At 30.3% G+C, this 115,343-nt stretch carries 99 protein-coding genes, 2 tRNA genes and 1 riboswitch (2 of these 102 only partly in view); of the genes, 6 read left to right on the forward strand and 95 right to left on the reverse strand.

Annotated features, from left to right (window positions below; translation table 11 throughout):
- Positions 1-354, reverse strand: partial view of a nitroreductase family protein gene (locus OREMA_RS0101560; RefSeq protein ID WP_018247531.1) — the 5' portion only. 231 nt of this gene lie to the left of the window's left edge; only the first 354 of its 585 coding nucleotides appear in the window; its start codon is at positions 352-354; its stop codon lies beyond the left edge, outside the window.
- An 83-nt stretch (positions 355-437) separates the two neighbouring features.
- Entirely contained in the window at positions 438-1,838 is a 1,401-nt protein-coding gene (locus OREMA_RS0101565) for an MATE family efflux transporter (protein ID WP_018247532.1), read from the reverse strand.
- Between the two features lie 232 nt (positions 1,839-2,070).
- Here OREMA_RS0101565 and OREMA_RS0101570 point away from each other — a divergent pair, with 232 nt between their 5' ends.
- Entirely contained in the window at positions 2,071-3,150 is a 1,080-nt protein-coding gene (locus tag OREMA_RS0101570; protein ID WP_018247533.1) for a GerAB/ArcD/ProY family transporter, read from the forward strand.
- Positions 3,151-3,253: 103 nt separating this feature from the next.
- On the opposite strand, the gene OREMA_RS0101575 is transcribed toward OREMA_RS0101570, so the two are convergent.
- Both OREMA_RS0101575 and OREMA_RS18120 read right to left on the reverse strand, forming a co-directional pair.
- On the reverse strand, positions 3,254-3,652 hold the full coding sequence (locus tag OREMA_RS0101575) for a hypothetical protein (RefSeq protein ID WP_018247534.1): 399 nt from the start codon (positions 3,650-3,652) through the stop codon (positions 3,254-3,256).
- 440 nt (positions 3,653-4,092) lie between these two features.
- Positions 4,093-6,465 (reverse strand): sensor histidine kinase, encoded by a 2,373-nt coding sequence (locus tag OREMA_RS18120; protein ID WP_018247535.1) that lies wholly within the window; start codon positions 6,463-6,465, stop codon positions 4,093-4,095.
- Positions 6,466-6,682: 217 nt separating this feature from the next.
- Between OREMA_RS18120 and OREMA_RS0101585 the strand changes: the two genes are divergently transcribed.
- Complete coding sequence (locus OREMA_RS0101585; protein WP_018247536.1) at positions 6,683-7,393, forward strand: manganese catalase family protein; 711 nt, start codon at positions 6,683-6,685, stop codon at positions 7,391-7,393.
- A gap of 189 nt (positions 7,394-7,582) precedes the next feature.
- Here OREMA_RS0101585 and OREMA_RS0101590 read toward each other — a convergent pair whose 3' ends face one another.
- The 7 genes from OREMA_RS0101590 to OREMA_RS0101620 all read right to left on the reverse strand — a co-directional run bounded on the left by OREMA_RS0101590 (position 7,583) and on the right by OREMA_RS0101620 (position 12,684).
- Complete coding sequence (locus OREMA_RS0101590) at positions 7,583-8,008, reverse strand: Fur family transcriptional regulator (RefSeq protein WP_018247537.1); 426 nt, start codon at positions 8,006-8,008, stop codon at positions 7,583-7,585.
- 45 nt (positions 8,009-8,053) lie between these two features.
- A complete protein-coding gene (locus OREMA_RS0101595; RefSeq protein ID WP_018247538.1) occupies positions 8,054-8,902 on the reverse strand; it encodes a metal ABC transporter permease in 849 nt (282 codons plus the stop codon).
- Positions 8,893-9,666: a metal ABC transporter ATP-binding protein gene (locus OREMA_RS0101600; protein ID WP_018247539.1), complete on the reverse strand. Its 774-nt coding sequence runs from the start codon at positions 9,664-9,666 to the stop codon at positions 8,893-8,895. Before OREMA_RS0101600 ends, OREMA_RS0101595 begins: the two co-directional genes overlap by 10 nt.
- 1 nt (position 9,667) lies before the next feature.
- Positions 9,668-10,621: a metal ABC transporter substrate-binding protein gene (locus tag OREMA_RS0101605; protein WP_018247540.1), complete on the reverse strand. Its 954-nt coding sequence runs from the start codon at positions 10,619-10,621 to the stop codon at positions 9,668-9,670.
- A 411-nt stretch (positions 10,622-11,032) separates the two neighbouring features.
- Positions 11,033-11,455 (reverse strand): flavodoxin, encoded by a 423-nt coding sequence (locus OREMA_RS0101610; RefSeq protein WP_018247541.1) that lies wholly within the window; start codon positions 11,453-11,455, stop codon positions 11,033-11,035.
- 161 nt (positions 11,456-11,616) lie between these two features.
- A complete protein-coding gene (locus tag OREMA_RS0101615; protein ID WP_018247542.1) occupies positions 11,617-12,213 on the reverse strand; it encodes a DUF3793 family protein in 597 nt (198 codons plus the stop codon).
- Entirely contained in the window at positions 12,214-12,684 is a 471-nt protein-coding gene (locus OREMA_RS0101620) for a flavodoxin family protein (protein ID WP_018247543.1), read from the reverse strand.
- A 240-nt stretch (positions 12,685-12,924) separates the two neighbouring features.
- Between OREMA_RS0101620 and OREMA_RS16970 the strand changes: the two genes are divergently transcribed.
- A complete protein-coding gene (locus tag OREMA_RS16970) occupies positions 12,925-13,560 on the forward strand; it encodes an HD-GYP domain-containing protein (RefSeq protein WP_018247544.1) in 636 nt (211 codons plus the stop codon).
- Positions 13,561-13,809: 249 nt separating this feature from the next.
- Here the strand turns inward: OREMA_RS16970 and ltrA (OREMA_RS0101630) are convergent, their stop codons facing one another.
- The 36 genes from ltrA (OREMA_RS0101630) to OREMA_RS0101810 all read right to left on the reverse strand — a co-directional run bounded on the left by ltrA (OREMA_RS0101630) (position 13,810) and on the right by OREMA_RS0101810 (position 53,378).
- A complete protein-coding gene (gene ltrA / locus OREMA_RS0101630) occupies positions 13,810-14,973 on the reverse strand; it encodes a group II intron reverse transcriptase/maturase (protein WP_018247545.1) in 1,164 nt (387 codons plus the stop codon).
- Between the two features lie 810 nt (positions 14,974-15,783).
- Positions 15,784-16,095, reverse strand: coding sequence for an HU family DNA-binding protein (locus tag OREMA_RS0101635; RefSeq protein WP_018247546.1), 312 nt, complete (start codon positions 16,093-16,095; stop codon positions 15,784-15,786).
- 157 nt (positions 16,096-16,252) lie between these two features.
- Entirely contained in the window at positions 16,253-17,731 is a 1,479-nt protein-coding gene (gene spoIVA / locus OREMA_RS0101640; RefSeq protein ID WP_018247547.1) for a stage IV sporulation protein A, read from the reverse strand.
- A 425-nt stretch (positions 17,732-18,156) separates the two neighbouring features.
- Positions 18,157-19,185: an NAD(P)H-dependent glycerol-3-phosphate dehydrogenase gene (locus OREMA_RS0101645; RefSeq protein WP_018247548.1), complete on the reverse strand. Its 1,029-nt coding sequence runs from the start codon at positions 19,183-19,185 to the stop codon at positions 18,157-18,159.
- 153 nt (positions 19,186-19,338) lie between these two features.
- Positions 19,339-19,950: a glycerol-3-phosphate 1-O-acyltransferase PlsY gene (gene plsY / locus OREMA_RS0101650; protein ID WP_018247549.1), complete on the reverse strand. Its 612-nt coding sequence runs from the start codon at positions 19,948-19,950 to the stop codon at positions 19,339-19,341.
- A gap of 21 nt (positions 19,951-19,971) precedes the next feature.
- A complete protein-coding gene (gene der / locus OREMA_RS0101655; protein ID WP_018247550.1) occupies positions 19,972-21,288 on the reverse strand; it encodes a ribosome biogenesis GTPase Der in 1,317 nt (438 codons plus the stop codon).
- On the reverse strand, positions 21,257-22,648 hold the full coding sequence (locus OREMA_RS0101660) for a DUF512 domain-containing protein (protein WP_018247551.1): 1,392 nt from the start codon (positions 22,646-22,648) through the stop codon (positions 21,257-21,259). Before OREMA_RS0101660 ends, der begins: the two co-directional genes overlap by 32 nt.
- A gap of 280 nt (positions 22,649-22,928) precedes the next feature.
- Entirely contained in the window at positions 22,929-23,396 is a 468-nt protein-coding gene (locus OREMA_RS0101665) for a DUF3189 family protein (RefSeq protein WP_018247552.1), read from the reverse strand.
- Position 23,397: 1 nt separating this feature from the next.
- Positions 23,398-23,850, reverse strand: a complete 453-nt coding sequence (locus tag OREMA_RS0101670; RefSeq protein ID WP_018247553.1) for a DUF3189 family protein — start codon at positions 23,848-23,850, stop codon at positions 23,398-23,400.
- Positions 23,851-23,859: 9 nt separating this feature from the next.
- The gene (locus OREMA_RS0101675; RefSeq protein ID WP_018247554.1) at positions 23,860-24,054 is read right to left on the reverse strand and encodes a capping complex subunit for YIEGIA; all 195 of its coding nucleotides are present in this window, start codon (positions 24,052-24,054) and stop codon (positions 23,860-23,862) included.
- Between the two features lie 29 nt (positions 24,055-24,083).
- Entirely contained in the window at positions 24,084-25,007 is a 924-nt protein-coding gene (locus tag OREMA_RS0101680) for a YIEGIA family protein (RefSeq protein ID WP_018247555.1), read from the reverse strand.
- A 15-nt stretch (positions 25,008-25,022) separates the two neighbouring features.
- A complete protein-coding gene (gene spoIIP, locus OREMA_RS0101685; protein WP_018247556.1) occupies positions 25,023-26,168 on the reverse strand; it encodes a stage II sporulation protein P in 1,146 nt (381 codons plus the stop codon).
- Complete coding sequence (locus OREMA_RS0101690; protein ID WP_018247557.1) at positions 26,161-26,874, reverse strand: DUF1614 domain-containing protein; 714 nt, start codon at positions 26,872-26,874, stop codon at positions 26,161-26,163. The genes spoIIP and OREMA_RS0101690 overlap by 8 nt, the downstream gene beginning before the upstream one ends.
- Positions 26,875-27,105: 231 nt before the next feature.
- On the reverse strand, positions 27,106-27,366 hold the full coding sequence (locus OREMA_RS0101700) for a stage V sporulation protein S (protein ID WP_018247559.1): 261 nt from the start codon (positions 27,364-27,366) through the stop codon (positions 27,106-27,108).
- A gap of 117 nt (positions 27,367-27,483) precedes the next feature.
- Positions 27,484-28,269: a TIGR00282 family metallophosphoesterase gene (locus tag OREMA_RS0101705; RefSeq protein ID WP_018247560.1), complete on the reverse strand. Its 786-nt coding sequence runs from the start codon at positions 28,267-28,269 to the stop codon at positions 27,484-27,486.
- A 139-nt stretch (positions 28,270-28,408) separates the two neighbouring features.
- Positions 28,409-28,933, reverse strand: a complete 525-nt coding sequence (locus OREMA_RS0101710; protein WP_018247561.1) for a hypothetical protein — start codon at positions 28,931-28,933, stop codon at positions 28,409-28,411.
- A 260-nt stretch (positions 28,934-29,193) separates the two neighbouring features.
- On the reverse strand, positions 29,194-30,708 hold the full coding sequence (gene rny, locus OREMA_RS0101715; RefSeq protein ID WP_040657248.1) for a ribonuclease Y: 1,515 nt from the start codon (positions 30,706-30,708) through the stop codon (positions 29,194-29,196).
- Positions 30,709-30,915: 207 nt separating this feature from the next.
- Positions 30,916-31,986 (reverse strand): IS30 family transposase, encoded by a 1,071-nt coding sequence (locus OREMA_RS0101720; RefSeq protein ID WP_018247563.1) that lies wholly within the window; start codon positions 31,984-31,986, stop codon positions 30,916-30,918.
- Between the two features lie 168 nt (positions 31,987-32,154).
- Positions 32,155-32,838 (reverse strand): P-loop NTPase family protein, encoded by a 684-nt coding sequence (locus tag OREMA_RS0101725; protein ID WP_018247564.1) that lies wholly within the window; start codon positions 32,836-32,838, stop codon positions 32,155-32,157.
- Between the two features lies 1 nt (position 32,839).
- Entirely contained in the window at positions 32,840-33,100 is a 261-nt protein-coding gene (locus OREMA_RS0101730) for a hypothetical protein (RefSeq protein WP_018247565.1), read from the reverse strand.
- Between the two features lie 3 nt (positions 33,101-33,103).
- Positions 33,104-34,696, reverse strand: a complete 1,593-nt coding sequence (locus OREMA_RS18125) for an AAA family ATPase (RefSeq protein WP_018247566.1) — start codon at positions 34,694-34,696, stop codon at positions 33,104-33,106.
- Positions 34,696-35,676: a metallophosphoesterase gene (locus tag OREMA_RS0101740; RefSeq protein WP_018247567.1), complete on the reverse strand. Its 981-nt coding sequence runs from the start codon at positions 35,674-35,676 to the stop codon at positions 34,696-34,698. Before OREMA_RS0101740 ends, OREMA_RS18125 begins: the two co-directional genes overlap by 1 nt.
- A gap of 43 nt (positions 35,677-35,719) precedes the next feature.
- Positions 35,720-36,355, reverse strand: a complete 636-nt coding sequence (locus OREMA_RS0101745; protein ID WP_018247568.1) for a RecX family transcriptional regulator — start codon at positions 36,353-36,355, stop codon at positions 35,720-35,722.
- Positions 36,356-36,704: 349 nt separating this feature from the next.
- The gene (gene recA / locus OREMA_RS0101750) at positions 36,705-37,763 is read right to left on the reverse strand and encodes a recombinase RecA (RefSeq protein ID WP_018247569.1); all 1,059 of its coding nucleotides are present in this window, start codon (positions 37,761-37,763) and stop codon (positions 36,705-36,707) included.
- 277 nt (positions 37,764-38,040) lie between these two features.
- Positions 38,041-38,610: an RNA 2',3'-cyclic phosphodiesterase gene (gene thpR, locus OREMA_RS0101755; protein WP_018247570.1), complete on the reverse strand. Its 570-nt coding sequence runs from the start codon at positions 38,608-38,610 to the stop codon at positions 38,041-38,043.
- A gap of 77 nt (positions 38,611-38,687) precedes the next feature.
- Positions 38,688-40,097, reverse strand: coding sequence for a metallophosphoesterase family protein (locus tag OREMA_RS0101760; protein WP_018247571.1), 1,410 nt, complete (start codon positions 40,095-40,097; stop codon positions 38,688-38,690).
- 48 nt (positions 40,098-40,145) lie between these two features.
- Positions 40,146-41,387 (reverse strand): competence/damage-inducible protein A, encoded by a 1,242-nt coding sequence (locus OREMA_RS0101765; protein ID WP_018247572.1) that lies wholly within the window; start codon positions 41,385-41,387, stop codon positions 40,146-40,148.
- A gap of 588 nt (positions 41,388-41,975) precedes the next feature.
- Positions 41,976-43,754, reverse strand: a complete 1,779-nt coding sequence (locus OREMA_RS18130; RefSeq protein ID WP_018247573.1) for an InlB B-repeat-containing protein — start codon at positions 43,752-43,754, stop codon at positions 41,976-41,978.
- A 264-nt stretch (positions 43,755-44,018) separates the two neighbouring features.
- Positions 44,019-44,915: a DUF4912 domain-containing protein gene (locus tag OREMA_RS0101775; protein WP_018247574.1), complete on the reverse strand. Its 897-nt coding sequence runs from the start codon at positions 44,913-44,915 to the stop codon at positions 44,019-44,021.
- Between the two features lie 199 nt (positions 44,916-45,114).
- Positions 45,115-45,777 carry a hypothetical protein gene (locus tag OREMA_RS0101780; protein WP_018247575.1) on the reverse strand — a complete coding sequence of 221 codons (663 nt, stop codon included), beginning with the start codon at positions 45,775-45,777 and terminating at the stop codon, positions 45,115-45,117.
- An 82-nt stretch (positions 45,778-45,859) separates the two neighbouring features.
- On the reverse strand, positions 45,860-47,281 hold the full coding sequence (locus OREMA_RS0101785; RefSeq protein WP_018247576.1) for a hypothetical protein: 1,422 nt from the start codon (positions 47,279-47,281) through the stop codon (positions 45,860-45,862).
- Positions 47,282-47,562: 281 nt separating this feature from the next.
- Positions 47,563-49,059 carry an AAA family ATPase gene (locus OREMA_RS0101790; RefSeq protein ID WP_018247577.1) on the reverse strand — a complete coding sequence of 499 codons (1,497 nt, stop codon included), beginning with the start codon at positions 49,057-49,059 and terminating at the stop codon, positions 47,563-47,565.
- The gene (locus tag OREMA_RS0101795; protein ID WP_018247578.1) at positions 49,052-49,588 is read right to left on the reverse strand and encodes an Asp23/Gls24 family envelope stress response protein; all 537 of its coding nucleotides are present in this window, start codon (positions 49,586-49,588) and stop codon (positions 49,052-49,054) included. The genes OREMA_RS0101790 and OREMA_RS0101795 overlap by 8 nt, the downstream gene beginning before the upstream one ends.
- A gap of 345 nt (positions 49,589-49,933) precedes the next feature.
- Positions 49,934-50,722, reverse strand: coding sequence for a class I SAM-dependent methyltransferase (locus OREMA_RS0101800; RefSeq protein WP_276324718.1), 789 nt, complete (start codon positions 50,720-50,722; stop codon positions 49,934-49,936).
- 123 nt (positions 50,723-50,845) lie between these two features.
- Positions 50,846-51,823 (reverse strand): M23 family metallopeptidase, encoded by a 978-nt coding sequence (locus OREMA_RS16990; protein WP_018247580.1) that lies wholly within the window; start codon positions 51,821-51,823, stop codon positions 50,846-50,848.
- 343 nt (positions 51,824-52,166) lie between these two features.
- A complete protein-coding gene (locus tag OREMA_RS0101810) occupies positions 52,167-53,378 on the reverse strand; it encodes a PD40 domain-containing protein (protein ID WP_018247581.1) in 1,212 nt (403 codons plus the stop codon).
- A 130-nt stretch (positions 53,379-53,508) separates the two neighbouring features.
- Here OREMA_RS0101810 and OREMA_RS0101815 point away from each other — a divergent pair, with 130 nt between their 5' ends.
- Entirely contained in the window at positions 53,509-53,988 is a 480-nt protein-coding gene (locus OREMA_RS0101815; RefSeq protein WP_018247582.1) for a hypothetical protein, read from the forward strand.
- Positions 53,989-54,153: 165 nt separating this feature from the next.
- On the opposite strand, the gene OREMA_RS0101820 is transcribed toward OREMA_RS0101815, so the two are convergent.
- The 8 genes from OREMA_RS0101820 to OREMA_RS0101855 all read right to left on the reverse strand — a co-directional run bounded on the left by OREMA_RS0101820 (position 54,154) and on the right by OREMA_RS0101855 (position 62,116).
- The gene (locus OREMA_RS0101820) at positions 54,154-54,813 is read right to left on the reverse strand and encodes an NUDIX hydrolase (protein ID WP_018247583.1); all 660 of its coding nucleotides are present in this window, start codon (positions 54,811-54,813) and stop codon (positions 54,154-54,156) included.
- A gap of 199 nt (positions 54,814-55,012) precedes the next feature.
- On the reverse strand, positions 55,013-56,143 hold the full coding sequence (locus OREMA_RS0101825) for a M48 family metalloprotease (RefSeq protein WP_018247584.1): 1,131 nt from the start codon (positions 56,141-56,143) through the stop codon (positions 55,013-55,015).
- A 107-nt stretch (positions 56,144-56,250) separates the two neighbouring features.
- Positions 56,251-56,709 carry a phosphatidylglycerophosphatase A family protein gene (locus OREMA_RS0101830; RefSeq protein ID WP_018247585.1) on the reverse strand — a complete coding sequence of 153 codons (459 nt, stop codon included), beginning with the start codon at positions 56,707-56,709 and terminating at the stop codon, positions 56,251-56,253.
- Positions 56,687-57,223, reverse strand: a complete 537-nt coding sequence (gene pgsA, locus OREMA_RS0101835) for a CDP-diacylglycerol--glycerol-3-phosphate 3-phosphatidyltransferase (RefSeq protein ID WP_018247586.1) — start codon at positions 57,221-57,223, stop codon at positions 56,687-56,689. The genes OREMA_RS0101830 and pgsA overlap by 23 nt, the downstream gene beginning before the upstream one ends.
- Entirely contained in the window at positions 57,223-58,548 is a 1,326-nt protein-coding gene (gene rimO / locus OREMA_RS0101840; RefSeq protein WP_018247587.1) for a 30S ribosomal protein S12 methylthiotransferase RimO, read from the reverse strand. The genes pgsA and rimO overlap by 1 nt, the downstream gene beginning before the upstream one ends.
- Positions 58,549-58,800: 252 nt before the next feature.
- Positions 58,801-58,923, reverse strand: a complete 123-nt coding sequence (locus tag OREMA_RS19290) for a hypothetical protein (protein ID WP_018247588.1) — start codon at positions 58,921-58,923, stop codon at positions 58,801-58,803.
- Positions 58,916-61,216: an alpha-amylase family glycosyl hydrolase gene (locus tag OREMA_RS18135; RefSeq protein WP_018247589.1), complete on the reverse strand. Its 2,301-nt coding sequence runs from the start codon at positions 61,214-61,216 to the stop codon at positions 58,916-58,918. The genes OREMA_RS19290 and OREMA_RS18135 overlap by 8 nt, the downstream gene beginning before the upstream one ends.
- A gap of 201 nt (positions 61,217-61,417) precedes the next feature.
- On the reverse strand, positions 61,418-62,116 hold the full coding sequence (locus OREMA_RS0101855) for a hypothetical protein (protein WP_018247590.1): 699 nt from the start codon (positions 62,114-62,116) through the stop codon (positions 61,418-61,420).
- A gap of 225 nt (positions 62,117-62,341) precedes the next feature.
- Here OREMA_RS0101855 and OREMA_RS19015 point away from each other — a divergent pair, with 225 nt between their 5' ends.
- Complete coding sequence (locus OREMA_RS19015; RefSeq protein ID WP_018247591.1) at positions 62,342-62,515, forward strand: hypothetical protein; 174 nt, start codon at positions 62,342-62,344, stop codon at positions 62,513-62,515.
- Between the two features lie 28 nt (positions 62,516-62,543).
- On the opposite strand, the gene OREMA_RS0101865 is transcribed toward OREMA_RS19015, so the two are convergent.
- The 17 genes from OREMA_RS0101865 to OREMA_RS0101945 all read right to left on the reverse strand — a co-directional run bounded on the left by OREMA_RS0101865 (position 62,544) and on the right by OREMA_RS0101945 (position 84,776).
- The gene (locus tag OREMA_RS0101865) at positions 62,544-62,990 is read right to left on the reverse strand and encodes a hypothetical protein (protein ID WP_018247592.1); all 447 of its coding nucleotides are present in this window, start codon (positions 62,988-62,990) and stop codon (positions 62,544-62,546) included.
- A gap of 118 nt (positions 62,991-63,108) precedes the next feature.
- A complete protein-coding gene (locus OREMA_RS0101870; protein WP_018247593.1) occupies positions 63,109-64,233 on the reverse strand; it encodes a LysM peptidoglycan-binding domain-containing protein in 1,125 nt (374 codons plus the stop codon).
- A gap of 138 nt (positions 64,234-64,371) precedes the next feature.
- Positions 64,372-64,671 (reverse strand): DUF2103 domain-containing protein, encoded by a 300-nt coding sequence (locus OREMA_RS0101875; protein WP_018247594.1) that lies wholly within the window; start codon positions 64,669-64,671, stop codon positions 64,372-64,374.
- Positions 64,672-65,215: 544 nt separating this feature from the next.
- The gene (locus OREMA_RS0101880; RefSeq protein ID WP_018247595.1) at positions 65,216-65,410 is read right to left on the reverse strand and encodes a DUF350 domain-containing protein; all 195 of its coding nucleotides are present in this window, start codon (positions 65,408-65,410) and stop codon (positions 65,216-65,218) included.
- A gap of 153 nt (positions 65,411-65,563) precedes the next feature.
- Positions 65,564-67,459, reverse strand: coding sequence for an oligoendopeptidase F (pepF, locus tag OREMA_RS0101885; RefSeq protein ID WP_018247596.1), 1,896 nt, complete (start codon positions 67,457-67,459; stop codon positions 65,564-65,566).
- 200 nt (positions 67,460-67,659) lie between these two features.
- On the reverse strand, positions 67,660-69,468 hold the full coding sequence (gene pepF / locus OREMA_RS0101890; RefSeq protein ID WP_018247597.1) for an oligoendopeptidase F: 1,809 nt from the start codon (positions 69,466-69,468) through the stop codon (positions 67,660-67,662).
- Between the two features lie 108 nt (positions 69,469-69,576).
- Entirely contained in the window at positions 69,577-70,104 is a 528-nt protein-coding gene (locus OREMA_RS17000) for a DUF5698 domain-containing protein (RefSeq protein ID WP_018247598.1), read from the reverse strand.
- Between the two features lie 215 nt (positions 70,105-70,319).
- Complete coding sequence (locus OREMA_RS17005) at positions 70,320-71,882, reverse strand: metallophosphoesterase family protein (protein ID WP_018247599.1); 1,563 nt, start codon at positions 71,880-71,882, stop codon at positions 70,320-70,322.
- A 230-nt stretch (positions 71,883-72,112) separates the two neighbouring features.
- Entirely contained in the window at positions 72,113-73,030 is a 918-nt protein-coding gene (metA, locus tag OREMA_RS0101905) for a homoserine O-acetyltransferase MetA (protein ID WP_018247600.1), read from the reverse strand.
- 70 nt (positions 73,031-73,100) lie between these two features.
- A riboswitch (SAM riboswitch) is annotated at positions 73,101-73,206 on the reverse strand.
- Between the two features lie 66 nt (positions 73,207-73,272).
- Positions 73,273-74,400, reverse strand: a complete 1,128-nt coding sequence (locus OREMA_RS0101910; RefSeq protein WP_018247601.1) for a YibE/F family protein — start codon at positions 74,398-74,400, stop codon at positions 73,273-73,275.
- Between the two features lie 77 nt (positions 74,401-74,477).
- Entirely contained in the window at positions 74,478-75,926 is a 1,449-nt protein-coding gene (locus OREMA_RS0101915) for an alkaline phosphatase (RefSeq protein ID WP_018247602.1), read from the reverse strand.
- Between the two features lie 415 nt (positions 75,927-76,341).
- Positions 76,342-78,120: an EAL domain-containing protein gene (locus tag OREMA_RS0101920; protein WP_018247603.1), complete on the reverse strand. Its 1,779-nt coding sequence runs from the start codon at positions 78,118-78,120 to the stop codon at positions 76,342-76,344.
- Positions 78,121-78,252: 132 nt separating this feature from the next.
- Positions 78,253-79,422 carry a YibE/F family protein gene (locus OREMA_RS0101925; RefSeq protein WP_018247604.1) on the reverse strand — a complete coding sequence of 390 codons (1,170 nt, stop codon included), beginning with the start codon at positions 79,420-79,422 and terminating at the stop codon, positions 78,253-78,255.
- A gap of 106 nt (positions 79,423-79,528) precedes the next feature.
- Entirely contained in the window at positions 79,529-81,097 is a 1,569-nt protein-coding gene (locus OREMA_RS0101930; protein WP_018247605.1) for an alkaline phosphatase, read from the reverse strand.
- 613 nt (positions 81,098-81,710) lie between these two features.
- Positions 81,711-82,946 carry an EAL domain-containing protein gene (locus tag OREMA_RS17010; RefSeq protein ID WP_018247606.1) on the reverse strand — a complete coding sequence of 412 codons (1,236 nt, stop codon included), beginning with the start codon at positions 82,944-82,946 and terminating at the stop codon, positions 81,711-81,713.
- 271 nt (positions 82,947-83,217) lie between these two features.
- Positions 83,218-83,634, reverse strand: coding sequence for an HPr family phosphocarrier protein (locus tag OREMA_RS18140; RefSeq protein ID WP_018247607.1), 417 nt, complete (start codon positions 83,632-83,634; stop codon positions 83,218-83,220).
- A 131-nt stretch (positions 83,635-83,765) separates the two neighbouring features.
- Positions 83,766-84,776 carry a YeiH family protein gene (locus OREMA_RS0101945; protein WP_018247608.1) on the reverse strand — a complete coding sequence of 337 codons (1,011 nt, stop codon included), beginning with the start codon at positions 84,774-84,776 and terminating at the stop codon, positions 83,766-83,768.
- A gap of 121 nt (positions 84,777-84,897) precedes the next feature.
- Here OREMA_RS0101945 and OREMA_RS0101950 point away from each other — a divergent pair, with 121 nt between their 5' ends.
- Positions 84,898-85,788, forward strand: coding sequence for a LysR family transcriptional regulator (locus OREMA_RS0101950; RefSeq protein WP_018247609.1), 891 nt, complete (start codon positions 84,898-84,900; stop codon positions 85,786-85,788).
- Positions 85,789-85,822: 34 nt separating this feature from the next.
- Here OREMA_RS0101950 and OREMA_RS0101955 read toward each other — a convergent pair whose 3' ends face one another.
- The 23 genes from OREMA_RS0101955 to OREMA_RS0102065 form a co-directional block, all read right to left on the reverse strand.
- A complete protein-coding gene (locus OREMA_RS0101955; protein ID WP_018247610.1) occupies positions 85,823-86,380 on the reverse strand; it encodes a hypothetical protein in 558 nt (185 codons plus the stop codon).
- 12 nt (positions 86,381-86,392) lie between these two features.
- On the reverse strand, positions 86,393-87,919 hold the full coding sequence (locus OREMA_RS0101960) for a hypothetical protein (protein ID WP_018247611.1): 1,527 nt from the start codon (positions 87,917-87,919) through the stop codon (positions 86,393-86,395).
- A 170-nt stretch (positions 87,920-88,089) separates the two neighbouring features.
- Positions 88,090-88,869 (reverse strand): GTP cyclohydrolase FolE2, encoded by a 780-nt coding sequence (folE2, locus tag OREMA_RS0101965; protein WP_018247612.1) that lies wholly within the window; start codon positions 88,867-88,869, stop codon positions 88,090-88,092.
- A gap of 19 nt (positions 88,870-88,888) precedes the next feature.
- Entirely contained in the window at positions 88,889-89,626 is a 738-nt protein-coding gene (locus OREMA_RS0101970) for a radical SAM protein (protein WP_018247613.1), read from the reverse strand.
- A complete protein-coding gene (locus OREMA_RS0101975) occupies positions 89,627-90,088 on the reverse strand; it encodes a 6-pyruvoyl trahydropterin synthase family protein (protein WP_018247614.1) in 462 nt (153 codons plus the stop codon). It lies immediately after the preceding gene.
- A gap of 212 nt (positions 90,089-90,300) precedes the next feature.
- The gene (queC, locus tag OREMA_RS0101980) at positions 90,301-90,987 is read right to left on the reverse strand and encodes a 7-cyano-7-deazaguanine synthase QueC (protein ID WP_018247615.1); all 687 of its coding nucleotides are present in this window, start codon (positions 90,985-90,987) and stop codon (positions 90,301-90,303) included.
- A 126-nt stretch (positions 90,988-91,113) separates the two neighbouring features.
- Positions 91,114-91,869: an acyl-CoA dehydratase activase gene (locus OREMA_RS0101985; RefSeq protein ID WP_018247616.1), complete on the reverse strand. Its 756-nt coding sequence runs from the start codon at positions 91,867-91,869 to the stop codon at positions 91,114-91,116.
- A complete protein-coding gene (locus tag OREMA_RS0101990; protein ID WP_026188884.1) occupies positions 91,866-92,867 on the reverse strand; it encodes a 2-hydroxyacyl-CoA dehydratase family protein in 1,002 nt (333 codons plus the stop codon). The genes OREMA_RS0101985 and OREMA_RS0101990 overlap by 4 nt, the downstream gene beginning before the upstream one ends.
- A gap of 434 nt (positions 92,868-93,301) precedes the next feature.
- The gene (locus OREMA_RS17020; RefSeq protein WP_018247618.1) at positions 93,302-95,983 is read right to left on the reverse strand and encodes an endonuclease/exonuclease/phosphatase family protein; all 2,682 of its coding nucleotides are present in this window, start codon (positions 95,981-95,983) and stop codon (positions 93,302-93,304) included.
- A gap of 131 nt (positions 95,984-96,114) precedes the next feature.
- The gene (locus OREMA_RS0102000; RefSeq protein ID WP_018247619.1) at positions 96,115-97,908 is read right to left on the reverse strand and encodes a 5'-nucleotidase C-terminal domain-containing protein; all 1,794 of its coding nucleotides are present in this window, start codon (positions 97,906-97,908) and stop codon (positions 96,115-96,117) included.
- A gap of 411 nt (positions 97,909-98,319) precedes the next feature.
- Positions 98,320-99,483, reverse strand: a complete 1,164-nt coding sequence (gene ltrA / locus OREMA_RS0102005; RefSeq protein WP_018247545.1) for a group II intron reverse transcriptase/maturase — start codon at positions 99,481-99,483, stop codon at positions 98,320-98,322.
- An 847-nt stretch (positions 99,484-100,330) separates the two neighbouring features.
- A tRNA-Arg gene (locus tag OREMA_RS0102010) sits at positions 100,331-100,408 on the reverse strand.
- Between the two features lie 122 nt (positions 100,409-100,530).
- The gene (locus OREMA_RS0102015) at positions 100,531-102,936 is read right to left on the reverse strand and encodes a WG repeat-containing protein (protein WP_018247620.1); all 2,406 of its coding nucleotides are present in this window, start codon (positions 102,934-102,936) and stop codon (positions 100,531-100,533) included.
- A gap of 209 nt (positions 102,937-103,145) precedes the next feature.
- Positions 103,146-103,376 (reverse strand): cell wall hydrolase, encoded by a 231-nt coding sequence (locus OREMA_RS19155; RefSeq protein ID WP_083900049.1) that lies wholly within the window; start codon positions 103,374-103,376, stop codon positions 103,146-103,148.
- Positions 103,377-103,742: 366 nt separating this feature from the next.
- Positions 103,743-103,820: transfer RNA gene (locus OREMA_RS0102020), tRNA-Arg, on the reverse strand.
- A 509-nt stretch (positions 103,821-104,329) separates the two neighbouring features.
- Entirely contained in the window at positions 104,330-105,463 is a 1,134-nt protein-coding gene (locus OREMA_RS0102025) for an IS4 family transposase (protein WP_018247621.1), read from the reverse strand.
- Positions 105,464-105,650: 187 nt separating this feature from the next.
- On the reverse strand, positions 105,651-106,619 hold the full coding sequence (locus tag OREMA_RS0102030) for an ROK family protein (RefSeq protein ID WP_018247622.1): 969 nt from the start codon (positions 106,617-106,619) through the stop codon (positions 105,651-105,653).
- Between the two features lie 421 nt (positions 106,620-107,040).
- Complete coding sequence (locus OREMA_RS0102035; protein WP_018247623.1) at positions 107,041-108,372, reverse strand: MATE family efflux transporter; 1,332 nt, start codon at positions 108,370-108,372, stop codon at positions 107,041-107,043.
- 252 nt (positions 108,373-108,624) lie between these two features.
- Positions 108,625-109,560 carry an aldo/keto reductase gene (locus OREMA_RS0102040; protein ID WP_018247624.1) on the reverse strand — a complete coding sequence of 312 codons (936 nt, stop codon included), beginning with the start codon at positions 109,558-109,560 and terminating at the stop codon, positions 108,625-108,627.
- 261 nt (positions 109,561-109,821) lie between these two features.
- A complete protein-coding gene (locus OREMA_RS0102045; protein WP_018247625.1) occupies positions 109,822-111,111 on the reverse strand; it encodes a glucose-1-phosphate adenylyltransferase in 1,290 nt (429 codons plus the stop codon).
- Positions 111,112-111,380: 269 nt separating this feature from the next.
- On the reverse strand, positions 111,381-112,823 hold the full coding sequence (glgA, locus tag OREMA_RS0102050; protein WP_018247626.1) for a glycogen synthase GlgA: 1,443 nt from the start codon (positions 112,821-112,823) through the stop codon (positions 111,381-111,383).
- A gap of 218 nt (positions 112,824-113,041) precedes the next feature.
- Positions 113,042-113,377 carry a hypothetical protein gene (locus OREMA_RS0102055; RefSeq protein ID WP_018247627.1) on the reverse strand — a complete coding sequence of 112 codons (336 nt, stop codon included), beginning with the start codon at positions 113,375-113,377 and terminating at the stop codon, positions 113,042-113,044.
- A gap of 149 nt (positions 113,378-113,526) precedes the next feature.
- Positions 113,527-115,343 carry the 3' portion of a glycoside hydrolase family 3 protein gene (locus tag OREMA_RS0102065; protein WP_018247629.1) on the reverse strand. The gene runs 85 nt beyond the window's last position, so 1,817 of the gene's 1,902 nt are visible here — the last part of the coding sequence; the start codon falls outside the window, past its right edge; the stop codon is at positions 113,527-113,529.

Raw genomic sequence — 115,343 nt, forward strand, 5'->3', positions numbered from 1 at the left:
AGCCATTAGAGCCTCTTCATCTTTAATCTCATCACCACTGCTCCTATAAGTAACAGTAATATGTACTGGCGCTCCTCCAAAATTCTTAGCATATTCTAACATTAAAGGCTTCTTCTCTTCAGGTATGTAAGGTGCATTAGGGATATAGCTCTTAGCCCATTCATAAAAGACATTACATACTTTATCTACATACTCCCCCTTAGCAACAATAAAATCCCAAGGTTGGCTATTACCATTAGAAGGTGCCCAATTTGCTCCTTCTAATACCTTCTGAATCTTATTTTTTGCCACATCCTTATCTTTGTATTTTCTGATACTTCTTCTCTCTTTAATCACTTTTAATACTTCTTCCACTATATCATCGCTCCTTTTGAACAAACAGTAATGATTACTAATATTATAACACTAATTCATACTTCTTTCAAATAATAATACACTTAATTCTCATCATCTATCATAAGATTAGTATCATTTTGATCATCAATAACCTTTTTGCTCCAATCAATCACCTTAAGTAATAATAAAGCTAATAAAGCACCACTAATATTAGAGATAGCCACTGACCACCATAGTCCTAATTGCTTCCATCTAAAGTATTGGGATAATAAATAAGCTAAAGGAATTCTAACAAGCAAAAATGAGACAATAGAGATAATCATAGTCTGCATAGTTCTTCCTGCTCCCTTGAATACACCATTTGCTACAGTCATAACTCCAATAAACCCAAAAGTCATAGTAACTATTCTTAAGTAATCTGATCCAAAGTTAAGAACATCTACTTGTTTATTGAATACTCCTATAATCTGTTCTGGAAATATAAATATTATAATTCCTATTAAAGATAAAGTAATAAAAATAGTTAGCAAACTTACTCTAGCTACCTTTTCAGCCCTCTCCTTTTTTGCTGCACCTATATTCTGTCCCACCATAGTAGTAGCTGCTGCTGAAAGGCCAAAAGCCAAAATCCTTGGTAAACTAATTATCCTATTAACAATTCCATAAGCTGCTAAGGTCATAGTACCAAAAGAAGCTACTAAACTTGTCATTAATAGCTGCCCTACAGATACCATCGATTGTTCTACAGAGGATGGTATTCCTATCTTAACTATCAAAATAATAATCTCAAAATCCGGAACCATATCTCTAAAACTAAGCTTTAACCCTTTTCTACCTTTAATTAAGATTATGAAAGCATAAATAGTAACCAAGGCTCTTGAAAAGATAGTAGCTACTGCTGCCCCCTCTAATCCCATCTCCGGAAAAATACTTATACCAAATATTAATATAGGATCTAAAATAATATTTAAAACCACCGAAAAGAACATCATAATCGAAGGGGTCAAAGTATCTCCAATTCCTCTCAAAACTGAAGAGAAGATAAAAAAACCAAACATAAAAGGCATACCTGCAAATATAATCCTTAAATAAGCTGTAGCATCATCAAGAATAACTTGCTCTGCCCCCATCCAAATTAATAATTGTTCTGAAAATAAAACACCAAAAAATGCAATTAAAATAGAACCTGATCCTATAAAACTTACCAACTGCCCGAGGACTTGCTCAACTTTTTTATGATTTGCTGCACCTTTATATTGAGCTATTAAGCTTGTTCCAGCTATTGTTAAGCCTATACCTATAGAGACCATTAAAAACATTATCGGAAAACTAATGGATATAGCAGCTACAGCATTTGCCCCTATTCTGCCTACCCAAAGAGTATCAGCTAAATTATAAAGTGTCTGCATAAATTGGCTAACCATAATTGGTAAAGATAATTTAAAGATCGAACTTAAAACTGGTCCTTCTATTATATATTTAAATTTATCATCTGACTTCAAAGCTTGACCAACTCCTAATAAATTTCTTTTTTATTTTGACCCCATATCAGCTTAATACTATTTAGTATGCTATTACTAACCACTATTTTTAAACTTTTTAAAGAGCTTAACATAATAAAATTCAGACTTCTAAACTTTAAATATCAACATTATCAATAGTTCTAATATCTCGGATAAAAATAATACCAAAGGATAAAAATAATAGCATGTTATAGACTTTGAAGGTGATTTTATGAAAAAAGAAAAGATTAGTGCATATCAATATTTTTGGCTCTCAACTAATATGCTAATATCAACCATAATCTTATTAATTCCTAAGATAATAATTCAAGATGGCAGAGAGTATGCTTGGATAGTTCCAATAGTTTCTGGTTCAGCTATTGCTATTATAAATTATCTAGTTTTAATATTAGGATGTAATTTTTCTAATAATATTATTATATCTGATCTGAAAAATATATTAGGACCGATTCTGGGAAGAATCTTACTTATACCATATATTTTCATAATCATTCATACAACGAGTATGATGATGTATCAAGGTGTACAATTTGCTAGCTTTGTGATGCCTAGTAAATCAGAAATTGGATTTTGGATTATGATTGCTTTACTAGGCAGCTATCTGAGTTACAAAGGAATTGAGACCATAGCTCGACTAGCACAGATTGGAGTTATAATTATATCTATAGCTGTAATAACTATTCTAATAGGAAGTTATAATTCAATAACTATAAAATGGTTAAAGCCTTTTGCAATCAACTATAAAAAAGTTATTAGGGCTAGTATCACACCTGCTCATTGGTTTTTAATAATACCTAACTTATCATTAATACTTAAGCCCTACTTTAAGAATAATAAAAAATCTATTAAAGCTAGTCTATTAGGAAATTTTATGGGACAAATTATTACAGTAATACTATTTATTAATGCTTTAACTGTATTAGGAGCTGATTTAACATCTATTTTAAAATTTCCCTTCTATACTTTAAGCTCTTTAGCTTTAGCAGGTTTAGAAGTAATTATATTTATAGCTTGGATAATGGGGGTTATTATTGAAGTTGGAATCTTTTATTTCTCATCCTTACAATTAATCTCTTCTTTTTTTGAACTAAAAGACTATAGAATATTAATCCCCCCCTTCCTTATTATGATTACTTCCTTAGGAATATTTCAGACTAATATCCCTATGTCTCTTACAAAGATAGGATATATAGTTCCAATTAATGTACTATTATTAGAGATTCCCTTTTTAATTATATTTACTTTAATTTATCTAGCAGCAAGCAAAACTGATAAGTTAAGTAAACAATAATATACCTATAATATTAAAAAATTAACAAAGAAATTTAGAAAAATAATTATATTCAAGTTCATATAAAACTAAAAAGTGAGCTGAACATTCAGCTCACTTTTTACTACTTATCTTTCATCTTTTCTGATAACTGTTCATCAGCAGCATTAATAATATCCTTTAAACCACTGCGCCCTATAGTTAAATCATCAGTTTCTGCCGCTGGAGATCCAATCACTACCTGATCACTAAAACGTCCAACTTGTTGGGCTAAATCTGCTTTAAAACTGGTCCACTGACCAGTTTCCACCTCAGTTTCTGGAAAATTAAATCCTTCATTCTTTTCATTAAGACTTATAAAATCTTTATTATGAGTTGCCTTATCAACTACTTCATTCATTAGCCCTTCATTATTTTCTCCAAAATTCCTTCCTTCTTTGACTCTTATCTGACCATTACTCTCTTCTCTTATCTCATCCTTTTCGGGTATATAATTTTCTTCATTAATATCTTTTTTAGCCATTTATATTACCACCTCCTTATGACTAGTTTGTAATAGAAGTAGCAATATAATGCTAGGACTTTTTGTTAATTATATAATGACTAGTATAAAGTTTAATTTAAGATAAGGATTTAATATAGATCTCCAACCTTAAAGTGAAATAAAAATAAACTAAAAACTTTGAAACCACAAATGATCACACGCCCTGAAGAAGGTCCTTAGAAATTAAAATCCCGCGAAGGGTTGTGTTTCCAAACCCGAAGAATTGATTTTTATTTTCTGAGGAAGTACTCTTGGGGTGAATACACACCAATAAGAACAATAAAAAGATAAAAACTTAAAATATTTATATTGTCTAACCTTAAAGTCAAGTTTAATGAAAATATTACGGCATTTTTTAAAATTAGCTAGTTGTTTCTTTCTTAATATCTGACACCTACCTCCTACTTCCTAAGCAACCTCTATAAGTCATAAATATCAGAAAACTCTATATCTATTTTATTCATTAAATCTTCTGCTTTAGAAAATTGTTCTTCTAGTTGCTGGCTTTCATCTACTAACTCTATCGGCAGTTCTATAGTAAATTTACTCCCTTTACCAGCCTCGCTTTCAAGACTAATCTTACCTCCATGTAATTCAACCAACAGCTTTACAATAGAAAGGCCTAAACCACTACCTTCATTAGTACGATGAAAAGATTTATCTACCTGTCTAAATCTTTCAAAAATTACTTCTTGCCTATCTTCTGGAATACCAATTCCAGTATCTTCAACTGAAATAAATACTTTCTCGTCTTTTTCAAATATACTTACAATTATTTTATCTCCTTGCTTGGTAAATTTAATAGCATTGGATAATAAATTTAATAAAATCCTCTCAATATTAAAAGGATCACAAGCAATTATCTTAGCATTCAAACTACTATCAAATTCTAAAGATTTATTATGACTTTCAACACAATCTTGAATAGAATAACTAAGCTTTTTAACTATCTTTACTATATCATAGTTTTTTAACTTTAATTGAAATGAATTAGAAGTTATCTTTGTTATATCCATCAAGTTATTAACTAACTTTAGAAGTCTATAATTATTCTGTTTTATAACCTTTGTATAACTTTTGATTTTATCCTCTACTTTTGGATTCAATTTATTAGTATATAAATTTAACATCTGTAATGAAGAAAAAGATAAGTTCAATGGTGTCTTTAACTCATGGGATAAATTAGCGAATAATTCCAACTTAAACTTATTATACTCAAGTTCTTCTTTAAGTAGCTTCTGTTTAGTAATATCTATGACTGAAGCTAAAGCCCCTTCAATATTCCCTTCTTTATCTCTTAGTATAGTATTTCGCCCAAGAAAATGTCTCTCCTTACCAGTTTTAGTTATAGCAATAGACTCTGTATAAGGTACTTTCTCACCTTTCATTAATGCTTCAAAAGCCTGTAACAGTTCTTCCTTTGACTCCTCTTTAACAAAGTTATCTATTAAATTCTTCCCTAGTACTTCTTCTTCAGTACATTCTAAGGTCTCTAACCCTTTTCTATTAATCATCTGTATTTTACCCTCATTGTCTAAAACTACAAATATAACTTCAGCAACATTTAAATATTTCTGTAATTTCTCCTTTTCTCTTTTTAAATCCGCAGTTCTACCTTTTATTTTTTGCTCTAAATTATTCTTTATAGCTAACAAATCTTTTTCAGCTTTCTTTCTCTTAAATATATTTATCTTTAAAGTAATAATTATAGTTAATAATAAGAATAAGATAAAAACAGTTATCCATACCATCTTCCTATATTTAAAATAAAAAGATTCAGGTCTGTTAATAATTATACTAGCTTCAGGTAATTGACTTATGGAAATATCAAATTTCTTTAATTGTTTAAAATCGAACATTGGATAATGAGTGATTTGAGTTTGAACAGGAATCTCCTTAACATTCTTCCCCCTTAGAATTTCTTCTGCCATCTTTGAAGATATCTGTCCTTGCTCATATGATGAAATCATAAAACCACCTATAACACCATACCTCAAATGAACATCCCAATTACTATAAATTGGGATGTGTTGATTTTTAGATATTACTTTAACTGCTTTGAATTGAGGCATAAATAATCCTTGCTCATCTGTAAGAATAGACATTAGTAGTACAACACTATTATCTGACAATCCCCGAATCATATCTCTTAGTTTCAAAACTCTTCTTTCTTTACAGATAGTAAATTTTATATTTTTATTATAACTAGATATAAATTTCAAAAGTTCTTTTTGATTTGACCTCCCAGTTTCTGTCTCATCAACAAAAATTACAATCTCTTCAGTCTGAGAATGTAAATTAAGAATTAAATCTACAGTTTTTCGTAAATTAGGCTTTCCTATAACTCCAGTAAATAATTGATTCTCTTTTAACCAAGACTCTTCTAAACTATTAACACCACAAAAAACAATAGGAACATCTTGGAATAGTTCATCACCATATTCTTGTAAAAAATTAAAGGCTGCATCATCACAAGATATAATTACATCAAAGCTTTTATCTTTATATTTCAGCTTATAGAAGTTATATAGATCTGCTGAATATCTAGAATAATTATGATTATAACTATCCATATACTCTACAGCAATGAATTTGTTCTTATCCTTACTAAAAAAATCTTCTATTCCCTCTACAATATTATCAGACCAGAAATAGCCTTTATGATATGAATTAAGAATTAATATATCCTTTCTACCACTAGGTTGAGCATAAAGAAACTCAGCTGCTATAATTATTATAACTAAAGTCATTAACATCAACATTATCATAAATTTCTTATTAAAAATTAACATCTTCAATTTTTCCTACTTTCTATTTCTTAAAATTATTATATCTCTAATTAAATTGTCCATGTATAGGGTTCTAGAAGAAAGATAAAATTCCTGTAACTTCAGCAAGCTAAAATATTCTTATTGCTATTGAAATTTAATTTTTAATCTTATTTTTAGTATTAATCTTATACTAATCTCAAATACTAAAATTAAAATCTTTCTATAAGGAGTTGAACATATGTTTAGTCATGATAAACAACTTTTACATGAAGTAAAGGTCGATACACCAAATCCAGCTTATGCAACTATGCTACAAGAACAATTAGGTGGACCTAATGGAGAATTAAAAGCTGGACTTCAATATTTTGCTCAAAGCTTTAGAATTCAAGACCCTGAAATTAAAGATTTATTCTTAGATATTGCCACTGAAGAGTTTGGACATGCAGAAATGGTTGCCCAAACTATTAATCTACTAAATGGCCATGATGTAGCTAATACTCCTGATACTGTAGGACAGATAGAAGGACAAGTATTAGGTGGACTTTCACCATTGCTAGCAAATGCTTCTGGCGAACCCTTTACTGCCAATTATGTAAATGTCACTGGAGATGTAATTGCTGATATACTTTCTGATATAGCCGCTGAACAACGTGCAAAGGTAGTTTATGAATATCTACACCGCCAAATTGATGATCAAGGTGTTAGAGAAACTATAGACTTCTTATTAAATCGCGAAGAAGCACATAATGCTTTATTTAGAGAAGCATTAAATAAACTTCAACAAAAACCTCAATACTCTAATTATAATTTTGGGGTAACAGAAGATTCTAAGCTATATTTTGATTTATCCACTCCTGGCAGATACTTTGATAACCCTAATCCAACTGCTCCAAGTTTTGATAATCCTCGTAAAGTTGAGAATCGAGATAAAAGTCTCCAGCCGGTTTAATTATAATAAAAAAGATTGGCATCTGCCAACCTTTTTTATTGTTTCATTATTTATTTAGCAATTTAAATATAATATATTCTTGAATAATTATCAATAAATCAACAAAATATGATAGCCATTTACATGATTGTCATATTTCATATCTTTAAAATAAAAAACTATAACCCCTCAGTTAGGTTATAGTTTTTATTACTTCTCTTTACATTTTGGGCATAATCCATATATTTTCATTCTATGATCTAAGATAGTATATCCTGTCTCATTCTTTAATTTATTCTCAAACTCTTTCAAGGGACAAGATAAAGGCATAATATTATCACATTCTATACAAAGTAAATGGTGATGATGATGACCTTCATCAATTAGCTCAAACTTTTTCTCTTTACCCTTTAAATTCAAAGCTCTTACAATATTAACCTCCTGAAAAGAGTTTAGATTACGGTAAACTGTTGATAACCTTAATTTAGGATTCATAGCCTCTATTTTAGTAAATATATCTTGAGCTGATAATGGTCTATTACTAGCAAGTAATACTTCTAAGATTGTCTTTCTTTGTTTAGTCCACCTAATTCCTTTATCCTTTAATTTCTCTTCTAATAGATCTAAACTTTCCATATTACCACCTCATTTCAAGAAATTAATTACAAAATTTTTTATTAATCAATTATCATTAACATCTAAGGCTAATTCAGACCTTTTATAGAAATAAGTATTTACCTGCTTATAAATTATTGCTCCAATTAAATAAATAACACTAGCTATAATAATTGTACCGCCAGAAGCTAAATCATAATAAAAAGATATGAATAATCCTGTATTAACTGCTAATATACTAAAGATGACACTATAAATAATAGTCTCTTTAAAACTTTTAGCTAACTGTAAACTCGTAGCTACAGGTAAAGTAATTAATGACGAAACCAATAAACCACCTATAATCCTCATCGATAAAGATACAGCAATTGAAACCAAGACCATAAATAATATATTCAAGCCCTTTACAGGTACTCCTGCTAACTTAGCATCCCGCTCATTAAATGCTAAGAAGAAAAAACCATAATAAAAATATAGTATAATCCCTATTATAACCATTGCTAGAGGAATTACAGTTAACACATCTCGCTCAGTAACCATCGAGATACTACCAAATAGATAACTAAAGATACCAGAGCTATTGTTAGATAAACTAATCAAAATAGTCGCTAAACCAAGACCAGTAGCTAAAATAATAGATAATGATAATTCTGCATAATCTTTATAATTTTTACGTAATTTTTCAATCCCAAAAGCAGCTAAAACAGAAACAAATAATGCAGTATATATAGGATAAACACCTAAGATCATCCCAATTGCTACACCAGTTAAGGCCACATGAGATAATGTATTACCAATTAAAGATAACCTTTTTAATACTAGAAAAACACCAATTAAAGGACAAATAACTGCTATAATATTCCCAACTATAAAAGCTCGTTGCATAAAAGAGTAAGTAAATATATCTAACAACATTCGCTATCCCCCCCTTGATGTTGATGCTTTGGTATTAATGTACTATTATCTCCCTTAATCTGATTCAAATAACTTATATAATCAAACTCATCAGCATCATGTGAAAATACTTTTCCATCGCCAAAACATAAAATCTTATTAGCCTGATCACTAATAACATAGATATCATGAGAAATCATCACTACAGTAATACCTAACTCTTTGTTTAATTTACTTAATAGTTGATAAAAATCATCTTGTGATTTAGCATCTACTCCAACTAAAGGTTCATCCAAGAAGATCATCTCTGGATCGGTAATTAAAGTTCTAGCAATAAAGATACGCTGTTGCTGCCCTCCAGATAATTCACCAATCTTTTGATATTTATAATCAGACATATCTACCAACTCTAAGACTCTATCAATCTTAGTCCCTAACTTTTTATTTAGAACTTTAAAAAGACCCATTTGTTGATATAAAGCTGCTCCAATAATCTCCTTTACAGTAGCTGGAAAACTGCTATTGAAATCTCTGACCTTCTGTGAAATATAACCAACCTTGTCCCATTCTTTAAAAGCTTTAATAGGTTCTCCTAATAGTTCAATTCTTCCCTTAGTTGCTTTTAGGTCACCAATTAATAACTTCAATAAAGTACTCTTCCCTGATCCATTAGGACCAATAAAGGCGACAAAGTCGCCTTTATTGATATCTAGACTGATATTCTTTAATACATATTTATCTTCATAGTTAAAGGATAAATTTTTCACTTTGATTATCTGACTCATCTTAATCCACCAAAGCCTTTCTTAAACTTTGTAAATTCTTCTTCATAATAGAGATATAATCTTCGCCTTGCTCTTGTTCTGTTTCTGTTAACCCTGAAATTGGATTAAGGGGTAGAATCTCTAAATTGGCCTCTTGAGCCAATACTTCTGCTGTTTTTGGATTAGCTAGACTTTCCATAAATATATACTCTAAACTATGCTCTCGTGCTTCTTCAGTCAATTTAGCCAAAACCTTTGGACTAGGCTCTTGGTGTGGAGATACTCCAGCTACAGCTAATTGCTCTAATCCATATCTTTTTGCTAAATATCCAAAGGAGGCATGAGAAACTAAAATATACTTATGCTCCTTGTTGGATAAAGTACTTTTATATTCTTCATCAAGTTTCTTAATTTCATTGATAAAACTAAGAGTATTCTCTTTATAATAATCTTTATTTTTAGGATCTAATGCTATAAATTCTTTATTCATCCTTTTAGCAATATCGATCATATTAATTGGATCTAACCAGATATGAGGATCATACTCCCCATGGCCATGACTATGCTCTTCATCATGATTATTCTCTTTCTCATGATTATGCTCTTCAAATTTTAATAATTCAATATTCTTACTCACTTCAATAGTTTTAACACCAGCATTCTTTAAATTATTCACTACTTTATCAGCCCAAGGTTCTAATCCTAGGCCATTATAAAAGAAAACATCTGCCCTTTCTAAATCAGCTAACTTCCTAGGAGAAGGCTCATAACTATGTACCTCAGCACCATTTGGAATCACTAACTTGGCCGCTATCTTTTCTCCACCGATTTGATTAGCCACATAATACAATGGATAAAAACTAGTAAAAACCTCTAATTTATTCTGATCAATTTTATTTCCAGTCTTCTGCTGTTGACTACAGCCAGTGATTAACAAAGAAAACACTATTAAAAACACCAATAAATTCTTTTTCATCTTACCACCCCGTTCTCTTTTGCAAATCATTTGCATTTGTCTTTTTGATAAGTTAATGATAACAAATATCAATAACTATGTCAACTATCTTCTTTATATTATGCAAATTATTTGCATTAAATAACTGCATTAATCTTCCCCGCTAAAAACATCTCCCTATTTTAGATAAATAACTCTAAATAGTTTCGGAGTTAGGAGATAGGTGATAGGTATTAGGAAAAACTAACTCCCAATTCCTAGCAACTAAAACCAAAAAAGTGACACTCCCCACTAAGTTACACTTTAAAATTAGATATTTAAATGCATAGACTTAATTATAGTTCCCTATTTTTATAGATTTAATTCAAAAAAAGCATAAAGAAAAGGAGCCCAATAGCTTTTAGGCTCCTGATAGCATTGAATGAGTAAATATTATAATCTTTCTGCCCAACTTTGAATACTCTCTTCTGCTTCTGATGTAATATCTCCATCCCATTTAAAACCTTCTATAATAATCTCTGCTCCTAAGTCCTTTAATTTATCTTCTAAGACTTCTACGGATCTACAAAATTCTGGAAAAGCACTATCTCCCACCCCAAAAGCTCCAGCCTTTTTGCCAGATAGATCAATATCATCTAAATTATTATAAAAGTCATAGAAATCATCTTGTAATTCACCAGAACCCCAAGTTGAAGAACCAAATAAAATTAAATCAAAATTATTTAACTCATCTACATTAGCTTTTGATACATCTTTAATAAGAACCTCAAACTTGTCATCTAAAGCACTTGCTAAAGATTCTGCTAAACTTTCTGTACTACCTGTAGTTGAACCATATAAAATAATTGTTTTCATTATACTCTCTCCTTACATGGTTAATTTTTTATGTATTGAAAATGATTTTCATTATATATATTTACTATATCACTTCTCTAATAATCATGTCAAGGTTCTTTAAAAGATTTAATAAGATTCAAATATTATAAAAAGCTTATTACTTTAAAGTAATAAGCTTTTTATAAAGCTTCATAGAATCTACTTATATTATCCAACTCTGTTAATTGATCTTTAAATTTCTTTCTGGCTTGGTCAAATCTTTTCTGTTGCAACTTAGAAATTCTATCATTTCCATAAAACTTCCATTCACCATAACCACTAGGTTCCAAATCCAAATAGCCCATAAAAGCTAATACATCCTTCAGTGGATAACCAAAAAAGATACCAATCTCATGGGGAAATTTATCACTCTCCAACCTTCTTTTTAAATGTTTCAGATATAATTCTAAATTATATTCCTTGGGATAACCTAGACCCTGCAAAAATTTAAGATTGTTTTTCTGTTGAAGGTAATCATTTAAAGAGGACTGGTGATAAAAAATCACTTTCTTTCGCCTCTTATTATTCAGAGATTTTAATTCTAAAATTCCTATTTCTTCATAAGATAATATAGTCTTTTTGCAATATTTCCAATATTCACAGTCACCACAATTACAAATCATTACATTCCTTAATTCTGATGGCTTAACTCCCATTATAGTTGCTCCTATATACTCTAATAAAGATTTAAGGTAATTTTTATTACATACCACTGAATTTTTTAGATTAGCTCTCATTTATATAATCCCTTCTCTCTTTACTTCAACCTTATTACTTGAAACTTTCTTAATCCATCTTTTTATCTCTTCTTTAGATTGAGGATTTAAATCCCCATCACATTTTAGTCCTTCATTAGCTAATTCTAAACCCATATTTTTTAATTCCTTCTCTATTACATCCACTGTTTCACAAAAGTTCAAATCTTTTTTATCTATTGGACAGAATGTAGCTAATTTTTTATTTGACAAATCAATATCTGATTCAGTTAAGGAATTATATAAATTTATAAATCCATCTTGACTAATCTTAAAATTAGAATTTGCTGATCCCAAAATTATCAAATCAAAATCATTCAATTCTTCGATATTTATGTGAGCTATAGATTTCTTTAATACATCATAATCATCACTCAAATATTTAACTAATTCATTAGATAACTTCTCTGCCTTCTCTCCTACAGCATCATGGATAATAATCGCTTTCTTCATCAATCTTCCTCCTTCTCTATTCAGATAAATATATTCTTATATCTCAGCCTTATCAACTTGATAATGAATTTCATTTTCTACTATTAATATATCATTATTCCTCTACTTATGTCAATAATCTTAATCAGCAAAGATTATATTATTTTAAATAAATTATTTTATTATTGACATTTAAGACCATAAATTGATAGAATAACATTGATAACCATTATCAACGTTATCTTTTAGGAGGTTAATTATATGATTGATAATTTTTCAAAGATAGAATTACACGAATTTATAGAGAGTTTAGTGAAAGGTTTAGAATCAAAAGATTTGTATACATCTGGTCATTCAGAAAGGGTTGCCCATTTAGCTGAAAGAATTGCCCTAGAAATGAACTTAAGTAAGGAAAGAGTATTCAATATACATATAGCAGGACATCTCCATGATATCGGAAAGATAGGGGTTCCTGACTCTATATTAAAGAAAAATGGAAGACTAACTGAAAAAGAATATGAAGAGATTAAAGAACATAGTGTAATCGGATATGAAATAATTAATAAGATAAAGAGTTTTAAAGAAATAGCAATATATATAAAACATCATCACGAACACTATGATGGTAAAGGATATCCAGATAATATTAAAGCTAAAGATATTCCTTTAGAATCCAGAATAATCTCAATTGCCGATTCTTTTGATGCAATGACTAGCCCTAGGCATTATCGAACTCCAGTTAAAATTGTAGAAGCCATTAAGGAAATTAAATTAAATAGTGGTACACAATTTGACCCTCAACTTGTTCAAGCTATAAATAATATCTATCAACATGACTATTCATTCTTAGAAAGAATTGTGCATAGTGCCTTTCAATCTGAGCATAAATTAGCCTAAAGCTCTCAAGTAATAAGAAGGATACTTCTCTCAATAATATCTGTCCATTAATTTTTTCAATATACATCGAGGCTAAAAAGTTTTGAAGCTTTAATCATATACTAATAAAGTAGGACCAGCCTCACGGCTGGGACCCCTTGTCAAACTGTACGTACGGTTTTCCCGTATACAGCTTTCGGTTATTGGTGCTCCTTATCAGAGAGTAAGTCTTCGACTCTATGTTACCATAGATGTATATTTTACCCTTAATTAGAGCACATCAGTAAGTAATGATTGAAGTCCTTTATCTCTTAGATAACTATTTGAAAAGCGATAATTTTGATACATTATCGCCTTTTTCTTTTCGATAAACGAACGCATTCTCATTCTAATCCATTTATCCAACCTCGTAAACAAAGTCTTCACATTTCCTATCTTGAAATAGTTACCCCAACCTCTCAAAACTGGATTTAATTTTGCAATTATTACTTCTACAGGAAAAGGTCTAGTTCTTCTAGTAATCTTTCTTACTTTGTTTTTGAATTTTGTTATTGCTTTATCTTTAGGTCTCTTGTATTCAGAATGGTGAAATTTGAATCCTAGAAATTCAAATCCATCATAAAAGTTAGTTACTACCGTCTTACGAGGATGAAGTTTCAACTTCAATTCATCCTCTATAATTTTACGGGTAACTTTTAACGCTCTCTTTGCTTTGCGCTTATTTTTAGTTAAGATTACAAAGTCGTCAGCAAAGCGGACTATTTTGTAACCTCGACGAGTCATTTTCTTATCAAAGTAATGTAAATAGATATTAGCTAATAGAGGAGAGATGACACCTCCTTGAGGTGTCCCTTCTCTAGTTTCTTCTCTACCTTCTTCAGTCATAACTCCAATTGTCAGCCATGACCTGATAATATCTAATACCCAACCATCACTTATATATTCCGCTATAAAATCCATTAATAACTCATGGTCTATAGTATCAAAATAAGATTTAATGTCTGCGTCTACCACCCAGTAGTAACCTTGTTCTTTATATTTCTCTATCTTTTCTATCGCATCGTGAGCAGACCTATTAGGTCTGAAACCAAAGGAACATTCACAAAATTCTCGCTCAAAGTATATTTCTAGTACTTGCCTCACTGCTTGTTGAGCAATTCTATCTTTGATTACTGGAATACCTAGTGGTCTCTTTTCTCCATTTCCTTTGGAAATGTACGTCCGTAACACTGGTAATGGCTCGTAAGTATTCTCTATCAGCTGTCTATGAAGTTCTCGCATATTCATCTTGTAATTATTTTTAAACTCTTCTATGCTTACATTATCAACTCCACCACAGCCACCATTATCCAGTACTTTTTGTCCTGCAATATATAAGTGAAATTTCTTTGTGATTTTATCCTTCAAACTATATAGAGTTCGAAATTTTAACACCTATCCTAACTTCACTACTTACTAGTTCTTCCTGTCTCACCTTAATATCTTAATCCCTATATTCATAGCACTCCTGAGCACGTCTCTAAGCTCTCACCAATCGCACCTCTCAGTTTACCATTACTTAGGTTATGGTGTTCTCTAGGTTATCCATACTTTACAGTTATGATTTCCTGTTTGTAATTCTACTAGAACCCACTATAGTACTAGTGTTTAAACCACTCAAAATTAAGATATCATTAGTAATCAAATCTTAAACTTCAATAACCTAGATATCCTTCGCTATAATCAACTTTCGTTGATTTTTTTTCTCACTACTATGATATCTTCTGAACTCTAATATATCATCACTCTGGCTTTCCTGTTGGAGTTATACCATCACTTATCTCTATAGATTTCTATAAAGAATTATATTAGAGATTCCCTCGGTCAATTACGTAAACCCTACAATCATTCCGACCCTAATCACACCTAGTTTTCTAACATGGGCACTTCCAGTTACACGTATTTACCAGCGCTACCTGTCTCTCCTTTGTACAGAGCCCCAAGCTAACATTGGACTTCCCCGTTTTTATGGCGGGTCGCCAAAGCTAAATGCCACCTCTGGTTCACATATTGTTCCGGACTGATTGCTCATCTCAAACTCTTCAGATTCTACCTCACGGTAGACACCCTGCTACTGTTGATTTCACACACCGTACTGGCGAAAACAGCATGGATAGGATTTTCACCTACTGTTTACTAAATCTACGAGGCACACATAAAAAAACAGAAAGGTTATATAACCTTTCTGTTTAATAATATAGCTAACTATTTTACATTTACAGTATCTTTAAAGCTTTTACCAGCCTTGAAAGCAGGTACTGTACGTGCAGGAATCTGCATCTCTTCACCAGTTTGAGGGTTACGTCCAGTTCTAGCTGGTCTATCACGAACCTCAAAACTACCGAAACCAATTAATTGAATCTTTGATCTTTCATCAGCAGGCTTCTTAGCTTCAGCTTCTAAATTTTCAGCAATTACTTCTAATAAACCATTTAATGCTGCTTTAGAATCCTTTTTTGTAATTCCTGTTTTTTCAGCAATCTGATCAACCAAATCTGTTTTTGTAATATTCGCCATAATAAAATCTACCTCCTATTAATAAATAAAGATATTTAAGCACGTCTTGTACTTATTATACCACAGTTAGATTTCTTGATATCCTTTATTATTCCTTCTTTTTTTGAAAAAAAAACATAATTTAAGAAAAAAACCGGTCTATAATAGACCGGTTAACTTATAATATTATACAAATTAAGCCTCCACTACCTTCATTAATTATCTTTTGCAAAGTATCTTGTAACTTTTCTTGAGCATTAACAGGCATTCTATATAACTTCTGATTAATTCCATCTTTAACTAAATCATGAAGTGAACGCCCTAAAAAATCACTCTGCCAAATAGCATCTGGATTGGCTTCAAACTCAGTAGCGAAAAATTCAATCAATTCCTCACATTGCTTTTCTGTTCCTACTACTGGAGAAACCTCTGTATTAATATCAGCCCTAATCATATGAATAGATGGAGCACTAGCTCTTAATTTAACACCAAAATGACCGCCTCGTTTAATTAACTCCGGCTCATCAAAAAGTAGATCTTCTAATTTGGGAGTAACTATACCATAACCAGTTTCATTTACTTGCTGTAACGCATCTGCTATTTGATCATACTCTTTTTTTACTACACTTAATTCCTTAACTAAATTAAATAAACTGTGCTCTCCTTTAATTTCTAAATCAGTCATCTCTTCTAAAATGTTGTAGAAAAGATCATCCTTGAGATCAAAAGTTAAACTTGCTACCCCACTACCTAAATCCATATCTGAAATAAATATATCCCCTGCATTATCAGAATCAGATAATTTCTCAACTAAATGATTGACATCTCTTAAAGTATATATATCTTGGATTGAATCATTAATTGTTTGATTAAGATCTTTACTTAACCAATGTTCTTTCTCTAACTCATCTATCCAAATTGGCAAATCAAGGTTTACCTCTTTTAATGGAAATTCATATAAGACTTCTTTTAATAAATTATTAATATCTTCTGAACTTAAATTTAAGCAATCTACTGGAACTACCTTTTTATTGTACTTTTCTTCTAACTCTTTAGCCAGCTCTTGAGTCTCTGGACTATGAGGATGGGCTGAGTTTAAAGCAACAATGTAAGGCTTATCTAACTCATTTAACTCTTTAATAACCCTTTCCTCTGCATCTGTATAGCTTTCACGGGATAAATCAGTAATACTTCCATCACTTGTTATTACCAATCCTATAGTTGAATGATCTTGAACTACTTTTTGCGTGCCAATTTCAGCAGCCTTTTGAAATGGAATTGCCTCTTCAAACCAAGGTGTTGTTACCATCCTAGGACCTTCTTCTTCTTCATATCCTAAGGCCCCATCTACTCTATAACCTACACAATCTACTAATCTAATCTTGAAATCCACATTTTCATCCAAGCTTATCTCAGTAGCTTGATTAGGTACAAATTTAGGTTCAGTAGTCATTATTGTCTTTCCTTCACCACTTTGTGGCAGTTCATCTCTAGTTCTTTCTTTGTCATACTCATCATCCATATTAGGTAAGACCAATAAGTCCATAAATTTCTTAATAAATGTTGACTTACCTGTTCTAACTGGTCCAACTACTCCTACATAAATATCACCATTTGTTCTAGTGGCAATATCCTGATAAATATTAAACCCTTCCATTTTTCACCCTCCTTTATAGTATTTCAACGAATATAGACTAACCAACTATGAAGATTAACTATTTGGCTATAATAAGTTATAAGATTCATAATTAACCTTCAAACCAAAATAATAAACCCACTAATTTATTTGAACCTCCTTTATCTCTAAAGCAAATATCATTATATATATATGACCTGTATCTGAGATTATTCCATATAGCTATAAATAGGGAGATTTCAATGGAACATTAAACAAGTAATTAATTTCTATTTGCTTCTTTAATGTTACTAATAAATTTTATTAACTAAAGATTCTTTAAAAAATCAAATATGACTTACTACTTAAATAATATGTATTATAGTATAAATAAAATAACTAATTAGATCACAAAAAATAAAAAAAGCATCCTCAGGATGCTTTTTTACTATTTTAAAATTTTATTTTTACCATTCTTTTTCCATAGCTATAGACTCAATTTCATATTTTGCTCCTCTAAGCATTAAATCACTTACTACTAATTTCGGATCTTTATTCTCAAATAATATTTTATACATCTGATCTACAATTGGCATCTCTATATCTAATTTATGTGATAAATTATAAACAGCCTTAGCAGTTCTAACACCCTCTGCTACCATTTCCATTTCTGATAATGCCTCTTCCAGACTCTTACCAGAACCTATTTTAAATCCTAGACGTCGATTACGACTATGTTCACTAGCACAAGTTACAATTAAATCTCCTAATCCAGTTAAACCTGAAAAAGTAACAGATTCTGCTCCCATAGCTACACCTAAACGCTTAATTTCTGTAATACCTCTAGTAATTAATGCAGCCAAAGCATTATCTCCAAAATCTAATCCATCAGAAATTCCTGCAGCAATAGCGATAATATTTTTAACTGCACCACCTAATTCAACACCTATTATATCAGGATTTGTATATACTCTAAAAGAATCAGACATGAACATATTCTGAACCTGCTGAGCCAACTCTTTATTCTTATTTGCAACTACAACTGTAGTTGGATGATTTAAAATAACCTCTTCAGCATGACTTGGTCCACTTAAAGCAACTATCTTATCAGAAAATTTATCATCTAATTCTTCTTTTATAACCTCTGACATTCTCAAATGACTTTCTTCTTCTATACCTTTAGAAGCAGTTACTATAACTATATCCTTATCCAGTAAACCTTTTAGTTCCTTAGATACAGTTCTAACGATATGAGAAGGTACAACTACAACTACTGCTTTAGCTCCTTTAACAGCTTCTTCTAAACTAGTAGTTGCTCTAAGCTCTTTTGGTAGCTCAATTCCTGATAAATAAGAATTAACATGCTCTTCATTTATTTCCTTTACTCGCTTTTCAGAAATATCACGTAAATAAACATTATATCCATTATTATTAAGCACAACAGCTAGAGCAGTCCCCCAACTACCGCCTCCAATAACAGCTATCTTTTCTTTCATAATTCCCCTCCTAACAATCAATAAGCAACAATAACTTAACTATTAAGATAGTTATATTGACTCTTTATTTATTATTTGCTAATCCAAAATTTTTATATTTATCAAATAATAAATTTTAAAGAAAATAAAGGGAAAAATAAAACTCTTCTTCCCTTATTTATTATCTAAATTATTCTTTAGGCTTACTTTATTTTCAGTTCCTGATAATAGCCTCTTAATATTAGGCAAATGCCTATAAATTACAAAGATTGATATTAATAAAGTAAAAATTAAGACAAATTTATCTTGTCCAAATAATAACATCAAAATTGGAATCAATATAGCTCCTGTAATAGATGCCAGTGAAACATACTGCGTTGTAACTACTATTATAATCCAAACTAAAAATGTAATTAATACAGCTTTAGGAGATAAACTTATCAAAACCCCTACAGAGGTAGCAACACCTCTTCCACCATTGAATTTAAGAAATATAGGCCAATTATGACCAGCAATTGCTGCCAACCCAGCCAATAATAAAATCAACGATTGATCAGGAAAGAAGATCCTTGCTATACTTACTGCTAAAAAACCCTTTCCTATATCTAATAAGGCTACCAAAATTCCCATACTTAATCCTAATAACCTAAAAGCATTTGTTGCTCCAATATTTCCACTACCATACTTACGTATATCAACACCTTTTACTAACCTTACTACTATTAAAGCAAAAGGAATTGAACCTAGTAAATAAGAAAAAAGTATAACTAAAAACTCTTTAACCATTATAATCTCCTCCGAAATTTTCTATCTCTCTCTTGTAATAAGTTTAATTGGGCTTCCCTCAAAACCAAAAGCTTTACGAATTTGATTTTCTAAATAACGCTTATAAGAAAAATGCATTAGCTCAGCATCATTAACAAACAAAACAAACAATGGTGGGTTAACCTTAGGTTGGGTAGCATAGAAGATTTTCAACCTCTTGCCATGTTTATCTGATGGTGGCTGAAACATTGCTACTGCATCTTCAATTACACTATTAAGCAAATTAGTCTTAACCCTTCTACTATGTTGTTCAGAAACATAATCTACAAGATCTAAGACTTCTAATACTCTTTGTCCAGTTAACGCAGACACAAAAGTAATTGGTGCATAATTTAAAAAACCTGCCTGATATCTAATTTCTTCTATATAATGGTTCATAGTATTATTATTCTTTTCAACTAGATCCCATTTATTAACCACTATAATAATTCCTTTACCCTCTTCATGGGCATATCCTGCAATCTTTTTATCTTGATCAGTAATCCCTTCAGATGCATCAATCACCATCAATACTACATCAGACCTATCTACAGCTCTTAAAGAACGGATCACACTATATTTTTCTACACCTCTACCTACTTTCCCTTTTCTTCTCATTCCTGCTGTATCGATGATTACATAATTATTATCTTGATGTGTAAAAGGGGTATCAATTGCATCACGAGTAGTTCCTGCAATATCACTAACAATTACTCGCTCTTCACCTAGAATCTTATTTACTAGAGAGGACTTTCCTACATTAGGTCGTCCAATTACTGAAATTTTGGTTGTTTGATCATCATATGGATCTTCTTCTAAATCTGGAAAATGATCTATAACTTGATCTAATAAATCTCCAGTTTGTTGACCATGCTGTGCAGAGATTAAATATGGTTCACCAAATCCTAATTCATAAAAGTCATACTTATCCATCTCTGCTTGTTTATAGTTCTCTGCTTTGTTTACCGCTAAAATCACTGGTTTATTTGATTGTCTTAAAAAATTAGCAACATCTCTATCCATGTTAGTCAATCCTGTTCTAACATCAACTACAAACAAAATAACTTCAGCCTCATCAATTGCTATTTCTGCCTGATAACGCATCTGTTCTTTAATTGTATTTTCTGTATCTAACTCAATACCACCTGTATCAACTAAGATAAAAGGGCGACCTAACCATTCAGCATCTCCATAAATTCTATCTCTTGTAATACTTGGCTTATCTTCTACAATTGAAATTCTCTCTCCTACTATTCTATTAAAAAGAGTAGATTTTCCTACATTTGGCCTACCTACAATTGCAACTATAGGTTTTATCATTATTTCCACCTCCAAGTTCTTTTCCTAACACCTTTTCAACTAAATCAACAGCCTGATTTTTAACTGTAACAACCAAATTAGGCACTTTATTAACAAATTCATCCCAACTTATATTATCTAAAAATAACTTATCCTCATTTAATACAATTTCAGGAATAATAGTTATTTCACCCAAATCATCAACTGAAGTTAACTTAGCTAAGATATCTTCTCCAGTTAATAAACCAGTTACAGTTACTTCAGATCCAAAATATTTATTCTCTACCTCTACTATATTAATATCTAAATTAATAATTTGATTCAATCTATCTATTATAGGTTTAATTGATTTTGCACCTAATACAGATGTTACTAATGAAACTTTACGATTTTTATTCAAACTACTTGGTAATTGTGACTTTAAACTATTAAATTCATCTAATAATAACCTCACCATCCCAATTCCATTTTCTAATTGGGGAAAGTTATCATAATATTGGCTACTTGGCATATCTTCATCAGCCAACAAATAAAATTCATCTGATAAGTATACAAAACTCATATTATATTCTCTTCTAAATTTATTTTGCCACTCTTTTACCATATTAATTAATTCTTTTGCTTCTTTAGGATTAAAAGATCTTAACTCTTCTAAATTATCTCTATATTTAGTTAATCCTACTGGCACAATTGCTAAAGACTTAATTTGTGGTATATATTCTCCCAAATCTCTAATAGTCTTTTCTAGACATTTACCATCATTAATCTCAGGACATAGTACAACTTGAGTATTAAGCTCTATACCAGCTTCTACTAAATCTTTAATTTGATCTAGTATCTGCCCAGCTTTTTTATTATTCAACATTCTTTTTCTAACTTCAGTATCTGTTGCATGAACTGAAATATTTAAAGGGCTTAAATGCATCCTTTTAATTCTATCAAATTCTTCTGCTGATAGATTAGTTAAAGTTGTATAGCTTCCTCCAAAAAAAGAAAAACGATAATCATCATCTTTAATATTTAGAGTGTCTCTAGACCCTGGAGCAGTTTGTTTAACAAAGCAAAAGATACAATTATTATGACACTGTTTTAGACCATCAAAAACAATTTTATCAAATTCTATACCTAAATCCTCATCATAATCTTTATCAATCTCTAAAACCCAATACTCTCCACCTTCTTTAATAATTTCTACTTCTAGATATATATCTGTTATTAAGAATTTATAATCGATAAAATCTTTAATTGTTTGTCCATTAATTTTTACTAAATTATCACCAGCCTCTATTCCCAACTCATCTGCAATACTACCTTGGACTACTTTTTTAATCTTTATGTATCTGCTTACATCTTCAAAATCAGCAAATACTCCTTTTTCCATTTATTATCACCTCAGTCTGTACACTCCCTCTATTATTATTATATATTCAAGTACTTTCGTCAAGTAGATTTATTAAATCCTAAAATTTATAGACTATTCAAGATAGCCAAACTTTATAATTATAATATTAATTGAATTAGCCACCTTATGATTAGAATTTCATAAAGTTTAGCCACTATATATAACACAAAAAAAGAATTTAAATATTTAACCACGAATTAGAACGAATTGAACACTAGTAAATATAGAAATGACTAGCTTAATACTCAGATTAAACTAGTCAGCTATCTATTTCTATTAACCTCTTCTTTACCTCTGAAACTAAATCTATATATCTATAATATACACTTTGCAAGGTATAAGTAGTCAAATATCTTCCAATGCTAATAACTCCCAAACGCCGGGATAAAACTCCTCCTACTTTGGTTAAAAACTTAACATAAGGTAATGCATCCACTAAAATAAGTTCACTATGATTTATATTTGAAATTTCTAAAAATCCCAATAAAATATCTTTTACTAAAATTCTTTTACTCCCCATCCCTAAAACATAAACCTGATTATTAAATTCATCTTCTCCATAATAAAATGGAGTTCCAATCTGTTTAGAATCTGTCTTATCATAATGAGGTAAATTATAAATTGAATTTTTATCAGGAACCTCCGAAGTGGGTAGCATATTAGTATGAATAGCAGCAGCTAAAACAGAAGAGTGAGCACTTCCATAGCAATAATAGATAATCTTCATCTTATGAATCAACCTTCTTAGTAGTATAGTTAAGCAACTTAATAATCTCTTTATAACTTCTTTTAATACCACTTTTTATAAAAAAGAAGCCTATACTATTTAATCCTATATCACTTAAATATCTTCCAACTTTTATTGACTTATTGATACATTTATCTGTATTAATAAATAAAATTTTCTCTTCTAACTTAAAAACCCTTTTAACTCCATATAACATTCTTTTGATAATCTCACCTTGTTTCTGACAATCCAAAGCTAAAACATCATGATTATACTTGTCTTTACCTAAAAAGATTAACCCTTTTGAAGATATTCCCCTTTCAAAAACTTGCTTAATAAATGAAACTTCAATAACTTTATCTATAGATAAGTTGATATTAGATTCTTTTAAATAAAGACATGCTACTAACTTTGCAATAAAGTCATCAGATTGACTGTAATAAATAATCTTCATACTTTACTCCTAATGTTTAACTAATATATAAATCCCATTTCCTAAATCGTGCACCATAGATGTCGTCAAACGTGAGATCATCATCGCTATATATTCTAGCTCCTCATCATCTTCTGCATAAAAAACTGGTGCAGAACCAGCTTCAACCTTATTCTTATCCTCTTTTAATGTAACAATAGCTAAAATAAAATTATTAATGTCCATTAAATCTTCCTTTCATCTCCAACATTTATCTAATCAGCAGCTATTCTTCCAGCTTTAGTTGATAAAGGTTTTCTGCGTGACCCTTCCAAAACCGGAGTAGTCCTTACTGCTTCTTTGATACATTCCCTATCTGGTTCCATAGGTATAATAATCATATATACTCTGCCACTGTGTAGATTTAATCTTGCTAAAGGAGTATAATCCTGAACCCCAAGATCTAATTTTACTCCTAACTGTGTTACTACATCATGAATAATGGCTTGCCTTTGGCCTATATTTGCTAAAGTAGCTCTAGAGTTATCATCCTTAGGTTCAATAACTATGCCTAAACCAGATTTCTCCCAACTTTCTAAAGATTCTTTTAATCCTACATTCATAATCACATTATTCTCAATAGTAATGTTACTTTTATTAGGTCCAGTAAACTCTAGATCTATTACTCTAACCTTAGCAATATCTCCTATAGAGTCATCTTTCATAAGAATATATAAAATATAAGCTATTACTCCCCCTATTAATACTCCTCCAATTACATTTAAAGTTTGATATCCAATCATATTAAATAAATAATAACCTATAGCTGTTATAAAAGAAGTAATCATGGCCAAATAATTTCTTGATTCAAACACTTTAGCTATCCCTTCAATATATGCCTTTCCCCTTGGAACAAGCTCAGTATCTTCAAGCTGACTTAAAAAATTTCTTTCCATATTTCTAATATCTCTAAATTGTTGAGCTGCAGCTCCTAAAAAAGTTACAGCCACATAATTTTCTTCTAATAAAGCTGGGAAAACTAGCGCCCCCAAAGATGAAGCAATAAATCCTAAGGTTAAATGAACGATATAACCATGGGGATAACCAGGATATTGTCTATAATCTACTTTTAAGATCATTAAACGTGATAAAGTGCCCATTATAACAGCTAATAAGATCATTTCCCCATACTTAATCATATTACCCCTCCATTTCTATCTATCATCCTTTCTTTTATCTTCTTTATCTTTCTCCTCTTTTACCCCAAGTGAATTGCTCATCTCTCCACTACCAACACTCTTAATCCTATTTAATGCACCACCAAATCCCCCTTCATTAGCTGCAAGCAATAGTCCACCTCCGACAACAACAATAGCTAAAATAATTATTATAGCACTAAAGGCACCAGAAGATTCGTTCTTCTTAGTTTTTTCTGTTGTTGTTCCACCTATACCTAAAGCTCCTTCTTTTGTTCCTCCATAAAGTAATTTAATCACAGAATCAGCTAAAGATCCTACACTAACATTTGCTGCTTCTTGAGGAAGAACATGAGTCCCCATTTCTAAAATCAAAGAACGAGGAGATAAATCTTGATTATATTTACCTTTAGCATAAAAAATCCCCTTTACTAACCCAGGATAGTATTTATCTGTAACAGCTTTTAATTCTTTAGCAAACTTATCATTGACTTTCATTTGGGGGTTTTGTCGCCCTACTACCAATCTGATCTTCCCATATTTTTTTCCATTTATAGTTGCTACATACTCATCTGGATTTGGAACCCCATCACGATGAATATCAAAGATAGCATCTGGTCTCTTTCTGACCAATCTAGTAGCTGTTCTTCTTGAACGCTCATAGGCTCCTCCATCATGAGGATCATGTTTAGATTTATTATGAATTACCTTAATCCCTTTTTCCTCTAACTTTTTAGCAAACATATCTGCAACATTATAAATATCTCCATTCCCAGGCTCACTATGAGTTCCACTAGTAGGTTTATAAGATTCATCACTATGAGTATTATAAATTCCAATTAATTTCTTACCTTTATCTGCTACTAAGCCCTGAGACAAGGCAAATAGATTATCCTCACCTTCTAATAACTTTACTGTTTCTTCAAATTTAGCAACTCCCTTTTTACCATCCACTTTGACTACTTTATACTTTTTATTCTGTTCATTAATATAATAATCACCTAGATTAACAGCCATTGCTGTTTCAAATATAACCTCTCCAGTACTTTCTGCTACTACACTAAAATAATTATCTTTCTTATTTTTTGCAAAAGACATAGGTGTAAAGATTAAGTTAAACACTAAAAATAATAATGATAAAATTAAAATAGTCCTTTTATTCATTCTCTTCACCTCTATCCTCTTTTTCTTCATGCCCTAACTCAGCGAATTCAACACTAGAATGGGCTAATTTATGCTTATTAAATTTTTCTTTACTTTCTTGATTAGCTTTAAATAAATTTTCTCTAGATTCTCCTAAAATTTCAGCCAATAAGATAGCTAAAATCCCACCAATAACTATTGAATCAAAAGCACCTGCTCCACCAATATCAGCTTCTCCTGGTACTCCACCCATAGTAATTCTAACTACATGAATAAGATCATAAACTAAAAATCCTAAAGTACCTGCCACAAAAGCAGCTTTTCGAGACCGACCAATTAGATAAGCAACAACTCCAGAAATAATAGGAAATAAATAATTGGTATCAATTAATGTATGACCTTCTTCAAATCTATAAATCTGGGTTAAAGCAAATATAGCCCCCCCCGCGATAAGTGTAGCAATTATTGCTCTAAACAATTCTCCTTTTTCATCCATTTTAGACAAGAGATAGAAAGCTAAAACAATCGGAACTATAGCTCCACCTAAATTAATTGTAATTAGAGGATCTCTAGTAATTGGTATATCTATAAAGCTACCTATTATCATTAAAGCAAAGAAGATAATTAACGAAGTTTTACTTAAGCCCATCTTTATAATCATTCTTTCTGCAAATCCAAAATAAATTATAATTTCTAACAAAATTAATAATATAACTCCCATTGGCATAATTCATCTACCTCCTTTAGAGTATAGAATTAAAATATACTTAATTATTAAATAGTTTTGTCTCTAAATAATTTAATTATTCACTATAAATAATAATTTAATATAAAACATCCAATAAGATCTTTTTCATTAATCAATTCATCAATAATTCTTATTAAAATTAAAAAAAAAGCAACCTCTTTGGTTGCTTTTAACATCTATATATCTTCTATATATACCTTCTATTTAAATTTATCTCGGTTGTACAATTAATTTAATAGCTGTTCTTTCTTCTCCATCAATCTCAATATCAGTAAAAGCAGGAATACAAATTAAATCCACACCACTTGGTGCTACATAACCTCTAGCAATAGCTACAGCTTTAACTGCTTGATTTAATGCTCCAGCTCCTATCGCCTGAAGTTCAGCCCCACCATTATCTCTTAATACTCCAGCTAAAGCTCCAGCTACCGAATTAGGACTTGAATTAGATGATACTTTTAGTACTTCCATGTTTGAATACCTCCCATTTGATTTGATTAATTATTTATTATTTACTTACATATACTTATTTCAATATTTACAAAATAATTCCTTCTTTTTTTGGAAAAATTATTTTTTATTCTAAATTTAATCAACTGTATAAACTCGAGCAATTCTTTTAACTGATATTGCTTTAGCCGTTTTATCATCAATTTCAATAATTAATCCTGATAACTTTGTATCACCTTTAGCCACTTTAAATCTATTTGGCATCTGAGTTAAAAATCTTTCTAATGGTTCATCGATATTCATACCTAATATTGAATTAACAGCACCAGTTAAACCCAAATCTGTTATGTATGCAGTTCCTTCAGGTAATATTCTATCATCAGCTGTTTGAATATGTGTATGAGTACCTACCAAAGCCGACACCCTACCATCAGAATACCATCCCAAAGCCTCCTTTTCAGCAGTAGCCTCTGCATGAAAATCAACTATAATAGCATTTACTTGCTCCTTCAATTCTTGAATAGCTTTATCTAAAGAACGAAAAGGAGAAAGGTAATTCCCTATATAAACCCTTCCTATTAAATTAATAACTCCCAGAGTAAATTCATCTTTCTCAATAGTTTGAATTCCAACCCCTGGTGTTCCTTTTGGATAATTATAAGGTCTAATAATCTTGTCACTTTCACCAATGAAATCAAATATTTCTTTATTATCCCAAGTGTGATTCCCCATAGTTAATATATCGATTCCATAGTCTAAAAGTTCTTCCATTACACCTTCAGTTAATCCAAATCCTCCTGCTGCATTTTCAGCATTTGCTATTACAAAGTCTACTTTCTCTGTTTTGATAATTTGTGGCAATAATTCTCTAACAGCCCTTCTTCCTGTTCTTCCTACAATATCCCCAATTGCAAAAACTTTCATTTAAAGACTTCCCCCTTATACTATCCAATAAAATAAGCATTATACATCAAATTTTATTTACTACTAAATTATACAATCATATTTTGAGTAAAATCACCTAATGCTATTCACACTTTATAAAGATTAATTTTGGATAAGTTTAATCTTTTCGATTCTTATTAAAAACTAATACTTTATCTTCTTCTATAAAACCTAAGTACTCATCACCTTTCTGTTCTTGAATATTTTCTTTTCTAACTCTCTCTAATAATTGATCTATAGAACTAAAAGCAGAAGAAGGATATAAATTCTCATTTTTTAATAACTTGTCCCCAAAAATATTCTCTATAACTTGAATCATAAAGCTTAACTCATTTTCAGAACATTGATCTAAGCTTCTAATAAATTTTAATCTGCTTAAATCTTCATAATCATCTTTAATAAATTTAACAGTCTGATTTGTTCTATTTTGAAACTTATTAAATAACCTAAAATTTTGTTCTAATTTAGACTTCTTATCTAACCAACTATTATCAGTCATTGAATAATCAATTAAAAAAGAAATTTCCAAACCTTTATTTTCAAGATTAATATCAACAGTATTGATAGTTGGATAAGTAATCAAAATCGAGGTCACTAACTCTACACTATTATCTTTATCTAATTTCAACTTATTTGATTTCATAACTTGCACTCCTTTAGTTAGTATATCTAAATTTTATTCTTTTATCGTTTATTACTTATTTAATTAAATATTATATTACAAATTCCTGCCTTAGATAAAGAAAAAGCTTTCTAAAATAATACCTATTTAAAAATTTTCTTCTATAAATAAAATAATAAAACTAATTAATCCAAAAGTTAAGAGTAACGATAAATTTTAATGCTTTTAGAAATTACATTATGATATAAAAAAAGTGACCATTAAAAATGGTCACTTTTTACTTATTTCGCATATTGAACTGCTCTTGTTTCTCTGACAACAGTTACTTTAATTTGTCCAGGATATTCTAAATTATCTTCTATTTTTTTAGCAACATCATAAGCAACTTTACTTGACTTAATATCATCTACCTCATCAGGTTCAACCATAATCCTGATTTCACGTCCAGCTTGAATAGCATAAGACTTTTCTACACCTTCAAAAGAATCAGCTATATTTTCCAAGTTTTCTAAACGTTTAATATAGGATTCTAAAGTTTCACGACGTGCACCAGGTCTAGCTGCTGAAACAGCATCTGCTGCTGCAACTAATACTGCTTCTATTGATTTAGCTTCTACATCACCATGATGTGCTTCAATTGCATGTATAATCTTATCAGATTCTCCATGCTTACGAGCAAAGTCTACACCTATTTTAACATGTGAACCTTCAACCTCATGATCAATTGCCTTACCTATATCATGAAGAAGACCAGCCCTTTTGGCTATATTCACATCCACTCCTAATTCAGCTGCCATAACACCAGCTAAATGACAAACTTCTATAGAGTGTTTTAATACATTTTGTCCATAACTTGTCCTATATTTTAGTCTTCCTAGTAAATAAATAGTTTCTCTATCTAAACCATGAACTCCTGTATCAAAGGTAGCCTGCTCACCAACTTCATAAATCTTGTCATCAATCTCTTGACGAGCTTTTTCTACCATCTCTTCTATACGTGCAGGGTGAATTCTTCCATCCACAATCAGTTTTTCTAAAGCAATTCTAGCTATCTCACGTCTGATTGGATCAAATCCTGATAAAACAACAGCTTCAGGAGTATCATCAATAATTAAATCAATCCCCGTTAAGCTTTCTAAAGCTCTAATATTTCTACCTTCTCTACCAATAATTCTTCCTTTCATCTCGTCATTTGGTAAAGAAACTACAGAGACTGTAGTTTCAGCTACATGATCTGCAGCACAACGTTGAATTGCAGAAGATATAACCTCTTTAGCTCTTTTATTTGATTCTTCTTTAGCTCTTGTTTCAATCTCTTTGACCTTCTTAGCCATTTCATGCTCTACTTCATCCTCTACTCGACTTAATAATAAGTCTTTAGCTTGTTGAGTAGTTAATCCGGCTAATTTCTCTAATTCTTTAACATGCTTTTCAAATAAATTATCAATCTCTTCTTCTTTCTTCTCAATAGCAGATTCTCTATTTTTAAGACTACTTTCTTTAGCTGTTAGATTGTCAGCTTTACTTTCTAAATTTTCTTCTTTTTTAAGCAGACGATTTTCAAATCTCTGTAATTCATTCCGACGCTCACGGCATTCTTTCTCAACTTCATCTTTCATTTGATGAGCCTCTTCTTTTGCCTCTACTAATATTTCACGTTTATTAGACTCACCTTCTCGTTTTGCATCTTCTATAATTCTTTCTGCTTCTGTTTCAGCAGAGCCAATTTTGCTCTCTGCAATATATTTTCTAATGGCAAAGCCAATTATTCCTCCAACTAGTAATCCGCTAATCATTAATACATATGCCAAATAACTTCACCTCCATCCATTATTTAATTGTTAATTAAAGAATATATCATTTTCTAATATAGTAAAAAAGGTACCACGTTTATATTTTATCTTTTAACAATAGTTATGTCAAGACAGAATACTCTTTAAAGATACTGTTATAAATTGCAATATAAAATGCACGGTTTTTTATTACTCAATACCTCATAAATTTTAAGCTGCCTTTAACTGTTCTTCAAATATATAATTTGCATTCTTAAACCCAAACATTTTTCGTGGATAATTATTTATCCATCGCTCAATTCTTTTAACTTCATTTCTGCTAATATTCTTAAAGCTACTTCCTTTTGGTAAAAACCTTCTAATCATTTTATTTAAATTCTCATTACTACCTCTTTGCCAAGAACAATAAGCATCAGCATAATATTGACTAGTTCTTGAGATATCACTTCCTGTAAAGGAAGTTTCTATCCCTTCATAATCATAGAATTCTTTACCATTATCTGTAGTTATAGTTTTAAATAAGTCTCTAAATTTTCTAACTCCTATTCTTCTTTCTACGCGATCTAATCCTTTTATTACAGATTCTTGAGTCTTATTAGGTATTAGTTCTATTATTTCTTTGCGACTATATCTCTCTGTTAAAACTAATAAAAAGGGCTCATCTTTACCTTTCCTACCCTCTACTAAGTCCATTTCCCAATGACCTATTTCTGACCTTTTATCAGCTTCCTTAGGCCTATCTGATATCTTTCTTCCCTCTTTTCTCCTTTTTGTTGATTCTTTTTCTTTCTGTTTAGATTTATTAGTCTTTTTATATCTACCATAAACCAAATCTTCTCTATCTATAAACAGAATGCCTTTATCTATATAATTATATATCGTCTTCCAATGTATTTTAATTTCAAACCCATCATCCTCTTTAATCATCTCTGCAATTACCTCTGGAGAATAATTTCCTTTTATTTTTTCTTCTATGAATTCAGCTAATTGATGATCTTTTCCTATTTTAATCTTAGCTCCTTTAGCAGTCGCATTGTTATCATATAAGTTTTGAGCTATATCAGCATCGTATTCTATTCTTTTAGTGTAATCTGAATTTAATAATACAAGCTTTCCCCTTTCAATTTCTCGACTTATTGTCGTCCTATGCCTCCCTAACTCTCTTGCTATTGCTGTCTTCGATTTGTTTTGTATATTATATAAATGTTCTATTATCTTTCTCTCTTCCCACTTTAAATGTTTTCCTTTTCTACTTTTTGTGTTATAATTATTTTGGCACATATTTAATACCTCCAATGTTTGCTTTGGTCAGTTAACATTATATATGAGGTATTAATGTGTGTCATTTTTTATTTTTTGAACTATCCGTGCATTTAATTATACAATGCACCTTTAAAGATACTGTTGAATTTAATAGTTTTGATAATCTATATCGAAATTAATTAGCTATTAATAAATAATTTCTGTTGATATTTGACTTTTGGCTTCTTTTAGCTCTACTCTAAAAGCTTTATCTGCTACCTCACTTAAGTGTTGTTGATGAGTTACAACTATAATCTGTCGGCCAAACATTTCATTAACTTGCTTTAAAAATCTTGTCACCTTTACTATATACTCTTCACTAACATGTTTAGCAGGCTCATCCAATATAACTGGACCATTGATCTTAGGCTTCTGATGACTTTCTAAAATAGCAATTCTTAATGCTAAAGAAACAACATCAACTACACCTCCACCTCGAGCATCCTGAGGTTCATTCTTAACTCTATACTTGCCCTGTTGGGAGACAACATAAAAATCAGCCCAAGGTTGTCCACCACGATTACGAATTTCAATTTCAAAACTAAAGTTTTCTCCAAAAACATACTGTAAAAAATTTGTTACCAAAGATTCTATCTGTTGTCTTGACTGCTCTCTAGCAAATTCAGATGTTTCATGGAAGAGTATATTTACTTGTTCCAAAAGTTCAATCTCTGATTTACATTTGAGTAGTTCTTTCTCTTTCTTCTCTATATCCTCTTCTAATTGTTCTTTTCTTCCTTTCTGCTGATTATAGCTACTTTTTAAGTGATTTATATTAGCTTCTAATTCTTTAATCAACATATTTGGATTATTTAAATTAGATTCTAACATTCTATTTCACTCTACCTTCTAAGACATCTTTATCTGGTAATAAATCTCGTGCCTGGTTAATTAAACTAGTTAATTCTTCTTCTAATTTATTAATCTCCTGCTCTAAATCTTCAGGCTCAACTCCATACTTCTTAATTTCCTTTAGTAACTCTTCTCTTTCTTGCTTTAGATGCTCCATTCTTGTTTCTGCTTGAACTTTCATCTTATTAGCCTTATCTAACTCTTTTTTTATTTCATCAATCTCTTTTTTATATTTACTCATTATTTATTCCCCCTTTAATTCTTTTATAATTTTATCAACAGTATGATTATCAATTGATTCAAAACAGGTTGGACATTTACCTATCTTCTTTAAGACTTGACTATATTGAGCAGCCAAAGTTTCTATCTTCTTATCTAATTTCTTCATATAGACTTTTCCTTTATTAATACTTTCTTTATTCTTATTCAGCCCTACTTGAACCTCTTTTAGATCAGATAACTGATTATATCTCTTTTCTAATGACTGTTGAATATTAACTATCTGATCATCAGATGGTAGTTTATTCAAAATGATTTCCTTCTTATTGATACTCTTTTCTAAGTCTTCAATTTTATTGTTAATATAAATTATTTCTTCTATCTTCTTTTCCAATTCAGGCAGCTTTTCTTTTAAGATAAATTTAACATCTTTAACCCCTGAGGTTTGATCTAATATTTTTCCATTAATAAGAATATCATCTTTAATCTTATTCCATTTTATATCAAATCCATTTAACTTTGAAAAATTATCTTCTATCTTTTTGGCCTGTGAAAAATAATCTAATCCGTGATCAACCTTATTCAATTCAGTTAAAATATTCTTTCCTAGATTAATTCTAGATTTATTATCTTTATATTTATTTAATAATTTTATTCCCAGATCTAATTTTTGATATCTATTATTTAAATCTTTGTAAAGAAGATTAATTTGATCTAAATCTGATAATTGATCAATTACATCTTCTAGCTTTACAAATTTCTTCCTTATTACTTCTTCTTTCTTTACTAATTCAACTATATTTTCAAATTTAATACTTCTATCATCTAATCTCTGATATATATCTTCTATCTTTTCTAAATCATTCAATTGATTTAATAAATCACTGTATTTATTCATTCTGTCATCACTTTGATTTAATTTCTCTTGTAACGAAATTAAGCTCTCTAATTTTTGATTATATGTTCTGAGGTTATCTAAAATAGTCTCCTTAGATTTAATATCTTTTTTTAAATCATCCAAATTATCAAATTCTTTTAATTTCTCTCGATTAATTTCTAGCTCTTCTTTTAATTGTTTATTCCTCATATTTAATCTACTAATATCAGTCTTAGTTCTACGAATTGCAGAATCTACAATATGAACATTGATTAAGCGGCCTAGAGTTTTAGCTCTTACTGATCCACTATCGGTTAATAAAAAAGCTCCTTCTAGTTGATAATCAATATTAAGTGTAGTTTCATTATCTGTATCTAGATCAATCTTTGGCATCCCATGTACCTTTATTATTTCTTCAGGAACTCCACTTCCTACCCGCTCAAATACATGTTCTTCACCTTCAGGATTAACTAATATATATCTATTCTTGCTTGGAGTTCTCTTTCTAATAATCTTAAATTTATTATCTAACTCTATAGCAACTTGACAATCACTTTGATTATGACGAATGAAGTCAGTACCACGGGGTTCATTATATAAAACCCAGCGTAAAGCTCTAATAATTGCTGATTTTCCTTGATCAGAAGGTCCAGTAATTACATTCAATCCCTTATCAAACTCTAATATTGTATGTTCATGAGATTGAAAATTTATTATCTCCATTCTCTCGATTATTCTCATTAAGCTATCTCACCACCTTCTCCTAACTCTTCTTGTACTACAGCTAATCGATCAAGAGCTTCTTTAGTTACCTCTTGATTTATCCCCTTATTAGTGGCTATCTTATCTAAAATAGCATTTATACTAAAGACTTCAAAACTATCATTAGCCTTAATCTCTCTGATGAACTCAGATAACTTTTTCTCTCTAAACTTTTGCCCTTCAATCGCACTACGATCTAAAATCTCTTTACCAGGTTTGGCAGATTTCAATTTTCTTAAACTTATTTTTACTTCATCCTTTAATTCTACAATAGCTACTTGTGGAGTTCTCTTTATCTCCTTAAGATCAGCACTTGATCTAACTAAGGAGCCTGGATTCAAAAAATACTTCCCCTTAAACTTCTTTACCCCAAATCCGATATGGTAATGACCAGCTACTGTTATATCTGCTTCTGTATCTACATCTTCAATTAATGTATAGCCGGATTCAAAAAATGGTTTTTCTAAGAGCATTCCATGAATTAAATGCAATGCATAATTAGCTTTATCATCCTTTTTAACTGTATAAGCAGTGGTATTTTTCTCATCAATACTGTAATCAAAATTTCTCCCTGATAATTGTAATACTAAGCCATTATCATCCTTGAGAAAGATCGGTTCTTCTGGAACTAAATTAACTATTCCAGAAGTGATTAGTATTCCTAACATTGTCCTACTTAAAGTTTCAGGATTATGACCATAAAGGTCATGATTCCCAGCAACTATATATATTGGTTTGGGATAAGTTCTTAACACCTTAATAAAATCATTTACTACTGATGGAGCAGTATCTGGACGGTCAAATAGATCACCACCATGTAGGATATAATCTACATCTTCTTCTATGGCAATCTCTTTTACCTCTCTTAACTTATTTAGTAAAGTTTCTTTAAAATCATCTAGCCTTCTACTAGGTGTTGTTCCTCTAATATGAGTATCTGTTAAAACTAGTAATTTCACCTATCTCACCTCTTTCTTATTAGCTAATAGCAATAAGTAACAGCTAATTATTAATCAAATCTTTCAAAACTAGATTAATAATATCAAAAGAAAAACCTTTTCTTTGCAGAAATTTAGATAACTTTCCTCTTTTCTTCCAATCATCTAACTTCCGATATCTTTTTACCTTCTTAGCTGCTAGCTTTTGAGCAATCTTATATTGTAGATCTGAATTATATTCTCGATCAAGCTCTTCCTCTATAATTCTTTGCTTTACTCCTTTTTCTTTAAGCTGCATTTTAATTACCCAAGGGCCATATCTTCTAGTGATTCGATCTTTAATCCAAGCATTTGCAAATTCTCTGTCATCTATATAATCTAAACGTTCTAAAATTCTAATAACCTGTTCAATAATAAATTCATCAAAACCTTTCTTAGCCAACCTATCCTTCATCTCTTTATAACTTCTTTGACGGTATGATAATAGATTAAAAGCTGCTTTCTTGGCTTGAATAAAATCTTCTTGATCTAGAATATGTTCTAATATATCTTCAGTTAATTTATGTCCTTTCTCTAAGTTAAACTTGTAAACTATTTCAGCATCAACTCCAACTAGAAATTGACCATCTAGGAATATAGAACAACGACCTTGGTTATTCTTTTGGGCTTCAATTTTTGTAATTTGGCCAATATAACTCATTATTTATATACACCACCATATAATTATTACCATAACTATAAATTTATTTATAGACAAACAACTTTAATGTGAAACTTCATGGAGATAGTGCGACATGGTTATATTGCGATACTTTTAGGTGATAGGTCATAGGGGTTGGGCGTTAGTTTTTCCTAATACCTATCGCCTATCTCCTAGCGCCGAAACTGTCGCAATATCTATCTATAACGATATATTTATAAATTAAATTCTAAAGTTAGACCTCTTATTATATTAAAATCTTTCTATATATCTTATCTAAAACCTCTAATTAATAACTTTAGAGTATTGATCTTTTATTAAAAAAAGCCCTTCACAGAAGGGCTTTAGGTTAAGCAGACTCTTTATCTTTTGTCTTTTTATTCTTTTTTTCTTCTTTCTCCTCTTTAACCTCTTCTTCAATCATTCCCAATTCCACTTTAACTTTATGTTCAATCTCTTTTAATAATTCTGGCATTTCTATCAAATATTCTTTAAAATTATCTCTTCCCTGTTGTCTGTGATCATCTCCATAGGAATACCAAGATCCTGAACGTTCAACTATATCATACTCTACAGCCATATCTAGAATACACCCAGCTTGTGAAATTCCTGTTCCATACATAATATCAAATTCTGCTGTTTTGAAAGGAGCAGCCACCTTATTCTTCACAACTTTCACCTTAGTTCTATTACCTTGATAATCATCGCCATCTTTAATTGTTTGTCTTCTTCTAACATCTAATCTAACTGAAGAATAAAATTTCAATGCTCGTCCACCAGAAGTAGTTTCTGGATTTCCAAACATTACTCCAACCTTCTCACGAATCTGATTAATAAAGACACAAGTACACTTAGACTTACTTAATACACCAGATAACTTTCTCATAGCCTGAGACATTAAACGTGCTTGTAATCCAACATGAGCATCGCCCATTTCTCCCTCAATTTCTGCCTTTGGTACTAATGCAGCTACCGAGTCAATGACTATTAAATCTACTGCTCCACTTCTTGCTAAAGCTTCACAAATTTCTAAAGCATCTTCTCCTGTATTAGGTTGTGATACCAACAACTCATCAATATTTACTCCTAGGTTTTGAGCATATTTAGGGTCTAATGCATGCTCTGCATCAATAAAAGCAGCTACTCCACCTTCTTTTTGCACCTCAGCAATCATATGTAGAGTTACAGTAGTTTTACCAGAACTTTCTGGTCCATAAACTTCAATAATTCTTCCTTTGGGAACTCCTCCTACTCCCAAAGCTACATCTAAAGAAAGGGCTCCTGTAGAAATAGCTTCTACATCCATTGCTTTAGCTTCACCTAGCTTCATAATAGATCCTTTACCAAATTCCTTCTCAATCTGATTTAATGTTCTTTGTAATGCCTTCTTCTTTTCTTCTAATGACATTTTCTTCACTCCCTCTATAAATATTGCCTGTTAACAGAGCCTAAAATTAAGTACAAATTATTAAGTTAAAGCTTACTTATTAGATTTAAGCTTAAATCTAATAAGTAAGCTTTGTAGGTATTTTAAAATATTTTTCATAAATTAAAATTCTTTAAAAACTAAGATATGATACAATTATATTATATATTTTTTTAAAAAGCAATTACATAAAATTACTTAAGTATAACAATTAATAATTTAGAAATAAATATTACTTTATTGATAATTTCTTCGCTTTCTAAAGTTTAAATTCTGCTAATGATGTATAAATTGGACCTTTAGAAGTTAATCTACTTTTAATTAATGATATTTTTTTAACTTCTTGATAAAAATCAATTTTGAAGGGAAATTCTTTTAATCTTTTACTTATAAGACTAAAATTTTTTTCTTTACGACTTGTCCTACCCAAAGTAATATGAGGTCTATATTTATTATTTTCAGCTTTAAACCCTAAATTAATCATAACTTCTTCTAAATATTTATGCAAGCTAATAAGTTCTTCCTGCCCCTCTTCTATTCCCGTCCAAATTACTTTTGGATAATCTAAATTTGGAAAGGCTCCTAAACCCTTTATTTGAACTTTAAAAGAAGATACTTTCTCTGTTACCTCTAATATTTTTTCATTAATATCACTAAGTTCACCTTGACTTACTTCTCCTAAAAACTTAAGTGTAATATGAAAATTATTCTTATCTACCCATTTCACCTTTAATGAGCAATCACGCAAAATATTTTGAATCTTCTCTAATTTACCCTTTAATACTTTCTCTAACTCTATTGCAATAAATAACCTATACTTATCTGCCATCTTAAATCTCCCTCCTTTTAACAAAAGAAGTATTCTATAATAGAAGATTTAATTATATACTTCTAGAAGCATAGCCTTTATTCCTCTGCCTTAGCTTTTTTACTATTTCTGGAATTTATTAATTGTCTTTCTAAAATAAAACCACTATGTCGATCATAAAACTTAATAATATCAACAACATCTAAAGACCATCTCTCTCTTTCTTCTTCTTTCAAATTATTATAATGTAGCAAGGCTACTGAATAAGGAATTCCTTCTTCACTTTCTAAACCTCTAATTCCAGCAGCTCCTGTAGTTCCTGCATCTATAACAGTTGTTCCTTTCATTTTATAGATTTTAAATGCGTGATCATGGCCATGTAATAAAAGAGGGATCCTTCCAGTTAAATCTTTCCCTACTGTAAAGTTATGTGTTATCACAATGTCAGGTGGTAACTTTAACCTCTCAACTAGCTCTTCTAATCCTTCTTTATAATTGACAACATCTTCCTCATCAACTGGTTTTATCTGATTAGTCTTAGCAGCTGGATCTTCTACACCAGCGATTACTAACCCTTTAATATTTATCACATCTGCTTGGATTACTACTACATTTTCAAAACTACTCATCTTATCTACAATATCTGGCGAGTCATGATTACCAGCAATAAAGACATAGGGAACCTTTAAATCATTGATCTTCTTTAAAAGCTCACCTTCTAATGGCGTGCCATAATCTGTTATATCTCCTGTATCAATAATAAAATCAACCCCAAAGCTCTTTACAATCTCCTCAATATAAGGTAAGGCTACTGGGTTATTATGAATATCTGTTATATGTAAAACCTTCAAATCACCAGTTACTCGACTCAAAGGACGTAAAGTATCAACCTTAGAAAATAATTCTGACATGTTTGAGGCAATTAATTGCATCTCATAACCTAATTGATCTAAACTATTTAATCCTTCTTGAATTAACCCTATCATCCAAGGAGCAGCTTCTAGCATTCCTTCAAAATTAGGATCATTGAATTTACTGATTTCATAGGTATAATAGGTTGATAAAGTTAATATTGCAATAATTGTTATTCCTACTAACAATCCAGCTATAATAGATTGACGATTATAAACAACAATACTTGCTCCAATTATCCCCCCTAAGACAGATATAACAAGCAATCTAATAATGAACAATTGAATAATAACCTTAGACCTGGCTTTTAATAAAGTGATTAATTCATCCTTTGATCCCATATTATTAATAATTTGACTTAACCTATCTTGGTGAATAGCAGCCAAAGTTAAATTCAAATCTACAGGAGCCTTATGAGTAGCTGCTCTTATCTCTCCAATCGGAGGAAAATCAATAATAGTTTGGGGATGAGTAGATAGATTCAAATCAATCTCTACTTCAAAAACACTTAATTTATAAACCTTTGCAGCTGTAAAATTAATTAAGAATAATACAATTAAAGTTGCTATAAGTACCTTGGCTACTAGCTCCTTCATCTTACCTTTCCTTCCTTACTTTAGTAACTAGCAATTACAAACTAATAATTACTTACATAATAATTTCTTTCTCAATAAATTTAAAATCATTTGAGAAGTAAGATACTTAACTCTATTTCTACTTCCATTAAATTTATACTCATAACTTTCAATACCTTCTTTATCTGCTATAGCCATATATACTAGACCTACAGGTTTCTCTAAGCTACCCCCTCCTGGTCCAGCAATACCAGTAGTAGCGATAGCAATATCGGTATTTGCCAATTCTCTAATTCCCTGAGCCATTTCTTTTGCAGTTTGACTACTAACTGCACCATGTTCTTGTAAAGTATCTTCCTTGACATTTAATAATTCTATCTTTGCTTGATTACTATAGCTAATTACTCCTCTTTCAAAATAATTTGAACTTCCTGGAATACTGGTTAATCTATCTCCAATTAATCCTCCTGTACAGGATTCAGCCGTTGCTATTGTTAGGCCTTTTTCTGATAATAATCTAGCTATTACCTTCTCTAATGTATCATCATTATAACCATAAATATATTCCCCTATTCTTTCTTTTAACTCATTTTCTTTACTATTAATTAATTCAAGCGCTTCTTTCTCACTATTGGCTTTGGCAGTTAATCTTAACTTCACTTCCCCTTGACTAGCTAAAGGAGCTATTGTAGGATTACTTTGATCTTCTAAAATATCATCAATAATTTCTTCTAGTGATGATTCTCCTATCCCACAAGTTTTTATTACTCTAGATTTTATTATTTGATTTGATAAGTACTTATCCTTTAAGTAAGGAATTATCGTCTCTTGCATCATTGTTTTCATTTCTATTGGAACTCCAGGCATTGATATAATAATCTTCCCATCTTTATCCAATAATATACCTGGTGCTGTTCCTTCAGAATTATTAATCGGAAGAGCCCCTTGTGGTAAATATGCTTGCTTTAAATTATTATTAGCCATTTGATATCCCATTTTATCAAAATAATTTTTAATTTCTATTAATAAATCTTCATTTTTAACTAGATTTAAGTCTAAAGCATCAGCTATTGCTTCTCTAGTTAAATCATCTTGAGTAGGACCTAAACCTCCTGTAGTGATAATAATATCTGCTCTTTTAAAACTATGATCTAATGTATCTAAAATTCTCTCTTTGTTATCTCCTACTGCTACTTTATAATATAGATCAATACCTATTTCAGCTAATTTTTGTCCTATCCATTGTGAGTTAGTATCTACAATCTGACCTAATAAAAGTTCTGTTCCGATAGTAATAATTTCTGCTTTCATTAACTTTTCACCACCTAATAAATGTTTAAGTAAAACTTTCTACCTAATATTATTATAATAATCTTTCTTAAAATGAGTATAGCAAATTTATATATATAATTCAAAACAAAAAATTAAATCAATATCTTTATAGATATCCAAACTCAGAATAAAATTTAAATATGTTGTTATAGATGGAGATTGCGACAGTTTCGGCGCTAGGAGATAGGCGATAGGTATTAGGAAAAACTAACGCCCAACCCCTATGACCTATCACCTAAAAGTGTCGCATTATACCCATTACGTTTCACTTTGAAATTGAATACCTATAATTAATATAACTACTATTATTATGAATTAACTAGCTCTAATTTATTTTTTAACAATGCAACGATAGTGATAAATTATAATATATTTTATTGACATTATGATTTTAAGTATCAGAATAATACAAACTAAAAAAACGATTAGTTATCTTTTGCCATCTAGCAAATAATCTTGGGTTATACGTTCATTTGAGAATTACTTTTGAAAGTTATAGGTATCCAAAACCTAAACTAATAAACAGAGAACTCTACTTTCAAGCAGAATTCTCTGTTTGTATGAATATTATTTTAAATTAACTTTAACCAAGTAAGCATTAATATCATTATTGTCTACTTCTCTGCTTCCTGCTATAATAACAGAATTATTAGGAAGTATATCTAAATCTTCAAAGATATCTCTTCCTTTACCTCCATATAATTTACTCCATTCTGCAATTCCATTCCTAGTTAACTTAACTATATATCCATCTCTTCCTTTATCATCTAAAATTTTCGTTTCTCCAACTAATACTATATCTCCATTTTTAAACTCCTTAACACTAGTAAATACATCCCATTCCTTCCCTCCTAAAGTCTTAGACCACCTTTTCTTACCTTTTGAGTCTACCTTAATTACATAACCATCTCTTCCTCCTGCACCAAAAGACTCTGTCCAGCCTGCCAATATATATCCAGAATTTGAACTTTTAGTGATAGAATAAATTTTATCATTACTTTGACCACCAAATTCTCTTGACCATTCTTTATTTCCTTTATAATTCAGTTTAGCTAGATAGCCTTGATAATTACCAGGACTACCACTATATCCTACTACAACAAAACCACCATCTGAGGTTGTTTCAACAGAATAAATTTCATTTCCTTCTTTAACTCTAAATACCTTATCCCATTCTTTATTTCCTCGTTTATCAACTTTAACTATATAGCCATCTCTTCCACCAATACCAAAAGCACTAGTTGATCCAACTAGGATATAACCTCCATCAGCAGTCTCTCTTACTTCCTCAAACCAATCACTTTTATCTTCACCAAATTTTTTAGCCCAGGTTACATTACCTTTATTATTCAATTTAACTACATAAGCATCTCTTCTGCCTGCTCCAAAAGATTTTGTTAGACCCGCTAAAATATATCCTCCATCTGAACATTGCTGAACTGAATAAAATCTATCAATATTTTCTCCCCCAAAAGTCTTATACCATTCCTGCTTACCACTATAATCTGTCTTTACTATGTAAGCATCCTCTGCTTTAGAAGCAAAAGACTCGGTCCATCCAGCTAAAATATATCCTCCATCAGATGTTCTCTTAACAGATTTAAATAAGTCTTTCTTCTCTTGACCAAACATAATTTTAAACTCTTTATTCTTCAATCTTTCTTTTCTCTTTCTTTCTAATTCTGCTTGTCGTTTTCTCTCTAACTCTTCTTTTCTCTTTCTAGCCAATTCCTCTTGTCTTTTCTTCTCTAGCTCTTCTTGTTTCTTCCTTTCTAATTCTGCTTGTCTTTTCTTTTCTAACTCTTCTTGTTTCTTTCTTTCTAATTCTGCTTGTCTTTTCTTCTCTAGCTCTTCTTGTTTCTTTCTTTCTAATTCCTCTTGTCTTTTCTTTTCTAGCTCTTCTTGTTCTTTCTTTTCTAACCCTTCTTCCTTCTTTTGTAATTCAGTTTCATCTTTCGCTCCTAACTCTTTTCCTCCACTCGTTTCTATTTTATCTTTATCTTCTAACTCTTCTTTATTTTTAGATTTAACTTCTGGCTTATTATTTATCTTATAAAATACTGCTTTAATCTCAACATCATCAATTAATGATACTTTTTTAGGATTTTCTTTGCCACTTATATCACCAGACCAATGATCAAATCTCCAGCCTGCTACTCCAGTAGATTTTAAATTTATATTTCTTCCTTTTCTGTAAATTCCAGAAGTATAATTGACTTCTCCTTTTCCAACTACATTTATTGTGAGTGTAGATTGAGAAACTTGCCTTAACGATCCCACTACAAATCCCAAAAACACTATTACTCCAAGCAGATTAAGTAGCTTTAATTTTTTATGTTTAGCCATTTTATTTGCTTGCCCCTTTCTTTTTTATTTAAATTAAATGATTTTTTATTACATTATTTCTATAAAAAAACATTTTACTTTTACATATATTTCTTCTAGATTAATCTTTCTATTCCTTCATTTTATAAAATATATTGTAATAATTCCTCAAAATTTCTAATATTAAATTATCAATGTATAATATTACTGTTTATGTATAAATAAAAAAAGCTAGGGATTCCCTAGCTTTTTTATCCAGATATAGATTAAGATTGTTAATTAATATTATTGAATTTCTGATGAACCATCTAGTAGATTATCAGAACTATAGCTCTCCTCTAATTTGGACAAATCAGTAATTGATTCCAATTTCCTAACTACATCCTTAGAGCTATAATTATTATTTTCATTCTGATATAATAGACTTCCTGACAATACATATATCTCATCCATCTTCTCCTTAACAGTCATCCATTTTTCATCTAAATTATCACTTATTTTATTTACTGGCATAGTGACTTTATTTGATTCAAGAATAGAATAAAAATTATCATCTTCATCTAAAAAACCTAATTCAGCAAAATAAGTCTGATCAGCTTCCATACCATTTAGCCACCAACTATCATTATCCAAGCCTATATTTATATATTGTTCTGATTTCTTGCTTAAATTATAAATTTTTAATACCAGATTAACTTCAGAAATATCACTATATTCAGTTTGAGCAATAACCTCTTCTACTTTATCATTCGTATATTCCCAATATAGATGAGCAGTTTTCGGATTCTTTACCTGTAATACCAATTTATTACTACCATAACTTTCAGGAACCTGATACTGATTAAGGTTATCTATATTATCTTCCTGATCATCTTTAGCATCTTCTACTAGAGATAAATCAGAACTTGACCCTGAACTAGAAGGAGATTCTTCTTCATCCAACTGCTTTAAATTAACCTCCTGAATTTCATTTGTAATATTAGATTTTATACTAGAAAAAAGCTTCTTCCCAATTCCTGAGACCTTCTTTATCTCTTCTAAGCTATTAAATTCACCTTTATTCTTCCGATAATTAATTATTCTTTTTGCTAAAGCCGGTCCAATCCCCTTTAATCTAGTTAGTTCTTCTGACATAGCTGTATTAATATTCACTTTAATAGATGTAAGTTTTTCCACTGCCATATCTTTAACCCCCTTTTTTAATTCTCAACTTTTAATATTAATAATTTATTTTAATACAAAGTAGTTGTTAATTTTTATAATCTAATAGTCCTATTATTTAATTGATTCATACTTAAGTAATTATATAAAGCATTCTTTTTTCCTGCTTAATATTTAAATTTTTCCATTTTTTTCTATTTAGGGGGGTTGATACGTATCTTTAGAATCTATAAGCCACACTCAAACCAACACGCAAACCAGAAATTTTAATCTTTTCACCATCTTTATTTTTTATCAGCTCATCTTTCTTTGAACTATATCTTTTCTTAATTTTAATTCTAACTATGCGATATCCAGAGTCTAATATAACTGATAAATTATTATTAATTGGATAATCAACCTTCATACCTAATAAAACACCTATTCCATTTCCTCTAATAAGGTCATTGTCAAATCCCGCTTTCTGATAATGTTCCTTATATCTATAGTTAATAATATTATTATATAATCTTATATTATCATTTAAGTTATAGATCATTTTAGCATAAGGTCCCTCTAACTGAGAACTATATTTATACTTTTCTAAATTATCACACCATTCAGAAACCATCCTATTGCTTTCTAAACCTAAACCAACTCCAAATCTATTATTAACCCAATATATGATTTCTCCTAAATAACCTTTTCCATGATGTAAGTCCTCTCTAATATAATTATCTTCTTCCACATTATCTCCATAAGTTTTGTAAACATAATTACTATAATTAATCATAAGATCTAACTCTAACTTATTTGAATCAATTATTCCCTTAGCTTTAGTAGAGAAATTGTAAGTAAAGATAACTACTAAAACCATAAATAAAATAACTAAGTACCTTTTCAATTATAGTCACTCCTAACTATTGAATCTGAAATTAAAATTAAAACAAAAAGGCGACCACAAGGATCGCCTTTTTACTCTTAATTTATTGCCTATCCACTAATTGTCCAGTATCTGGATCGATCTTAACTACATAATTATAAAAATCTATTGAAGTACCTGCTAAGAGATAATAACCATCTGTAGATTTAGTAATTGCATGAAGATAGTTACCATAGCTTCCTAAAAGCGTTGCATTATTAGTACTTTCATCAACTTTATAAACTACTCCTTCTTGACTTGATCTATCTTGACCAACTAGAATAATATCACCATTATCTACTAAAATATCTCTAAAGCTTAAATTAGAATCAATATTCAATTTTGTCAAAATACTTCCCTTAGAATCCACAATTCCCACATATCCATCTTCTCCAACTACTACAAATCTATTATCTCCTACCTTCTTAATTTGATGTAACCTTTGACTATCCTCAATATCAACTATTCCAGTCTGTGTTAACTCCGAATCTAAACTAATTATGAAAGCACGATTAGTACCAGCATAATCAGACTCTCCTACAGCCAAGTAACCTTGACTAGTCTCTGCAATCGCACTTAAACTACTATATGAGCCATCAATTCCTGGGATTATTTTAGTTTCCATCTCATTAGTTTCAACATTTACTTTGGCTAAATAAGGAACTACTGCTCCAGATTCAATCTGATAACTTCCTGCAGCTACTATATGAGTAATTCCCATTGATACATTCTCTTCAATCCCTATAGCACCTTTCAAAAAAGAATCACCATAAATTGGTTTTGGATAAGTATATTGTTCCACCTTTTCAAATTTCTTATTTAATTTAGCAATATAAGGTTCAAAATAATCTCTGTTAAGTCTACGATAACCAATCACATAATATCTATCTCCTACTCCAGTCAAAACTATATCTTCAATATCATAAAACCTTCCATCACCTTCATACTCCTTTTCATGAATCATCAAACCACGATTATCGGCTTTAACTATATATGGGCTTGGTTCAAGATCTCCAACATCTTTAATATAACCCCCTGCTAAATACCCCTTGTAATTACTAGTAAGACTGCTGTCCTTTGTTGCAACTATAGAATGAAAACCACCCTTATAAAATTTATTTTCATGCTTACTTCCTAATACTTCTATCTCAATCCACTCTTGAGGTTCATTACTTATTAAAGCTCTTATCTCTATTGTATCTTTTTCTAAAGCCTCTGTTGAAGCTACAAATCTAGTTTTAGAGCCAGTTTGGTTAGTAAAATAACCTAAATTCTCCCCACTTAATTCTTTAACCTCCCAATAATATGTAGAACCTGTCTTGCCTGTTACTGTAAATTCATCACTCTCTTCACCAACTATAACTTGACTTGGACCATCTACATCTTTTGTTAATTCAACTATCGAAGTATCTCCTGAACATCCTGTTATTACTATAGCTGTAACTAATGCTAGTAATAACAATATTAATTTCTTTTCTTTAAACATTATTAATCTTCCTCCTTAATATTAATAACTAAAAGTTCAGATAATATTTATAATTATTATAAATTTATTATATCTCTATTAAAGTTATTATGCAATAAAAAAGCAATTTATTACTAAAAAGCAATTAATTAAGAGAATTTTATAATATAAAACCCAAAATAACAGTAAATAATATCAAAATCCAATTTATTAATTAATAATTTGTTTTATTTCAAAATATTTCTTCATGATTATATTTTATATAAAAAAACAGACCAGTTTTATCAACTGATCTGTCTTAATTAAGCAACATTATCTTCTTTTCTTTCTTCTGTTAATAATCTTCTAAATTCATCACCTATAATACTCTCTTCTTCTAGTAGTATTTCTACAACTTGGTGAATAAAATCTTTATTATTCTTTATCTCTTCTCTTACTATTGCTTCTTGTTCATTAATAATTTCAGAAATTGTATCATGTAACATCTTTCCTGGTAAACTATCTTTACCTACAACTCCTAGCTTAGACATACCTGAAAAGATAATCTGTTGAGCTACTTTGATTGCTTTCTCAAAGTCATTACTTGCTCCTGTACTTCTATTACCTAAGATCTCTTCTTCTACTAAAGAGCCCGCTACTAATACTGCAATCTGATTCTTTAGATAATCGATAGTCTGTAGGTAGTAGTCATCTTCAGGATTATGGCGCACATAACCTAATGCTTTACCACGAGAAGTAATAGTAATATTAGATACAGAATTAGGATTTACAACTTCTCCTAATAAAGCATGCCCCACTTCATGATAGGCAACTCTCTTTAATTCTTCTATATTTGGGCGACGGTTTAATTTCTCACCCATCATTACCTTATCTATCGCTTCTTTAAAATGCTCTCGATTAATTTTCTCTGCTCCTGCTCTCATAGCCATAATAGCAGCTTCATTACTCAAACTTTCTAATTGAGCACCAGAAAAACGGAAGGTCTCTTTAGCTAATTGTGTTAAATCAACATCATCTGCTATTGGTTTATTCTTGGTATGAATCTTCAAAATATGCTCTCTTCCTTCTTTATCAGGAAGATCCACTTTAACAATTCTATCAAAACGCCCAGGTCTTAATAACGCTTCATCTAAGATATCAATTCGGTTAGTAGCACCAACTACCAATACATTTACTTGATCATCTACAGAGATACCATCAAGCTCAACTAATAATTGATTTAAGGTTTGATCATACTCCATATGGCTTGAACTCTTTCCTCTTTTTCCTCCTAAGACATCAATTTCATCAATAAAGATAATTGCATTATTCTTATTAGATTTTTTAGCTTTATCACGAGCTTCTTTAAATATCTTTCTAACTCTTTTAGCACCTACCCCTGCATACATCTCAATAAATTCACTTCCTGAAGTAGAGATGAATACTGAATCTATATAATGTGCTGCTGCTTTAGCCATTAAGGTCTTACCGGTTCCTGGAGGACCACTTAACATCAGACCCTTTAATGGTCTAATACCTAATTTTTTAATCTTTTCTTTACTTTTCACAAACTCTAAAGCCTCTAATAACTCATTTTTAGCTGTATCCTGCCCACCTATATCAGAAAAGTCCACCTCAGGGACTTTAATTTCATCCTTATTAGAAATAGAAAAGTTATCTCCCAAAGCCTGTTTGCTTACAGTATTAAATAGAAAATAACCTATTCCTCCTAAGAATAGAATCGGAAGTAGGTTAATTCCATTAAAGGCTAAAAAGATAACTGCTGCTAAGCCAACTCCTAATCCTAAGTCCTTAGCCATTCATCTCACCTCCTGATTTTTCCTTTTGATTTCGTTCAACTACTTTATATAATTCTTGCTTCCCTTTAACTAAAGTCAAATAAATATAGTTATTATCAACTTTAACCTCTTTTCGATCCAGCTGATAATTATTGGCATAAACATTAATTCTATCTCCTAATTTAACAAATTCTCCAGTCTCTAAAGCCTCATATAAAACCAAATTTATTTGTTCATAAATCTTATCTAATTCTTTAGAATCTTCAGTTTCTAAAATTATAGTATACTTCTCTTCCACAGCCTCATCAATTCTATCTTTAATTTCTTTAAAATTCTTTTGTAAGTTGTCTACTTCTTTTAATCTTAATCTAATTTTATAGTCTACTTTCTCTTTATCAATTTTAACGGATTTTACTCCACTTATCTCTTCTAAATCATTGGCTAATGAATGATTTAATTTATAACTATCTAAAAAATAACTTCCAGCAAATAAGATACTTAAGGTCAAAATTAATGCTATTATTGTCCTTTTCATCTTAATTTCACTCATTTTTTTATTCCTCCTTTCCTCTGATTAACCCTTATCTAAAACGACAAAAATTATTATAACACATATTTTTACAGGAATCTAATGTAATTTGCTGTTATTTTATGTAAAATAATTTCACTTATAATAATTTAAATATATATCTTTTTCAAAACGAAAAAAGATTCACCAAATTTTGGTGAATCTATAATAAATATTTATATCTATTTGTAAATTATCTCAATCAATATGCCTTAACTATAATAATATATCTTCTCCTATTTTTTTAGGATAAAATAGCTTTCTATTGGATTATTTAATCTTTAACTTTAAAACTATATACTACTTTTGGTGAAAATTATTCCCTTATTATTTCTTCGCCAATACATTAATCCTTCTAAAGGTCTCAAAGAATCTTCCATCTTCTAATTTAGTATTTTCTAGCATTCTTTTAATCACTGTCTTTCTAAATGCTTCAATATCTTCTTCTGAAATAAACTTTAAAAAAGGAACTAAAGAAGGTTGCTCGATCCATTTGATTAACTCCTCAGAATTTGGGAAATGCCAATCAGCATTCTCTTCCCATACCGCTATTTCACTAAATTTACAATCTTCAATCAGCTCCTTATAATTACTAATTTTAGGCATATACCAAGGCCATTCAAAGCCCTTAAAGTACTTTCGATATCTCGCTTCTTTAATTGTTCTTCTAATTACATCAAAATAATTAGAACAATTCCCATCAGCAGCAAAATTAAATCTAATCATCCCATTGGGTTTTAATGCCTTAAAGCAATTATCAAGTAAGTTCTTATGATCTTTAACCCAATGCAAGGCTGCATTAGAGAAGATAAAATCAAACTGTTCTATAAAATTAATCTCAGTAATATCCATTACTTGAAAATCTAAATTATTTCTAATTAATTTAGTAGCAGTCTCAATCATTCCTAAAGAAGAATCAATCCCCAAGACTCTCCCCTGTGGAACAGCTTCAGCCAATTGAGCTGTCAATATCCCATCACCACAGCCCAAGTCTAGGATAATTTCATCCCCTTTTAAATTTAGATCTTGTATCAGTCTACTTCCCCATTCTTTCTGATGTTTTGAAGATTCTTTATATTTCTCACCATCAAAATCAAAACTTTTCATTATAAACACGCCTTTCCACTCTGCTTTCAAAATCAACAACTTCTTTAATTATATTTTAAGTAATCCAAAAATATAATTAAACTATTATGATAAATTATATTTAATATCAGTACTTCTATAGAATTTAAATTATTACTTAGCTCTTCTATATCCACATTTTATACTATACTGCCAATACTTAGTGTTATTTTCAGGCCTAAGTAAGATAGCATAAATCTCTGAGTTAGCAGGAACCTTAGTTAAATAAGGTAATCCTTGACTACTACTAACATTAATAGCTTTAGATAAATCAAGCTCTATTTCCATATCATATGGATAGGCATTTCTAATATAAACTATAACTGTATCATCAAGTTCTTCTCGTCTTATAGTCAAAGTATAATCTGTATCGATCTTTTTAAGATAATTTTCTAAGTCATAATCTGTTATCTCTTCACCTAAGTGAACCTCAAACCTTTCACGATTATAGTGAGTAGAGTAATAATAATTACCTTCTTTAACTCTTACTATTTGACCATCATAGTTCAGAAAACTAGTAGGAATAGTTCTTAGCCCCATATAAACAGGCTCTAATATCTCTAAATGAAGGTGAGGACCTTGAGACCATCCTGTATTTCCACTATAAGCAATTATATCTCCTGCTTCTATCTTATCCCCTATTTCTACTAATACTCCATTATATTTAAGATGTGCATAATCAGCAAAAGTACCATCTTTTTGATAAATAGTAATATAATTAGCATCATCTAAATATTCATCATAAGGGCCACCTAGATTAGAATCTTCTCGCAACTCAACAACTACACCATCACCTATAGCCGTAACCTCTGTCCCCTCATCTAAATCAAAATCAATCGCATATTTGCCTTGATGGCTATAATCTCCATTATATCCTTGAGTTACTTTCTGCTTAGTACCATGTTTATATGGAAATAAATAATAATTATTTAAATAAACTCTGTCTGGGTCTCCTTTTATAACTTCATATTGATATTTAAAAGCATAGCGTTTATTAGCTTCTCCTTTTATAGAGAATAAATATTCTTCTCTTCTTTGGGCTGCTATTACTGTATAATAAGGAAAGTTAACCGCTGAAGTTATATTTTTCAATTTTAAAAAGGAAATCCTTAGCTGATAAGGAGCATAACTATTGTTACTAGCATAAAAATCAACCTTATTCCCATCTTTTTTATAATAAACCTTAATTGCTTTATTATTAGTTGCAAAGACTAATTGAGTAATGCTAATAATTAACAGGATTATTAGTAAAAAGAGGCATATCTTCTTAGAAAAATTTATGTTGCTAATTCTAACACCTCCCTTTGATTCAGCTAAAAAATTATATTATATAATTAATTATAATAATATTATTATATATTTTTTTAATTTATATCTTAGATGATAAAAAACTATTACAAGACTTTATATTCTTACGTACCCAAAATAAAATTCTTTAATTTTTGGGGGACCAAGTAGAGAATACTACATTAAATCCTCCATTAATTAATCTATAAACTTGATTTCCATGATAATCAAAAACATATAATTCATTGTTAGCAAATAAGCCAGGCTTAACTTCACAAAGAACCTTATTGCTATTAGGTCCCCAGCCAACTATAGACGATAAATTACTAACAGGAACTTTTATATAGCCTTTTTGGCCAGAAATCTTAATATGTACATAACTACCATCTTGATGAGCAAACTTTAAACCATCTGGAGACCATTTAGGAAGTGACCCTTTTATTCTTTGAGGATTAGCATTCTTCTTAGCAGCAACTATATATCTTCTATAATAAGTTTTAGTATTTTGGTCAGTTATATGAGCTTCAGGATTTGTTACTTTTTCATATTTGACAGAAAATAAAATTGCTTTACCTGCCGGATCTAATGAAATATTACTGATATGATCTTCTTTAACTACCAGAATGTTATTCTTTCCACTACTGTCCATTATATAGATTCCTTCTTTTGCCCCAAATATTTGGAATAAGTGTTTCTTATAAATATAAGCAATCTTGCTTCCATCAGCTGACCATTGAGCTTGTATATATTTTCCTTTCGAATCAGTTAACTTCTTCTTTTCTTTCTTTTCTGAATCGATAATATATAAACCGTCTTCATCATCCCCCTTTAAATAAGCTAATATCTGAGATCTATTAGGAGAAAAAGAGATATAATCGGCTTGAATATCTTTATCAGTCAAAATTCTTCTATTGTTTCCATCAACATCGATTATTGTCAGTAAATCATCTTCTCCTTTTCTCGATAAGAATATAATTTTATTACTATCAGCTGACCAGTCTATATTATTAAGAGAATTATGACTAAGATCATCAGCCAAGATATGAGCATTACTCCCATCACTATTAACTACCCATAGCTTATATTTCTTTTGTATAAAATCACCTTTATGACTAGAAAGATAAAGAAGCTTAGTTCCATCAGGTGACCATTGTGGTGAAAATTCTGGAAATGGATTATCAGTTAATTTAATCAACCCTGTTCCATCATCATTAATCACCCAAATATCTTTATTATGATTTATTACTGACACAAAAGCAACCTGATCCTCACCTTTAAAACTGCTGTTATTTGCTAAAGCTCCTAAAGATATAGTAATTATTAAAGTTAAACAAAAAAATATTCTCATTATTATCTTCATGTTTTTCCTCCCAATAAAATATATTATTATTCTATAATTCAATAAAATATCGGATTTATCCTTTTTTTTGCAGGAATAACTAAAATATCATTGAATAATAAAGTTAAACCATAAAAATGGAGGGAAAATGATGAAAAAAATTATATTAATCACAATATTACTAACATTCATGATAGGAACTAATACTTTAGCCTTTGAGATGGTCGAAGAAGAAGAAAGTAAGGCATATAGTGGTGGTATCGAATTAGGTATAGCAGTGAATGATGAAAGCAGTACCTATATTGGCTTAGTTGGAAACTACGATTTCAACAATAAAATTAGCCTACAAGGAATATTAGGACAAGTAACAAAAGAAGGAGAGGACTCTTCAGATGATGAAACAGAGCTTTTAACATTAGTCAAAGGGCTATATCGCTTCACTAGTGACCTTGACTCTAGCATGTACCTTTTTAGTGGATTAGGAAATATAGATGATGACATAAGTTTGAGTGCTGGTTTGGGATTAGAAAAAACAAATGAGTATTTTACATTTCTAAAAAACAAATACGAAATAGGATACACTACTAATGGCTCTATACTATTAAGCTATAATATAAATGTTAGTTTTTAAATTTAACTAATGTATATTATAAAATGCCCTATAAGATAGATACTAAAAAGTATTTTCTTATAGGGTTTTGTATAGTAAAACTCTTTAAATAACTTTTTAAAATTAATTCTATAACTAATAATTATTCCCTTTAGTAAAAATATATTATAGATCTATTATAACTTCTTAATCAATAAGATTAACCACTTCTCTTATCAATTCAGCTGTTATCCCCCAAATAATTCCTTCTGAAGTATCATATAAATAGAGTTTATGCTTCCGCCCACCCCAAGGTTTTCTATACCTTTCAGGTAGACCTAGTTCTTCAGCAGGGAATAATTTTATTTCTTCTCCCGCTTGATTTATATAACTTGGTTGAACCTCTAATCTAACTTGATATTCTTCTGCTATCTTATCTCTAAAGTAAGCAATTGGGACAGTAAAGACTTTCTCTACCTCTGCAAGGTTTATATTTAATTGCTCTAAATCATCTACTTTAAAAATTCCAATAAAAGAGTCAACTGTAGCCCCCATAGTTGCCACAAGAGTATCTAATTGCCCTATAATTTCAATCTTTTCTTTCTCTACCCCCAACTCTTCAACGCTTTCTCTAATAGCAGTCTCCTCATAGCTATTATCTATACCCGGTTCATATCTCCCCCCTGGAAAACAGATCTCTCCTCCCTGTCTAATATCAGCAGCTCTTTTCTGAAATAAGAAATGATACTCTCCGTCGATATAAATTAATAAGATTAAAACTGCAGAATTAAAATATCTATCTTTACCTTGTATACCTGGAAATTTTGGCAATTTCTTTTTTATATTTTTTAATAATTGATCTTCCATAATCTACCCCCTAACAACTATAATTTCTATTAATATAATCTATTTTAGTAGTTAAATGATAATGGGTATAAAGTGACACTTTTAGGTGCTAGGGGTTAGTAAGTTCTTTCTAACTCCTACCTCCTAACGCCTAATTCCTAAACTGTCGAAATCTCTATCTATTATGCTATCTTTTCTACTAAAGCAAAAGTAAAATTATCTATTTATTCTTCTCATCCCATTCTAATGCTTTCTCTATCCTCTGACCTATTGGTGGATGAGATGCCTTAAATAATAGTTTATACCAACCAAACTTTAAATTACTCAAACTTTCATCAGCCAATTTTGCCATAGCTGTAGCAAAATTTCTAGGGTTAGCTATCAATTCAAAAGCAAATTCATCTGCTTGCTCTTCAGATTTTCTACTAATATAAAGTGGAATTGGACTTATCAACCAACTAATTCCTCCCCAAATTATAATCAATAATGGCAAAGACACAATACTATAAGAAGCTTCATATTCCTTCCATTCTACAAAAATAGGAAATAACTTTGAGACAAAAACAGAAGTAAATACTAAAGTAAAAAATTGTATTAGCAGTTGTTTAAAAATATCTTTATGGGCATGGTGACCAATCTCATGGGCCATAATTGCTTCAATCTCTTCTTCGCTATATTTATCGATTAAATTATCACCTAAAATAATCTTTCTAGTCTTACCTAGCCCCATTACAGCAGCATTAGCAGAATTAACTTTAGAGCTTAAATTAAATTCATAGATATCAGCTACTCTTACTTTAGCTTTTTTAAACAGATTTTCTAACCTTTCTCTTAATAAATTATCAGGATAAGGAGTTAGCTTAAAGAATATAGGAAATAAAATTACTGGAAAGATAAAATTTATTATGAGAATAAATAACATAGCTATAATAGAAAAAGCTAACCACCATAAAGAACCATAACTCATTTCAAAAGTTAAAATCAATCTAGATATTATGTATATAAATATAATCACTAAAAAAGACATCTTGACTTTATCTATTAGCCATTCCTTAGCTTCTTGATTTGATAGTCTATATTCTCTAGCTAATTTATAACTAAGAAAATAGTCTAGACTCCAAGCAAAAATAGCATATATTAGATATAATCCTATAATAAAACTGATTAATTTCAAATCAAAATTTCTAGTCCAATTAGTTAATAATTCATAAAACTTAATTTCTAAATTAAGTTTTAAAAATATCAAAATTAATATAATTTTAGAAATCAAATAATAAATATTCCTTAGATCTTTCTGATAATTATATTTTTTAGCTAAGCTTCGTCTATCAGCCTTATATAAGCTCTCCATTTCATCACTCCTTTCCTAATATATTACTCTAAAATCTATTATTATCCTTCTAAGTCAAAGCTTTAAATTATAGAAAAAGAGTACAGCAAGTTAACGCTGTACTCTCCTTAAGCAAATACTAGAACGATTCTAATTAGTATATTAGCTATCAATCCAGCCAATATATCATCTAACATAATACCTACTCCACCATGAAACTCCTGTAAATTACGAATTGGTGGAGGTTTTAAAATATCGAAAACTCTAAATAGAACAAATGCCGGAATTAACATCCCTGCTGATAAACCATACATTGCTACTAATAATCCTGCAAACTCATCAACAACAATCTGCGGTGCATCCTTTTCATCATAGATATTCTCAGCATGATGTGATAGATATGTTCCGGCAAGAGTAACAATAAAAATCAAAGGAAAATATACTCTTCCCATCCCAAGCTTAAAACTAATCCATAATAATATCATTCCTAAAAAAGTTCCGACTGTACCGGGAGCATAAGGGCTTAAACCACTATAAAAACCAGTAGCTAAAAATTTAATCACCTTATCTCTGTTCCAACCTCTCATCACTGATCAGCTCCTTAGATTTTAATAGATAATCTATTCCTGAAATAAGAGTTAATATAACAGCAATCCATAATAGAACTTGAGAGAAAGGCAAGCCAAGAATTAGAGCAATAATAGCAAATATCTGTGCATTAGTTTTATATTTCCCCAAATTGCTTGCTGCAATTACTATTCCTTCTGCTGCTGCTAAAACTCTAAGACCAGTAACAGCAAATTCACGAGCAATAATAATTATTGCCGGCCATGCACTAATAATTTGCATATCAACCAAAGCAATTAAAGCTGCTGAAATTAATAATTTATCAGCCAATGGATCTATAAACTTTCCTAATTTAGTTACCAATCCTTCTTTTCTAGCAATATATCCATCTAAAGCATCAGTAATAGCTGCTAAAATAAAAACTCCTAAAGCTAAATACCTTCCAGCAGTCCCTAAAGACTCTATTAATAAAAAAGCCATAAAAATAGGTACTAACCCAATTCTAAGTAAAGTTAACTTATTCGGTAAATTCATTAAATTTCCACTCCCACCAAATCATACTCATAAGCATCAGTTACTTTAACCTTGATCATATCTCCTATCTTTGCAGAGCTACCTTCAATGTAAATTACTCCATCAACATCTGGTGCATCACGCCTTGTTCTACCAACCATAATCTTTGGATCTTCTGATTGAACTTCTTCTACTAAAACTTCAATTTCTTTAGCAATCCACGATTGATTCCGCTCATAGGAAATATCTTGTTGCAAATTCATTACCCTTTCAAATCTTTCCTGTTTTCTCTCCTCTGGAATTTGACAGTCCATCTTAGCAGCAGGAGTTCCTTCTTCTTGAGAATAAGTAAACGCACCTAAACGATCAAATTGAGCTTCTTTTATAAAGCTTAGTAGATTATCAAACTGCTCTTCTGTCTCTCCAGGAAATCCTACAATTAAAGATGTTCTTAAAGTAATATCAGGAATTCTGTCTCTTAATTTCTTAATTGTTGCTAAAACATCTTCTTGGCTTCCACCACGATTCATCTTTCTTCTAATCTCATCATCGGCATGCTGTACTGGTAAATCTAGATAATTACAAATTCTATCCTCTGTAGCAATTATCTCAATTAAGTCCTCACTTAAATGGCTAGGATAAGCATACAATAACCTAAACCACTTTATACCATCAATTTTTAGTAACTCTTTTAGTAATTCTACTAACTTAGACTCACCATAAAGATCAATCCCATATTGTGTAATATCTTGGGCAATAATATTAATCTCTTTAACACCTTGTTCAGATAGCTTTTTAACTTCTTTAACTATATTTTCTATTGACCTACTCTTAAGGTCACCTCTTAGTTGAGGGATAATACAATAAGAACAGAAATTATTACATCCCTCTGCTATCTTAACATAAGCTGTATGTTGTGGGGTTAAATTATTTCTTGGTAAATCTCTATCATAATCAAATTCAGGATCTACAACTTCTACCCTTTTCTTACCACCAAAAGCATCATCAATAATTTCTACAATTTTATCAAAATTACCTGTCCCCACAATGGCATCTACTTCAGATATTTCATCTTCTAACTCTTTACTATATCTCTGAGATAAACATCCTGTTACTATTAAAAGTTTACAATTGCCATCTTTCTTATACTTAGACAATTCTAAAATACTTTCAATTGATTCTTCCTTAGCATCAGATATAAAACCACAAGTATTAACAATCAATACTTCAGCTTCAGAATAACTCTTAATTATCTCATGTCCAGCATCTTTGATCAATCCTAACATAATCTCTGAATCAACTTGATTCTTAGCACAGCCCAAACTTAGTAATCCTATTGTACTCATTATAAATGTCACTCCTTCTGAATTTACTACTACCTAATACATCCATTAAACTAATATTATAATCACTAGTAATTTTCTTAATCTATTCTATTGCCATTTTTATATAACTTTTGAATTATGGGATCTAGTAATAAAAACAACCTTAATATAAAATTTAAAAACCTTAGTTACAACATATTAAGAGAGCAAATTAATTTGCTCTCTTAATATCTACAACTATTATATACTATTTAATTATTTACTTCAAAAAATTTAATCAATTTTAATTAATTCATAGTCTCTGCTTCCTAAACCAATATTTTCTCCATGAACTAATTGTGCTGTCCAATCAACATTAGGATAAATTACTCTAAAATATTTAAATACACTAATCATGAACTACTAAGATTTTCCCTTCTAAGGGATTTAAAGTTATGTTTACTTTACTATCTCTAATCATATACTCTTGATCATTCAATAAATCTACTAATTGATCTTCTTGAGATAGATTTTGTCCACTTAGGTCAACCTCTATATCTGACTTATTGTCCTGATTATTTATTATAACTAGTACTTCTTGATCTAAATTCTTTTTGATATAAACCCAAATTCCATTATTATCATCAACAATTATATCTATTCGTTCTTTACTTCTTAATGCCCCATATTCTTTTCTGAATTGGCATAACTTTTGATAGAAATGGTATAAGTCTTTATCTTGCTCTTCTCCCCATAGCATAAAATCCCTAGAATAATCAAAGATAATTCCACCAGTATTATCATCACGACAATCATTATGTTGGGATACTCCTACTTCAGTACCATAATAAATAAATTGAGTTCCTGCTAAAGTAAATTGGCAAAGAGCAGCTAATTTTAATTTTCTCTTGTCTCCCTCAGCTTCCCACAAAAATCTAGTCATATCATGATTATCTAAAAATCTACCTAAAATAAATTCATCTGGATAAACATCTATCAAATAATCTACATCATCTCTAAAATCTGAGATAGTTTTACTACTATGAATAAATAACTCTCTAAAAGACCAAACCAAAGAAAAATCAAAACATCCATCTAATTCTCCAGCAAATTCTCGAGTAATACCCGGTCCTTCCCATACTTCTCCAAAAATATAAATATCTGATTTAAATTCTTTTAATCCCATTCTAAACTCAGTCCAAAAATCATGGGATAGTCCATAAGCATAATCCATTCTTAAGCCATCAACCTTATAATTTTTTACCCAATATAAGGCTTGCTGATAAATTGTATAATCTCTAGCAGACGGATAATCATTATTAATATGTGGCAACTCTTTTACTCCACAAAAATCTTCATATTCATCAGGCCAATTAACGAAATTAAACCAATTGTAATATTCACTTTCTTTATCTTGTTGCGCTTCTAAAAAGAATGGATGATCTTTAGAACAATGATTAGGAACAAAATCTAAGATAACTTTAATATCTAAACTATGAGCTTGATCTATCAGTTCTTTTAACAATTTATTATCTCCAAAATGCTTATCTACCTTTAAAAAATTAGTAATATGATAGCCATGATACGCCATACCTTCATAAAATGGAGAAAGCCAAATAGCAGTGGCACCCAAATTCTTAATATAATCTAAGCTATCAATAATTCCTTGCAAATCACCACCTTGATAATCTGTAGCAGTATATCCTAAATCATAATTGTTGCTTGGATCTCCATCACAAAATCGATCAATAAATATTTGATAAACTATTGCTTCTTTAGCCCATTGAGGGGTTTGGTAATCTTGGACCAAATACGAGAAGCTCCCTTTTTGAGAATCAACCTTATCTTCAACAAAATATGATCTATCATTCTTAGTATCATAGCCCTCAATTATGTATCTTACCCTAGTCCCCTTTTCCTGGGCAGGGAGTTTAGCCTCCCACCAATCTATCAATCTATCTTCTTGAGGATCTGCCTCTGTATACTTCCTCTTCAGCTCTAATTTATTCCCATTAACTACTTCTCCTTTCTCTCCTTTAGGAAAAGTATTATCAACTGTATAATATAGATATAATCTATCAATTAACTTCCTTTTACTGCTAACTCTAATAGAAACCTGATCGTTATCTGTAGGTAGGTTAGGAGAATAATTATAGTTATGAAACAAATCAGTATTAAAAGATGTTTTCTCACCTGGATTATAAAAGGATCTCATATTGACATGATGATAGGGACTCTTTCTATAAATTTCATCCCATAATGATACTGAAGAAAACACCTTATCTAAAGCTCTATCTTTTAAAGTATTGGAAATCTCCTCTTCTTTTAAATACTCTGTGATTTTATCTTTTGAAGGTATACCTCCTATTATCTGCTCACTATAGGTACTATAAACCTCTGTCTTTAAACCATTGCTCATCACAAATAATGGTGCAACTGGATTTAATAAACGAGCATAAGATATTACTTGTTCTTTATTATGCTCAGTTAGCTCTTCTGTCCCAGCCCTAACTGATATTACCATAGCAGGTTTATTATCTATCATTATTAATAGATCAGTATTAACATATATCTTTCGCCTTCCCTTTTCTACTAAAAGCTTAGCATCAAAAGTTATCTCTTCTTCCTTATAACCTAATTTATATAACTTAGGTAAGATATATTTATCCCTAACTAAATTCCTATACTTTGCTTTGGTGAATTTATCCATATTAATTCAACTCCTTATTCTCTTATATCCTCTGTAATAAATTAAATATCCCTTCTTACTTTCTCATAAATAAAGAACCCCGGTTAATTATTAAGCGCTTAATAATTAACCGGGGTTCTTTATAAAAAGATTGCCCTCAAATTTTAATATTATATTTTGATTATATATTATTTATTTCTTACTGTCAATTTAGAAGAATAATCAATTACAACTTTGATAATCATCAAACTTAGAATTATAATAGATAAATTCATCTTGTGGCGAATTAGCAATTTGCTCCTTTCCAAGCCCATTAAAACTTTTTAATGATAAAGCAGTAATTTTTATTTTGGGTAATTGATCAACCTTAATTAATGGAATAGTCACATAATCATTTGGCTGAATTGTTTTGGCAATAATTGTTGTAATTCTTCTACTAATATTTAACTCTTCGTCTAAACCAAATATATCTATTACATACTCTAACTTAATATGTGATATTAACCTTCTTCCAGAATTAAATAATCGAATAGCTAAAAAATTAGAATCATAATCTAATTCCAAATTATTATTAAAATCTTCTTTACCCCTTAAAACATTATCGTTTTCTACAAACTTTATTTCTTTACTTCTTTCTTGCTTTCCATTAAAAAGATCATTATTATCTATAGTTATGAACATAAATTTTATATCTTCTTCATACTCTTTCTCAAAAGAGTATTTCATAAATTCTAGAGTTTTCTGACTAGAATAAGCATACTGCCAAGTTACATAAGCTAATAATAATGAAGTAGACAGTTGTATTATTTCATCATAACTCTGTAATATCTTAATAACTCTATCTAAATCTCCTCCTAATATTGCAAAAAGAAAAAGAGAGAAAATAATCACAATTACTACTTTAAGAATAGTCTTAATCATTTTCACCCCTAAAACTAATTATTATTTAGAATTTATTCTAAGTATAAATATTATTTCCAAATTATATAAAAGATTAATCTCAATTTTATTATCTCTTTTTTTAAAATTAATATTCTAATTAATATTAACTACTATTAGCTATTTTTACTAACATTATTAACCTAACTTTAACAAATACTATAAATAAGCTTAAATTAATGCCTAATATTAAGGAGGATAACATATATGCTAGATTACACAAGTTTAAATGGACTAAAACAAATAGTAACCGATCTAGAAAAAATCCAAACTAGAGAAGTAGACAATGTTAGGTATATCAAAGAAGATGAGCTTGACGGAGTAATAAATCTCTTACAGGCAATTATTAATACAAAAGAATTTAATAAAAAAATAAGATAGCCTCTCATCTAAAAACAGGCTACCTAACTTAATAATAAAAACTAATTAAAACAAGAGCATTAAAAGCATACGCAAACTCAAATAATCCTAAATAAAATTTTAATTTTTGCTGTTTATGATATTCTTTCTTCTTAAATTTAATTCTATTCTCAAAATCATTTATAGAATTGATACTAATCTTTTTACTTAATTTAATTATTGTAAATAAGATTAACAAATAACTAAAAACATCTATTATTGTATAAGAAAAAATAAGTAAATTAGCAATATAGTACAATAATAATAATGAATAAAAAACTGTATGACTGAACTTCATTACTATAAAAGGATTTTTTCGCTGGCTTATTAAATTTAACTGGAATTTAATCTGCTTGTATTCTTCTATGTAATGCTCAAAACTTTTTTGGTTATCCTTTAATTTAACAATAATAACTAGTATATAGATTATCGACAATAGTCCTATATATTGCTTCACCATACCACTCCTCAAGCTAAACTCCGAGGAACTTAGCTCCTCGGAGTTTCCATTAATCAATTCTTAATTTAAATTTAATAAAATACTGGAACTCAATATTTTCTAAAGTTAATATTAATTAATAATCTAATGGGTCTTTAGTTGGATCATAATCTCCATCTTTAACCCCTGGATTATTAGTCTTATTTTCTGTTTGATCTTTTACCTTTTGTAGTTCTTTTATTAACTGATTATATTTATTCTTAATTTCTTCAATTTCTTTATCCTGTAATCTGATTTGTTCAGTTTGCATCTTAATTTTGTCTCTGTATTCCTTAATTTCAACTTCACTAATCAAATCTTTATAATTAATATCAGACATATCACCATTAGTTAACTGATAAGCCTTTACTACTAATCTACTAATATCATCTTTACGCTTAATATTAGCTTGATAGGATATATTAGATGTATAATAAAAATATGCTGGATAATTAATCGTTGAATAATTCCTCTTTGGCATATAAATCCTTTCATTAGGATAAATCATATCCGGATTTTCTATATGACTATTTAATTTCAATAATAAACTCAATGGAACCTCATACTTCTTAGATAAATAGTATAAATTATCTCCCTCTTCAGCCTTAACTACAAACAGATTATTAAAAGATTGAGCTTCTAAAGTTAACTGTAGATAATCTTTAACCTTCTCAGCTAAAATGCCATTCTCTAATATCTCCAGCTTTGCTTCCGATAATAAACTTCCTGACTTAATTTGATTGATCCACTCTGGATTATAATCCCAAGAATTATTATTCTTTATATCTATATTGATTTCTAATGGTGGTAAATTAGCAACCAAATAATTAGCTAGTCCAATTAGAGTATCTACTTTTCTTTTAGCATCTAATTGATAATTATCTATCTTAAGTGCAAATTCTTCTCTTCTATCTTTTTCTTTAAAAGGAATTTCATTTGCCCCAATTGAAAAAATATTTTTCAATTCCATATTCTTATCAATTTCGGCAGCCAATAAAATTGTTTTTAAGTAAATAGATTTAGCCAAATAATCAGAATAAGATAAATCATTTAGAACAATTTCATCAAAGTAATGATCGGCTTCTGACCAATCTTGATTTTCAAAGGAAATAACACCTTGTTTATAAATTTCAAAAGGCAGGTCCTTGGCTAACACCTGGAAATTAATAATAAGTATAAGAACTAATAAAACAGACATGACTATAGATTTATTTGTCTTCACTAAACAAAACCTCCTTAACCTTCTAAATCATCATTAAAATAATTGTTATTATACTACTTCTACATTTTTAGATTATTTCCTTCAAAATAAATAGGGTATTACTGATTATTAGAAATTAATTCAGCAATACCATAATAATTATTTGACAAATTTTTTCTCCTTAATTAACTTCATTGCTTTATCCGTCTCATCTGTCACCACAAAAACTTCCTGGATTGACGAACTATTTTTAGCTAATATCTTTATTCCACTGGGAGTAGGATATTTTAATTTCAAATGAGGAGGAATTCCACTTCCACCTCTTCGGTTAATTCTTCCAGGAATTATGCTCTTAATTATATCTAATTCTGCCAATTCCTTTAACAAAGGCAGAATATCTTCTATAATAGTATGCTCTTGTTTAACCTTATCTGATCTATATTTATTATCTTTACTCATCTTTACCTCCCTTCTACAAATTGAGCAATTATATTAATATTATATAATAAAATACTTATTTCTCCAAATAAGATTACATTTGAAGTAATAAATATCTTTTGGAGTTAGATGATAGGTATTAGGTATTAGGAAAAAATAAATACCACCCCGAAAAATTTCATTACAATAAACCACTACAAAACAGCACAATTCTTAAATTATTTGATTATATAGATGAACATAAGAATTGATAATTTTTTGTAGGAGGTGGTCGCGACCATCCCCTACGCATATCATTCCTAAAATATATATTAATTTTTCATTTTGAATTAGACTTTAATAATTGTAATTGCAATTGCAGCAAAATATGAATAGGACTTAACTTCTAAATCTTATCAATCAATTATTGTCCATTTGAGCCAGTTTAATAATTAAGAGTTAGGTGATAGGTTATAGGTAAACTCTAACTCCCAGCCCCTATCACCTATTACCTAAAAATCTTTATCCCCATAAAACAAAACTTCACAAAAAAGAAAAAAAGCGTTCTTAAGAACGCTTTTTTCTACTAAATAATAGATGCAGCTACTACAATAGCCACAGCAACAAAGATTCCAGATACAACTATTCCAGCTGCTGTATTACCTTTTTGAATTTCATCATCTAATTTAAATGGAGTAGCAACATCAAAAAGTTTATAACCAATTAAACATAAAGCAATTCCAATAATTGAGTAAATAACTGTAGATAAGATAGGATTCAATTTCTTACCTCCTTTCTAATATAATAACTAAGATAAAAATTACTGCTTAATTAATAGTCTCTTAATACAGATATAATAAGCTGTATTTTAATATTAAAATTCTAGATGAGTATATTTTATTCCTTTTTATCAGGATAAATTATCCATGCTAAATTAGATTAGTTTTTCCATTCGATCTATTAAATCAGAAAAAATATCCAAAGCCTCTTCTATAGCTTTAGAATCGGTCATGTTTACCCCAGCCTTATTAAGTAAGCTAATTGGATCATTTGAACTTCCTGATTTTAAGAAATCAATATAACGATCTACTGCTGGCTGACCTTCATCAAGTATTTGCTGTGATAATGCTATAGCTGCTGAAAAGCCTGTAGCATATTGGTATACATAAAAGTTATAATAGAAATGTGGAATTCTTGCCCATTCAATATCAATCTTCTTATCAATTATTATCTGATCACCAAAATATTTTTGATTTAAGTGGTGATAATAGTTGGATAGAGATTCAGCAGTTAAAGCTTGACCTTGTTCAGCTCTTTGATGAATTTCCTTTTCAAATTCTGCAAACATAGTTTGACGATAAATTGTTGATTTGAATTGTTCTAAATAATAATTCAATAAGTATTTTCTAGCCTCTTTATCTGTAGTATTCTTTAATAAGTACTGCATTAATAAAGATTCATTAACTGTAGAAGCCACTTCTGCTACAAAAATACTATAATCAGAATAAATATATGGCTGTTCTTGATTTGAATAATAAGAATGAAGTGTATGCCCCAATTCATGAGCTAAAGTAAACAAATCAGAAATTCCTCCACCATAATTTAATAAAATATAAGGATGAGCATCATAACTTGAAGCCGAATAAGCACCACTTCTCTTCCCTTGATTCTCATAAACATCAATCCATCTCTCTTCAAAGGCTCTTTTAACTACCTGTAGATATTCTTCTCCCATTGGTTCTAGAGCTTTTAAAATAATATCTTGAGCTTCTTCATAATCAAATTCCATCTCTACATCCTTAACAATTGGAGTATACAAGTCATACATATGTAACTGATCTACATCAAGAGCTCTCTTTCTTAAAGCAACATACTTATACATAGAATTCATATTATCAGAAACTGTTTTAATTAAATTATCATAAACCTTCACTGGTATATTATTTCCTGCTAAAGAGGATTCTAAGGCACTATTATATCCTCTAACTTTACTATAAAATATATTCTTTTTAACATTAGCATTTAATGTAGCCGCAAAGGTATTCTTCAAGTCTAGATAAGTATTATAAAGAGCATCAAATACATCCTTTCTCACTTGCCTATTATTACTTTTTATAAATTGATAATATCTGCCTTTAGTTAATTCTACTTCTTCACCTTCTTCATTTCTAATTGTTGGAAACTTTAAGTCAGCATTATTAATCATAGCAAAAATATTACTTGGAGTCTGAGCTAACTCAGATGTTGAAGCAATAATCTGCTCTTCCTTAGGAGATAAATAGTGCTCTTTTCGTCTAACAATCTCCTCTAAATATCTCTGATATAACTTTAGTCCTTCTTTCTCTTTTACAAATTGATTTATCTTATCTGTTGGTATTTGAATAATCTCAGCTTCAATAAAAGAAACAGTACTAACAAATTTACCGTATAGTCCTTGTACCTTAGAAAACATTACTTGGTATTTATTATTTCTTGTATCTTGGTCTCTTTTTCGTGCAGCATAATTATATAAATTTGAAAGACTTCTATCAAAACTACTTTGTAATTTTAGAGCTTCAAATAAATTAGTAGATGATTTACTTAATTTACCTTTATATACCTTTATACTAGATAAGCTTTGTTCTAACTGATTAAAGTCATCTTCCCAGGCTTGATCACTTGCATAAATATCACTTAGGTCCCACTTATATTCTGTAGGAATCTCCTCTCGACCTGGGAGAGTATTCTTAGCCTCTCCGCATTGAGATAAAGTAAATACCACTAAAATACTTAAGCTCACTAATATTAACAGTTTATTTTTCTTCTTTAAATAATTGCTTTTGAATATCATTATAACTTCTCCCTTCTTGATATAGGTTTCCAATCTAAAGTGAAATTTAATGGGTATATTGTGACATTTTTAGGTGATAGGAGTTAGGTTATAGGGGATAGTAAGGTCTTCCTACCTCCCATTTCCTAACGCCTAACTCCGAAACTGTCGCTTTATCTATCTATAACAACCTATTTAGACTTTATCCTAAAATTCAATAACTATAATAATTCTTCCATTTCATCTACTAAATCACTAAATAAGTCTAATGCTTTCTCAATTGCTTCAGGCTTAGTCATATCTACTCCTGCTCCTTTTAACAATTCGATTGGATAATCTGAACTTCCTCCTTTTAAGAAGTTTAGATATTTATCTATATCCTCTTGGCCTTCTTTTAGTATCTTCTGTGATAAAGTAATCGCTGCAGAGAATCCGGTAGCATATTGATAAACATAAAAATTATAATAAAAATGTGGAATTCTTGCCCATTCAACATCAATCTCCTCATCAATTATAATATTTTTACCATAATATTTCTCATTTAATTGATGATACCTTTGTGATAATATATCTGTAGTTAAGGCTTCACCCTGTTCTGCTATCTCATGAATTAACTTTTCAAATTCAGCAAACATTGTTTGACGATAAACCGTTCCTCTAAATTGCTCTAAATGATGATTAAGAATGTATTTTTTCTTATTTTCGTCATCTGTTGTCTTCAATAAGTACTGCATCAATAATGCTTCATTAACTGTAGAAGCTACCTCTGCTACAAAGATACTATAATTAGCATAGATATAAGGCTGCTCTTGATTAGAGTAATATGAATGCATTGCATGACCCAGTTCATGGGCTAAAGTAAATAAATTATCTATATCATTGTTATAATTAAGCAAAATATAAGGGTGAGCATCATAACAAGAAGATGAATAAGCTCCACTTCTTTTACCTTTATTTTCATAAACATCAATCCAACTACTTTCAAAGGATTCTTTTATTACTTTTAGATACTCTTCACCTAATGGTTTTAATGCCTGTAATATAATATCTTGAGCTTCCTCATAGCTTATTTTCATCTCTATATCTTTAACTATAGGTGTGTATAAATCATACATATGTAAATCGCTAACTTCCAAAACACTCTTTCTTAAATCAACATAACTATACATTGTATCTAAATTATTGGACACTGTATCTATTAAGTTATTATAAACCTCAACTGGTATATTATTTCCTGCCAAAGAAGCTTCTAATGAATTATTATAATTTCGAACCCTAGTATAGAAAATATCAGATTTTATATTTGAACTTAATGTTGTAGCAATTGTATTCTTTAGCTCCTGATAGGAACTATAGTAAGCTTTGAAAGCATCTCTTCTAATATGTCGATTATCATTTTTTAATAACTCAATATATCGTCCATGACTTACTTCAATCTCCTCACCATCTTCACCTTTTATAGTTGGAAAGGACATATCTGCATTATTAATCATACCAAAGATATTCTCTGGCCCTTGAGTAATTTCACTTGCTAAAGCAATGATTTTTTCTTCTTCTGGACTTAAATAGTGTTCTTTCTGTCTCATGATATCATCTAAATAATGTTGATATAATTTCAGTTCTTCCTTCTCTTCTATAAAACTATTTAATTTGTCAGTTGATATTTGAATAATTTCTGGTACCATAAAAGAAATACTACTAGAAAATTTACTAAATAATCCTTGAATCCTAGCTCGCATTGCTTGATAGGTATTATTAGCAGTATCTTCATCACTCTTTCTAGCAGCATAATTATAAAGTCTCTCTAGTAATCTACTTAATTCCATACTAAGATTTAATCCACTTAATAATTGATCAGCACTATTACCTAATTTACCTTTATAATCTTGCATTTCTGGCAATCTATTTTCTGCTTCTTTAAATTCTTGTGTCCATTTTTCATCACTTTCATAAATGTTACTTAAATCCCACTTGAACTCTTCTGCTATTTCATCTCTACTTTTTAAAGCTTGATTTTTTCCTTCCTTCATCTATATCCCCCTCTTTACTTGTCACTCGTTACTTGTTACTCGTTACTCGTCACTACTATACTTCTCTTTTAAAGTAATTTTACCTGTAGTAATTTAAGAACAAAATATTTAAATTTTATTCTTAAGGCTATAAAAGCATCCATTTTTTACTCCATCTATAGTTTCAAAGGATATTAAAGAATTATAATCTTTATCTTTAACTAAATCCTCTAGTTCTCCTTTCCTTTCTAACTCTAAAATTACATTAATTATATCTATTCTAGTATCAGTCCCTTCACCTTTTGTGATTGTTGCTCTAAATTCTTCTTCCTCAATCAATTTTAATAAAGAATTAGAATCATCTTTTACCATAATAGTAGCCTTAAGTATACCTTTGCTAAGCCTTTTTTCCAAATCTAAACCCAAAATAGTCCCACAAGAAAAACCTGCACAATAACTAATTACATTCAAAATATTACTAGTATCTTGAAGTACTTTACTAACTATCAATATATATATTAAGACTTCAAAAAAACCTATGATAGCTGCTAAATATTTTTTCCTATTAACAACCATTCTAACTCTTAAAGTACCTAAAGCAACATCAATTGCTCTGGCTATGAAAATTAAAATTGCCCATAATATAACTTTTACCATAAAACCTCCCCTTTATTCTTATTTTTCATTTTTAATTTAAAAAATAAGCTATAAATTAAAAGCAACTAATATTTTAAATATATTACTTATAGTCTTCAGATATTAATAACTAAAAAAGGTGAAACAAATTTTTGTTTCACCTTTTTTAAAACTATTTTATATAATTTTAATTATAATTAAAAACTCTAAACTTTCTATATCCTTTTATAATTTTGTCACTTTAAATCAATTTCAATATTATTATCAACTGAATCATCATTCCAAATCGACCATAGGACAATTCCTGTTGAATCTCCAGAATCCTTTAAACTTTTAATTATTCCTTGATTTCTAGTATCGAGATTATTAAAATCCTCATCTCCTTCATAATGTGCTATTAGAGAAGAAACAATTGCTGGGGTTAAGAACTCTATCTTCTCTTGTGGAACTCCATCTGCATTTAACATAGCTTGAGTTAGACCTACTAAACCTTCTTCTATGTATTCTTTTGCATATTCTTGAAATTCTAAGCCTTCAGTATCATCATTTATTTCTATTATCTTATTAGTCTCTACCTTTAATTTATTATTGCTAAATGTCAATATTCTATAGGGAGATGGATAAGTAACTAAAGAACCTGTCTCTATATCATATAATTTATTTCCTCTATCTGTAGTTTTTGTAGCAATATCATTAGCATGATAATGGCCTGTAAATATAACTTCCATTCCCAAATCAGCTAATTCTTGGGATATATTATCCCAGTCTTGGACCACATACTCTTCAAACAAAACAGTTTGCCCAGAAAAATGCTCTATTATTCCATGATGCATCATCCCAATTACAGTCTTTCCTTTACTTTTTCCTTCTTGAATCTTCTCTTTTAGCCATTCTAGAGTAGAAGCTTTAAATTTACCAGCTGTAACTGGGTCTTCTCCGTTTTCATCATAGCGACAAGTATCCATAGCAATCAACCAAGCCCCTTGAATAGGCTCTACAAGATAGCTTAAAGAATTTTCATCCCTTGCTAGGTATTCATCTTCAGAATAACCATTCTTTTGGTAGATACTTGCAAATTCATCTGCTGTCACTGTATCAATTTGAACCGCTTGATCTCCTTCATATCTAACAGCATGAGGGTTGTTAATATCATGATTTCCTGGAATAACATAAACTTGAACCCCTTGCTTCTCAAGTTCTGTAAAATAATTTGCTACTTGTTCATGATTTATTTTCTCTCCATCTTTGGTCAAATCACCTGGAATTAATACTACATCTGGAATATCTTTCTTTAAAGATTCTAATATAGATTCTAAGATTGCTTGACTCTCAGCAATTAATTTTCTATCCTGAGCTAAATATTCTTCAAAAGCAGCTCCTTCTATACCTAAACTAGGATCAAAGTAATGTAAATCTGATAATACAGCTATCTTATACTCTCCTTCTCTTCTAGCCACAAAGTCAACTGAGGAAGATTCTTGACTTACCATTCTAGTTTCTGGTATAAACCTCCAATTATCTTTAACAGGTGTGATAACATCAGTATCCTTTACCTTATTCTTCTTCCAATTCCCATCCTGATCAGTTGTAGTTATGCCATCAGTATGATCAAATTTTAATGTTACATCTTTAATACCTACTTTTTCTCCAGTTTCAGTAACATAAGTTATCCTACCAGAAACATTATAATTTTCTAGATGATCATTGTTATCATCACTACAGCCTACTAATAAGAATAAACTTATGACTATCACTATTATCAAGAAAATATTGGCCCTTTTAAACTTATTAAATACCATAAATTAATCCCTCCTTAAAGTAACTCTTCATGTAAAAATTATTTTCTTACTTACTATTATCACATGTATATATTAAGGAAAAATTACAATTTAGTTAATCAGTTGTTAAATATTACATATCAATCTTCTTGTTGGACTTTTATTCAAACTATAATATATATATTATAGTTTGAATATGATTTATATATCCAATAAAAAAGACGGAACCTGAAGGTTCCGTCTTTTTTAAATTATTTTATCTCATTTAAGTTATATGGTGTCTGTTGATATACATAATAATTAAGCCAATTTGAGAATAATAAATGAGCATGAGACTTCCAATTTACTAAGGGTTCTTTGCTAGGATCATCTTCGGGATAATAATTTTTAGGAACTGCAATCTCTAATCCTTTATTCCGATCACGTTCATACTCCCATTGTAATGTATATGGATCATACTCAGAATGTCCTGTAACAAATATATCCCTTCCATTCTTACTAGCTACAATATAAACCCCTGCTTCTTCAGACTCAGCTAAAATTTGAAGTTCAGACACCTTTTCAATATCTTCTCTTCTTACTTCTGTATGACGAGACTGTGGTACTAAGAAATTATTGTCAAACCCTCTCAGAAGTTTGATCTTCTTATTATTAATAGTATGTTCAAAAACTCCAAATAACTTTTCTTCAAGAGGGTATTTAGGAATTCCATAGTGATAATAAAGTCCAGCCTGTGAAGCCCAACAGATATGTAAAGTAGATGTTACATTGTGAACCTTCCAATCCATTATCTCAGTTAACTCTTCCCAATAGTCTACCTCTTCAAAGTCTAATTGTTCTACTGGTGCACCAGTTATAATCATCCCATCAAACTTTTGATCTTTTATCTCATCAAAAGTCTTATAAAAATTACTCAAATGCTCTTCTGTTGTATTTTTAGATTCATGACTATCAGGATGTAATAATACTACATCTACTTGTAAAGGTGTATTACCCAATAAGCGAAGCAATTGAGTCTCTGTAACTTCCTTTAGTGGCATTAAATTTAATATTAATATTTTAAGTGCACGAATGTCCTGATGATAAGCACGACTCTCCTTCATTACAAAGATATTTTCATTTTCAAGAATTTCTGCTGCCGGTAAATTATCTGGTATATTAATCGGCATCCTTCTCACTCCTCTCTTCTTATCAAAAAATAAAAATTCTCTTCTTATAAGAAGAGAATTTTTTCCGCTCTTCTTATCTTTCAATACTATCTAGTATTGCTGGATTTGGCACCTTCCTAATAAAAGGAGGTTGCCGGGCTTCATAGGGCCAGTCCCTCCGCCACTCATGATAAGAACTATCTATTTTATTTTTAATAATAGATTAACATAATTCTCTAACTATGTCAATCTATTATTCTATACTATTTTTTGGAAAATAGATTAAAGTCATATGTATATAACCATCCTGCAATAATTGCTGTAATTGGTGCCACTAAAACTAATCCTATACTTCCCGTCACAGTTCTTAATATCTCAGCCGATACCATTTTAAAGTTCATCATCCTACTTAAACTAGCATTCTTAGTCATAAACAGCATTAACAAAGTCAAATATCCACCTGAATAAGCTAATAATAATGTAGTGGTCATAGTACCAATTACAGAACGGCCTATATTAAATCCTGATTGTATCAACTCTATCATACCCATATCTGGTCTTTTTATCTTTAACTCTTCCATAGAAGCGGCAATATCCATGGCAATATCCATAGCTGCACCTGAAGCACCTATAATTATAGATGCATAAAATATATCTTTAATCTTAAGGTCCATATGCCCACTAAAAAGTAAAGTTTGAGAAAAAGGTGATGTCATTCCATGTAATCCTAGCTTTCCTCCAAAAAATATAGTAATTCCCATAGTGATAAATAACCCTGATAATGTACCTACTAAAGCAGCAACTCCCTTCTTACTAAAGCCTGCTATTGAAAACATAATGATTGCTGACAAAATTGTAATTACAAAAGTAGATAATAATAATGGATCTTTACCATTTAATAGTCCCGGAATTAATATTCTCCAAATAACATATAAACTTGCTAGAAATGAAAATAAGGCCTTAACACCTGTAAAACCAGCATATAATATTAATAATAAGACAAATAAAAGAAATAATATTAATTCCCAATTCTGTCTATACAAATCTATAGCCTTTACTGCATTAATATTCCCATTCTTTTCTTTAATAGCAATCAGTATCTTGTCACCTTTTTGAAAGCTATTGTCTATCTCAGCCGAGCCTGTAAATTGATTAGTAGCTTCTAGGACCTCACCTTGATACTTTCCTTCTAAAACTTCTACATCTAAAGTTTGATATCCTATACTAGTTAGTCCAGAACGAATAACCTCACTATTATCTACTTTATGAACTAAAGCTTTAATTTCAGAAATACTATCATTACTATCTACCATAAAATTATTAATAAAAATTGATATAATTAATATTAGAGCTAAAATTATTACTGTTTTTTTAATTTTGAAGGTATTCATTTTACATCCTCCATTTATTTAATAAGTTTAAATATTAAGAGATAGTTGGAATTCCAACTATCTCAATTAGATTATAATCATTCAGCTTCAGTTAATTTTACTCCTAATACCTCTGCCAAGTTCTTAGCTATTTCTGTATTATCTTTATACCCACCAAAGTTAGTAGCACTAACTCCTACTGCTGTTAATGGTACCGTAGTTCCAGAGTGAGCATAAGTAGTCCAGAATAGATTGACTCTTTCTGATAAAACATTAGCAATTGCTGCATCAACTGGACTCATGAAACCTGGCATATAGTCAACCGGTTTCTTACCAGCATCTTCTAAATTCATTGCCTGCTTAATCTTTGCTATCTCTTTATCACTTAAGTCAGTTAAACCATAATCTTCTTTAAGTGCAGTAAATAATGCTTTTCTATCTCCATTATAATTAATTTTATCTAATGAAGATTTAATTGGAAGTAATTCATCTACATTTAAGAAATAATCATTCTTAAATCCTAGACCTAAACCTCCAGTTTCATGGTCTCCAGTTACTACTATCAATGTCTCTTTAGGATGATTTTTGTAAAACTCATATGCCTTAGCAATAGCCTGATCAAAAGCTAACATATCATTAGCTACAGTAGCTGGACTATTTGCATGTCCTGCATAATCTATTCTTCCCCCTTCAACCATCATAAAGAAACCATTATCCTTTTTAGATAGAGTTTCAATCCCTTTTTGAGTTATTTCAGCTAAGCTAGGTAACCTTTTAGGATCTCTATCTAACTCATATGGTAAGTGGCTATAAGTTAATGGTGCAAATACTTTATCCCCTGATTCTGGCTTATAATCTCTAAATCCTGCTGGATCATTTACAAAGCTCTTATATCCTTTATCTTCAAATACTTTTACTAAATCTTTATCATCTTTTCTCTTAGACTTTAATTCACCGTCTTTAGGTACAAAATATCTATATCCTCCACCCGCTAAAAAATCTACATCACTTGCTGCAATATCTTCAGCGATTTGATTTGGATTATATCTACTTTCATTATGTGCTAAAAAAGATGCTGGAGTGGCATGAGTTAATCTCATAGTTGAAATTACACCTGTTGCCATTCCTTTATCTCTTGCTGCTTCAACAATTGTCTTTACTGCAGTACCATCTGGTATTTGACCAATCATACCTTTGTCAGTCTTATATCCAGTAGCTAATGCAGTTGCAGAAGCTGCAGAATCTGTTACCAAAGTATTAGCTGCATAAGTTGAATTCATTCCTGCTACTGGAAACTGATTCATAGTTAATTTAGCATTTTGATCACCAGTCTTAGCTCTTAAAAAGTACTCTCCCAACATCCGTTGTGAAGATGCCATTCCATCACCAATAAATAAGAATACATACTTTGGTGTTCCTTGCTCAACTACTTTATTTCCTTCTTTCTCTTCTACTGGTGCTGAAGACATAGCATAAATACTAAAAGAAAAAGCTACTAAAATTAATACTAATAATAAAGATATTCTCTTTAAATTTTTATTAAACATCCTCTTCCCCCTATTTAAGTTGATTTTGATAAATCTAAGACCATAATCTAATATTTTTATCTACTTTACCACCTCCTAATAACAACTCTATAACATAATTTTACCTTTAATTATACCAAATTTCAATAACCAATCATATTTTTTCTAATATTAGTTATTGATTACTGCAATTATGAAAAATCATTTTAAAGTATTTAGAATATATTTTAGTTAAAGGTAGCTTTTAAGAAAGATAAAGCGACAGTTTCGGAGTTAGGCGTTAGGAAATGGGAGGTAGGAAGACCTTACTATCCCCTATGACCTAACTCCTATCACCTAAAAATGTCTCTTTACATCCATATTACCATGAGATCAAAAAACACAGAAAAGATAGCCTAATAGCTATCCAGATTATTAACGATTATCTTAGTTGATTTTACCCTTTACGCTTATCTCTCATAAAATTGCTACCTGATTTTTCCTTTACATACTTCTTGACTTCAGCAGCTATATCACTTACCTTTAGATGACTATCAATCCTTCTTTTCTTGTTACTAACAATAGCTATAGAAATTGATACCAATGGGGTTTTAGATAATTCACCTTGTCTATCTTTGGTAATTATATAGCTAGATTCTATATCTCTTTTATTAAAGAATTTTTTAACTTCTTTATCAAATCTATTAATTATAGCTTGGCTAATAATTTCATCCTTTTCTGGAGTAGTAATAATGACAAAATCATCACCACCAATATGTCCTACAAAATCAGATTTATTTCCACTAAGCTTTACTGCTTCTGTCAATACTCGTGCAGTAAAATCTATCATTTCATCACCTTTTTTGTAACCATAGCAATCATTATAAGATTTGAAATTGTCTAAATCAAGATATAATACTGAAAATACTTCTTGATTATTAATTCTTTCACTAACTTCTCTCTCGATAATAAGATTACCTGGTAAATTAGTTAGAGGGTTTAGATTTTTAGCATGCTCAATCTTGATCTTTGAAAATTTATCTAATAATACTCTAATTGAAACTATCCCCGAGTACTTTTGATTCTTAGTAACTATTATACAATCATAAACATCATCAAATCCTCTACTCATTGCTTGATTAGATACCTCTTCAATTGGAGTATTAAAATCTACTATCAGAGGATTTTGATCCATAATTAGTTTAATCGGCCTATCCATAAATACTGAATACCCATACTTAGTTCCCAGACGAGAATATAATCTATCTCTCATTATTAGTCCAATAGCTTTGTTATTCTTTAGAACTACAAGACTCTGTAAGTTTTGATGTTTCTCAAAAATATCAACTACTTTATTAGTCTTAGTATCTTCACTAATAGTTATTTCTCTTTTGGCAAGCTCTCCAATAATAACACCTATTAATGATTTCTTCTTGATTTTATTATTATCAATAATATATTTACTAATACCTAAATCTCTTTTTAACTTAATTGTAGGAGGAGCAATAAAGTATCCTTGTCCATAATCTATTCCCATATTTATTAACGTGTTTAATTCATCTTCTGTTTCTATTCCTTCTGCTATTATTTTTGAGTTGATTTTACGAGCAAACTTAATAAAGACCTCCAACAAGGCTAATTTAAGTGGATCTTGATCAATATTACGAATAAGAAAATGATCTAGCTTAATATAATCATAAGATATTGCTATAATCGATTGTAAACCCGAATATCCTGCACCTGTATCATCTATAGCAATTTGATATCCCTGATCTTTATAGTGATCTAACACTGCTTTAAAACCATTATAATCTTGAATAGAAGTCTTCTCAGTAAGTTCAATTACTATATTTTCATGGGAGATAGGAAGTGAATCGATAAATTCTTTAGTAATCCCCCCCTGAAAGTTATGATCATAAATTACATGAGGATCTATATTAATAAATAATTTATCATCTTCTTTTAAATTTCTAGCAACATGAAGAGCTTTTTCTCTGCATACCTTCTCTAGATCAAATAACATATCATATTCTCTGGCAATAGAGAACATTTTTAAAGGATCTTCAAAAAAAGTACCTTTTGGACCTCTACTTAAAGCTTCATATCCCAATATTCTAGCATTCTTCAAATTAATAATAGGCTGAAATACTGTCCTTATATCCTTATCTCTGATTATAGCTCTTAATTCTTTAGCTATAAGTTTCTCTGATATAACCTTTTTCTTATTATCAAACATTCCATGCTCTACCTCCCTTACTATCTATAACTCACATAATAACTATCTCTACTCTCAGATCATATATTTGTAAGTACTTTTAAATTAGTTCTATAACCTTCCTATCTATATTAATAATTATCGCTAATTTTATTATCTTTTTATTAATTCCTTCAATTTTTGCCTAATCATGATCATCTTAGACTCTTTAATAAATAAGGCTTTAAAATCGATAGAATATATCCAGCCAGCAAAAACTGCTGTGATTGGAGCTACCAATACTAATCCTATACTACCTGTTAATGTTCTTAAAATTTCAGCAGAAACCATCTTTAAATTCATCATTCTATTTAAACTAGTATTCTTACTCATAAATAGCATTAATAAAGTTAAATATCCACCAGAATAAGCTAATAATAAAGTGGTAGTCATCGTCCCTATTACTGCTTTTCCCACATTGAATCCTGATTGAATTAATTCCTTCATCTCTATTTCAGGCTTTTTACTCTTAAGCTCTTCCATTGAAGCAGCTATATCCATAGCTATATCCATGGCTGCACCTGAAGCACCAATAACTATAGCAGAATAAAAGATATGCTTCATATTTAAATCCAAATATCCACTAAATAATAGCGTTTCTGCAAAAGGAGAGGTCATCCCTAACAATTCCAATCTATTACCAAAAATTATAGTAATCAAAACTGTAATAGCTAAACCAGAGATCGTTCCTACAAAAGCTACTAACCCCTTCTTATTAAATCCTGCTACTGCAAAGATAATAAGAGCTGATAATATGAGCAAAGTTACTGAAGATAATAATAAAGGATCTTTACCTGCTAGCAAACCTGGGATTAGAAGATTCCAAATTATATATAGACTTGCTACAAAAGAAAATAAGGCCTTAGCTCCTATATATCCAGCATATAATATTAATAATAATACAAAAAATCCAAAAAGTAATAGCTGCCAGTTTTGGCGATGAAGATCAATTGCCTTAACAGCAATGATTCTATTTTCTTTCTCTAATAAAGCAACTATAATCTTATCACCTTTCTTATAATAATTATCCATATCCAACTTCCCTATTAAATTATTAGAAGCTTCCATTACTTTATCTTGGTACTTTCCTTCTATAATTTTAACTTTTAACATCTGAAAACCAATCTTTGCTATCCCTGATTGAATCATTTCACTATTATCAGTCTCTAATACAACTGCTTTCACTTCAATATTATCACTTTTCTTTTCTTCAACACTCATAAAAAATAATCCAATCATTAATAATATTAGTCCTATAATAATAAAGTTTCTAAATTTTTTCATAAACCTACACCCCAATATTATAATAATTTAAATTCTGAATAGGGGCGTATATATACGCCCCTATTCAAACAATACATTCTACAATATTCAACTAAAATTTAATCAATTATTTACTTAATTCTACTTCAATTACTTTAGCCATAGCCTTAGCAATTTCTGTATTATCTTTATAGCCACCAAAACTTTCAGATCCTATACCTACAGCAGATAGAGGGATTGCAGTCGCAGAGTGGGCATAAGTAGTCCATTGTAAGTTTGCCCTTTCAGAAAGAATATGAGTTGTAGCTATTGCTACTGGGTCATATCCACCATAAGTACTTTTAGAAACTCGCGAATTACTATCAGCTATATCCATAGTATCTTCAATCTTAGCTCTTTCTTCTTTACTTAAGTTATCTAGACCTAAATTCTCATCGATATAGTTAAAGAATTTACTTCTATTTCCATCATACTTTCCTTCTCCATAATTTAATACATCAGCAACAGAAACCTTAGCATTTTCTAATTCATCTACATGTAAGAAGTAATTTTTAGCAAATCCTAAACCAACACCACCAGTTTCATGATCACCCGCTACTACAATTAAAGTCTCTTCTGGATGCTTTTTATAAAATTCATAAGCCTTGTTAATTGCTCTATCAAAAGCTAAGGTATCATGTATCATCCCTACTGGATCATTAGCATGGGCAGCATGATCAATCCTTCCACCCTCAATCATCATAAAGAATCCATTATTATATTTACTTAAGACATCGATACCTTTTTCAGTCATTTCAGCCAAGCTTGGTACTTTATTGACATCTCTATCAATCTCATAAGGCATATGGCTATAAGTAAAGAAAGCAGCTACCTTCTTTCTTCCTTCTGGCACAAAGTTTCTAAAACTTCTGGTAGCATCTTCTGAAACAAAAACATTATATCCCTTAGCAACAAATTCTCTTGCTATATCTCTATTATCTTTTCTTTTAGATTTTAATTCCCCATCTTTAGCTACAAAATGTCTATATCCTCCACCAGCTAAAAACTCAACACCACTATCCACATATTGGGCAGCAATTTCATTTTCTTGATTACGATCAGAAATATGAGTAGCAAAGCTTGCTGGAGTAGCATGGGTTAATCTAGTAGTAGAAACTAACCCTGTTGCCATTCCTTTTTCTTTAGCTGCTTCTGTAAGAGTTTTCACATTAGTCCCATCAGGCAATTGAGAGATCATACCATTATTAGTCTTATATCCAGCAGCTAATGCTGTTCCTGCTGCTGCTGAATCAGTTACTAAACTATCTGCAGAACGAGTAGTATTAATACCTGCTACTGGGAATTGATTCATTACTAACTTTTCATTACTTTTATTTTGATCTTGTAAGAAGTATTCTGCCACCTGACGTTGAGCCGGTCCTAAACCATCACCAATGAAATAAAATACATATTTAGGTGCATCTAAATCAGCTCTTAACTTTAAAACATCACCCACATGGATTACACTAGGGTTTTTAATATTATTTGTTTTGATAAGAGTCTCTACACTGACATCTGTCTTAGCTGCAATTTTTGCTAAAGTATCTCCTGCTTTGACAGTATATGTACTTGCAGCAAAAGCCATAGTCGTCATAGTTAACATTAAAGATAACACTAATATAAATCCTATACTTTTTGATAATAAATTCTTTTTCAACTTTCTTCTCCTCCTTATTTTGTTATAGATTTGTGCGTAAAACCTGATGGGCTTGCCCTTAGGATACAAGCACCAACAATAGACTAATTTGATATTAGTTTATTGTTAATAAAAACCATACATATTTACTTTTAATTTATGATAAACTACTATTAATTAAGGTAAATCTAAAAACTGAATATATAGAGTTGTGGTAGGAATTAGTAGCGATAACCAAGCCCCTCTATCACGTAAAATATTCAAGGTACACAGAAATCCTTAATCGTCAGTACCGTAGGGCGTACGGGATTGGATTCATCACGAAGAGTTTTTAATAAAAACTCGTAGGTAAGCCTTCGGAGATACTGTAAGACCTAGTTTCTTACTTAATACTGATATTAAGCAGAAATAGGCTCGTATCTAGGAACAAGGAATCCACGCAGGCTTGCCTCCTGGAGCGTCAAATAGTTCTTTTAAGGGATTCAATTGAATATTTTATCTTTTTTCTTGATCCCAAGGTAATTATTGCAAATTAATATTACAATCATTTTAAAACAATATGAATTTTTTGTTAACTTTTTAGCTTATAACCAAAAAGAGGAGCAGGTGATTAATCACCTGCTCCTCTTTTTAACTACATTACTATTTGTTTAGAAAAGTTATTAAAAGCATCATTTTCTATCTCTTGATTCAAATTTAGTTGCTGAAAAAAACTTAAAATATCTTTAATAGAAACTGTCCCAAAATATTTATTATCTTGTGTTACAATTACACAATCATAGAAATCTCTTGAATTCCTTTTAGTTACTTTCTCTAATACTTCTTCAATTGAAGTATTAAAATCTACTACTAAAGTTTTGGCTTTAAGCATAGAATCAATACCTTTAAATTGATCTATCTCAGTATCTAAAAACTGATTTCTAGTTACTAGACCAACTATTTTTTCATCTTCTAAAACTGCTAAACTGAACAATTTTGGATCTTCTTTAAACGTTTTTTTTACTCTATTAACCTTGCTATCAATATTGACTGTAAGACTTTTACTAGCAATATTTCCAATAATATATTTAGGACTAAGAAAATTCTTTTCATTATTCTTTGCTAAGATATAATCAGAAATATCTAATTTTTTTGGAATTGATGCATCTGGTCTAGCAATTAGATAACCTTGTCCATAATCAACACCCATTTGGATTAAAATATCAAGTTCAGCTACCGTTTCAATCCCTTCAGCAATTACTTTAGAATTAATCTTTTTAGCAAAACGCATAAAAGTTTCTAATAAAGCCTGCTTAACTGGATCTTGATCAATATTCATAACCAATGAACGATCTAATTTAATATAATTATATGAGATAGACACTATAGATTGTAATCCTGAATAACCTGCTCCTGTATCATCAATAGCAATTTGATATCCCTGATCTGTATAATGATTTAAGGCTAACCTAAACCCTTGAAAATCATCTATACATGTCGTCTCAGTCAGTTCAATTACTATATCATTTTGAGAAATTGAGATATTATTAATAATTTCTTTGGTAGTCCCAGCTTTAAAATTACTATCATAAATAACTCCAGGATCAATATTTAAAAACAGCTTATTGCCTTCTTCTATATTCTGGGTATTTAAAAGAGCCTTTTCTCTACAAAGCTGTTCTAAATTAAATAGCATATTATGTTTTTTAGCTAAAGAAAATAATTTCAAAGGGCTCTCTAAAGAACTTCCCTTAGGACCTCTACTTAAAGCTTCATACCCTAAAATTTCGGCGGTTTTTAAGTTGATAATAGGTTGGAAAAGAGTTCTTATACTCTTATTATCAATTATGTCTTTTAAATCTTTTAACATAGATTCTTCACTTAATCCCATGCTCTTTCCTCCCAATCAATATTATTGAATTTCACTTTAAATATTTTTATTTTTCACTAAAGATACTTAGATTAATTAATTATTTGCTGTTTTCATACAAATTATTTCATATTATTGTTAAATTTATATTACAATTTTATTAACAGTAAATTAAATATACTCAGATTTTATGATATAAAATTATATTTATTTTATATCTATTTATAAACATTAAGCAGGAGGGGATATCCCCTCCTGCTTAATGTTTATAAGATTTTTATCTTAAATTTATCTATTCAGATAAATCCTCTATACCAATCGATCTCATTGCTTTTCTAACTCCTTTACCAATCATAGAAATAACTTCTGAAGGGTTAGGAACATTATAATCAGTTAATTCATCATTTATCTCTTTTGCAACCTTTTTCTTATATTGCTTATAATTAATTAATGCAAGTTTATTTTCAATTAAATCACTCATCACTTTAATGGCTTTATCTTCATCACTACCTTCAGCTTTGATAGTTAACTTATCACCATCTTTAGCCTCTAAGCAGATAAGACCTAAAATACTGCTAATATTAGCCTCCTTGTTCTCTTTAAATAGCTTGATTTCAGAATCAAATTTTTTAGATTCTGCTACTAAAATTGAAGCTGGACGTGCATGAAGCCCCTTCTTGTTTCTAAATATTATAGCTTTTTCAATCATCAAGCCCCTCCTTTTAATTATAAACTTCTTAAATAAGTATCACATATTGGTATTTTATAACTATGATTATATTATACAATTCTTTTTTTACTAAAGTCAATATTATTAGGGGCAAATTGATGATTATATCTTTATAGAATAAATTTTATTAAGATAGTTACTAATGATAATTGGCTTATTACTATTAAGACACCTACTACTAAAGCTCGTGGTCCCTGATTTACAAGACTAGATAATTTAATTTTCAAACCAATCCCAGCCATAGCAATGGTTAATAATAATTTACTCAAAAACTTTAAAAAGTCACCTACATATAGCGGTAAAATATTGAAACTTCCCAATAAGCTAAAGATAAAGAAGCCTATAATAAAAGGAGGTATAGATACTTTATTAGTAGCTTTATCCTTATTCTTAGTAGAAATTATACTAAGCAATAATACAACTGGGCCTAGCATTAAAATCCTTCCCATCTTTACAACGGTAGCTATTTTTCCTATCTCGTCATTTATAGAAAAACCTGCAGCAACCACTTGTCCAACAGCCTGTAAAGTTGAGCCAATCATTAACCCACTGTCTGCATCAGTCAAGTTTAATATATAAGTTAAAAGAGGTAAGATAAAAATTCCAAAGGTTCCTAATAAATTTACTACCCCAATTGATAATCCTATCTCTTCTTCTTCATCAGAAATAATAGGAGCTGCAGCTGCAATAGCAGATGAACCACAAATACCATTTCCTACTCCTAATAATAAGCTAAATCCATTAGAAAGCCCTAATAACTTTCCAAAAATAAATCCTAACATAATAGTAGTAAATACCATAATTAAAATAATAAAGATAGCAGATAAGCCTAATTCATTTAATACCTTTATTTCCAACTTTAATCCCATTAACATAATTGCAAAGGAAAGCAATCTCTTTTCGGCAAATTTAATCCCTATAGTATAAGTAGTAGAAAGATTAAATATATTCCCTATTACTAAACCTAAAAGAATCGCCAATGTAACCCCACCTAGATTAGGTATCCAAGTAGATAAATATCTAGCACTTAACCCTATCAGAATTGCCAATAATAGCCCTGGAAATAAGCTTATTAAACCTTGTGAAGTACTACTATCCTTCTTAGAAATATCACTAGCCATTTTATCACATCCTCTTATATAATTATCTTCTTAATTAATTTTATTTTAATATTTATTCTTGCATTAGTAAAATAGTATGATATTATTAAATGTATAAGTAATAAGTTATAGGAGGATTATTATGACCTTACGAGAGCTAAAAATATTTACTACTGTTTGCAGAACAGGAAGTATGTCAGAGGCAGGAAGACAACTCTATATTACACAACCTGCTATTAGCCAAACTATCTTAGATTTAGAGGATAAACTAAATATTAAACTTTTTGAAAGAATAAATAGAAAGCTGATTTTAACCTATGCAGGAAAGAGATTATTAAAATATAGTAAAAGAATACTGTTACTAATAGATGAAGCAGGAAATGATTTAGAGGATATAGCAAATCTGAAGACCGGTAAATTAAGAATTGGAGCAAGTATGACAATTGGAACTTACCTGCTTCCTCCCATTATTAAGAGATTTACTACTAAGTACCCAGAAATTAACTTGAATTTTATCATAGATAATACCAGTGTAATTGAGAAAAAAATCTTAAATAATGATATTGACTTAGGATTAGTAGAAGGACCAATCAATTCTAAAGATATCTTTTTTGATCCTTTTTATAATGATGAACTATTTCTAATTAGCTCTAAAGAAAACCCTTTATCTAAAAAGAAGGAGATTTTACAGAGCGATATTCAAAAAGAAGCTTTTATTAATAGAGAAAAAGGAAGTGGAACTAGGGAAATTATAGATAAGATAATGAACAAGTATAGCATCTCCTATAAAACTAAGCATATACTAAATAATATTGAAGCAATTAAAGAAGCAGTTAAAAATAATTTAGGAATTTCTATTCTACCAGAAGTAGCCCTTAAAGATGATTTACAATCAGGAAACATCAAAAGGTTAATCCTTAAAGATATTGAGTTTAAGAGACAATTCAATATTATCTATCACAAGGATAAGAACCTGACTGAATTATTAAATAAATTTATCGAATATATCAAAGATTATTCTAATTTAAACTGAAAAAAGCAGGGTGTTTAAACACCCTGCTTGAACATTATTCTATAATTTGATATGATTTCAACTTTATCTTTCCATGATACTGATCAATCATCTTTAAAGAACCATTAACCACTACTTCTTTACCTAAATGTTTCTGTAAAGAATGATAGGTAGTAGGATCTAAGTTAAATATCTCTTGTTTTTTAGTGATTAAGACTAAAGCTTCTTTCTCCTCTACAAGCTTTCCTAAAACAGAAACTTCTTCACTTTCTAAATTGTATTCTAAATCATATAAAATAACATCAAATTTAGCTTGAGTTAACTTTCCTTCTAGGTTCAAATCTGATACTTTCCCAGTTAACATTACAGGTACGCCTTTTAAACTTCTCAACTTATTCTTAATCTTTCCACTGATTAAATAATCATATCCATTCTGACCTCTAAAAATTAAGAAGCTCATTGTAGCAGTACCTTCTTCATAAATTTGACCTTTTAATGTTTGATATCCCTCTACTAAAGTCTTATCCATATCTTTAGAAGAACTCATAGCCAAGATAGTCCAACTACTAAGTAAGATCAATAACATAACAAATACTAATAACTTCTTCTTCATCTAATACCCCCTTTACAGATCACTTCTATAAACAACTATTCCAGTCTTTTCAGATAAATTAATCTTTAAACTAGTATTTACTCCACTACCATTAATCAAATAGTATTTTACTCCAGTAGAATTAATAGTAAAATCATCTCTATTATAGCTTTCATTTAATATCACATCATTTGGATAATACTCTAATTGCATAGGATAATTATACTGTCCAAATCGATTATTACTATCATCAGTAATATAGTTAGTAATTGCCCAATCTAAAAATAGGCTTGAGAAATCTTCATGCTGATTAGAGATTAGATCGATAGGATCTTGATCACTAGTCATAATCTCTTTAATAACCTCAGTACCATATTTCTGATATAAGTAATAAGCAAATAAATTACTAGCACCATAATCACTCAATTGATTGTTCCAATATAGTAGTGATTCACCTTGAGGATAATCAAAATATCCGCTATAACCCTCAGAATCTGTAATCCTAGCATCACCAGTATAAGCATAATAACCATTTAAATATTCAGCTAAACCAGAAAATCCTTCATTAATCCAAGTATCATTTACCTGCCTCTTAGTATGAAACTCTTTTTCAACAAAGAATAATAGATGTTGAAATTCATGAGCTAAGGTTGCCAAAGTATCATCTAAATCCATATTATTAATCGACCATGAGTTAATATAGAACATATCTGCTTGATTAGAAGCTACATAATCTTCCTCAGGAAATAAATCCCAGGGAGCAAAATATCCCATTAAAGTACCGTCTGTAGCATCATTATCTAACTCTGTAATTAAAATTATAACCTTTTCATTAGAATCGAAATCATAGCCTCCACTATTATAATCATGTTTAGCAAAATATTCCATATCTGTATCAAAGATTTGATTGTCAAACTCTGCTGCAAAAGTATCCAATTTACTAGAAGCTATATAATAATTATCATCAACAAAAATATATGCTCGCTCACTTACCTTCTCCAAGGTAGCTGTTACATTATTATCTATTCTATCACTATAATTTGATATCTTAAATTCTTTTTTATCGCCTTGTTGATATACTGCTTGTATAGAAACATTATTCTCTAATCTATTAATCATTTGATAATTTTTATTAATTAATTCATTCTCAAATTGGCGCATTTGAGCATCTAGTTTAACTTGTTCTAAATTATTACTCACTTTGTTTGAGATAGATCTACTTTTCTTTTTTTGATTATTATTAATATTTTGAGATGAAGAAATAACTATATTATCTCTATTTTCTGCAGAAAAATCTACTTCAATCTGACCATCAAATTCAAAATTGGAATTTGAATTTAAATCTAGAGGACTAACAGCTACAATAGCAAATTCACCTTTTGCTATTGTACCTAAATTAACTTCTTTACTTTCATCAGCAGAAAATATCTCCTTATATACCCCAGCGGAATTATAATTAATAACTTCACTTAAATCTGAGGTTGCCTCTTTACTACTAGAACATCCTCCTAAAATTAGCATGAAAGCTAATATTATTATTATTATACTATTCTTTTTCATTTGCTCCCCCTTAAACTTGCTTAATTTTTAAAATCTGATAATAATTAAAAAAATAACTCAATAATAACTTCTACAATTAAAGGTCAAAACCCTCTATTTAAAATGGAAAAAAAAGAACCAAAAGGTTCTTTTTTCTAAAAATATCATCTTATTTTATATATCTTACAAATCTATCTTTCAATAATTGCATAAGCATCATGGGAATGGATAGATTCTTGGTGCCTACTACTTACACTAAAGGATTTGATTTGACTAGCCTGATCTAGCTTTTCAGCTACAAGTCTCACTACATCCTCTACAAATCTAGGATTTTCATAGGCTCTTTCCGTAACATATTTCTCATCTACCCTCTTTAATACTGAATAAATTTCACAGCTTGCTACTTCTTCCACTATCTCTATTATATCTTCTATATAAAATAATCCATCAAACTTTATACCAACTTCAACATAACCACGCTGGTTATGAGCTGAATAATCACTAATCTCTTTAGAACAAGGACATAAGGTAGTAATTGGTACTTCGACTGTTAATATAAAATCATAGCTACTACCTTGTAAGGAAGCATTAATCTTAACATGATAAGGAACTATCCCCATAAAACCTGATACTGGAGCTTTCTTTTCTAAAAAGTAATCAAACTCTAAATTTAAATGAGCATCCTTACTTGTCATCCTCTTTTTCATTCTATCTACTATAGATCTTATATCTTGCTTGAGATCATTAAGAGTTAACCCCTCTTGTTTTAACTCTGATAATAACTGTGGTAGCCTACTCATATTAATTCCTTTTAACTCTTTAGGCAGATTAACCATCATCGAAAAATTGCCAACCGTTGAAATTACTTCACCTATTTTACTTTGAATCTTAAAAGGACAGACTAGATTATCTACCCCTACCTTATTTATATCAAATTTATAATCGCCTTTAGTATTTTGAATATCTTTCATCATTTATGCCTCCTCTTTTCTAGACCCCTCTTGCCTCTGGAGGCCAAATAAACTTATGTAGCTGTAAACTTAATCTAACTTTCAAATTATTCTTTGTAAAAAATAAGGATTCTTGCTTTAAAAACTCCACTATCTTATCTACTTCTATTGCCTCAAATATAGGCGAAAAATTTATTACAACCTGCCTTTGAGCTAAAATATCTTTATATTTTTCTATTACTGCTAAAGCATATTCTAAGTCCTTATTATCACCAACCACAAATTTCAATTCATCATTTGATTCTAATTTTATAAAGTTATCCATAAAGATATTATTATCTGACATCTTAGAGCTAGGACTTTTGATATCTAAGGTATAATTAAGATCAGAATCTCTGCTGTTAATTTTAAACTCACTTAACTCCTGCTTACTATAAAGTTGACAGCTACCATTGGTCTCAATTCTTACTTTAAATCCTTGCTCAACCAAATACAAAGGTAGATAACGTTTGACTTGATCCCTTTCTAAAGGTTCTCCTCCAGTACAGATAACCTCATTACAGTTAAATTTATTTATTCTTTCTCTTATCTCTTCATAAGTTAAGTACTGATATTCTTCTAAATTTTGATTGTAGCTATATTTAGTATCACAATAACTACATCTCAAATTACATCCAGCAACCCTGACAAACACAACTACTTCTCCAGCGGAAATACCTTCCCCAGATACACTTTTAAAAATTTCAACTACTGGAATCTTAATATCTTCTTTCTTCATCTAATTCTCTCCTCTAGCTTCGGCATAACTTGTTGGCGTCTCCCATAACTTAACACTAACTACCTCTATATCTAAGTTATCGAAGCTATCTTCTAGTAAGCTTAGAAAATAACTAGCCATCATCTCTGCTGTAGGCCTAAACTCTACTTCAAATACCTTTCGTTCTGCATTAGACAATAATCTGGCTATTTGATGCTCAACTTCATCTGGTGAATTACCCCAATAAATAAAGGCATGATCTAAAGGCTCTACTATTTCTTGCTTTACTACCTGCTTTAAATCTTTAAAATCAATTACCATTCCAGCAGCAGCTCCATCATCCTCTAAGGATCCCCTCTTTTCTGCTACTGTAACCCTCATCTTATATGTATGTCCATGTAGATTCTTACAAAGCCCTTCATGTTCTGCTAACATATGAGCCATATCCCAGCTAAATTCTTTACTTACAGTTACTCTACTCATCTATCTACTCCTTTATATAATTTTATCTGAAGTGAATTTATTTTAATTATAAATTATACTATCTAATATAAATAAACAACTCTAGAATCTGATTTAATGGTATAGTGAGACAATTTTAGGTGCCTGAAGTTAGGTTATAGGGATTAGCAAGTTCTTCCTACCTCCTATTTCCTAATGCCTCTCTCCTAATCCCAAAACTGTCCTAATATCTATTAATCCTCTACTTGATCCTGATATTCTACTGGATCTTCATACCCTGCTTCTTCAAAGGCCTGTAAACGTAACACACAACTATCACAACTACCACAGGCATTACCTTCTCCACGATAACAGGACCAAGTTAAGCTATAATCCACTCCCAACTCAATTCCTAACTTTATCTCTTCTGCTTTAGTCATATTAATAAATGGGGCATGAATTTTAATAGGTCTCCCCTCTTCAGCTCCACAGACTGTACCTTTATTAATAGCATTTTCCATAGCATCAAGAAATTCTTGACGACAATCTACATATCCAGAATAATCAACTTCACTTACACCTATGAATATATCTTGAGCTCCAATTACTTCTGCATATGAAGCTGCATAAGATAAAAAGAGCATATTTCTAGCTGGTACATAAGTAACTGGAATCTCATTATTATCCTGCTTTCCTTCTGGCACCTCTATATTACTATCAGTTAAAGCTGATCCACCCCAAGCTCTCATATTTGTATCTACTATTATATGTTCTGAAACATCGACCATTTCTGCTATATTTTTAGCACAATCCAGCTCCTTATCATGGCGTTGACCATAATTAAAAGAGATAGCATAAAGATCATAACCTTTAGACTTAGCCAAATATAAAGCTGTTGTTGAATCTAAACCACCTGATAATAAAACTACTGCCTTCTTCATTAATCTCCACTTCCTTCTTCTTATTTTTAATTTTGTTACTTGTTACTCATCACTTGTCACTTCTCACTTGTCACTTGTCACTTGTCACTTCTCACTCATCACTCATCACTTCTCACTTCTCACTTCTCACTGCCTTTCCCCATAGTAACAGCATCCAATAGCACCATTTAACTGTGGTTTATCTAAGACAATAACTTGATCATAATCCATTTCAAGATATTTTTGTAAAGCCTTATTATAAGCTACTCCACCTGATAGAACTAACTTTCTACTAGGAAATTTAGTTAATAATGGCTTTAATCGATTATACATTGAATAGTTAACTCCTGCACATAAGCTTTCCAGCTTTACACCTTCTGCTATTTGACCGATTAACTCTGATTCTGAGAAGACAGCACAGGTAGAATTAAGCTCTACAGGATCTCTATAATACTCAGACATCTTATCCAATTCAATTTCTAATAAATTAGCCATATTCTCTAAATACCTGCCACAAGATGCAGCACATTTATTATTCAACTCCAGATCAGTAATTAAAGCTTTTTCTACTTTAACCACCTTAACATCTTGACCACCTACATCTAATAAAATAAAGTCTTTCAATCCAGTTTGATAAATTGCACCATAAGTATGTGCCTTAATCTCATTAATCACTTCAAAGGATTTTAAGTCAGTATTATTTCTACCATAGCCTGTCGATACCTTCCTATCAATCCTCCCAAGATCTAACTTACTTTCATCTACAATTATTCTACCTTCAAAACTACAATATTCTTTATAAAAAGAAAGAGTACTGATCTTAAAACTCCATACTATCCTCTGATCTTCCATTACTGCTAACTTTACCTCTCTACTCCCTAAATCAATTCCTAACACCCTCATAATCTTCTCTCCTTTAAGTCACCTAACATATCTAAAAAAGCTTCTAATCTTAATTTAGTCCTAGAATCCAAAGAATTCTGTTTATCGCCTACTATATTTAAAATAGGTATATCTAGCTGCTCTTTAATAACTATATCCTCTATTTCACGATAGCAAAATGCCTGAGTGTAATGGATAATTCCATCTAAATCTCTTAATTTAATCTGCTTTTTAACCTCTGCTAATCTAAAGTCTAAATCATAAACATATGTATAGTCATAATACTGCTGATAGATATTATCAGATTCAACTACTCTGGGAAAAGCAAATTCTCTTTGAACTTCATTATAGACAAAATAGGCATCAAAGTTATTTACATATTCATAGATATCACAAGTCATAGGAGGAACACCAATAAAGCCTAGTCTAAGTTTTTTCTTTATCTCTTCTCTCTTACTTATCTCTTCTACCTTCTCCTTTAACTTAGCTTCAAATTCAACTAAATTACTATTAAAATCACTACAGCTTACTTGGTATAAATGATTCTCAAATCCTGTTGCTTTATTGTTCTTATAAGTTAGTCTATCAATCTCTGCTGCTAATGACCTAAGACTACTTAATCTAGCTCTAACCTTCTCTACCTCTTCTTCTCTTACATCAAATAATTTCATAAAATCATTGATTGAAGTCTTAATATCTGCTAATTTATGACTATGAGGATAAGCAAACGGATAGACTTTAATTCCCTTTAATTCCATCACCTCAATCAAAGCTCTAGTATTTGAACAATCACCTTCTATTACACCAAGGACTTCTTTGATTCCATTCTCAAGACAAGCTCCATAAATCCCCTTAATCCAGGCACAAGAACTTTTAGGAAAGCCATCTCTTTCTGCAATATCTATATACTTATTATAATCTGTAGAAGTTATGAAGATATTATTTAAATCTACTACTTCATAATTTGCTGCTAGCAAAACCTCTATTGGAACCGTTGTTGTAATTCCTATTTTTTTCATAGTCATCTCCTCTCTTGACATATAACAAAATTTATCTCTAAATAAGCTGTTACAAAAAATAAAAAAAAGAGACATCTCTGCCTCCTATCTATAAAAACATCAAATAAACTACCGGCTTAATGAATTAGATTAGATATGATGACTAATCACAATAAATAATAAACATTAAATGATAGTTTGCCCTAGTTTTATTTATAGACAGGATGGTGCAAGCGAACTGTCTTATGCAATTTTAAAATAATTATAACACAGAATAAATAAGTAAAGCAAGATAAAATCAGATATCAACAATACTTCTACCTAATATTAATTTATAAAAACCCAGAGAATTAACTCTGGGTTAAACTACAATCTAACTTATAATATTCTAAAATTTTATAATTTTCATTACTATTATTATCCTCTTATCTAAGCACTTGTTATTAGTTATCTTTCTAATTTCCAAAATTAGATATCTGAACCATTATTGGATCATGATCACTTACTATTCCTATAGGTCCATACTCAGCATAAATCGAATTAATATGAACTGCATCTATCTCCGTAGTTGCTGCTAAATTATTACTTACTAAGATATGATCTAATATCTGAGAATTACCTTCATAGATATAAGTAAATCTATCATCATCCTCTAAATTTTTCACCAGATTAGTTAACTCAGATCCTTCAAGAATATTCACAGCATCAGAGAATTCAAAATCATTCATATCTCCTAATACTACTAGATTTGCATTTGGGTTAGCAGATAAAACCTCTTGAACAAATCCATTAACTACTTCTGCTTGTGCTTTTCTTTGGGTTTCACTAGAAAACACTGGCGGTTGTTGCTTCCCAAATAATGGGGCATCTCCACCCTTTGAATTGAAATGATTAGCTACAACAAATATCTTTTCACCATTAAATTCAAACTCAGCAACTAAGGGTTTTCTACTATTATCAAAAGCACCATTACTTGGATAAATTCTGCCTGGATTAAGGGATAAAGTAATACTCTCTCCACTTCCTTGAATACTAACAGCATCTGTAGCAGTTGCATTACCCTTTGCAGTAAAATTGATCCTATCCTTTCTATAGATAAATCCTACTCTAATATTTCCTCCTGGAGCTCCACCATCTTGACCATCAATTGGATCAATATTGACATAACCATAACTTACTCCACCAGCATTAGAAATAGCTGAAATCAATTTGTTATAAGTCTTATCAGCAGCAACTACACCATTGTTATCCTCACCATTATTATCTTGAATCTCTACCAATCCGACAATATCAGGATTTTTTAAATTATTTACAATAGCACTAGCTATCTCTGACATTCTAGATGCTTCAGCAGCACTTAAATTTTTAACATTAAAACTAGCAATAGTTAACTTATCCTCTGCATAATTTATAGTTGTAATATCTTTATTATTATTAGCTCTAGTAAAAGCTGACTCTGAACTAAACTCCTTAGTATTATAAAGCATATACTTTCCTTCATCATAGCCTATAATTCCTACAAAAGGTTGATTAAATTTATCTCCTACATCAAAAGAATCAGCATATCCATCACCATCAAGATCCATCTGTTCTAAAGTATCTGTTTCAACAATAATTCTCTCTGGATTAAAATCATCTTCTGCAATTAAAACTCCACCATATTCTGTTCTAGCCCCACTATTATTACTTCCTCCACAAGAAAGTACTGCTATCTGACCATACTCAGTAGGTCCAACAACCAAAGCATTATCAATCTGCACCCTCATTCCTTCTAAAGACTCATAAAAATCGATAGCATCCTCTGTAATATCAAAGCTTGTTAAATTATCATTATCAATTTCATGTTCTGGAATAGTTCTATCAACACCAAGGATAATAGGGGACGGTAAATCATTTCCAGTAGATTTAATTTGAACTTGAGTTGCCTCAATAGCAGTTATAGTCAATTGTCTAGGAATATCAATCCACCACTCATCTTCTGTATGAGGAATTGCATATTCCTCTACATTGCCGGCTACAATTACTTTATCCCCTACAGTTACTGCTTTATCACTTAAAATGTAGATAGCTTCTGAGGTAGCATCATTATCATCAGTATCTATCTCTTGCATATAAAATCCAGTCTTATCTTTTGCAGTTACTATTCCATCAACCTCTTTTACAGGATTGTTTAGCTGAGGTGAATCATGACTAGCACCTTGAATTTGATAAATTTCTAAAGCTACAGCACCTTCTGGAATATTTCCTTGACTATTATCTCCATCTGCTACTATATCAGCCTGACTTCTTGGTATAATCTTATACTCTCCATAATGATATTTAACTACACCAGTAATAGAAGTATAGCTTTTTCCTTTATCTATACTTAATTTATCATCTTCTAATCTAACTACAGCGGTTCCTGTACTATCAGTTGCATCTAAATTTTTAGTACTATTATTATCTTCTATGGTTATATTTTTTATAGTAACCAGTTTACCTTCATAGGCTTCACCATTCTCCACTGACAGATCATTTGCTGTAATAACTTCAGGTACTATTAATCTTCCTTCAGCTTTAACAAGAGTAATATCATCAATAGAATCAGGTTTAATTTCTGCCATACCATAATATTGGCTTATTTCTCCTGTTACTATAATCTCACTACCCCTAGTTAATTCAGGATACTCAATCCCATAAACTAAAATTCCGGCTGTATTATCTTGAATATAGATGTTGTTACCTAATACTGCACTTACTATTCCACCTATATCTTCCATTTTCCCCTCTTCATTTCTTAGATCTGCAATTGGCGTGAGAGCAATAAAATTAATATTACTTTCTTCTCCAGCCACTTTGTGAGAACTAGGCAGAATTGTATAATCTTCAGCAGCAGTAACTAACTTCTGTTCTCCATTTAAATTATCTAACTCCCAGTTACCTGTAGCATCACTCTCAACACTAATACTAGCATTACCATAAGATATTGAGACACCTTGGATTCCATTACCATTAAGATCCTTAATAGTTCCTGAAACCGAATAAGTATTCTCTTTAATAAGATTATCATCATTATTACTACACCCCAACACAGTGAGTAAACTTATAACTAAAGTTGCTAAGATTATCAACTTTCTTTTTTTCAGTCGTCTTATCATAATAACCTCCATTACTTTAATATTTAATTCTCCTACAAAAATTAATTTAAGTAATGACTTATAAACAATTCATTGTAGGAGAATATTTTTTTACTTAGCAAGTTAACATCAAAATATCTAGTAGATAAATACTACTGTACAACTGTAATTCTTCCTTCAACCTTTGCGATATCTGCTGTTACTGTGTGGTTTTCTAAACTTTGAATATAATGCTTTAATACTTGATCTAATCCATCATATTCTCCTACAACACTATCGTCAGCAAACATTTTATAATCATCTCCGCCAGCTGCCATAAAATCATTAGTTGCTACCTGATAAGTTTTAGTTTCATCAAGTGTTCTTCCATTTATAGTAACCTCAACAACTCTATCCCCAGCTTTCTGGCTTGGGTTAAATTTAACCTTCATCCCGGCAATGTGAGGAAAAGCACCTAATGTATCTGGATAAGATGAAAGCCCATGCTCAAGTGCTGCTTTTATATCTGCACCTGACAATTCTTTTACTACTACATAATTACCAAAAGGCAATACTGTGATAACCTCACCTAATGTAATCTTACCTGTATCTATTGAATCTCTGATTCCCCCACCATTTGTTATAGCTATATCGGCACCTGTTTCCTTTAACATTGCATCGGTAATTAAGTTTCCAAGATTAGTCTCACTTGTTCTTACATGATCTCTTGCTCCTTCTAATACAACTTCTGTACTTCCTACTATTTCTGATAATATTTCATCATTTTCAGCATTAATTTGATCAATTATATCTAAGATGGTTGTATCACCTTCTAAATTAGCAGCATCTTCTTTAGTGAATAAGCTCGCTCTAATATCTAATTTCCCATCTTGATCTATTCTAATATCAACTATCCCAAGATTCTTATCATACTCTTTAGCTTGAACTATCAAAGTTTCATTTACTAATTTACCTTCTGTTAATTCTGTATGACTATGACCATCAACAATTAAATCTATACCTTGAGTTTGCTCTGCTACCATTTCACTAGTATATTCACTAGACTCATCTACTCCTAAGTGAGTTAATGCTATAATAATACTACATCCGTCAGTCTGTAATTGATTTACCATTATCTTTGCTTCTTCTATAGGATTTCTAAACTCTAATCCCTTTACATTATCAGGATGAGTTTTATAAGTTGTTTCTGGAGTTGAAAGGCCAAAAATACCTACCTTATTTCCAGCTACCTCTTTAATTCTATATGCTTTTAATAACCTTTCTTCATTATCTTTGTAGATATTTGCTGCTAAGATTGGAAAGTCTGCTAACTCATCTAATTCAAGTAATCTCTCTTGTCCATAGTTAAAATCATGATTTCCAGCTGCCATAGCTTGATATCCCATAGCATTCATAATCTCAATCATACTCTCTCCTTCTGATAATTGAACTATAGTCTGTCCATGAATAGTATCACCGGCATCCAATACTAAAACTTCTCTTTCTTCTTTTAACTGATCAATTTTAGTCTTAAGCTTTGCTAACCCCATTCCAGCATAACTACCTTCTTCTACCCTACCATGAATATCATTTGTATGGGTTAAATAAAATTCACCTTCTTTTCTTTGTACTTCTCTAGTCGCCATAAAATTAATTCCATTACCTTGACCAGCTTTTATTGCATGGCTTTCTGGATCAAAGGAATATCCCTCTTTAACTGGAATTACTACATCGCCTTCTTCCAAACCTCCTTTACTCCAATTTCCATCTTTATCTGTTATAGCAGTACCATCTCCATTATCAAAAGTTAATGTTACACCTTCAATACCTACTCCATTAAAATCTACAATCTTACCTGAAAGATTAGTTCCATTACCACTGTCATCACTACATCCTAGCAATACAAATAATCCTAGAGTTACAATAGACAAAATCAATAACTTATTCGCTTTTCTTCTTATTAACATGATTTCACCTCCATTACTTTTTAAAACTCAAATAATAGTCCAAGCTTGCTAGTAAATAAATTTTAGTAAGTTAATAATTCAAACTACTACTTTCTAGTTAAATATATATTTTAACTTAATAGAATAAATTATTAACTTTATACTTTCCACCATTAATTATATTAGAATAATATTACAAATGATTTAAATTTATATTAACTTTTGTTAATAAGCCCATTATTAACCATTAAATAGTCTTGATTGATATAAAACATTAAAGAATTATAATAAAGTAGGACCAGCCTCACGGCTGGGACCCCTTGTCAAACTGTACGTACGGTTTTCCCGTATACAGCTTTCGGTTATTGGTGCTCCTTATCAGAGAGTAAGTCTTCGACTCTATGTTACCATAGATGTATATTTTACCCTTAATTAGAGCACATCAGTAAGTAATGATTGAAGTCCTTTATCTCTTAGATAACTATTTGAAAAGCGATAATTTTGATACATTATCGCCTTTTTCTTTTCGATAAACGAACGCATTCTCATTCTAATCCATTTATCCAACCTCGTAAACAAAGTCTTCACATTTCCTATCTTGAAATAGTTACCCCAACCTCTCAAAACTGGATTTAATTTTGCAATTATTACTTCTACAGGAAAAGGTCTAGTTCTTCTAGTAATCTTTCTTACTTTGTTTTTGAATTTTGTTATTGCTTTATCTTTAGGTCTCTTGTATTCAGAATGGTGAAATTTGAATCCTAGAAATTCAAATCCATCATAAAAGTTAGTTACTACCGTCTTACGAGGATGAAGTTTCAACTTCAATTCATCCTCTATAATTTTACGGGTAACTTTTAACGCTCTCTTTGCTTTGCGCTTATTTTTAGTTAAGATTACAAAGTCGTCAGCAAAGCGGACTATTTTGTAACCTCGACGAGTCATTTTCTTATCAAAGTAATGTAAATAGATATTAGCTAATAGAGGAGAGATGACACCTCCTTGAGGTGTCCCTTCTCTAGTTTCTTCTCTACCTTCTTCAGTCATAACTCCAATTGTCAGCCATGACCTGATAATATCTAATACCCAACCATCACTTATATATTCCGCTATAAAATCCATTAATAACTCATGGTCTATAGTATCAAAATAAGATTTAATGTCTGCGTCTACCACCCAGTAGTAACCTTGTTCTTTATATTTCTCTATCTTTTCTATCGCATCGTGAGCAGACCTATTAGGTCTGAAACCAAAGGAACATTCACAAAATTCTCGCTCAAAGTATATTTCTAGTACTTGCCTCACTGCTTGTTGAGCAATTCTATCTTTGATTACTGGAATACCTAGTGGTCTCTTTTCTCCATTTCCTTTGGAAATGTACGTCCGTAACACTGGTAATGGCTCGTAAGTATTCTCTATCAGCTGTCTATGAAGTTCTCGCATATTCATCTTGTAATTATTTTTAAACTCTTCTATGCTTACATTATCAACTCCACCACAGCCACCATTATCCAGTACTTTTTGTCCTGCAATATATAAGTGAAATTTCTTTGTGATTTTATCCTTCAAACTATATAGAGTTCGAAATTTTAACACCTATCCTAACTTCACTACTTACTAGTTCTTCCTGTCTCACCTTAATATCTTAATCCCTATATTCATAGCACTCCTGAGCACGTCTCTAAGCTCTCACCAATCGCACCTCTCAGTTTACCATTACTTAGGTTATGGTGTTCTCTAGGTTATCCATACTTTACAGTTATGATTTCCTGTTTGTAATTCTACTAGAACCCACTATAGTACTAGTGTTTAAACCACTCAAAATTAAGATATCATTAGTAATCAAATCTTAAACTTCAATAACCTAGATATCCTTCGCTATAATCAACTTTCGTTGATTTTTTTTCTCACTACTATGATATCTTCTGAACTCTAATATATCATCACTCTGGCTTTCCTGTTGGAGTTATACCATCACTTATCTCTATAGATTTCTATAAAGAATTATATTAGAGATTCCCTCGGTCAATTACGTAAACCCTACAATCATTCCGACCCTAATCACACCTAGTTTTCTAACATGGGCACTTCCAGTTACACGTATTTACCAGCGCTACCTGTCTCTCCTTTGTACAGAGCCCCAAGCTAACATTGGACTTCCCCGTTTTTATGGCGGGTCGCCAAAGCTAAATGCCACCTCTGGTTCACATATTGTTCCGGACTGATTGCTCATCTCAAACTCTTCAGATTCTACCTCACGGTAGACACCCTACTACTGTTGATTTCACACACCGTACTGGCGAAAACAGCATGGATAGGATTTTCACCTACTGTTTACTAAATCTACGAGGCACACATATAAAAAAACACCTATCCTGTTGGATAAGTGTTAATAATATCTATGTATTTATTGCTTTATCTATTATCCATACTCTGAATTTAATGGTGGGACTAGCAGGATTTAGACCTGCAGCCTACAGATTAGGAGTCTGTCGCTCTATCCGACCTGAGCTATAGCCCCATTCAAAAATATTATAAATTATTTTTTAGGATGTTTCAAGTATTGCTTAATCTAAAAATTCTAATCAATTTATTATTTTACCTACAATTACCTTATTATTTATTAATTTGAATTTTATATTTTTACTTTTGCAATTCAACTACTAATCCCAAACTATCAGAAAAACTATGTATCTTCTGATACTTACCAAACTCTACAATCTCTTCTCCTTCTAAATTAAGATAACCCTTATTCCCTTTAAAACAAGCAGTTGCTATCCCTTCTTGAATATCACTGATACAACCATACTTCTTAGTAGTCTTAACTTGGCCATTAATATCGGCAATTCCATAATAATTATCCTTCTTAAAGATAAAATGACCATCTACAATTGGAAAGTATACTTGGGAAAAATTATTATCCTTCACATAAACCTCTCCTAATCTATCCACTAGATATGAATTATCCTTTTCAAAAACTATTCCATACTTAGATCCAAAATCTGTCAATCTCCCTTTGACAGAGAAGATAATTTTGCCATCTCTAGCGATATAGAAACTTGTATCTTTATTTGATCCTAAAAAGATTCCATTACTATAACTATATACATCTCCGTTAAAATCTAAAACTATTTTCTCTCCGGTCACTTTATTGACTATTATCTGCTTCTCTTCTTCTTTTCCTTGATAACTTACACTTATATATTCTTCTGTACCAGCTATAGCTTGAAGATATATCTTAGAATAAGCAGCGTCTAAGATTAGATTTCCATGATTATCTGCTAAACCTCCATAATTACCTTTTCTTAAATTAATGAATCCAAATGATCCGTCCCAAATATAATCATACTCTAAAGGTATCATCAATTCTCCATTATAATTTAATACACCATATTTTGAATCTTCCTTCTTAGCAACTATATAATTTCTTTCATCTGCAAAAAAGAAATCTAAATAAGTATAACTCGGCTTTACAAACTTATCAGTTTCTACATTATAAAAACCCTTCTTTCTATCTAATTTAACATAATAAATTCCCTCTTCTTCCTTTCTAATTGAATCATAAATTGGCTTAAGTATAAGTTCATTATCTTGATCTACCAAACCATAACTTTTATCATAATAACTCTTTTTCTTAATAATTATAGCTGAACCTTGATAAGGATCTTCAGCTTCTGAATTTAAATTAGCCCTTCTCTCTTCTTCTATCTTTGCTCCTGCCCTATCTATCTTATAATAGCTTTGGCCATCATATACTACTGCTTTCCCCTCAGCAAAATCAGAAACACGTAGATATTGAATTGAGATTACTAGCTCTCCTTTTTTGTCAATAAACCCATATAAATTATCTTTTTTGACCCTAGCTCTGCCTTCATGAAAAGGAAATACTTCATCATAATCGTTAAGATTTATTACCTCTTCTCCGCGTTGGTTAACAAATATATAATTATAATTTTTATAAATATCAATATTTTCATCTACTCTACTAGATTTCTGAGCTAAGTTTTGCACTTTTAATATATTTTTTTTATCTTCTAGAATAAATCCATCTCCAATCTGATAAGCATCAGAGACCTTATCTACGAGATGGCCATTCTTATCAACAACTCCTAATCCATCAGAATACTGGAGTGTTATAAAATCATTATCATAATCCCTAGAGTAATAGCCAGTCAATTGATAGACTGGTTTAAAATCATGATTTAAGAAGACTGTATAGACTCCATCATAAAGAAAAGTAATTCCATCACTAAAATCACCTATACTTTTGAATTTTGCTTCAATTACTACCTTTGCTTCTTGATCTATCATCCCAAATAGATTATCTTCTTCAAATACAGCATAGCCTTCAGAAAAATCATCTATACTATCATAATTTGCCTCTATCTTAATCTGACCCTCTTTATCGATGAATCCATATTTATAATTTTCATTATTCCGATATTTAGCTAATCCATTCTTAAAATCATAATAATAGTTTTGATCATCTTTATTAATAGTAATAACTTTTTCCCCTAGCTTATTAATAAAATATTTGCCTTCTTCATCAGAAACATAAGCAAGTCCATCGCTAAAAGATCTTCCCTGCGTATAAATAAAGGGGACTACTATCTCTCCTTGAGTATTGATATAAGCAACTTTTCTATAAGTACTTACTTTGGCCAATCCTTCTTGAAACTCCTCGACACTTAGGTTCCCTTCAATCTCCAATTTTTCTTTGATGTCTTCTACACTAAATACAACTTCTCCACTTTTGTTAATATAAAAATAACCTTTATCATCTTGAAAGACCTTAGCCACTCCATTTTTAAAATCATTAGCATATTTATATTCTGCTTTAATTACTACCTCTCCATTATAATCTAGATAACCATGCTTATTATCCTTTTTAAAACGAATTCTTCCCTCTTGAGCCTTTGTGATGCTAATATTATTTAAATCTTTTTTGATATATTTTAGGTGTTTTTGATTATCATTAGCATAACTATTGCTAGCTACTATTAAAATCAAACTCATTATAATAAATATTTTTCCTAATCTTCTTATCATCTTATCAACTCCATCAGTTGTCTTTTTTTATTCTTTTATATTTTACCAAACAAAAACTTATTTTTCCAGTTTTTTATTAATAATTATACAATTGTATCTAAATTAACTTTATACTTATAAAATTTTTAATTTTGATATTACTCTAACTAAAATTTTCTTTATAACTTAAAAAGACTGTCCTATAGGCTAGCCTTCTTCCTTAATTAAATTTATTTAGCAAAAACATGATTACAGATCTGAACTACAACCTCTCTAGTCTTAAAGCACCATTGATACTTAGCCCTACGATGATTATAAAAATAAATTGCCCCTCGTGTAGGATCCTCTCCCCGCAAAGCGCCCCTAGCAACACGATAAACTGATAATATATCAGCTATATTCTTTTGTTCTGGAAGTGGAGGTACAAAAATTTTAATTGGATTAATAAATTTTTGATTAATTCCAAGCTATGATGAAGCAGTTATAAGGATTTTTATCTCGTCTTGACTTTTTTAGAATACAAAAAATAAAATAGAAATTCTTGATTAATTTCTTTATTACCTCTTAGAATATTAGCCTACTCCCATAAATGCGATTTCAATCCATCAAATCTTACCTTATTATCTGCCATAATCAACACTCCTTCTTCTATATCACTTCTAAGTATATTAATTGAATAAATTTCTTATAAAACCTACATAAAATAAAAAATTAATTTAATACAAAAAACTAGTATCCCCAAGGAACTGAAAATAATAATCCAAAAAATAAAAAAACCTATCCCCAAGGATAAGTATTTATCTATTATCTATTATCTACACTTAAAATGGTGGGACTAGCAGGATTCGAACCTGCGGCCTACAGATTAGGAGTCTGTCGCTCTATCCGACCTGAGCTATAGCCCCATAGTTATGATGGATAAGTCTGTGTATAATAATATATAATATTTTAACCTAAATTTCAAGTCTAGATTAAGCTTTTTTAATGTAACTTTTAACCATAAGAAGAGTTGAAACCTTAACTTATCCATAATAGATTTTTATCAATTAAACTACAAATATTGTATAGCTTAAAGATTAAAACTATACTCTAATCAATTCACACATTCACACAACTTAATTTTATTTATTATAATCTACAATCAAATAGAAAAAACACCCAGAATTAACTGGGTGCAATAAAAGAATTTTAAATAATAAAATATATTATTTAAATACACTATCGTTGCATTGTTAAAAAATACAATTGAAACCTTTACTATATTTTAGTACCTATATTTTTAAATTTAATAATAAGACAAATGTCCTATTGAAATTTTATTAAATAATTTATATATATCATTAAATATCAAAATATACAATAAATTTCTGTAACAAGTTAAAGTTAACCTGAGTACAAAACAATTATTTTGAAACTAATGTTTATTTAACCAATTAACCCAATGGAACGTCTTGTTAATATATCTAAACATAGAGTATTTTATCTTTCTAGTAAGTTCAAGTAAAGTTCCTTTGAACCTAGACTTTTTCTTAATTAACATTAAAATCAAGAATAGAATTATGGCAGTATAAATTTGGATTAAAACAGCATTTTCATTTTGTCCAAAGAATCGCTTTATTTTTAAGTGTTGTTTAATCCACTTAAAGAATAACTCTATTTGCCAACGTTCTTTATACAGTTCAGCTATAACAGCGGGTTCTAAATCAAATCTATTTTTTAATATAGAAATTATTTTTTCTTTATTATCTCTATCAATTGTCTTAATCTTAACTAATCTCATAGGGTATTTCATTCTAGTTTTTGATGTATGGTCTCCTAGCATAACATTAGCATCCAATAATATATTAGACTCTGTATCTACAGTAGTTAAAGGCATAGTTTGGGTAATCTCGATTTTAGTATTGGATTTTGCCCTTGTTACAAAATAAATATCATCTTTTATAAATTGATCAAATTTCTCATAATGAATATAGGCTCTATCAAAAAGATAAGTAACACTAGGGTCTAACTTTAATTTATCAAATACTTCCTTATCATGAATAATGGCATTAGTAATAAGGACATTTTCAGGAGCTTCATTATTTAAATCATATACAGTATGAAGCTTAATACCACCCTTGTTTTTTCTAAATTCAGCCCAAGGGAATAAGGATAAGCATAGGCTAACAGTTGAAGAATCTATTATTTTTACTAACCCTATATCTTTTAGGCTTCTTCTAAGACCTTGTTTAGCCTTAAGTTTATTAAATAAATGCTGAAAAATTTCAAAAAAGATTAGATTATTTCTACTTTCATTTTTACGAGAAAGTTGAGACTTACTTATTTTAGGTAACGATTTATTTAATTGCTCATTATGCTTTAACTCAGAAACAAAATCTTCTAAACTATCTTTTTCTGTAAGATGATAATATAGTAAGTATAATAAGTGAACTTCAGTTGTTAGTTTTTGTGCCTTATAATCTGAATTATATTTATCGATTAGATTTTTGAAGAAATCTTTGTCGATAAAATCTAGAAATTTATTTAAAAGTATGGTACAATTATTCATAAATTGATTCTCCTTTGATTTTATGGATTTTTGTACTGGGCAGTACTTATCCATTTAATCAGAGGAGTTTTCTTTTTACAACAGGTATTTTATTGAAATATCTAGATGCAACGCTAGTGATTTAAATATAAAGTTTTCATATCAGTCTTATTTTATCAACCGTTTATAAATAAGTTTGAATATTTTTTTAGATCTCTAGCTTTACTTCTGACAAGGCAGTAGCCACTGCTCCCAATACTCCTACATCACTACCCAATTCAGCTAAAACAACCTCAACATTATTTGTTAAAGAACTCATGGCTCTTTTATTAATTTCAGAAGTAACTCCATCCTCTATTAAGCTCCAAGAATAAGATACTCCTCCTCCAACTACTATTGTATCAGGGTTGAAGATATTAATTAAATTTGCCATACCTATACCTATATAGCTAGCAAGTCTATCTAAAATTTCTTTAGCTAATTTATCATCTTTTTCAAATGCTTTAGCTATAACTTCACCATTAATTTCAGAAGAATCAGTTACTAAATCTCCAATTAAAGTCTCTTCTCCTGCTTCAACTGCCTCTCTTCCCATTCTACTTAAAGCTGTTCCAGAAGCTATAGCTTCCCAACAACCATAATTTCCACAACCACATTTAATTTCACTATCAGGAAGAATAGTCATATGGCCTATCTCTCCTGCAGCATCACCGGCTCCATGGAATATCTCTTTATTAATGATTATACCTCCACCAATTCCAGTACTTATTGTCACATAGATCATATTTTCTGCTTCTTTTCCAGCTCCAAACCACTTTTCACCTAAAGCTGCTGCATTGGCATCATTCTCTAAAAAAACAGCTATACCTAAGTCCTTTAATTCTTCAACGATATTTACATTATCCAAGTCCAAATTAGGTGTATGCTTAATAGACCCTTCTTTAATATTAACAGGACCTGGCACACCCAAACCAATACCTTTAACTTGAGATAAATCTAAATCAACCTTCTCAACCACCTCATAAATTGTATCCTTAATTTTTTGAATGACTGCATCTTTACCTTTTTGAGCCTCTGTATCTTTTCTAACTCTAGCTAGAATATTCCCTTCTAAATCTGCTATTGCTGTTAAAATTTTTGTACCTCCTAAGTCAACACCTACTACATACTCTTTCATAAGTTTCACTCCTTTATATAGTTAATAAATATAATAAAACTCCAAATATATAAACTAATAAAAATTTAAATTAGTAATTCTAAAATAAAAGATTAAACAAGAATAATTTTTACCACGAATTAACACGAATCTACACTAATAAGGTCTTAAAAATAAAAATAATTTTTTGCCACAGATTTTTAAAGATTAGTCAAGACCTTTTTAAAACCTAATTGTATAATTCTAATCCTTTATTTACTTCACTTAATCCTAAATGATTTATTTAAGTTAAACTGAGCTTTCCATAATATAAATAAGTTTAGATGACTTTAAATCTTTTATTAATTTTTTATAATTTTATTCGTGTTCATTTGTGTACATTTATGGTTCCCAATTCTTTATTTTATTTTTAAATTTTTTCATGCTCTATATATCTTAGCTACTACCCCAATAATGCTTTCTTTGTCCATCTTCTACTGCGCCATCTAAATAACACACATATTCCCCTAAACCATTCATCCAATAGTAATCCTACCCAAATACCAGGTAGACCATAACCTAAAACTATTCCAAAAAAGTACCCTCCCAAAACACCAATTCCCCACATAGAAATTATAGCCATAACTACAGGAAAAATCACATCCCCTGCACCTCTTAAACCATTAATAAGTACAATGTTGAAATTTCTGCCTGGCTCTAAAAATGCATCTACCATTAATGTTACAGCACCAAGCATTATAATACTATCAGTCTGCGTATAAAAAGACATAAACCTTTGACCAAAGAAGAATAAAATAATACCACCTAATACTGAAAAAATCATAGCAATTTTAAAATTCTTCAGTCCTGTTTGATAAGCTTCTTCTATTTCTCTAGCTCCAACTAACTGCCCAATCATAATTTGGTTTGCCTGCCCTATAGCTATTGAGAAAAGCATTGCAAAAGAAACTATAGTCCAGACATAAGTTCGAGTTATATAAGCTGATTCGCCAAGATTAATCAATATAATACTCATTAATACCGTCTGGGATAGGCTATAAGACATATTCTCCATCGCTGCTGGAAAACCTATCTTAAAGAGTTTCTTTAGCACTATTAAAGGCCTTTCATTTAAATGAGAGAACATTTTGATTGAAAGTATCTTTTTGAATAAGAATATAAAAGCAGCAATAGTTGCACAAATTCTACTAAAGGTAGTTGCTATAGCTACACCTTTAACCCCTAATACTGGCACACCTAACAAACCAAAGATAAAGACAGCGTCACCAAATATATTTATAATATTCATTATAACAGTTATTATCATCGTCTCTTTAGTATATCCATGGCTTCTAATAATAGCTGTTAGAGTATTTAATATAGCCTGAAAGAATAATGCCCCTCCTACAATAGTAATATATTCAGAAGCATACTTCATTAAATCTGGTGTAACTCCAATCTTAATTAGTATTTGGTCTCCAAAAAAGATCATACTTATACTAATTATTATTCCAACTATTAAGTTCATAGCTAATGAAACAGCACTTACTTTCTCTACTTCATCTCTTCTTTTAGCTCCAACATTCTGTGCCACTAAGACTGCTGTTCCAGCAGAAATAATTACAAATATAAGATTTAAGTTACCGATCAACTGATTTGATGCTCCTACAGCCCCAGCTGCCCTATCATCAAATTGACTTAACATAAAAATATCTGCTACTCCTAATAGCATAAATAATAAGATTTCAATAAAAATAGGTCCTGCTAATTGATACAAGTTTTTTCTTTTCTCCATATATTACTCCTTTTGTTAATATTCATATTTTTAATAAGTGATCAGTATTTTTTAGTTTTTAACGTACTTATATCTGCAATAATATCTTTAACTTGATTTTGATTTAGTATTATTTAAACTGATAATATTAAAAATAATTCAAAGTCTATGCTATATCAAATTTAAAATAAAATCAATGAAATTCCCCCTTAATTATTTCAAGAGGGAATAAAAGTAATAAAGCTTAAAAATTATTTATCTCTCATAATAATATTACCAAGGCAAATCATTTCCTGCTAAATGCCTCTCATAAAAATCTTCATACCTCTTTATCTGCTTAGAATCCATTCTTTTATTAGTAGCTGCTAAATTAGATTCTAGCTGTGACATATTTCTGATACCTGGAATTACTGTAGAAACAGCAGAAAATCCTAAGATAAATCTTAGTGCTTCATGTACCATACTAGTCTGTTCATCTTTAATATCTTTAATCTCTTCTACTAATTCTCCACGCCTTCTAATTACTTCCGGAGACCATCTTGATCTAATCCCCTTAAAGCTACTATTCTTGTCATACTTACCTGTTAACCATCCAGAATCTAGAGGTACTTTAACAATTAATCCTACTCCATTTTCTTCAGCTAATTCAAAAGCCTTCTTTGGCTCTTGATAAAAAATATTAAACATAACCTCAATAACTTTAGAATCTGTAGTATTGATCAACTCTAACATCTCTTTACTACTATCAACAGAAGCACCATAAGCTTTAATCTTACCTTCTTTCTTCAACTCTTCTAAAATTTCAAAATGCTTACTATTATCATTTAGCATTTCAAAGGGAGGGTTGTGTAGTAGCACACTATCTACATAATCAGTCTGTAATAATCTTAAGCTATTCTCTACTGAATTACGCAGTAGTGATGGATCATAATCAGTAGTTCCATCAGCAAAATGTCCAAATTTCGTACTAATAACTACTTCATCTCTTTTCCCCTTTAAAGCCTTTCCAAGTAATTCTTCACTCTTTCCTCCTGCATAGTTAGGAGCTGTATCAAAAAAATTACAGCCCATTTCTATTGCCTTATGAACCAACTCAATCGCCTCTTGATCTGTTGATCCTTTCCAATCCTTTGTATTACCCAATTGCCAACTTCCAAAACCTATCTCTGAAACTAATAATTCTGTGTTTCCTAATTTTCTTTTATTCATTGCAACTCCTCCTAATTGGTAATTTTTAGTATATTTGGCTGTAAAATAAATTCTAATAAAATTATAAAATTTAGATATATCGTTATATGGTTATATAGCGACACTTTTAGGTGATAGGTGCTAGGAGTTGGGAGTTAGTAAGATCTTTCTATGTCCTAGCTCCTAACGCCTAACTCCGAAACTGTCGCTTTATCTATATTATGCTTCATTTTAAGTTTACTTACCTATAAAAGAAATCAGTCTTAATTAAATCGCCTTATACTATTGAGCAATATCAGCTATATATTCTTCTTCATCATCTTCCATTATACTAACAGTACTTCCACTAGAAATATGTTTACTTTCGAAATCAACCTCAGTAACACCTGATAAGATTCTGCAATTACGACCAATTTGAGTATTAGCAGGAATTCTAACCCCTTTGCCAATCACATTCAATCCATTCGCTAGTAGATTAGGCTTCTCATCACTACAGGTCATATCCCCACCAAATCCAAGATGAGAATTAACCCCAATAACAGAACTCTTATCAATAATACATTTGCAAACTATAGAATCTTTACTAATTACAGTATTATTAAGAATAATAGAATCTCTAACTACTGCTCCCTCTTCTATAACTACTCCAGGAGATAGTACTGAATTTTCTACTACTCCATTAATTATACATCCATTTGAAACTAAACTATTATTAGCCCGACCCTTTTGGCCAAATTTAACTGGTGGCTTTTCTTCACTTCTAGTATGTATCTTCCAGCCATCATCATATAAATTTAATTCTGGTAGATCATCTGTTAAGGCCAAATTGGCTTCCCAAAAAGATTTTAAAGTACCTACATCTCTCCAATAACCTTTGTATTCATAAGCAAATACTTTATTATTCTCAATCATCTCTGGTATAATATGATGTCCAAAATCTGAATTATCTTGATTACAAAAAGCTTCTAATTTTTGAATTAAAATATCAGCTGTAAAGACATATATACCCATTGAAGCTAAATTACTTACTGGATTATCAGGCTTTTCAACAAAATCTACAATCTGCATATTCTGATCTAGCTCTAATATCCCAAATTGATTTACATCATCCCAATCTACTTTCTGAGTAGCAATGGTTAAGTCGGCTCCTTGTTCTATATGATAGGATATCATCTTATCATAGTTCATCTTATAAACATGATCTCCAGATAAAATAATTATATATTCTGGCTTATTCTTTTTAATATAATTCAAATTTTGATAAACTGCATGAGCCGTTCCCTTATACCAACCACCTTGCTTACCAGTATAAGGTTGTAAGATAGTTACTCCCCCTATTCTTCTATCTAAATCCCATGGTTTACCAATACCTATATGATTGTTTAATGACAATGGTAAGTATTGGGTTAAAACTCCTATATCATAGATTCCGGAATTAACACAATTACTCAAAACAAAATCTATCAATCTAAACTTTCCTCCAAAAGGAACACCTGGTTTTGCTCTATCTTCTGATAAGATATCTAACCTTGTCCCTCTTCCTCCTGCCAAAACTAAAGCCAATGTCTTCATAATAGGATAACCCTCCTAATTTTATATTAAACTTTAACAATTAACATAATTACTTGGAAATAACTAAATAAAAATAAATATCCTGAGATAAATTACTAAATTTCAAATAACAATTATACATTTAAAAAGCAAATAAAATAACCCACTCTGAATTTGGTGTATATTATAGCAAATATAGTTAAAATTTATTATGTTAGTAATTATGAAATTTCTATTTATAAAATTAGTAGATTATATTGTATAAAATTAATGAGCTATATATTTTAATTTTAATCAGTTAATAATTTATTATATAATTCAATATACCTTTCAGCTGAATTAGTCCAGCTAAAATCATTTTTCATAGCATTTTCTACCATCTTTCTCCATACTTCTCTTTTATAATAAAAACTAATTGCTCTTTTAATGGTATATAGCATATCCTTCTCATTATAGTGGGTAAAACTGAATCCATTCCCCTCACCATTTACTTCATTATAGGATTGAATAGTATCCTTTAATCCTCCTGTCTCCCTCACAATTGGTATAGTACCATACCTTAAGCTAAATAATTGACCTAATCCACAGGGTTCAAATTTTGATGGCATTAAAAACATATCACTACCTGCATATATCTTCTGGGCTAAGGTAGCATCATATTTAATATTTGCAGCCACCTTATTAGGATAAAGTCTAGACATCTCTTTAAACATCTCTTCATATTTAAAAGATCCAGTTCCTAACATAACCAGTTGAATATCCTCTTGCATCAGTTCATCAATAACCAATGCAATTAAATCTAATCCTTTTTGATCTACTAGTCTAGAAATCAGACCTATTACAGGGATATCTGCTTTTTGAGGCAATCCCATCTCCTCTTGCAATTTTATCTTATTCTCATACTTGCCTTCTAAATTATCAATATCATAATTGCTATAAATTCTATTATCAACAGCAGGATCATTATCTTTATAACTAATTCCATTTAAAATCCCATATAAATCATCACCATTCATTCTCATAACATAGTCTAGACCCTCACCATATTCGGCTGTTTTAATCTCCTTAGCATAAGTATTACTTACAGTAGTAATTAAATCAGATGCCTCAATCCCCATCTTCATATAATTTATACAATTATCATGTTCAATCACCCCCAAATCCCAATACTTATGATCTATACCTAAAACATCTTCAAGAATTCTTCTAGAAAATACTCCTTGATAGCGAAGATTATGAATTGTATAGACAGTCTTAATATCTTTATAAAAATTATACTTCTGATAATTATCCTTAAGCATAATACTTAATGGACCTGTATGCCAATCATTACAATGAATAATATCTGCTTTAAAATTAATCTTAGGTAACATTTCTAATACCGCTCTACAAAAATAAGCAAATTGAAGATATTTATCTTCATTCTCATAAATATTATCACGGTGGAAATAACTTTTGTTATCTATAAAATAAGTTATTATACCTTTATTATCTAATTTATTGACTCCTACGTACTCATTTCTCCAGACAACTCTAGTCCTAAAATGGATTAGATGCTCTAAATTCTGAATGTACTTGCTAGGAATTTGACTATACTGTGGCATAACTACCCTAACATCATGAACTAATTTTTTAAGTTCTTTAGGTAAAGCACCTGCAACATCAGCAAGACCTCCTGTCTTAATAAAAGGTGAAAGCTCTGAAGATACAAATAATACTTTTAATTTCTTCATAATTATAATACCTCCTTAGTACATTCATTGAAAAAAGTACTCTAGATTTAGATAATTTAACCTTAAAACAGACCCCAAATAGCTTATATCTATAAAATCAATCTTGAATATTTTTACATTTGCAGAGTAAAAAAAGTTAACTTTTACTAATATATTATAATTACTCTGCAGGCTTAAAATATATTAAAATCAATTTAATCAGCCCCTAAATATCTTGGCTATTTAAAAGTATAACACCTAATCAAGTTAGCTATTTCATCATAATAATTGCAATTATCCCACAAAAAAGAATCAGTATAATAACTTATCTCTTCCCACGGAATATCTTTTAATAGTGGTTTTAACTTCTGCTCTACATAAATTTCCTGCAACATAGCCCTTAATCTAAAATCTAATTCAAATTGCATTTTTTCAGAAATTGGCTCAATATAACCTTCTTCTTCTAGAAATTTAAATGTCTTACTAGCCTGCTCTTTTTCACTCCATAAATTCCAGCTACAACTATCAACTAATCTCATCCAGGATGTATCATCTTTAGGATAAACTAATCCCATTGCTTGGGCATCCTTATAAGACCATAAAGTCCAAGATACATTTTAACTTTATCTCTTTTCCTTGATAAACAAAACTTTGCCCTGATACTTGAATAAAAGAGTCATTCATCATATCTCACCTGCCTTTGAGGATATTATATCTAAAGTTTTTATTCTTCTAAATTCATCTCTAATCCATATCCATACTCAAACAATGGATCATAATCTTCATCATTAATATTAATAGGAACTTGATTTATAGCTTTTGGCCAAGAAACAGGTAATTTACCTGTGAAGTTATAATCACCAAAGATAACATCAGCTACTCCTTGCCCTTCACTCCCTGGTAACCATGCAGCGACAAAGGAATCCCAATCTGCAATCTCTTTGCTTACAATCAATGGTCTTCCAGAAACCATAATTGCTACGACTGGCTTGCCAGATTTTCTTGCTTCTTGAAGAGCACTAAGGTCTGTTTCACCTAATTTTAACTCTCCATTATCACCTTTAAACTCAGTATAAGGTTGCTCTCCAATTACAACTACTACAATATCAGCATTATCTATCTCTTCTACTACCTTTCCTTGACCTGTTACTGCTTTTTCAATACCTTCTTTTATTGTAGTTCCCTCAGTAATATCTCCACTCTTACCTTGCCATTCAATAGTCCATCCCCCACACTGATTTCCTATATTATCAGAATTAGAACCTGATACATAGATATTAGCCTCTTTAGATAATGGCAGAAGGTTATTTTTATTCTTCAATAATACCAATGACTTTCTAACAGCCTCTCTCGCTACTTCTCTATGCTCTACAGATCCAAAACTACCTTCCTCTAGTAATTTTCTGTTTGCAAAGGGCTCTTCAAATAGATTAGCCTTAAATTTAACTGTTAGAATTCTCCTTACAGCATCATCAATTCTTGATCTACTTATATCTCCATCTTCAACCGCCTTTTTAGGATAATGAATAAATTGTTTCCATTTATTTGGTTCCATAACCATATCAACACCTGCATTAATGGCCTTGACAACCTTCTTAGCATAATTAGGAGCCTTAATCTCATCTAAAGCTTCCCAATCAGAAACAACATAGCCTTTAAAACCAAGCTCATCCTTTAATAGATCAGTTAATAGATACTTATTGGCATGCATCTTAAGACCTTTCCAGCTATTAAAAGAGGCCATTACTGTTCCTACATTCTCTTCAATAGCTTTAATATAACCGGGTAAATGGATTTCACGTAAAGTTGATTCATCTAAACTCACATCTCCTCTATCTATCCCCGCTTTATGAACATCTGTATGAACTGTAAAAAAATCACTCATAGAATATGACATCCCTGTACCCCATTCAGTTCCTCCATCACCAATAAAATGTTTAGCAGTAGCAACTACATTTTCACCACTCATACTATTACTTTTACCTTGTAATCCTCTCACATAAGCTCCAGCCAATAATTCTTGTAGCTTAGGGCTTTCTCCAAAACTTTCATAAGCTCTACCCCAGCGTTCATCACGAGAAACTGCAACAGTAGGAGCAAAAGTCCAATCTAGTCCAGTAGCTGCAACCTCTTTTGCAGTTACTCTAGCAACTTCTTCTACCAAATCGGCATCTCGAGTAGCTCCTAATCCTATATTATGAGGGAAGATAGTTGCACCTTTAACATTATTGTGCCCATGTACAGCATCAATTCCATAGATAATAGGAATCCCAAGTCTAGTACTTAAAGCTTCCTTCTGGAATTGATCATACATATCTGCCCAAGCCTTTGGAGTGTTTGGATTAGGCACAGAACCACCGCCACTCAATATTGAACCTAATTTATATCTTTTAATATCACCTGAATATACTCCTTGTCTGTCAGCCTGAACCATCTGTCCTATCTTCTCTTCTAAAGTCATTTGACTGAGTAAATTATCTACTCTCTTTTCAATATTAATATTAGGATCTTTATAAACACTATCTATCTCCAATACTGAAA

Source organism: Orenia marismortui DSM 5156 (assembly GCF_000379025.1).
Taxonomy (GTDB): Bacteria; Bacillota; Halanaerobiia; order Halobacteroidales; family Halobacteroidaceae; genus Orenia; species Orenia marismortui.

Excerpts from the sequence above, each read along its gene's own strand:
- OREMA_RS17020 (WP_018247618.1), bottom strand. The coding sequence starts at position 95,983 with ATGATAAGACGACTGAAAAAAAGAAAGTTGATAATCTTAGCAACTTTA.
- glgA (WP_018247626.1), bottom strand. The coding sequence starts at position 112,823 with ATGAAGAAATTAAAAGTATTATTTGTATCTTCAGAGCTTTCACCTTTT.
- OREMA_RS0101820 (WP_018247583.1), bottom strand. The coding sequence starts at position 54,813 with ATGGAAGATCAATTATTAAAAAATATAAAAAAGAAATTGCCAAAATTT.
- OREMA_RS0101615 (WP_018247542.1), bottom strand. The coding sequence starts at position 12,213 with ATGAGAGCTAATCTAAAAAATTCAGTGGTATGTAATAAAAATTACCTT.
- OREMA_RS18130 (WP_018247573.1), bottom strand. The coding sequence starts at position 43,754 with ATGGCTAAACATAAAAAATTAAAGCTACTTAATCTGCTTGGAGTAATA.
- OREMA_RS19015 (WP_018247591.1), top strand. The coding sequence starts at position 62,342 with ATGCTAGATTACACAAGTTTAAATGGACTAAAACAAATAGTAACCGAT.
- OREMA_RS0101810 (WP_018247581.1), bottom strand. The coding sequence starts at position 53,378 with ATGAAGATAATAATGAGAATATTTTTTTGTTTAACTTTAATAATTACT.
- OREMA_RS0101600 (WP_018247539.1), bottom strand. The coding sequence starts at position 9,666 with ATGAGTCAGATAATCAAAGTGAAAAATTTATCCTTTAACTATGAAGAT.
- OREMA_RS0101635 (WP_018247546.1), bottom strand. The coding sequence starts at position 16,095 with ATGGCGAATATTACAAAAACAGATTTGGTTGATCAGATTGCTGAAAAA.
- OREMA_RS0102015 (WP_018247620.1), bottom strand. The coding sequence starts at position 102,936 with ATGATAAGAAGATTAGGAAAAATATTTATTATAATGAGTTTGATTTTA.
- OREMA_RS0101815 (WP_018247582.1), top strand. The coding sequence starts at position 53,509 with ATGAAAAAAATTATATTAATCACAATATTACTAACATTCATGATAGGA.
- OREMA_RS19290 (WP_018247588.1), bottom strand. The coding sequence starts at position 58,923 with ATGATTAGTGTATTTAAATATTTTAGAGTAATTTATCCTAATGTTGAT.
- folE2 (WP_018247612.1), bottom strand. The coding sequence starts at position 88,869 with ATGAAAGATATTCAAAATACTAAAGGCGATTATAAATTTGATATAAAT.
- spoIVA (WP_018247547.1), bottom strand. The coding sequence starts at position 17,731 with ATGGAAGGGTTTAATATTTATCAGGATATTGCCACTAGAACAAATGGT.
- OREMA_RS0102045 (WP_018247625.1), bottom strand. The coding sequence starts at position 111,111 with ATGAAGACATTGGCTTTAGTTTTGGCAGGAGGAAGAGGGACAAGGTTA.
- spoIIP (WP_018247556.1), bottom strand. The coding sequence starts at position 26,168 with ATGAATAAAAGGACTATTTTAATTTTATCATTATTATTTTTAGTGTTT.
- OREMA_RS0101575 (WP_018247534.1), bottom strand. The coding sequence starts at position 3,652 with ATGGCTAAAAAAGATATTAATGAAGAAAATTATATACCCGAAAAGGAT.
- OREMA_RS18125 (WP_018247566.1), bottom strand. The coding sequence starts at position 34,696 with ATGAGAATAATCGAGAGAATGGAGATAATAAATTTTCAATCTCATGAA.
- OREMA_RS18120 (WP_018247535.1), bottom strand. The coding sequence starts at position 6,465 with ATGTTAATTTTTAATAAGAAATTTATGATAATGTTGATGTTAATGACT.
- OREMA_RS0102040 (WP_018247624.1), bottom strand. The coding sequence starts at position 109,560 with ATGAATAAAAGAAAATTAGGAAACACAGAATTATTAGTTTCAGAGATA.
- OREMA_RS16970 (WP_018247544.1), top strand. The coding sequence starts at position 12,925 with ATGATTGATAATTTTTCAAAGATAGAATTACACGAATTTATAGAGAGT.
- OREMA_RS0101570 (WP_018247533.1), top strand. The coding sequence starts at position 2,071 with ATGAAAAAAGAAAAGATTAGTGCATATCAATATTTTTGGCTCTCAACT.
- rny (WP_040657248.1), bottom strand. The coding sequence starts at position 30,708 with ATGATTAGCGGATTACTAGTTGGAGGAATAATTGGCTTTGCCATTAGA.
- rimO (WP_018247587.1), bottom strand. The coding sequence starts at position 58,548 with ATGAGTACAATAGGATTACTAAGTTTGGGCTGTGCTAAGAATCAAGTT.
- OREMA_RS0101710 (WP_018247561.1), bottom strand. The coding sequence starts at position 28,933 with ATGAAATCAAATAAGTTGAAATTAGATAAAGATAATAGTGTAGAGTTA.
- der (WP_018247550.1), bottom strand. The coding sequence starts at position 21,288 with ATGATAAAACCTATAGTTGCAATTGTAGGTAGGCCAAATGTAGGAAAA.
- OREMA_RS0101765 (WP_018247572.1), bottom strand. The coding sequence starts at position 41,387 with ATGAAAGCAGAAATTATTACTATCGGAACAGAACTTTTATTAGGTCAG.
- OREMA_RS0101925 (WP_018247604.1), bottom strand. The coding sequence starts at position 79,422 with ATGAAAAAATTTAGAAACTTTATTATTATAGGACTAATATTATTAATG.
- OREMA_RS0101775 (WP_018247574.1), bottom strand. The coding sequence starts at position 44,915 with ATGGCAGTGGAAAAACTTACATCTATTAAAGTGAATATTAATACAGCT.
- OREMA_RS0101590 (WP_018247537.1), bottom strand. The coding sequence starts at position 8,008 with ATGGAAAGTTTAGATCTATTAGAAGAGAAATTAAAGGATAAAGGAATT.
- OREMA_RS17000 (WP_018247598.1), bottom strand. The coding sequence starts at position 70,104 with ATGGTAAAAGTTATATTATGGGCAATTTTAATTTTCATAGCCAGAGCA.
- pepF (WP_018247597.1), bottom strand. The coding sequence starts at position 69,468 with ATGAAGGAAGGAAAAAATCAAGCTTTAAAAAGTAGAGATGAAATAGCA.
- OREMA_RS0101875 (WP_018247594.1), bottom strand. The coding sequence starts at position 64,671 with ATGAGTAAAGATAATAAATATAGATCAGATAAGGTTAAACAAGAGCAT.
- OREMA_RS0101660 (WP_018247551.1), bottom strand. The coding sequence starts at position 22,648 with ATGGAAAAAGGAGTATTTGCTGATTTTGAAGATGTAAGCAGATACATA.
- OREMA_RS0101730 (WP_018247565.1), bottom strand. The coding sequence starts at position 33,100 with ATGAGTAAATATAAAAAAGAGATTGATGAAATAAAAAAAGAGTTAGAT.
- OREMA_RS0101950 (WP_018247609.1), top strand. The coding sequence starts at position 84,898 with ATGACCTTACGAGAGCTAAAAATATTTACTACTGTTTGCAGAACAGGA.
- OREMA_RS0102000 (WP_018247619.1), bottom strand. The coding sequence starts at position 97,908 with ATGTTAATAAGAAGAAAAGCGAATAAGTTATTGATTTTGTCTATTGTA.
- OREMA_RS0101970 (WP_018247613.1), bottom strand. The coding sequence starts at position 89,626 with ATGAAGAAAGAAGATATTAAGATTCCAGTAGTTGAAATTTTTAAAAGT.
- OREMA_RS0101915 (WP_018247602.1), bottom strand. The coding sequence starts at position 75,926 with ATGTTTAATAAAAATTTAAAGAGAATATCTTTATTATTAGTATTAATT.
- OREMA_RS0101700 (WP_018247559.1), bottom strand. The coding sequence starts at position 27,366 with ATGGAAGTACTAAAAGTATCATCTAATTCAAGTCCTAATTCGGTAGCT.
- recA (WP_018247569.1), bottom strand. The coding sequence starts at position 37,763 with ATGTCATTAGAAGAAAAGAAGAAGGCATTACAAAGAACATTAAATCAG.
- OREMA_RS0101720 (WP_018247563.1), bottom strand. The coding sequence starts at position 31,986 with ATGTGCCAAAATAATTATAACACAAAAAGTAGAAAAGGAAAACATTTA.
- OREMA_RS0101830 (WP_018247585.1), bottom strand. The coding sequence starts at position 56,709 with ATGAGAGGTTGGAACAGAGATAAGGTGATTAAATTTTTAGCTACTGGT.
- OREMA_RS0101665 (WP_018247552.1), bottom strand. The coding sequence starts at position 23,396 with ATGAAGATTATCTATTATTGCTATGGAAGTGCTCACTCTTCTGTTTTA.
- OREMA_RS0101945 (WP_018247608.1), bottom strand. The coding sequence starts at position 84,776 with ATGGCTAGTGATATTTCTAAGAAGGATAGTAGTACTTCACAAGGTTTA.
- OREMA_RS0101585 (WP_018247536.1), top strand. The coding sequence starts at position 6,683 with ATGTTTAGTCATGATAAACAACTTTTACATGAAGTAAAGGTCGATACA.
- OREMA_RS0101920 (WP_018247603.1), bottom strand. The coding sequence starts at position 78,120 with ATGTTTGATAATAAGAAAAAGGTTATATCAGAGAAACTTATAGCTAAA.
- thpR (WP_018247570.1), bottom strand. The coding sequence starts at position 38,610 with ATGGCAGATAAGTATAGGTTATTTATTGCAATAGAGTTAGAGAAAGTA.
- OREMA_RS0101670 (WP_018247553.1), bottom strand. The coding sequence starts at position 23,850 with ATGAAGATTATTTATTACAGTCAATCTGATGACTTTATTGCAAAGTTA.
- OREMA_RS0102030 (WP_018247622.1), bottom strand. The coding sequence starts at position 106,619 with ATGAAAGAGTATGTAGTAGGTGTTGACTTAGGAGGTACAAAAATTTTA.
- OREMA_RS0101795 (WP_018247578.1), bottom strand. The coding sequence starts at position 49,588 with ATGAGTGAAATTAAGATGAAAAGGACAATAATAGCATTAATTTTGACC.
- OREMA_RS0101705 (WP_018247560.1), bottom strand. The coding sequence starts at position 28,269 with ATGAAAGTTTTTGCAATTGGGGATATTGTAGGAAGAACAGGAAGAAGG.
- OREMA_RS0101985 (WP_018247616.1), bottom strand. The coding sequence starts at position 91,869 with ATGAGGGTGTTAGGAATTGATTTAGGGAGTAGAGAGGTAAAGTTAGCA.
- OREMA_RS0102055 (WP_018247627.1), bottom strand. The coding sequence starts at position 113,377 with ATGGGATTAGTTTATCCTAAAGATGATACATCCTGGATGAGATTAGTT.
- pepF (WP_018247596.1), bottom strand. The coding sequence starts at position 67,459 with ATGATATTCAAAAGCAATTATTTAAAGAAGAAAAATAAACTGTTAATA.
- OREMA_RS0101680 (WP_018247555.1), bottom strand. The coding sequence starts at position 25,007 with ATGATTAAGTATGGGGAAATGATCTTATTAGCTGTTATAATGGGCACT.
- OREMA_RS0101605 (WP_018247540.1), bottom strand. The coding sequence starts at position 10,621 with ATGAAAAAGAATTTATTGGTGTTTTTAATAGTGTTTTCTTTGTTAATC.
- OREMA_RS18140 (WP_018247607.1), bottom strand. The coding sequence starts at position 83,634 with ATGATTGAAAAAGCTATAATATTTAGAAACAAGAAGGGGCTTCATGCA.
- pgsA (WP_018247586.1), bottom strand. The coding sequence starts at position 57,223 with ATGAATTTACCGAATAAGTTAACTTTACTTAGAATTGGGTTAGTACCT.
- OREMA_RS0101675 (WP_018247554.1), bottom strand. The coding sequence starts at position 24,054 with ATGGACATTAATAATTTTATTTTAGCTATTGTTACATTAAAAGAGGAT.
- OREMA_RS0101960 (WP_018247611.1), bottom strand. The coding sequence starts at position 87,919 with ATGAAAAAGAATAGTATAATAATAATAATATTAGCTTTCATGCTAATT.
- OREMA_RS0102025 (WP_018247621.1), bottom strand. The coding sequence starts at position 105,463 with ATGAATAATTGTACCATACTTTTAAATAAATTTCTAGATTTTATCGAC.
- OREMA_RS17005 (WP_018247599.1), bottom strand. The coding sequence starts at position 71,882 with ATGGTATTTAATAAGTTTAAAAGGGCCAATATTTTCTTGATAATAGTG.
- OREMA_RS0101725 (WP_018247564.1), bottom strand. The coding sequence starts at position 32,838 with ATGTTAGAATCTAATTTAAATAATCCAAATATGTTGATTAAAGAATTA.
- OREMA_RS18135 (WP_018247589.1), bottom strand. The coding sequence starts at position 61,216 with ATGGATAAATTCACCAAAGCAAAGTATAGGAATTTAGTTAGGGATAAA.
- OREMA_RS0101825 (WP_018247584.1), bottom strand. The coding sequence starts at position 56,143 with ATGGAGAGCTTATATAAGGCTGATAGACGAAGCTTAGCTAAAAAATAT.
- OREMA_RS0101760 (WP_018247571.1), bottom strand. The coding sequence starts at position 40,097 with ATGAAGGAGCTAGTAGCCAAGGTACTTATAGCAACTTTAATTGTATTA.
- OREMA_RS0101790 (WP_018247577.1), bottom strand. The coding sequence starts at position 49,059 with ATGGCTAAGGACTTAGGATTAGGAGTTGGCTTAGCAGCAGTTATCTTT.
- plsY (WP_018247549.1), bottom strand. The coding sequence starts at position 19,950 with ATGGTTAAAGAGTTTTTAGTTATACTTTTTTCTTATTTACTAGGTTCA.
- OREMA_RS0101690 (WP_018247557.1), bottom strand. The coding sequence starts at position 26,874 with ATGCCAATGGGAGTTATATTATTAATTTTGTTAGAAATTATAATTTAT.
- OREMA_RS0101595 (WP_018247538.1), bottom strand. The coding sequence starts at position 8,902 with ATGTTGTTAGATATATTTACTTACTCTTTTATGCAACGAGCTTTTATA.
- OREMA_RS0101955 (WP_018247610.1), bottom strand. The coding sequence starts at position 86,380 with ATGAAGAAGAAGTTATTAGTATTTGTTATGTTATTGATCTTACTTAGT.
- OREMA_RS0101785 (WP_018247576.1), bottom strand. The coding sequence starts at position 47,281 with ATGTTTAAAGAAAAGAAATTAATATTGTTATTACTAGCATTAGTTACA.
- queC (WP_018247615.1), bottom strand. The coding sequence starts at position 90,987 with ATGAAGAAGGCAGTAGTTTTATTATCAGGTGGTTTAGATTCAACAACA.
- OREMA_RS0101990 (WP_026188884.1), bottom strand. The coding sequence starts at position 92,867 with ATGAAAAAAATAGGAATTACAACAACGGTTCCAATAGAGGTTTTGCTA.
- OREMA_RS0102035 (WP_018247623.1), bottom strand. The coding sequence starts at position 108,372 with ATGGAGAAAAGAAAAAACTTGTATCAATTAGCAGGACCTATTTTTATT.
- OREMA_RS0101610 (WP_018247541.1), bottom strand. The coding sequence starts at position 11,455 with ATGAAAACAATTATTTTATATGGTTCAACTACAGGTAGTACAGAAAGT.
- OREMA_RS0101645 (WP_018247548.1), bottom strand. The coding sequence starts at position 19,185 with ATGAAAGAAAAGATAGCTGTTATTGGAGGCGGTAGTTGGGGGACTGCT.
- metA (WP_018247600.1), bottom strand. The coding sequence starts at position 73,030 with ATGCCGATTAATATACCAGATAATTTACCGGCAGCAGAAATTCTTGAA.
- OREMA_RS0101910 (WP_018247601.1), bottom strand. The coding sequence starts at position 74,400 with ATGAATACCTTCAAAATTAAAAAAACAGTAATAATTTTAGCTCTAATA.
- OREMA_RS0101975 (WP_018247614.1), bottom strand. The coding sequence starts at position 90,088 with ATGAGTAGAGTAACTGTAAGTAAAGAATTTAGCTGGGATATGGCTCAT.
- OREMA_RS0101620 (WP_018247543.1), bottom strand. The coding sequence starts at position 12,684 with ATGAAGAAAGCGATTATTATCCATGATGCTGTAGGAGAGAAGGCAGAG.
- OREMA_RS0101855 (WP_018247590.1), bottom strand. The coding sequence starts at position 62,116 with ATGATTAAGACTATTCTTAAAGTAGTAATTGTGATTATTTTCTCTCTT.
- OREMA_RS0101745 (WP_018247568.1), bottom strand. The coding sequence starts at position 36,355 with ATGAGTTATATTGGCCAAATTACAAAAATTGAAGCCCAAAAGAATAAC.
- OREMA_RS17010 (WP_018247606.1), bottom strand. The coding sequence starts at position 82,946 with ATGGGATTAAGTGAAGAATCTATGTTAAAAGATTTAAAAGACATAATT.